The sequence below is a fragment of the Sphingobium lignivorans genome (assembly GCF_014203955.1).
GTDB lineage: Bacteria > Pseudomonadota > Alphaproteobacteria > Sphingomonadales > Sphingomonadaceae > Sphingobium > Sphingobium lignivorans.
Window position 1 is genome coordinate 1184180 of sequence record NZ_JACHKA010000001.1, and the last position, 115343, is coordinate 1299522.

Annotated in this window: 95 protein-coding genes, 1 tRNA gene and 1 pseudogene (2 of these 97 running past the window's edge); 49 read left to right on the top strand and 48 right to left on the bottom strand. The window is 65.9% G+C overall.

Features of this window, described 5'->3' with window-relative positions; genetic code table 11:
• From HNP60_RS05435 to HNP60_RS05470, 8 genes are all read right to left on the bottom strand, one after another.
• Positions 1-2003 carry the 5' portion of a transketolase gene (locus tag HNP60_RS05435; RefSeq protein WP_184151141.1) on the bottom strand. Its footprint begins 346 nt before the window's first position, so the window shows 2003 of its 2349 coding nt (coding positions 1-2003); its start codon is at positions 2001-2003; its stop codon lies off the left edge, out of view.
• Positions 2000-3244 carry a threonine ammonia-lyase gene (locus tag HNP60_RS05440; protein ID WP_184151144.1) on the bottom strand — a complete coding sequence of 415 codons (1245 nt, stop codon included), beginning with the start codon at positions 3242-3244 and terminating at the stop codon, positions 2000-2002. Before HNP60_RS05440 ends, HNP60_RS05435 begins: the two co-directional genes overlap by 4 nt.
• A gap of 141 nt (positions 3245-3385) precedes the next feature.
• A complete protein-coding gene (locus HNP60_RS05445) occupies positions 3386-4984 on the bottom strand; it encodes an amidohydrolase (protein ID WP_184151147.1) in 1599 nt (532 codons plus the stop codon).
• 168 nt (positions 4985-5152) lie between these two features.
• Positions 5153-7807 (bottom strand): M14 family metallopeptidase, encoded by a 2655-nt coding sequence (locus tag HNP60_RS05450; protein WP_260394699.1) that lies wholly within the window; start codon positions 7805-7807, stop codon positions 5153-5155.
• A 66-nt stretch (positions 7808-7873) separates the two neighbouring features.
• Complete coding sequence (locus HNP60_RS05455) at positions 7874-10843, bottom strand: TonB-dependent receptor domain-containing protein (RefSeq protein ID WP_184151153.1); 2970 nt, start codon at positions 10841-10843, stop codon at positions 7874-7876.
• A 688-nt stretch (positions 10844-11531) separates the two neighbouring features.
• Entirely contained in the window at positions 11532-13253 is a 1722-nt protein-coding gene (locus HNP60_RS20175) for a putative 2OG-Fe(II) oxygenase (protein ID WP_184151155.1), read from the bottom strand.
• An 84-nt stretch (positions 13254-13337) separates the two neighbouring features.
• Positions 13338-13904, bottom strand: a complete 567-nt coding sequence (locus HNP60_RS05465; protein ID WP_014075513.1) for a helix-turn-helix domain-containing protein — start codon at positions 13902-13904, stop codon at positions 13338-13340.
• Positions 13905-14293: 389 nt separating this feature from the next.
• On the bottom strand, positions 14294-15145 hold the full coding sequence (locus HNP60_RS05470; protein WP_184151158.1) for a dienelactone hydrolase family protein: 852 nt from the start codon (positions 15143-15145) through the stop codon (positions 14294-14296).
• Positions 15146-15251: 106 nt separating this feature from the next.
• Here HNP60_RS05470 and phhA point away from each other — a divergent pair, with 106 nt between their 5' ends.
• Complete coding sequence (gene phhA, locus HNP60_RS05475; protein ID WP_184151161.1) at positions 15252-16124, top strand: phenylalanine 4-monooxygenase; 873 nt, start codon at positions 15252-15254, stop codon at positions 16122-16124.
• A gap of 46 nt (positions 16125-16170) precedes the next feature.
• Here phhA and HNP60_RS05480 read toward each other — a convergent pair whose 3' ends face one another.
• A complete protein-coding gene (locus HNP60_RS05480) occupies positions 16171-17187 on the bottom strand; it encodes a 50S ribosomal protein L11 methyltransferase (protein WP_184151164.1) in 1017 nt (338 codons plus the stop codon).
• A gap of 113 nt (positions 17188-17300) precedes the next feature.
• Positions 17301-18653 carry a methyl-accepting chemotaxis protein gene (locus HNP60_RS05485; protein WP_014075518.1) on the bottom strand — a complete coding sequence of 451 codons (1353 nt, stop codon included), beginning with the start codon at positions 18651-18653 and terminating at the stop codon, positions 17301-17303.
• 192 nt (positions 18654-18845) lie between these two features.
• Between HNP60_RS05485 and sdhC the strand changes: the two genes are divergently transcribed.
• The 3 genes from sdhC to sdhA are packed head-to-tail and all read left to right on the top strand — an operon-like array spanning position 18846 to position 21486.
• Positions 18846-19280, top strand: a complete 435-nt coding sequence (sdhC, locus tag HNP60_RS05490; protein ID WP_184050101.1) for a succinate dehydrogenase, cytochrome b556 subunit — start codon at positions 18846-18848, stop codon at positions 19278-19280.
• Positions 19280-19669 carry a succinate dehydrogenase, hydrophobic membrane anchor protein gene (sdhD, locus tag HNP60_RS05495; protein ID WP_014075520.1) on the top strand — a complete coding sequence of 130 codons (390 nt, stop codon included), beginning with the start codon at positions 19280-19282 and terminating at the stop codon, positions 19667-19669. Before sdhC ends, sdhD begins: the two co-directional genes overlap by 1 nt.
• Positions 19669-21486, top strand: coding sequence for a succinate dehydrogenase flavoprotein subunit (gene sdhA, locus HNP60_RS05500; protein WP_184050099.1), 1818 nt, complete (start codon positions 19669-19671; stop codon positions 21484-21486). The genes sdhD and sdhA overlap by 1 nt, the downstream gene beginning before the upstream one ends.
• A gap of 353 nt (positions 21487-21839) precedes the next feature.
• On the opposite strand, the gene HNP60_RS05505 is transcribed toward sdhA, so the two are convergent.
• Positions 21840-22001 carry a YdcH family protein gene (locus HNP60_RS05505; protein ID WP_184156882.1) on the bottom strand — a complete coding sequence of 54 codons (162 nt, stop codon included), beginning with the start codon at positions 21999-22001 and terminating at the stop codon, positions 21840-21842.
• A 226-nt stretch (positions 22002-22227) separates the two neighbouring features.
• Here HNP60_RS05505 and HNP60_RS05510 point away from each other — a divergent pair, with 226 nt between their 5' ends.
• The 4 genes from HNP60_RS05510 to HNP60_RS05525 all read left to right on the top strand — a co-directional run bounded on the left by HNP60_RS05510 (position 22228) and on the right by HNP60_RS05525 (position 29522).
• A complete protein-coding gene (locus HNP60_RS05510; protein ID WP_014075523.1) occupies positions 22228-22467 on the top strand; it encodes a YdcH family protein in 240 nt (79 codons plus the stop codon).
• 175 nt (positions 22468-22642) lie between these two features.
• Complete coding sequence (locus tag HNP60_RS05515) at positions 22643-23122, top strand: DUF1465 family protein (protein WP_184151167.1); 480 nt, start codon at positions 22643-22645, stop codon at positions 23120-23122.
• A 158-nt stretch (positions 23123-23280) separates the two neighbouring features.
• The gene (locus HNP60_RS05520; RefSeq protein WP_260394701.1) at positions 23281-25323 is read left to right on the top strand and encodes an autotransporter assembly complex protein TamA; all 2043 of its coding nucleotides are present in this window, start codon (positions 23281-23283) and stop codon (positions 25321-25323) included.
• On the top strand, positions 25323-29522 hold the full coding sequence (locus HNP60_RS05525; protein ID WP_184151183.1) for a translocation/assembly module TamB domain-containing protein: 4200 nt from the start codon (positions 25323-25325) through the stop codon (positions 29520-29522). The genes HNP60_RS05520 and HNP60_RS05525 overlap by 1 nt, the downstream gene beginning before the upstream one ends.
• Here the strand turns inward: HNP60_RS05525 and HNP60_RS05530 are convergent.
• The 8 genes from HNP60_RS05530 to map form a co-directional block, all read right to left on the bottom strand.
• A complete protein-coding gene (locus HNP60_RS05530) occupies positions 29516-30268 on the bottom strand; it encodes a hypothetical protein (protein ID WP_184151187.1) in 753 nt (250 codons plus the stop codon). The two genes, HNP60_RS05525 and HNP60_RS05530, sit on opposite strands and share 7 nt — an antisense overlap.
• Positions 30259-30489, bottom strand: coding sequence for a helix-turn-helix domain-containing protein (locus tag HNP60_RS05535; protein ID WP_184151190.1), 231 nt, complete (start codon positions 30487-30489; stop codon positions 30259-30261). The genes HNP60_RS05530 and HNP60_RS05535 overlap by 10 nt, the downstream gene beginning before the upstream one ends.
• Positions 30489-31013 (bottom strand): DUF2975 domain-containing protein, encoded by a 525-nt coding sequence (locus HNP60_RS05540; RefSeq protein WP_184215121.1) that lies wholly within the window; start codon positions 31011-31013, stop codon positions 30489-30491. Before HNP60_RS05540 ends, HNP60_RS05535 begins: the two co-directional genes overlap by 1 nt.
• A gap of 81 nt (positions 31014-31094) precedes the next feature.
• The gene (locus HNP60_RS05545; RefSeq protein WP_184215117.1) at positions 31095-32447 is read right to left on the bottom strand and encodes an MATE family efflux transporter; all 1353 of its coding nucleotides are present in this window, start codon (positions 32445-32447) and stop codon (positions 31095-31097) included.
• A 237-nt stretch (positions 32448-32684) separates the two neighbouring features.
• The gene (locus tag HNP60_RS05550) at positions 32685-34112 is read right to left on the bottom strand and encodes an aldehyde dehydrogenase family protein (protein ID WP_014075528.1); all 1428 of its coding nucleotides are present in this window, start codon (positions 34110-34112) and stop codon (positions 32685-32687) included.
• Positions 34113-34415: 303 nt separating this feature from the next.
• On the bottom strand, positions 34416-35828 hold the full coding sequence (gene glnA / locus HNP60_RS05555) for a type I glutamate--ammonia ligase (RefSeq protein ID WP_014075529.1): 1413 nt from the start codon (positions 35826-35828) through the stop codon (positions 34416-34418).
• Between the two features lie 47 nt (positions 35829-35875).
• A complete protein-coding gene (locus tag HNP60_RS05560; RefSeq protein ID WP_014075530.1) occupies positions 35876-36214 on the bottom strand; it encodes a P-II family nitrogen regulator in 339 nt (112 codons plus the stop codon).
• Between the two features lie 363 nt (positions 36215-36577).
• On the bottom strand, positions 36578-37402 hold the full coding sequence (gene map / locus HNP60_RS05565) for a type I methionyl aminopeptidase (protein ID WP_184151199.1): 825 nt from the start codon (positions 37400-37402) through the stop codon (positions 36578-36580).
• A 224-nt stretch (positions 37403-37626) separates the two neighbouring features.
• Here map and HNP60_RS05570 point away from each other — a divergent pair, with 224 nt between their 5' ends.
• Complete coding sequence (locus tag HNP60_RS05570) at positions 37627-38382, top strand: competence/damage-inducible protein A (RefSeq protein ID WP_184151202.1); 756 nt, start codon at positions 37627-37629, stop codon at positions 38380-38382.
• 495 nt (positions 38383-38877) lie between these two features.
• Positions 38878-39234 (top strand): hypothetical protein, encoded by a 357-nt coding sequence (locus tag HNP60_RS05575; protein ID WP_184151205.1) that lies wholly within the window; start codon positions 38878-38880, stop codon positions 39232-39234.
• A 75-nt stretch (positions 39235-39309) separates the two neighbouring features.
• On the opposite strand, the gene HNP60_RS05580 is transcribed toward HNP60_RS05575, so the two are convergent.
• Complete coding sequence (locus HNP60_RS05580) at positions 39310-40551, bottom strand: MFS transporter (RefSeq protein ID WP_184151208.1); 1242 nt, start codon at positions 40549-40551, stop codon at positions 39310-39312.
• Positions 40552-40725: 174 nt separating this feature from the next.
• Positions 40726-40799 (bottom strand) — tRNA-Gly (locus HNP60_RS05585).
• A 117-nt stretch (positions 40800-40916) separates the two neighbouring features.
• Here HNP60_RS05585 and HNP60_RS05590 point away from each other — a divergent pair.
• The 5 genes from HNP60_RS05590 (at position 40917) to HNP60_RS05610 (ending at position 48483) form a co-directional block, all read left to right on the top strand.
• Entirely contained in the window at positions 40917-41876 is a 960-nt protein-coding gene (locus tag HNP60_RS05590; protein ID WP_184151211.1) for an alpha/beta hydrolase, read from the top strand.
• Positions 41877-42018: 142 nt separating this feature from the next.
• Complete coding sequence (locus HNP60_RS05595; protein WP_338056692.1) at positions 42019-44079, top strand: nuclear transport factor 2 family protein; 2061 nt, start codon at positions 42019-42021, stop codon at positions 44077-44079.
• 187 nt (positions 44080-44266) lie between these two features.
• A complete protein-coding gene (locus tag HNP60_RS05600) occupies positions 44267-45571 on the top strand; it encodes an MFS transporter (protein WP_014075537.1) in 1305 nt (434 codons plus the stop codon).
• A gap of 68 nt (positions 45572-45639) precedes the next feature.
• On the top strand, positions 45640-47640 hold the full coding sequence (locus tag HNP60_RS05605; protein ID WP_184151217.1) for a nuclear transport factor 2 family protein: 2001 nt from the start codon (positions 45640-45642) through the stop codon (positions 47638-47640).
• A 108-nt stretch (positions 47641-47748) separates the two neighbouring features.
• Positions 47749-48483, top strand: a complete 735-nt coding sequence (locus tag HNP60_RS05610) for an SDR family oxidoreductase (protein WP_184151220.1) — start codon at positions 47749-47751, stop codon at positions 48481-48483.
• Positions 48484-48566: 83 nt separating this feature from the next.
• Here the strand turns inward: HNP60_RS05610 and HNP60_RS05615 are convergent, their stop codons facing one another.
• The 3 genes from HNP60_RS05615 to HNP60_RS05625 are packed head-to-tail and all read right to left on the bottom strand — an operon-like array spanning position 48567 to position 51542.
• Entirely contained in the window at positions 48567-48989 is a 423-nt protein-coding gene (locus HNP60_RS05615) for a TadE/TadG family type IV pilus assembly protein (RefSeq protein ID WP_184151223.1), read from the bottom strand.
• Complete coding sequence (locus HNP60_RS05620) at positions 48986-49489, bottom strand: TadE/TadG family type IV pilus assembly protein (RefSeq protein ID WP_184151225.1); 504 nt, start codon at positions 49487-49489, stop codon at positions 48986-48988. The genes HNP60_RS05615 and HNP60_RS05620 overlap by 4 nt, the downstream gene beginning before the upstream one ends.
• A gap of 1 nt (position 49490) precedes the next feature.
• Positions 49491-51542 carry a Tad domain-containing protein gene (locus HNP60_RS05625; protein WP_184151228.1) on the bottom strand — a complete coding sequence of 684 codons (2052 nt, stop codon included), beginning with the start codon at positions 51540-51542 and terminating at the stop codon, positions 49491-49493.
• A 339-nt stretch (positions 51543-51881) separates the two neighbouring features.
• Here HNP60_RS05625 and HNP60_RS05630 point away from each other — a divergent pair, with 339 nt between their 5' ends.
• The 10 genes from HNP60_RS05630 to HNP60_RS05675 all read left to right on the top strand — a co-directional run bounded on the left by HNP60_RS05630 (position 51882) and on the right by HNP60_RS05675 (position 63862).
• On the top strand, positions 51882-52811 hold the full coding sequence (locus HNP60_RS05630; RefSeq protein WP_184151231.1) for a cupin domain-containing protein: 930 nt from the start codon (positions 51882-51884) through the stop codon (positions 52809-52811).
• Positions 52808-53767 carry an HpcH/HpaI aldolase family protein gene (locus HNP60_RS05635; RefSeq protein WP_260394707.1) on the top strand — a complete coding sequence of 320 codons (960 nt, stop codon included), beginning with the start codon at positions 52808-52810 and terminating at the stop codon, positions 53765-53767. The genes HNP60_RS05630 and HNP60_RS05635 overlap by 4 nt, the downstream gene beginning before the upstream one ends.
• 148 nt (positions 53768-53915) lie before the next feature.
• Positions 53916-55379 (top strand): aldehyde dehydrogenase family protein, encoded by a 1464-nt coding sequence (locus tag HNP60_RS05640; RefSeq protein WP_184151234.1) that lies wholly within the window; start codon positions 53916-53918, stop codon positions 55377-55379.
• A 72-nt stretch (positions 55380-55451) separates the two neighbouring features.
• Positions 55452-56387, top strand: coding sequence for a 3,5-dioxohexanoate:acetyl-CoA acetone transferase (gene kce, locus HNP60_RS05645; RefSeq protein ID WP_184151237.1), 936 nt, complete (start codon positions 55452-55454; stop codon positions 56385-56387).
• 209 nt (positions 56388-56596) lie between these two features.
• The gene (locus HNP60_RS05650; RefSeq protein ID WP_184151271.1) at positions 56597-57631 is read left to right on the top strand and encodes a DUF8021 domain-containing protein; all 1035 of its coding nucleotides are present in this window, start codon (positions 56597-56599) and stop codon (positions 57629-57631) included.
• Positions 57628-59424: an SMP-30/gluconolactonase/LRE family protein gene (locus HNP60_RS05655; RefSeq protein ID WP_184151274.1), complete on the top strand. Its 1797-nt coding sequence runs from the start codon at positions 57628-57630 to the stop codon at positions 59422-59424. The genes HNP60_RS05650 and HNP60_RS05655 overlap by 4 nt, the downstream gene beginning before the upstream one ends.
• Positions 59421-60140 carry a nuclear transport factor 2 family protein gene (locus HNP60_RS05660; protein ID WP_184151277.1) on the top strand — a complete coding sequence of 240 codons (720 nt, stop codon included), beginning with the start codon at positions 59421-59423 and terminating at the stop codon, positions 60138-60140. Before HNP60_RS05655 ends, HNP60_RS05660 begins: the two co-directional genes overlap by 4 nt.
• Positions 60137-60940 carry a nuclear transport factor 2 family protein gene (locus tag HNP60_RS05665; RefSeq protein ID WP_184151281.1) on the top strand — a complete coding sequence of 268 codons (804 nt, stop codon included), beginning with the start codon at positions 60137-60139 and terminating at the stop codon, positions 60938-60940. Before HNP60_RS05660 ends, HNP60_RS05665 begins: the two co-directional genes overlap by 4 nt.
• Entirely contained in the window at positions 60937-61731 is a 795-nt protein-coding gene (locus HNP60_RS05670; protein ID WP_184151284.1) for a nuclear transport factor 2 family protein, read from the top strand. Before HNP60_RS05665 ends, HNP60_RS05670 begins: the two co-directional genes overlap by 4 nt.
• Before the next feature lie 4 nt (positions 61732-61735).
• The gene (locus HNP60_RS05675; RefSeq protein ID WP_184151287.1) at positions 61736-63862 is read left to right on the top strand and encodes a PQQ-dependent dehydrogenase, methanol/ethanol family; all 2127 of its coding nucleotides are present in this window, start codon (positions 61736-61738) and stop codon (positions 63860-63862) included.
• Positions 63863-63987: 125 nt separating this feature from the next.
• On the opposite strand, the gene HNP60_RS05680 is transcribed toward HNP60_RS05675, so the two are convergent.
• Together HNP60_RS05680 and HNP60_RS05685 are read right to left on the bottom strand one after the other, a co-directional pair.
• The gene (locus tag HNP60_RS05680) at positions 63988-64326 is read right to left on the bottom strand and encodes a hypothetical protein (RefSeq protein ID WP_184151290.1); all 339 of its coding nucleotides are present in this window, start codon (positions 64324-64326) and stop codon (positions 63988-63990) included.
• A gap of 216 nt (positions 64327-64542) precedes the next feature.
• Positions 64543-66657, bottom strand: coding sequence for a PQQ-dependent dehydrogenase, methanol/ethanol family (locus HNP60_RS05685; protein WP_184151293.1), 2115 nt, complete (start codon positions 66655-66657; stop codon positions 64543-64545).
• Between the two features lie 266 nt (positions 66658-66923).
• Here HNP60_RS05685 and HNP60_RS05690 point away from each other — a divergent pair, with 266 nt between their 5' ends.
• From HNP60_RS05690 to HNP60_RS05705, 4 genes are all read left to right on the top strand, one after another.
• The gene (locus HNP60_RS05690) at positions 66924-67907 is read left to right on the top strand and encodes an acyltransferase family protein (protein ID WP_184151296.1); all 984 of its coding nucleotides are present in this window, start codon (positions 66924-66926) and stop codon (positions 67905-67907) included.
• Positions 67908-68159: 252 nt separating this feature from the next.
• Positions 68160-69962 (top strand): ABC transporter ATP-binding protein, encoded by a 1803-nt coding sequence (locus tag HNP60_RS05695; RefSeq protein WP_184151299.1) that lies wholly within the window; start codon positions 68160-68162, stop codon positions 69960-69962.
• Positions 69963-70344: 382 nt separating this feature from the next.
• Positions 70345-70779, top strand: coding sequence for a DoxX family protein (locus tag HNP60_RS05700; RefSeq protein ID WP_260394720.1), 435 nt, complete (start codon positions 70345-70347; stop codon positions 70777-70779).
• Between the two features lie 72 nt (positions 70780-70851).
• Entirely contained in the window at positions 70852-71433 is a 582-nt protein-coding gene (locus HNP60_RS05705) for a nitroreductase family protein (protein ID WP_184151302.1), read from the top strand.
• A 49-nt stretch (positions 71434-71482) separates the two neighbouring features.
• Here the strand turns inward: HNP60_RS05705 and HNP60_RS05710 are convergent, their stop codons facing one another.
• From HNP60_RS05710 to HNP60_RS05720, 3 genes are all read right to left on the bottom strand, one after another.
• A complete protein-coding gene (locus HNP60_RS05710) occupies positions 71483-72619 on the bottom strand; it encodes a GGDEF domain-containing protein (RefSeq protein ID WP_184151305.1) in 1137 nt (378 codons plus the stop codon).
• Positions 72620-72784: 165 nt separating this feature from the next.
• Entirely contained in the window at positions 72785-73714 is a 930-nt protein-coding gene (locus HNP60_RS05715) for a hypothetical protein (protein ID WP_184151308.1), read from the bottom strand.
• Between the two features lie 175 nt (positions 73715-73889).
• Positions 73890-74588: a pirin family protein gene (locus HNP60_RS05720; protein WP_184050030.1), complete on the bottom strand. Its 699-nt coding sequence runs from the start codon at positions 74586-74588 to the stop codon at positions 73890-73892.
• 110 nt (positions 74589-74698) lie between these two features.
• Here HNP60_RS05720 and HNP60_RS05725 point away from each other — a divergent pair, with 110 nt between their 5' ends.
• The 3 genes from HNP60_RS05725 (at position 74699) to bcp (ending at position 78944) form a co-directional block, all read left to right on the top strand.
• The gene (locus tag HNP60_RS05725; RefSeq protein ID WP_184151311.1) at positions 74699-75625 is read left to right on the top strand and encodes a LysR family transcriptional regulator; all 927 of its coding nucleotides are present in this window, start codon (positions 74699-74701) and stop codon (positions 75623-75625) included.
• Between the two features lie 121 nt (positions 75626-75746).
• Positions 75747-78437, top strand: coding sequence for a bifunctional [glutamine synthetase] adenylyltransferase/[glutamine synthetase]-adenylyl-L-tyrosine phosphorylase (locus HNP60_RS05730; protein ID WP_184151314.1), 2691 nt, complete (start codon positions 75747-75749; stop codon positions 78435-78437).
• 42 nt (positions 78438-78479) lie between these two features.
• Entirely contained in the window at positions 78480-78944 is a 465-nt protein-coding gene (bcp, locus tag HNP60_RS05735; protein WP_184151316.1) for a thioredoxin-dependent thiol peroxidase, read from the top strand.
• Between the two features lie 78 nt (positions 78945-79022).
• On the opposite strand, the gene HNP60_RS05740 is transcribed toward bcp, so the two are convergent.
• Positions 79023-79946 (bottom strand): TauD/TfdA dioxygenase family protein, encoded by a 924-nt coding sequence (locus tag HNP60_RS05740; RefSeq protein ID WP_184151319.1) that lies wholly within the window; start codon positions 79944-79946, stop codon positions 79023-79025.
• A 208-nt stretch (positions 79947-80154) separates the two neighbouring features.
• Complete coding sequence (locus tag HNP60_RS05745; RefSeq protein ID WP_014075566.1) at positions 80155-82686, bottom strand: TonB-dependent receptor; 2532 nt, start codon at positions 82684-82686, stop codon at positions 80155-80157.
• A 240-nt stretch (positions 82687-82926) separates the two neighbouring features.
• On the opposite strand from HNP60_RS05745, the gene HNP60_RS05750 reads away from it, so the two are divergent.
• A complete protein-coding gene (locus HNP60_RS05750) occupies positions 82927-84057 on the top strand; it encodes a cobalamin-independent methionine synthase II family protein (RefSeq protein ID WP_221414631.1) in 1131 nt (376 codons plus the stop codon).
• Between the two features lie 120 nt (positions 84058-84177).
• On the opposite strand, the gene HNP60_RS05755 is transcribed toward HNP60_RS05750, so the two are convergent.
• The 13 genes and pseudogenes from HNP60_RS05755 to HNP60_RS05815 form a co-directional block, all read right to left on the bottom strand.
• Positions 84178-85434 carry an MFS transporter gene (locus HNP60_RS05755; protein ID WP_184151322.1) on the bottom strand — a complete coding sequence of 419 codons (1257 nt, stop codon included), beginning with the start codon at positions 85432-85434 and terminating at the stop codon, positions 84178-84180.
• 55 nt (positions 85435-85489) lie between these two features.
• Complete coding sequence (locus tag HNP60_RS05760) at positions 85490-86722, bottom strand: MFS transporter (protein ID WP_184151325.1); 1233 nt, start codon at positions 86720-86722, stop codon at positions 85490-85492.
• A gap of 69 nt (positions 86723-86791) precedes the next feature.
• Entirely contained in the window at positions 86792-87637 is an 846-nt protein-coding gene (locus HNP60_RS05765; protein WP_184151328.1) for a CmcJ/NvfI family oxidoreductase, read from the bottom strand.
• A gap of 5 nt (positions 87638-87642) precedes the next feature.
• The gene (locus tag HNP60_RS05770) at positions 87643-88092 is read right to left on the bottom strand and encodes an acyl-CoA thioesterase (protein ID WP_184151331.1); all 450 of its coding nucleotides are present in this window, start codon (positions 88090-88092) and stop codon (positions 87643-87645) included.
• Positions 88089-88532 carry a nuclear transport factor 2 family protein gene (locus HNP60_RS05775; RefSeq protein ID WP_184151334.1) on the bottom strand — a complete coding sequence of 148 codons (444 nt, stop codon included), beginning with the start codon at positions 88530-88532 and terminating at the stop codon, positions 88089-88091. The genes HNP60_RS05770 and HNP60_RS05775 overlap by 4 nt, the downstream gene beginning before the upstream one ends.
• The gene (locus HNP60_RS05780) at positions 88529-89554 is read right to left on the bottom strand and encodes an aldo/keto reductase (protein WP_184151337.1); all 1026 of its coding nucleotides are present in this window, start codon (positions 89552-89554) and stop codon (positions 88529-88531) included. Before HNP60_RS05780 ends, HNP60_RS05775 begins: the two co-directional genes overlap by 4 nt.
• Positions 89555-89766: 212 nt before the next feature.
• Positions 89767-90156: a hypothetical protein gene (locus tag HNP60_RS05785; RefSeq protein WP_014075574.1), complete on the bottom strand. Its 390-nt coding sequence runs from the start codon at positions 90154-90156 to the stop codon at positions 89767-89769.
• Between the two features lie 181 nt (positions 90157-90337).
• Positions 90338-91286 (bottom strand): annotated as a pseudogene (locus HNP60_RS05790) (Gfo/Idh/MocA family oxidoreductase).
• 151 nt (positions 91287-91437) lie between these two features.
• On the bottom strand, positions 91438-92346 hold the full coding sequence (locus tag HNP60_RS05795; RefSeq protein WP_184151339.1) for a class III extradiol dioxygenase subunit beta: 909 nt from the start codon (positions 92344-92346) through the stop codon (positions 91438-91440).
• A gap of 1 nt (position 92347) precedes the next feature.
• Positions 92348-92767, bottom strand: coding sequence for a protocatechuate 4,5-dioxygenase subunit alpha (gene ligA / locus HNP60_RS05800; protein ID WP_014075577.1), 420 nt, complete (start codon positions 92765-92767; stop codon positions 92348-92350).
• Between the two features lie 10 nt (positions 92768-92777).
• On the bottom strand, positions 92778-93803 hold the full coding sequence (locus tag HNP60_RS05805; RefSeq protein ID WP_184151342.1) for an amidohydrolase family protein: 1026 nt from the start codon (positions 93801-93803) through the stop codon (positions 92778-92780).
• Between the two features lie 100 nt (positions 93804-93903).
• On the bottom strand, positions 93904-94797 hold the full coding sequence (locus HNP60_RS05810; protein ID WP_184151345.1) for an NAD(P)-dependent oxidoreductase: 894 nt from the start codon (positions 94795-94797) through the stop codon (positions 93904-93906).
• Between the two features lie 61 nt (positions 94798-94858).
• The gene (locus HNP60_RS05815) at positions 94859-96040 is read right to left on the bottom strand and encodes a LysR family transcriptional regulator (protein ID WP_184151348.1); all 1182 of its coding nucleotides are present in this window, start codon (positions 96038-96040) and stop codon (positions 94859-94861) included.
• 153 nt (positions 96041-96193) lie between these two features.
• Here HNP60_RS05815 and ligK point away from each other — a divergent pair, with 153 nt between their 5' ends.
• From ligK to HNP60_RS05835, 4 genes are all read left to right on the top strand, one after another.
• Positions 96194-96865, top strand: a complete 672-nt coding sequence (gene ligK, locus HNP60_RS05820) for a 4-carboxy-4-hydroxy-2-oxoadipate aldolase/oxaloacetate decarboxylase (protein WP_184049995.1) — start codon at positions 96194-96196, stop codon at positions 96863-96865.
• Positions 96858-97928: a 4-oxalomesaconate tautomerase gene (locus HNP60_RS05825; protein ID WP_260394726.1), complete on the top strand. Its 1071-nt coding sequence runs from the start codon at positions 96858-96860 to the stop codon at positions 97926-97928. The genes ligK and HNP60_RS05825 overlap by 8 nt, the downstream gene beginning before the upstream one ends.
• A 152-nt stretch (positions 97929-98080) precedes the next feature.
• Positions 98081-98962: a 2-pyrone-4,6-dicarboxylate hydrolase gene (gene ligI, locus HNP60_RS05830; RefSeq protein ID WP_184151351.1), complete on the top strand. Its 882-nt coding sequence runs from the start codon at positions 98081-98083 to the stop codon at positions 98960-98962.
• 65 nt (positions 98963-99027) lie between these two features.
• Positions 99028-100503, top strand: coding sequence for a lignostilbene-alpha,beta-dioxygenase NOV2 (locus tag HNP60_RS05835; protein WP_184151354.1), 1476 nt, complete (start codon positions 99028-99030; stop codon positions 100501-100503).
• Between the two features lie 295 nt (positions 100504-100798).
• Here HNP60_RS05835 and HNP60_RS05840 read toward each other — a convergent pair whose 3' ends face one another.
• The gene (locus tag HNP60_RS05840; protein WP_184151357.1) at positions 100799-101134 is read right to left on the bottom strand and encodes a GFA family protein; all 336 of its coding nucleotides are present in this window, start codon (positions 101132-101134) and stop codon (positions 100799-100801) included.
• A gap of 143 nt (positions 101135-101277) precedes the next feature.
• Positions 101278-102021: an SDR family oxidoreductase gene (locus HNP60_RS05845; RefSeq protein ID WP_184151360.1), complete on the bottom strand. Its 744-nt coding sequence runs from the start codon at positions 102019-102021 to the stop codon at positions 101278-101280.
• A gap of 123 nt (positions 102022-102144) precedes the next feature.
• Between HNP60_RS05845 and HNP60_RS05850 the strand changes: the two genes are divergently transcribed.
• Both HNP60_RS05850 and HNP60_RS05855 read left to right on the top strand, forming a co-directional pair.
• The gene (locus tag HNP60_RS05850; RefSeq protein WP_184151363.1) at positions 102145-102549 is read left to right on the top strand and encodes a winged helix-turn-helix transcriptional regulator; all 405 of its coding nucleotides are present in this window, start codon (positions 102145-102147) and stop codon (positions 102547-102549) included.
• A gap of 89 nt (positions 102550-102638) precedes the next feature.
• Positions 102639-104504, top strand: coding sequence for a M1 family metallopeptidase (locus tag HNP60_RS05855; protein ID WP_184151366.1), 1866 nt, complete (start codon positions 102639-102641; stop codon positions 104502-104504).
• 220 nt (positions 104505-104724) lie between these two features.
• Here the strand turns inward: HNP60_RS05855 and HNP60_RS05860 are convergent, their stop codons facing one another.
• Both HNP60_RS05860 and HNP60_RS05865 read right to left on the bottom strand, forming a co-directional pair.
• Complete coding sequence (locus HNP60_RS05860; RefSeq protein ID WP_260394728.1) at positions 104725-105789, bottom strand: DUF5694 domain-containing protein; 1065 nt, start codon at positions 105787-105789, stop codon at positions 104725-104727.
• 137 nt (positions 105790-105926) lie between these two features.
• A complete protein-coding gene (locus tag HNP60_RS05865) occupies positions 105927-106841 on the bottom strand; it encodes an SDR family oxidoreductase (RefSeq protein ID WP_184151373.1) in 915 nt (304 codons plus the stop codon).
• A 70-nt stretch (positions 106842-106911) separates the two neighbouring features.
• On the opposite strand from HNP60_RS05865, the gene HNP60_RS05870 reads away from it, so the two are divergent.
• The 10 genes from HNP60_RS05870 to ligM all read left to right on the top strand — a co-directional run.
• A complete protein-coding gene (locus HNP60_RS05870; protein WP_184049978.1) occupies positions 106912-107640 on the top strand; it encodes a nuclear transport factor 2 family protein in 729 nt (242 codons plus the stop codon).
• Positions 107637-108104, top strand: a complete 468-nt coding sequence (locus HNP60_RS05875; protein ID WP_260394729.1) for a nuclear transport factor 2 family protein — start codon at positions 107637-107639, stop codon at positions 108102-108104. Before HNP60_RS05870 ends, HNP60_RS05875 begins: the two co-directional genes overlap by 4 nt.
• 67 nt (positions 108105-108171) lie before the next feature.
• On the top strand, positions 108172-108645 hold the full coding sequence (locus HNP60_RS05880) for a nuclear transport factor 2 family protein (protein WP_184151375.1): 474 nt from the start codon (positions 108172-108174) through the stop codon (positions 108643-108645).
• A 137-nt stretch (positions 108646-108782) separates the two neighbouring features.
• On the top strand, positions 108783-109655 hold the full coding sequence (locus HNP60_RS05885) for an amidohydrolase family protein (RefSeq protein ID WP_184151378.1): 873 nt from the start codon (positions 108783-108785) through the stop codon (positions 109653-109655).
• Between the two features lie 51 nt (positions 109656-109706).
• A complete protein-coding gene (locus HNP60_RS05890) occupies positions 109707-110456 on the top strand; it encodes an SDR family NAD(P)-dependent oxidoreductase (RefSeq protein ID WP_184151381.1) in 750 nt (249 codons plus the stop codon).
• Positions 110457-110680: 224 nt separating this feature from the next.
• Complete coding sequence (locus HNP60_RS05895; RefSeq protein WP_184049968.1) at positions 110681-111490, top strand: helix-turn-helix domain-containing protein; 810 nt, start codon at positions 110681-110683, stop codon at positions 111488-111490.
• A gap of 226 nt (positions 111491-111716) precedes the next feature.
• The gene (locus HNP60_RS05900) at positions 111717-112730 is read left to right on the top strand and encodes a zinc-dependent alcohol dehydrogenase family protein (RefSeq protein ID WP_184151384.1); all 1014 of its coding nucleotides are present in this window, start codon (positions 111717-111719) and stop codon (positions 112728-112730) included.
• Between the two features lie 16 nt (positions 112731-112746).
• Entirely contained in the window at positions 112747-113478 is a 732-nt protein-coding gene (locus tag HNP60_RS05905) for an alpha/beta fold hydrolase (protein WP_184151386.1), read from the top strand.
• Complete coding sequence (locus HNP60_RS05910) at positions 113475-114023, top strand: VOC family protein (RefSeq protein WP_184151389.1); 549 nt, start codon at positions 113475-113477, stop codon at positions 114021-114023. The genes HNP60_RS05905 and HNP60_RS05910 overlap by 4 nt, the downstream gene beginning before the upstream one ends.
• Positions 114024-114321: 298 nt before the next feature.
• On the top strand, positions 114322-115343 hold the 5' portion of the coding sequence (ligM, locus tag HNP60_RS05915) for a vanillate/3-O-methylgallate O-demethylase (protein WP_184049960.1). Its footprint extends 394 nt past the window's final position; only the first 1022 of its 1416 coding nucleotides appear in the window; it begins with the start codon at positions 114322-114324; its stop codon lies off the right edge, out of view.

Here is a 115343-nt window from a genome sequence, read left to right on the forward strand (position 1 = left end):
AGGATCGCCCAGGCCTCCATCACCTCGGGCGCGATGGCGCCGGTGAAGACGAGCGCTGCCTCGGCGCCCGGCCCGGGCCGCTTGACCCAGTAGCCGCCCTTGAGCGCATCGGCCTGCCAGTCGTCGCTCTCGCGCTCGATCTGGTCGATGACGCGCGTGGAAAGGCGCAGATAGACCGAGCCGCCGTCCGCCGCCTGCATGTGCCCGAAGGCCCAGTGCATGATGAGCGCCAGCTCATCGACGAAGGCGGGCTCGAAATAAGTGAGATTGGGCTGGCCCATGCCGATCAGCGGCGAATAGATCGACTGATGCGCGCCGCCTTCCGGCCCGAGCGTCAGGCCCGACGGCGTGGCGACCAGCAGGAAGCGCGCATCCTGGTAGCAGCCATAATTGAGCTGATCGAGCCCGCGCGCGATGAAGGGATCGTAGACCGTGCCGACAGGCAGCAGCCGCGTGCCGAACAGCGGCCCGGACAGGCCGAGCGCGGCGAGCATCAGGAAGAGATTGCTCTCCGCGATGCCCAGCTCGATATGCTGGCCGGCATCGTGCCCCTGCCATTTCTGCGCCGAGGGAATGCGGGCCGAGTGGAACACATCCTTGAGCTCGCGGCGGCGGAAGAGGCCGCGCTGGTTCACGAAACCGCCCAGGTTGGTGGAGACGGTCACGTCCGGCGAGGTGGTGACGATGCGATCCGCCAGCGGATGGCCCGACTTGGCGAGATCGAGCAGGATGCGGCCGAAGGCGGCCTGCGTCGACTGTTGCGGATCGGCCGGCGGGGGGAGGCTGTCCGGCAGGGGCACGGGTGCCGCTTCCGGGGGCGCGTCACGCCGGGCCAGGGGCGAAGCCTCGACAAAGGCCTTCAGCGCCGCGGCGGTGTTGTCGCCAAGGCCGCCATAAGGCTCCCATTCCTCGCCCGGCGCGATGCCCATGCTCTCCCGCAGCGCTTCCATCTGCGCCGGGTTCATGAGCCCCGAATGATTGTCCTTGTGGCCCGCGAAGGGCAGGCCGAAGCCCTTGACGGTGTAGGCGATGAACAGGGTCGGGCGATCGTCGTCGATACGCTGGAAGGCATCGACCAGCGTCTCCATGCAGTGGCCGCCCAGATTGGTCATGAGCGCGGCCAGACCGGCATCGTCGAAGGACGCGATCAGGCCGGCCACATCCGGCACGCCCGCAAGGTCGGCAAGCAGACGTTCACGCCATGCGCTGCCGCCCTGATAAGTGAGCGCCGCGAAATCCGCATTGGGGCAGGCATCGATCCAGTCCGCCAGCGCCTGGCCGCCCGGCCGGCTGAAGGCCGCGCGCTGGAGCTTGCCGTGCTTGAGCGTGACGACGCGCCAGCCGCAGGTGCGGAAGATGTCGTCGAAGCGGCTGAACATGCGGTCCGCCGTGGTGGCATCGAGCGACTGGCGATTATAGTCGACGATCCACCAGCAATTGCGGATCTCGTGCTTGTAGGCCTCGATGAGGCATTCGTAGATATTGCCCTCGTCCAGCTCCGCGTCGCCCATCAGGGCAATCATCCGCCCGGCCCGCTCCTGCGGCAGGGCGCCATGGGCGATCAGATAATCCTGCACCAGACTGGCGAAGGCCGTGATGGCGACGCCGAGACCGACCGAGCCAGTGGAGAAATCCACGCGAATCCGGTCCTTGGTGCGCGAAGGGTAGCTCTGCGCGCCGCCCATGCCCCGGAAGCGCTTGAGCTGGTCGAGCGTCTGATGGCCCAGCAGATATTCGATGGCATGGAGCACGGGACCGGCATGGGGCTTGACTGCCACCCGGTCATTGGGCCGCAGGATATGAAAGTAGAGCGCCGCCATGACGGCCGTCATCGAAGCGCAGCTTGCCTGATGGCCGCCGACCTTGAGCCCGTCCCGGCTCTCGCGGATATGATTGGCATTGTGGATGGTCCAGGACGCGAGCCAGCGCAGCCGCCCGTCCAGCGCCTCCAGCGAAGCGAGCAGGTCGTCCGGAATGGCCGGCCTATCGGATGTCATGGTCATGCGACCTCGCTGAAGGAGTAAGGCGCCGTCTGCATCGGTTCGATGAGATTGGCATCATAGCCGGCATCATGCAGGGCCTGCAACAGCACGCGATTGCGGTCCCTGTCCGGCAGCTCGACCGTGAAGATCGCATTAGCCGAACGGGCCGAGGCCCCCCCGAATACGCGATCATGCGAGACTTCCAGGATATTGCCGTCGAGCTGGCCGATGATCGTCGCCACCGCGCCGAGGAGGCCGGCATTGTCGAGCATCGAGACGCGCAGACGGATGAGCTGGCCCGAGCGTGCGAGATGGCGCTGGAGCATCGCGGTCAGCACGCGCATGTCGATATTGCCGCCGCACAGGATCAGGCCGACGCTCTTGCCCCGGAAGCGCTCCGGCTCGGCCAGCACGGCCGCGAGGCTGGCGGCGCCCGCGCCTTCGCACAGGGTCTTCTCGATCTGCAGCAGCAGGGCGACGGAATCCTCGATCAGCGCCTCAGGCACCACGATCACATCGTCGACCAGTGCCTGCGCGGCGGCGAGCGTGAGCACGCCGGGCTTCGCCACCGCGATGCCCTCGGCGACCGAGGTGCCCCCGGCGAGCGTGCCCGAATAGCGACCGAGCGCGAGCGCCATGGAAGGATAGAGCTCGCTCTGCACGCCGATGACCTGCGTGGCCGGGGAGAGGGCCTTGAACACGGTGGCGACGCCGCCGATCAGGCCGCCGCCGCCCACGGCGACCAGCGCCACGTCCAATGGCGGACCCTGCTCGACCATTTCGAGTGCGATGGTGCCCTGACCGGCGATGATCTCGGCATCGTCGAACGGGGAAATGAACGTGAGGCCCTGCTCGATATAGCGCGGCACGGCCATGCTTGCCTCCGCGAAGTCCTTGCCCGTAAGGTCGACGGTGGCGCCGAAGCTGGCGGTGCGCTTGACCTTCACGGTGGGGGTGGAGAGCGGCATGACGATGGTCGCAGGGATGCCGAGGCGGCGGGCATGGAGCGCCACGCCCTGGGCATGATTGCCGGCGGACACCGCGACGACCCCGCGCTGGCGCGCCTCCTCGCCCAGCGTGAGCAGCTTGTTGAGCGCGCCGCGCTCCTTGAACGAGCCGGTGAACTGAAGATTCTCGAACTTGAGCCAGATTTCCGCGCCGGTCAGCTCGGAGAGAGTCTGCGAATGCAGGAAGGGCGTCCGGACGATCGCATTGCCCAGCCGTTCGGCGGCCAGTCGGACGTCTGCAAGTGTCAATGTCATCTATGATCTCCGAACCACGGGAGTCGCGCCACCGCTCCGGAAGCGAGACCTTCCGGCGGGCGGGTCCGGACAAGGGACCGGGCGCCGTTCGCTGTCGCGGCGGGGCCGGCCAAACCGGCCCCGGCCGTCATCTCTATAGCTCTATTGCGTCTTTTCGAGTGTCGGCCACTTGACGCCGAGCTGATCCAGATAAGTCTTGTACTTTGCCGGATTGTAATAATAGGGCCGCATCTTTTCGCGGAATTGCTCCATGATGTCGGCATTCATTTCGATATAGGGTTTCTCATTCGTGAGAACCGGCTGGTATTTGACCTCCTTAGTCTGAACATCGGTGAAATAGGTCTTGGCCGAGGCCAGGAGCTCCGGCTTCGTCATGAGATCGAGCATGGTCATGGCCATCGCCTTGGCCCCGGCGACGGCGCCCTTGTGCGCAATGGGCGTGGCCATGGCGATGGCGTTCGACCAGTTGTGGCCGGGCAGGTTCGGAATGTTGGACGGGAAGCGAATGGTGATCGTCGGCTTGGTCCAGGAGACATCCCCGATGTCGTCCGAGCCGCCGCTCTTGGGCTCGGGCACGGGCGCCGCGAGCGCATCCAGCTCGGTATCGAGCCCGGTCTGCTTTCCCTCGACGAGCTTCTGCACGGCCTTGGCGAACTGCTGTTCCTCCGCCGTCCAGGTCGGCAGGCCGACCTTCTTGATATTCTCGAAAGCGGCTTCCGCGATCGGCTTGCTCATGTGCCGGGGCGCAGCCGTGCCGATGATGCGGCTGGAGACGGTCGTGTCCGTCATCATCGCGGCCGCATCCGCCATCTTCTTGCTGATGTCGAAGTTCTTGCGGATATGGTCGAAGGTCTGCTCGCGGACATAGTACCAGACCGTCGCGGACGAGGGGACGACATTGGGGAAGTCGCCGCCATCCTTGATGACATAATGCGAGCGCTGCTCGGGCCGCAGATGCTCGCGGCGGAAGTTCCAGCCGATGTCCATCAGCTCGACGGCATCGAGGGCGCTGCGGCCGCGCCAGGGCGCGCCGGCCGAATGGGCAGATTCGCCACTGAAGGTATAGAGCACCGAAATGCCGCCGGTGCCGCTCTGCTCGCCCCAGCTCGTGCCGAGATTCGAGCCGACATGCGTGAAGAGCACGGCATCGACATCCTTGAACATGCCGTCCCGCACGAAGAAGGCCTTGGCCGCGACCGGCTCCTCCGCGACGCCGGGCCAGAGCAGCAGGGTGCCGGGGATCTTCTCCCGGATCATGATGTCCTTGACCGCGAGCGCGGCCGCGATGTTCACGGCCTGCCCGGAATTATGGCCCTCGCCATGGCCGGGCGCGCCCTCGACGAGCGGCTCGCGCCAGGCGACGCCCGGCTTCTGGCTGGCCTTGGGAATGCCATCGAGATCCGAGCCGACGGCGATGACCGGGCCGCCTTCGCCATTCTTCCACACCGCCGTCCAGGCCGTGGGCATGCCGGAGACGCCGCGCGTCACGGTGAAGCCGTTCTTCTCGAGAATGGCCGTGATATATTTGGAGGTCTCGAATTCCTGCATGCCCAGCTCGCCGAAGCTGAAGATGGAATCGATCATCTCCTGCACGAGCTTGCTCCGGCTCTCCACGCCCTTCACGGCTTCGGTCTTGAGTGCCTCGACGCGCTCGGGGGCGACCTGGGCAAGCGCGGCGTCAGCGCCGATGAGACTGAGGAGCGCAATGACCGCCCGGCTTCCCGCAGCAAATGAATTCATGTGATATTTCCCTTTATCCATCCCCGCCGCGACGGACGGGGTTGCGCTGTGCGATGAACCGGCGATGCCCCCCGGTCCCACCGGACCGGAACGGATTCCCCATGCACGGGAACGGAGGAACATGCATGGCGAAGGCCGAACCGGTCCGGTAGCTCGAAGCTGCCCCTTCTAGGAGACGGGCGCCAGCAGTGAATCGAACAGCAGCTTGTAAGTGCCGTGCGCCTGACTGCGGTGCTGGGGGCGGAAGCCGATGAGGATCACATCCCCCTTGCCATGCTTGACCGAGACCATCGCCGCCTTGCCGGCGATCACTTCCTCGCCCAGCAGCCAGCCGCTCTGGAGCACGTCCTTGTCCGTATAGGACGCGATCACCTTCACATTCTCGTTGCGGATGCGCGGGATGACTTCATAGGCCTGACAGCCGGCCGTGAAGATGGCGAGCGCCTTGTCCGGCATGCCATAAGCGTGCGGATCGCTGGTATCCACGTTCATCCGGAAGGTGGAACCGGGCGACCAGAACTCCTTGGACGACTTGCCCGCGACGACATTGGCGACCGGAAGGCCGAACTTCTTGATCGGCAGATCACCGGCCTGCGCGAATGTCACGAGCTTGCCCCCGGCCTTCACGAATTCCTCCAGCGCCTTGACGCCGGCATCGCCGAAGCCGCTGTGATATTCCGGCGGCACGCCCTCGAGATTGTCGCGCCCGCCGGGGCGGCCGCCCATGTCCGAAGCGTCGCCCGTCATCGCGCCGAGCGAATCGTCCGGCAGCACGATCACATCATATTTCTTGATGAGATTGCCGGCCTTGATCTCGGCATCCATGATGGAGGTGTAGCCATAGTCATAGCTTTCGAACACGAAGCGGGTCCAGCCCTCGTCCATGTTGCCGCCGCGATAGCGCTTGAGCATCGCGATGCGCGGCGCCTTGACGGCGATCGCGCTGCCGGCCGGCGCGGCGCCTGCGGCCGTGAAGTTCACGCCCGTGGAGGCCGCGATGCTCTCGGCCGTGGCGCCGCTCACGCCGGAGACGATGAAGTCCCCGACCTTCGCCGCGCCGGACGCGGTAGTGACGCGCTGCACAGTGGCGCCGCCCTTGAGCAGCAGGTTGACGGCATGGAAGCTGTCATTGAGCGCAGCGTCCAGCAGATAGGGGCCGCTGCCCTCGACCGTGCCGCGCGGCGCGATCGCTGCGCCGAGGCGCTCCAGCCCGGCGATCGCGACCGGGGTGGCGACCGGCGTGCTCTCGACGCCCATGAACTCGGTCATGGCATCGGTCGACATGTCATAGGGCCGGATGGGCGTGCCGTCCTTCGTGCGGGCATAGCTGTCGTCGGGGAAGAAGGTCTGGCCGAGCAGCCAGCGCACCAGGCCCATCTTCGGCTGGTCCATCGGCACGACGAAGGTGCCTGCCTCATAGATGTGCCCTTCATGCGTGAATGGCGCGGGCGCGCGATAGACGTCGACCTTCTGCGCGAGCAGGGCATTGACCATCTTGGTCGCGGTCAGCGGATCGTGCTGCTTGACGTCGATCACATAGGCCTTGGTTTCGCCCTCGGCGCCGCGCCGGGTCTGGCGCAGGGCCTTGGTGTACATATTGCGCAGCACCATTTCCTTGTTCTTCGCCGCCGCGTCCACCAGCGCCCAGGACGTCACTTTCTGCCGGTCGACGATGTCGCGCACGCGCCACCAGCCGCCGGGCCAGGGATTGGGCATGTTCATCTGCGCCTTGTTGTCCGGCACGTTGCGCTGGCCGCCCTTGAGCTGGTCGGGATGGACATAGAGCGGGGTGGCGAGATTGGCGCTCGCGGATTCGTCCAGCATGCCCGCGATGTTGTGGAACGGCGTGATCCAGTGGAAGCCGAAATGGCCCCAGCCTGAATAGATGGCGTCGCCGATGCCGCCGGAGAGGTCCGCGGCATCCAGCTCATAGGCCATGGCCGCGCCGAAGAAAGTCATCTCGCGCCACACCAGCGGATCGCCGAAAGGCCGGATCGGGTCAGTATAGGGCGGGATGGAGATGCGCGGCGCATACTGGCCCATCTGGTGATGGTCGATATAGGCCTGCGGCGTCCAGTCGCGGTACAGGATGCTGGCCAGATGCCGGGATTCCGCCATGTTCAGCATGAAGGCGTCGCGGTTGTTATCGTGGCCGACATATTTCTGGTAAAGCCACGGCAGGGCGCTGCCTTCATAGGGCGTGCCGACATATTTCATGTACCAGTCCTGCACCATGTCGTGCCCGTCGGGATTGAGCGAGGGCATGATGATGGTGATGACCTTGTCGAGCACATTCATCATCTCGGGGTCGGTGCGGGTCGCCATGTCATAGGTGAACTCGACCGATGTCAGCGATGCGGCAATCTCGCTCGAATGGAGGTCGTAGGACTGGACGACGACCGCCTTGCCGTCCTTCACGATCCGGTCGAGCTCGTCCTGCGGCACGCCGCGCGGATCGGTGAGCTTGAGGTTCATCTGGCGATACTCCTCGAGCCGCGCGAGATTGGCGGGCGAGGAGATGTACAGCGCGAGGAAGGGGCGTCCTTCGGTCGACTTGCCCAGCTCCACGAGCTTGATGCGGTCGCTCGTCTTCGCCAGTTCCTGATAATAGGCGACCATCTTCGCATAGGGCTCGAGCTTGCGGTCTGTGCCCATGCGATGGCCAAACCAGGATTCGGGCGTCGGCACGGCCGTCTGGGCGGCGGCATGGCTGACGGGGACGACGGTCGTCGCGACCATGCCCCCGATGACTGCCGCGCGCAGCGCGAGAGTCGAGCCCGACAGCATCAGGGCCCGGGCAGCTTTCTGAATGATCGGTTTCATCGGTATCTCCATAAGAACATCAGTGGACAAGGCGTGGCCAGACGGACCCGGCCACGCTTCCGGCGGCTAGAACCGGGCTTTCAGGGACATGAAGAAGTTGCGACCGAGCACGTCGTAGTTGGACGATTCATAGGTCTCCGGCGTGTTGCTGTAGGAAGGCGGTGCCCGGTTGAACACATTGGTCACGCCCGCCGTCAGCTGGATGTCCTTGGTGAAGGCATAGCCGACGTTGAGATCGAACAGATGATAGGCCGCGATCCCCTGCGGCGCGGAGTTCGACGTGACGGAATTGCTGTGCTTCATCTTGTCGATGAAGCGCCAGGTCACGCCCATGTCGAAGCCGCCGAGCGTGTAGGTGAGGTTGGTGTTCGCCTTCCAGGTGGGGTGGACCGCGCCGGCATTGCTCTCGATCGAGAAGCCGATGGTGCCTGCATAGTCGTAAGTCGGGGCGCCCGGCAGGTTCTGCACGGCGAACTTGTCCAGATAGCTCACCACCGTGCGGAAGCTCAGGCTGCCCGGATCGCCGCCGAAGCCGAAATCGGACAGGTCGGCCGCCCAGTCGAACTGCACGTCGATGCCCTGCACCTCGAAAGTGCCGAGATTGAGCAGTGGCTGGCTGGTGGGCGGCTCGAGCGTTCCTTCCGGCGCGCGGGCCAGCAGCTGGCAGTAATAATTGTTGTTGTCGTAGGTCGGGTTGGAGGCGCCATCCGCGTTGAAGCAATATTGCACCGACTGGGTGATCGCGAGAACGCCGATCGCGTCCTTGATCTTGATGTTGTACCAGTCGACCGACATCCGGATCCGGTTCAGCAGCGGGCTGGTGAAGGGCGAGCTGAGCACTGCGCCGAACGACCAGGTGTCGGCGGTTTCCTCGTCCAGATCAGGATTGCCGCCGGTGAGCGGGAAGATCTGCGAGGTGCCGATGAAGCCGGCCGCCGTGGTGCCGTAAGTGCTCTCGGACATGCCTTGGGCGAGGCAGAGCTGCTTGACCTGTGCTTCTGCCCGCCGGCGATATTCCGAGCGATAGTCGCATGGATCGCCGGCGAGGGTGCCGGCCTGCGCCTGGCCGATGCTGGTGCTGCCTGTCGAGATCGGCGCATAAAGCTCGCCGACGCTGGGCGCGCGGATGGCGCGATTGTAGCCGCCGCGCAGGCGGACCTGATCGATCACGCGCCAGTCGAAATCGACCTTGTAGGTATGCGCCCCCCCGATCGAATTATAATCCGAATAGCGATAGCCCAGATCGAGGTTGAACTCCTGCATCAGGGGCAGATCGTGCAGCACGGGCACGAACAGCTCGCCGAACAGTTCCTTCACGTTGACCGCGCCGGCCGAGGAGCGCAGCACGGCGAAGCCGATGATGTCGCTGGTTCCGTCCGGCTGGTCGAGCGCGTCGTCCGACTTGTAATCGAAGGAATTGCGGCGGTAGCTCGCGCCCACCGCGAACCGCACCGCGCCCGCCGGAAGCGGGAACAGGCTGCCCTGCAGAGTGCCCTGCACGATGTCCTGCCTCATGTTGGTCGTGTTCAGGGTGTCGCGCATGACATAGTCCTTGCACGCATCGGAGATCGGCAGGTCGCCGAAGATATTGAAGTCCGTGCAATTGCCGAGCCCGCCCGTGGGGCTGGCGAGCAGCGCTTCCATCCGGCTGAGGCTGAGGCCGCCGGTCTGGCCATTCTTGAAGTCCGATGAACTGGTGCTGCCATAGAGGTCCCAGCTCAGATCGCCGATGCCGAGCTTGCCGGTCAGGCCGACCATGAACTGCCAGACGTCATATTCGTAGGTCTGGCCGCGATTGCCGATGGCCTGCCAGGACTTGTAGAACTGGAAATCCGCCGTGGGATTAGGCCGCGAGGCGAGGATGGTCCTCAGGTCCTCGGGGACGAAGAAGCTGTCATAGGGAATATTTTGAAGGTAGATGTTGTTCGAGAGCGTGGTGTTGACGATCGAGAATTGCTTGTAGGTCGTGAAGTTGAATTGCCCGTAGGCGGAAATGGAATCGGTGACGTCATAGTCCACCCGGCCCATCGCCATGTAGCGTTCCATGTCCGACTGGATGTCGGCGCCGGTCCAGCCGAACTTGAACTGCTTGGACGGTCCGAAGATCGAATTGCCCGAGTCCACGAGATAGGCGTCGTCGCTTTCCACGCCCTTGAAGTTGACGACCGGCGCATTGTTGGCAGTGTAGAGCGTGCCGTCATTGTTGAAGCCGATCTGCGCGCCGCCGCTGTAACGCTGGCTGCCATTGCTGGCGACGAACGGATCAAAGCCATATTTGTCGTGGAAGATGGAATTGACGGCCGCGAGCGTCGGCTCGTTGCCCGAGAAAAGCGCCGAACCATAGGGATTGGCCGCGTTGCCGGTCTGCGGCGTGCGGTCCGAATACCAGGGGCGCTCGCGGCGCTTGGCACGCTCGCGCTTCGAATAATCGAGCGAGACGAAGGCCCGGCCGCGTCCGTCGTCGAAATTGCCGCCCGCGGTCGCGCTGACGCGGTAGTTCGCGCCGTCCCCATAATTGGAAATGCCGGTCGTCGCCTTGAGCGTGAGGCCGGAATAATCGCGCTTGAGGCGGAAATTGACGACGCCCGCCGTGGCGTCCGAGCCGTAAGTCGTGGACGCGCCGCCGGTGATGACCTCGATATTGCCGATCAGGGCTTCCGGTATGGTGTTGAGGTCGACCGAGCCGTCGGGATTGGAGGGTTGCAGGCGCTTGCCGTCGAGCAGGATCAGCGTGCGCTTGGAGCCCAGGCCGCGCAGGGTCGCATAGGCCTGGCCGCCGTTCAGGCCGGTGCCGGTGCTGGAGGTGTTGCTCTGGCCCAGGCCGCCGGCGAACTGCGGCATCTGCGCAAGGGCCCGCTCCACGGTGATCTGGCCAGTGCTTTCCAGCGATTCCGCGCCGATGGAGACGATCGGGCTGTTCGCCTGATAGTCCGGGCGGGAGATGAGCGAGCCTGTGATGACGATGTCGTCCGGTGCGTCGGCCTCAGCCTCGGCCGTCTGGGCGGACGCCGGTTGCATCGCGGCCAGCAGAACCACGCTGCTGGCAGTCGCCAGCAAAATGCTTCGATGGACGACGGAGCCAATGTTACGCGATGAAGAAGATGGAAAATTCAGCATGACCTATCCCCTTTGTTTGACAGGTGTCCTAAAACTGAAAATGCCTCTCCATCATCGAATAGAGCATCGATTATATAGTTTTGTTAATTAATAGAAGCTTCCTTGATTGATGTTCATATATCTAAAATATTATACTTTAGTATTTTACTTTGAGGTGATGAATTCTGCCAAATGACAAAAATAATCATGAATTCAATATTTGAATTGAAAATATATTTTCAGACTATGGGCATTCTATAGGCGTGATGAATCATCCTGCCGCGCGGGTAGGCGTATCATGACAGTGAATTTCGAGTGATTCCGTGGCCTGACTCTCATGCCTGAGAGACAAGTCGGCGCAGGAACTATCAATTTCTATTATGTCGGAGAGGATGACTCTTTATGAGTCTTTCCTCATTCGATTCATCACCCTGTTGATGGCAGTTTGGGGCAATATATATTAATGTCAAGCGGAAATTCCGCTTTAAAAGTCCTTTATCATGGAATTCCTGAGCGGACGGCTTTTTCACGAGCGGGAGCGGGCGGCTCTCCTCAAGGAAAACAGCTGCTTAACCAGGGTTCCGTAGGGTCATGCGCCCGTTTCCGGCACGGATTGCCCGGCTCCGTTTTACTGGATTACGTCTTCCGGCAGGATATCGAAGGCGATGGTGAGTCGGTCGCTTCCGTCCGGGCAAGGTACGGTGCCGTGCCACATATAGGACGGGAAGAGCACGAGCATGCCCGGCTGCGGCCTGACGAAATGCCCGGCTTCCAGAGGCGGGGCGGTCGGAATGCCGGGCTGGCCGAAGCGGATCCAGCCGGCGCGCGTCTCTTCATCATCCATGCCGTCGGGCAGGGCGATGTAGCAGGCGGAGGAAATCCAGCCCTGTGGATGCACATGGTCGACATGAAAGCCGCCCGGTGAGAGCCTGACCGACCACATGCCCTTGAGCCGGTAGCCGCCCCGCCGCCTCGCGCGGAAGGGATCGCTACCGGTGCCCAGGGTCTCGACATAGCGGCGGATGGCGCCATCGATGGCTGTGCGAAAACCCCGGATCGCGGGATCGTCGCTCCTGAGCAGGTCCGCGCTCGTCTGCGTGCCGGAGCGGAGCGACTGGTCGAGCGGATGCGCCATGAAGCCATGGAGGCTGCGCAGGGACGCTGCGAGATCGCCCAGATAGTCCGGCAGACTGCTCCAGCCCGGCGGTGGCTCGATCGTCATGGCACTGACGAAGGCGTCATAATCATAGAGCGCGTCGGCGCGCGCGTCGCCCAGCAGGCGCCATGCCGTCCATTGCGCGGCGATCAGTCCCTGGTCGAGCGGTGTCAGGGCCAGTTGCGCCTCGATCCTGTCCAGCGCCTGTTGCGGCTGGCCAGTCACCAGCAAGGCGTCGATCATTTGGCGGCGGATGCTGCCGCTCGCGGGGGCCAGAGCTTCGGCCCGCAGCGCATGGGCAAGGGCCCGTTCGGGATCGAAGCCGATGGCGAGCTGAGCGGCGGCGCTTTCCGTCTCGGCACTGCCGGGCCCTCCTGCCTGCGTGAGCAGGCGATAGCCTGTCGCCGCGTCGCCCGCGGCATCATGAAAGCGCGCCATGATCATCCGCAGGCGGCCGGCCTGTTCGGTCGCAAGGCCCGGCGCCAGTTCCGCCAGCGCTGCATCAAGGCGTCCGGTGCGCATCCACATGAGCTGGGCGAGATCGCGCAGCGCCTCGACATAGGATGGACGCAAGGCCACGGCGCGGCGAAAGGCCTGTTCCGCTTCATCCAGCCTGTTCTGGCCCTGCAGTGCCCGGGCCAGCACCAGCCATGTCTCGGGCGCCTTGCCGCCGAGCGCGAAAGCCTGGCGTGCCGCCGCTTCAGCGCGTTGCGCATGGCCCGCGTCCCCGAGCGCTGCCGCCAGATTGTGATAAGCGGACGATCGGGCGGGGTAGAGCGCGACGATGCGTTCGCGCTCCGCGAGCCTTTCCTCCGGCCTGTCGAGCGCCTGAAAGGCCCGGGCACGCTCGACGAGCAAGGCTTCTGCCGGACGCGCGACGGCTGCGGCCGGGCCGGTCAGAGCGATGACGCGCTCGGGTTCGCCGCCGGCATTGAGCAGGCGTGCCAGCTCCACGGCAGCGTCCTGAAACAGCGGGTCGAGATCCAGCGCGATGGCGAGTTCCCGCGTCGCGCCGGTTGCATCGCCTCGATGGCGCGCGGCGAGGGCGAGGAAGAAATGGGGCCGGGCATCCTGCGGCGCCTGCCGGGCCGCCGTTTCGAGGAGCCGCTCCGCCTCGGCCAGCCTGCCTTGGCGCATCAGGTCGACAGCGCGCTGGAGATCGCCGGAGAAATGGGGGAGGGGGCCTGTGCTCACGGACGGAGGGGGCCGAAGGTCCGGTAAGGCTGCAGGTCCATCGAAGCGCCTTTGATCGGGGAAGACGCAGCCATCATGTCCGCCCTAGCCCGGGGTGACAACCAGCAGGCCGACGGCCGCCGTGTCGGTATGATTGCGAACGGCGTGCGGCACATCCGCCGGATAGCGCGCGATGGACCCGGTGCCGACGACGGCTGTCGTGTCCGCGCTCGTCACCGTCAGTTCGCCGAGGAAGACGGTGAGATGTTCCCAGCAGCCACGCGTATGCGGGTCCGACACCAGCTCGCCGCCGGGCGCGATGGTCAGATGATAAAGCTCCGGGCCCACGATCTTGTCCGGGCTGAGAATCCGCATGACGCACAGGCCATCCTCCGTGCGGATTTCGGGAACGAACGAGGCGGCCGTCAGCTCGATGCGCCCGCGCCGCTCCACTTTCTGCCCGCCGACGAAATCGGCGAACTCCACGCCGAGCGCCTGCGAAAGATGCCACACGGTCGCCACGGTCGGATTGGCCTGGCCCCGCTCGATCTGCGACAACATCGATCTCGATACGCCCGACGCCGCCGAAAGCGTATCGAGCGTCATTCCATGTTCCTTGCGAAGATCGCGCAGTCTGGGCCCAATAGCGGGCGGTTTCTCTCTGATGGTCATATTGCCCCGGAAAACCAAATTGCCATTTAGCTAGCCGATTTTTGCCAAAATGACAATGGATGCCGATGTAATCTGTTGTAATGCCCTGATAATTCTTCCAGTTTTGGCCTATTATTTCGCAATTATTTCTGCGGCCGTAAGAAAATATGTCAAAGTCTTCTTGTTGGGAAAGTCGCTTTCATGCCCCGCCTCTTTCTCTGGCGGGGACTTCAAGGCGGCATCAAGGCAGCACTTGGTCACACCGCCCTCCGCGCCGGTGCTGCGCAAGGAGTCAGCAGATAGAGTTTTCCATTATATCGGACAAGCCTTCTGTCGCGCGTGCGTCTCCATTCGACGCAGCGCGGGGATGTCCATGGAGGGGGGAGCGGTCCCCTCTGGAGGTGGGCCGGCTAGACCAAAGCCGCCTTGTAGAGCGCCGTCAGCGCTGCCCAGGCGTTCTCGGCGGCTGCTTCGTCATAGGCTTGGCTACCCGGCACGCACCAGCCATGGTCGGCCGGATAGACTTCCACGCTGGCTTCCTTGCCGGCCTTGGCGAAGGCGGCGGTGAGGATGTCCTTGGATTGCGGCTCGCGCGCATCGTCGTTCCGCGCCACCGCGACGAGATAGGCGGCGTTGGTCTTCGGGATCAGCAAATGCGGGCTGTTGGGCTTGTCGGTGGTGAGCCCGCCGCCGTGGAAGCTGGCGACCGCGCCGATGCGGTCCGGCACGGCGGCGGCGGTGCGGAAGGAGAGGGGGCCGCCCATGCAATAGCCCTGCACGCCCGCTTTCTTGCGCCGGTCGGTCTGCGGCCGGGCATCGAGGAAAGCGAGATAGGCCACCGCGTCCTTGTCCACGCCCTCGTCGCTCATCGCCCCGCGATAGCCGAACAATGTCTGCCGGTTAGCGGGATCGTTGAAGTCCGCGCTGATCGCCGAGGCTTTGGCGCTGCGATAGAAGGGGTTGGGCACCAGCACGACATAGCCCTGCGCGGAGAGCCGGCGGCCCATCTCGCGGAACACCGGCCGGAGCCCCATGATGTCCGGCCAGACAAGGACGGCGGGCCATGGCCCGGTGCCGGCGGGATGGAATAGCACGGCGTCGGCCACCCCGTCCGGGGTCTTGACCGTCACGTCCTCCTCGACGACCTGCCCGGCAGCGCAGGCCGCGCCGGAAAAGCCCGTGGCCGCCGCCAGCGCGACGAAGGTGCGGCGCGTGAGGCTCCAGTCCTCGACAAGCCCCTGATTGATCTCATTGTCGCACATGCCGACTCTCTCCCGTCACTTTCGCCCGGATGCTCCCCTGCGCCCGGCGCGCTGTCAACCGGCCCGCGCTTTTACCCTTGCTCCTGCCCGTGCTACACTCGCGTGCATGGAGAGCCTGCATATCCACGAGACACCGCCGCCCGGCGCGGCGCCGGACTGGACCATCGCCCAGAACTGGTCATCCTACAGCGCGCAGGATCATGCGATCTGGGACCGTCTGTTCGCGCGGCAGAGTGCTCAGCTTCCTGGCCGCGCCTGCGAGGCCTATCTGCGCGGGCTGGACGTGCTCAGGCTTTCGCGGCCCGGCATCCCGGATTTCGCGGAACTGTCCGATCGGCTGATGGCGCTCACCGGCTGGCAGGTCGTGGCGGTGCCGGGGCTGGTGCCGGACGATGTGTTCTTCGATCACCTCGCGCATCGCCGCTTCGTCTCCGGCACATTCATCCGGCGCGCGGACCAGCTCGATTATCTCCAGGAGCCAGACGTCTTCCATGACGTGTTCGGGCATGTACCGCTGCTCGCCGATCCGGTCTATGCGGATTACATGCAGGCTTATGGCGAGGGCGGCCTGCGCAGCCTGAGTTTCGGCGCGCTGCACAAGCTGGCGCGGCTTTACTGGTACACGGTCGAGTTCGGACTGGTCGAGGAAGCGGGTGGCCTGCGGCTATTCGGGGCCGGCATCGTTTCCAGCCATGGCGAGAGCATCTTCGCGCTGGACGATCCCAGCCCGAACCGCATCGCCTTCGATCTCCTGCGGGTCATGCGCACCGAGTACCGGATCGACGATTACCAGCAGAGCTATTTCGTGATCCCAAGCTTCGAGGCGCTGCTGAAGGCGACGGCCGAGGCGGATTTCGCGCCGGTCTATGCCGCGCTCGACTCGCTGCCGGATATCGCGCCGGACGCCGTGCTCCCGGAGGATCGGCTCTTCACGCGCGGCACGCAGGCTTATGCGCGCATGAAGGCCGCAGGCGCCTGAGCCGGCAGCGGCAGCGGCAGCGGCACGGGCACGGCGCCGGTGCCGCTTACCAGCTCCCGTAGCCCGGGGCGTCGCCGAAGTCCTCGCGGCGCCAGTGGTGCGGGCGGCGCCAGCCGAAGCGGTGGCGCTTGCGCAGGCGGAGCGTCGGCCAGTCGCCATGGTCGGCGCGCTCCATGAGCAGCATGCCCTGCGCGCGATAAGCGGCGGTCACGCGATCGGCCTGGGTCTTGAGCAGGCCTGCGATCACCAGCGTGCCACCGCCGGCGAGCTGGGCGACGAGGCTTGGCGCCAGCTCGATCAGCGGCCCGGCAAGGATGTTGGCGACGATGAGGTCATAAGGCGCGAGGCCGACGATCAGGTCATGATCGACGCCGGGCGCCGCCACGAGCTGCACTTCACCCGCGCCGCCGCCGAGCGGCACGCCGTTGAGCGCCGCATTCTCGGCTGAGACGGCGACCGCGACCGGATCGATGTCCGAGGCGAGGACATGCGCGCGTGGCCAGAGCGAGAGCGCGGCAAAGGCGAGCAGGCCCGTTCCCGTGCCGATGTCGGCGATGTTGCCGAAGCGATGGCCCGTCTCGCCGAGGCGCGAGAGCACGTCCAGGCAGCCGCGCGTCGTCTCGTGCTGGCCAGTGCCGAAGGCGCGGCTCGCGGGGATGAGAAAATCGGTGAAGCCCGGGGGCGCCGCATCCTCGCCGTCATTGCGGACATGGAAGCGGCCGGCGGTGATCGGCTCCAGCCCCGCCTGGCTCTGCGTCAGCCAGTCGGCATCGGGCACCGGCTCCAGCTTGTAGGGCGTAGCCGTGCCATCGGGCAGGCGCGCGAGGACAGCGGCGATCGTCGCGTCGTCCGGCTTGTGCGGGAAAATGATGTCGAGCAGCCAGTCGTCGGGCCGCGTCTCGTCCGGCTCGCTCGCGACGAGCGCGGGTGGCGAGGGCCAGCCGGCGAACAGCATGTCCGCCTCGTCCTGCAGCTGCTCGCAAAGCGCGCGCGTGCAGGGGAAGCTCATTTGCCAGGCCGGGCTGGCAGGATCAGTGGTTCCGGTCGATGCGGGTTTCTTCATGCCGCCCGTCTAGCGCACCCGGCGCGGAATATGAACCGCGCGCGTCAACGGGTGGCCGGATGGCGGAAACGGGGGACGGAGGTCCGGGCGCGGGGCGTGGCGGACGGCAGGCCTCAGCCCGCCGTGCGCCTGCCGTTGCTGCCGACCGACAGGACGAAGTTCATCGAGCGGTCGCGCAGGCCGCCCAGATGATTGCGCACTTCAGTGAAGCCGCTCTCCAGATCGTCGATCTCGGAGGCCACGATCTCGGTGTCCTGGCGGATGGCCGAGATGTTGGAGGACATGGAATCGGCGGCCAGCGCGGTCTCGTCCACGGCGGCAGTGATCATCGTCACCGTCTGGGACTGGGCGTCCATGGCGGTGCGGATGCGCATGCTCATGGTCTGCACGTCCTGCACCGTGGCGCGGATGCGGTCGTTGGTCTCCACCGAGAGACGCGTGGCGTTCTGGATGGCGGCGATCTTCTGCGCGATATCGTCGGTCGCGCGCGCCGTCTGGCTGGCGAGCGACTTCACTTCCTGCGCCACGACTGCGAAGCCGCGGCCCGCATCGCCTGCCCGTGCCGCCTCGATGGTGGCGTTGAGGGCCAGCAGATTGGTCTGGCCGGCAATGTCGCGGATGAGGCCGAGGATCGATTCGATCGACTGGGCATGGTCGGACAGCGTGGCGGACATGGTGACCGCCTCGCCGGCCTGCTGGGATGCGCGCGCGGCGACTTCGGCCGCCTGGTCGACTTCGGTGCGGGCTTCCTCGATGGCACGGATGAGACCGGAGCTGGTGTGCGCTGCCTCGCGCATGGCGATGGCGGATTGCTCGGCCGCAGCAGCGACTTCGCTTGCCTTGTCGAGCATGCCGCGCGTGGCGCTGGACGCTTCGCGAGCCTGGTCGCGCAGCCGGTCGCCCAGATCGGCGGCCTTGTCGATCTGGCCGGTGAGCAGCTCGGAGAATTGCTGGCGCTGGCGATCGCGCTCGAGGCGATCCTGGTCGCGGATGGAATCGGCATAGGCCGCGCAGCACAGTTCCACCTGGACCAGCGAGATGAATCGCATGGCCCCGAGCAGGGCGGCGCGCTCGTCACGATCGGCGACATTCTCGCCCAGGATCTCGCGGACCTTGTCGACCACGCAGTTGATCGTGAAGATCTGGCTGCGGATGGACAGCCCGCGCGCCATGGCGCTCATCAGGAAAGCGCGCGATTCCTCGCCCCAGCGCTCGCCGGCGAAATCCGTCAGCAGATGCCGGTGGAAAGCACGGGCGCCCTGGCGAAGCAGGTCGAGTTCCCCGGCGCTGTGAGTGTGGAAGACGGCATTGGCGAGATAGGCCTCGTAAGCGGTGTCGCCCAGCTCGTCGATGCGATCGCCGACCGCCTGCGCGATCTTGGCCGCCATGCCCGGGAGCTTGCCCTCCGGGTCAAATTCGCGAAGGCGCTCCGCCATCGAAATCGTATCGCTGATAACTGCGGTCATGGCTTGCTCGATCCCCTGCCCCGACACGGTAACCATCTTGGTCGGATCGCCGGATAGCGACTCTTCGTTAATCGCGGGTTATTGTCGCGGGGGTCCCACCGGTTTCCGGACAGGGACAGCGAACATTTGCAGTGCGGCGGCTTTGCGCTAAAGGGGCCGCGACATTTCACTTCAGCTTCAGGATGGCTCGGCATGGCGCAATCCCGGCAAAGGCCGCTCTCACCGCACCTCTCGATCTGGCGATGGGGCCCGCACATGCTGGTTTCCATCCTGCACCGCGTCACGGGCGACGGCATGGCGGTCCTTGGCGCGCTCATGCTCAGCTGGTGGCTGTTCGCCGCCGCGAGCGGACCCTCGGCTTATGCGACGTTCCAATATTATATGTGGCAGGCCGATGCCGCCGATACGCTCGGCCTGGTGGTCAACGTGCTCGCGCGGATCCTGCTGGTCGGCCTGAGCTGGGCCTTTTTCCAGCATCTTTTCTCCGGCCTTCGCCATCTCGTGCTGGATATGGGCGCGGGCTATGAGCTGCGGACGAACAAGCGCTGGTCAATGCTGATCGTCGCGGCAGCGATCGTGGCGACCATCGCCTTCTGGGGCTGGATGCTGGTGGGGAGGACGCACTGATGGGCACGGGAACGGGAGTAGGCCGCGTTCGCGGTCTTGGATCGGCGCGCAGCGGCACGCATCATTGGGTCGCGCAGCGCGTGACGGCGGTGGGCAATGCCCTGCTGGTCACCTGGTTCGTCGTCAGCCTGGCGATGCTGCCATCCTATGATCATGCCGCGGTCACCGGTTGGCTCGCCCAGCCCATCGTCGCCCTGCCGATGATGCTGATGATCGCCAATCTCTTTTACCATATCCGGCTGGGGCTGCAGGTGCTGATCGAGGACTATGTCCATGACGAGGGCCTGAAGTTCGCCACGCTCATCCTGCTCCATTTCTTCGTGATCGGCTGCGCGGCCGTCGGTCTCTTCTCGGTTGCCCGAATCGCATTTGCCGGAGGCGCGTTCTGATGTCGGAAACTGCTTCGACGCCCGCATACAAGATCATCGACCACACCTATGACGCGGTGGTCGTCGGCGCCGGCGGCTCGGGCCTTCGCGCCACGATGGGCATTGCCGAGAGCGGCCTCAAGACGGCCTGCATCACCAAGGTCTTCCCCACCCGCAGCCACACCGTCGCGGCACAGGGCGGCATCGCCGCGTCGCTCGGCAACATGGGGCCGGACCACTGGACCTGGCACATGTTCGACACCGTGAAGGGATCGGACTGGCTCGGCGATCAGGACGCGATCGAATATATGGTCCGGGAGGCGCCTGCCGCCGTCTACGAGCTGGAACATGCCGGCGTGCCCTTCAGCCGCACCGGCGAGGGCCGGATCTACCAGCGCCCGTTCGGGGGCATGATGCAGAATATGGGCGAAGGCCCGCCGGCCCAGCGCACTTGCGCCGCTGCGGACCGCACCGGCCACGCCATGCTGCATGCGCTCTACCAGCAGAGCCTCAAATATGACGCGGACTTCTTCATCGAATATTTCGCGCTCGACCTCATCATGGAAGATGGCGAGTGCCGGGGCGTCATCGCCCTGTGCATGGATGACGGGACGATCCACCGCTTCCGCGCGCATTCCGTGGTGCTGGCGACCGGCGGCTATGGCCGCGCCTATTTCTCGGCAACCAGCGCGCATACCTGCACGGGCGACGGCGGCGGCATGGTGCTGCGTGCGGGGCTTCCGCTGCAGGACCTGGAGTTCGTCCAGTTCCACCCGACCGGCATCTATGGCGCGGGCGTGCTCATCACCGAGGGCGCGCGCGGCGAGGGCGGCTATCTGACCAACTCGGAAGGCGAGCGCTTCATGGAGCGCTATGCCCCGTCCGCCAAGGACCTGGCGAGCCGCGACGTCGTTTCCCGCTCGATGGCGATGGAAATCCGCGAGGGGCGGGGCGTCGGCGCCAACAAGGACCACATCCACCTGCACCTCGATCATATCGATCCCAAGGTGCTGGCCGAGCGCCTGCCGGGCATCACCGAATCGGGCAAGATCTTCGCCGGCGTGGACCTGACGCGCCAGCCGCTGCCCGTCGTGCCGACCGTGCATTACAATATGGGCGGCATTCCGACCAATTATCATGGCGAAGTGGTGACGCTGAAGGATGGCAATCCCGATACCGTCGTGCCCGGCCTGTTCGCCGTCGGCGAGGCGGCCTGCGTGTCCGTTCATGGCGCCAACCGGCTCGGCTCCAACTCGCTGATCGACCTCGTGGTCTTCGGCCGCGCGACCGGCAAGCGGATCGCCGAACTGGTCAAGCCCGGCACCACGCACAAGCCGCTGGCGAAGGGATCGGAAGAGTTCGCGCTCACCCGTCTCGATCATTTCCGCAACGCAAAGGGCGGCACGCCCACGGCGCAGATCCGGCTCGAGATGCAGCGCACCATGCAAGCTCATGCCGCCGTGTTCCGCACCGAGGAGATCATGGCCGAGGGCGTCGAGAAGCTCGGGCAGGTCTATGCGAGCATGAGCGACATCGCCGTGACCGACCGCTCCCTCATCTGGAACAGCGATCTTGTGGAGACGCTGGAGCTGGACAACCTCATCTCGCAGGCGAGCGTCACCATTCAGGGCGCCATCAACCGCAAGGAAAGCCGCGGCGCCCATGCGCGCGAGGATTATCCGGAGCGCGACGACGCCAACTGGATGAAACACAGCCTCGGCTGGTTCGAGGGCTGGGGCGGCCAGGGTGGCACGGTCACCCTCGGCGAGCGGCCTGTGCACGACTATACGCTCACCGACGAGGTGGAGTATATCAAGCCCAAGAAGCGGGTCTACTGATCGCCGCGTCGCTTATGGCGGCGCGGATTCAGCGGCGCGCATTCTCCGGCATAGCGACGATCGGCCGCGCGTGATCGGCTGTGACCCTGCCCTGCGTGGCTAGGCCATGAGGGCAGTCAGCAGCACGCCGGGAGCCAAGCAGGCTCGGGCGCGCCTTCCGGCAGGCCGGTCGCCGGCGGCAGCCGTCCGGAGGCAGGCAAGAGATGCCCGCCACCCGGAGACCGTCGCCGATCGGCCGGGACCGTCAGTCCGAGAGCTTCGATCCCGCCAGCCTTGCGCTCGCGAGTCTCAACCTCTGTCGATAATCAGGCAGCCTTTATCGGCAATTCGGGTTCGCCGGCTTCTGCCGGCTATCAGGTGCCTGCCTGGGCAAGTTCCTGTTTGATCTGGAGTTTCTGCTTCTTGAGCATCGCTACGAGGAGCGTATCTGGTTGCGGACGCGCGGTCTCCGTCCGGATCCGGGCTTCCAGCCCGGCATGTTTGGCATGAAGTGCGGAAACATGACCTGTATCCATCAGTTCCTCCTTGGCCATTGAGACAATGGGGATTGAGTAGATCACCTTTCTTAGGGTCTGTCGCTGTCTTTTCGACTCTCTTTGCGATGAATCGACGCGAGAGGGTCGGCAGCATGTGCAAGGCAGGCTTCCTCACCCTCGCCATTGCGCCGCCGTGGAATAAAATCCTGCAACTACGCTCTTTTCTTTCGGGGCTTGCGCATTGCGGCCCGGGTGTCGCAGTGCGATGATCGATCGGAGTGAATGGGTTGGAGGTCGCGAGTCGGTGCTGACGGCGGAGGAAATCGAGCGGCGGCTGGAGCTACTGCGCGTCGAGCATCGTGATCTGGATTGCGCCATCGTCGCGCTCAGCCAGCTCGCCCAGCCCGATCAGCTGCAGCTTGCCCGGTTGAAGAAGCGCAAGCTGCGCCTGCGCGACGAGATCACGATGCTGGAGAACAGCCTCATCCCGGATATCATCGCCTGAGGGTGTGGGAAGCGGGCAGGTGCGGCCCCGCATCGCACTGGCGCGCATTTCCGGACGCGCTCTGAGTCGTCTGCCTTGCGCCATTCTGAGACGATTGCGCCGGTGCGGGGCTGCCGGATGTTGATTTGCAGTTAACGCACCTGACAGGGGCGGGGGACTGTGGCAGCAAATCGGGATGAAAGACTCGATCTCGCTGCTCCACCAGTTCGACCGCCGGCTGATCGACAGTCTTTATGTCGAGGCCATGGTGCTGGCCGACGAGGCGCGGTCCTTCTTCGATCATCGGGCAGAGGAGCACCGCGCGGTCCTGAGCCAGGTCGACCGGGTGGAATTCGCGTGCGAATCGCTCAAGGTGACGACCCGCCTGATGCACATCATCGCCTGGCTGCTTACCCAGCGCGCGATCATCCACGGGGAATTGCCCGAGTCGTCGCGCACCGATGCGCATCACCGGCTGGGCGAGGCCGCTTCCACGCCAGCCGGCATGACCGCGCGCTTCAGCGAGGAAATGGCGAGCCTCATCGGCGCAAGCGAGGATCTCTACCAGCGCGTCGCGCGGCTGGAGCGCCAGTTTGTCGGCCGCGCGGACGGGGCGCTGCCCATGCCGACCGGCCCGGCGCGGGACCTGCTCACACGCCTCGAACGCGCTTTCTGAGCCCGGGCCGCCGCGCGGCACCTGTGGGCGGCACTCCACGGAGCCCGCAAAAGCGGTCAGGCGATCGGAATGTCGCTTGCAGTCGGGCGGCGAACTCATAGACAGGGCAGATGTCGCGCCGGTCGCTTGTTTGGCAGTCTTCTCCTGTCGGTTGGACGTTGGCGGCGATATCGGTGCTGATGTCCGCCGGTGCGGTTCATGCCCAGGCCCCAAGGCCCGGGGTCGCCGCGCCGCAGCTTCCCGCCGAGGACGATCTGGATCTCGATCCCATGCCGGACATCGGCCTGGACTGGCCGGATCTCGACGCGTCCGACGGGGCGCCGGCGGACCAGCCGGACGAACCCGTCGAGCCGCCACCTTTGCCCGTTCTTCCGCCGGAAGGAGAGGCGCCCGACGCCACGCCACCCGCCGCTGCCGGCCCGCCCCCGGAAAGTGAAGCGCTGGCGACGATCGATCCCGCCGCGCCGCTGCGCTACGGCGTCACGCTCCAGGGCATCGATGAAGCTGCGGACGACCTGTTCCGCTCCCGCTTCAATCAGCTCTCCGTGCTGAAGGGCGGGGAAGGCGAACGCGCGAACATCGCCCAGATCCGCCGGCGCGGCGAGAGCGATCTGGAACTGCTCGACGAGCTGCTGCGCGCGCGCGGCTATTATGACAGCCGCTCGCGCCTCCGCTTCGGGCTCGACGGCGGCACGGACCCGCGCATTGACGTCATCCTCAATGCCAATCCCGGCCAGCGATATGCGCTCAGCCAGGTCAACGTGAGCGGGCTGGAAGGCACGAGCCCGCTCGGGACGGACCTGCGCGGCCTGTTCGCGGTGAAGCCCGGCGATCCGGCCGACACCGATCGCATCCTCGCGGAGACCGACAAGCTGCGCCTGGGACTGAGCGAGGGCGGCTATCCCTTTGCCGATGTGCGTGATCCCGTGCTCACCGTTGACCACCAGCAGCGCGACGTCCAGCTCAACCTGGGCGTGAATACAGGCAGTTTCCGCCGCTTCGGGGATATCGTCGTGAATGACGATGCGCCGTTCGATGCGAGCCACATCGCGGTTATCGCGCGCTTCCAGCCGGGCGATCCCTACAACCAGAGCGACGTGACCGATCTCAATCGCGCGCTGGTCGCCACTGGCCTTGTCTCGCAAGTGACGATCACACCGGAGGAAGGCAAGGACGACCAGACGGTGGACCTCGCCATCAGCATGCGCCGCGCACGGCCGCGCACCGTCTCGGGCGAGATCGGCTACGGCACCGGCGAGGGCGCCCGGATCGAGGCGAGCTGGCAGCATCGCAATTTCTTCCCGCCCGAAGGCGCGCTCACTGTGCGCGGCGTGATCGGCACGCAGGAGCAGAGCATCATCGCTGCCGTGCGGCGCAGCAATTTCGGCCGCCGGGACCGCGTGATCAATGCCGAGGTGGGCGTGGCGAACATCAACCAGCCGGCCTATCGCGCCGTCACGGCCGGCATCGCCGCGAGCCTCGAGCGCCAGACCAACATCATTTTCCAGAAGGACTGGACCTGGTCCCTCGGCGCGGAACTGAGGATCAGCGACGAGCGCGATTTCTACGGCAGCGCGCTGGTCGAGCGGCGCAGGACCTATGTGATCGCCGCCCTGCCGACCAGCGTGATCTATGACGGCAGCGACGATCTGCTCGATCCGCGCGAGGGCTTCCGGCTCGGCGGGCGCATCTCGCCGGAAATCTCCCTGCAGGACGGCGTGTTCAGCTATGTGCGCGCCCAGTTCGATGGCAGCGGCTACATTCCTTTCAATGATCGGGTGACGCTCGCCGGGCGCATCCGGCTCGGCACTATCGTCGGCGCCTCGGCCGAGCGCATCGCGCCCACCCGCCGCTTCTATGCCGGCGGCGGCGCATCCGTGCGCGGCTATGGCTATCAGGCGATCGGTCCACGGGACATCAACAATGATCCGGTCGGCGGACGCAGTCTCGGCGAGCTGGCGCTGGAGGCGCGCTTCCGCTTCGGCAGCGCAAACCAGTTCGGCATCGTGCCGTTCGTGGACGCCGGCACGATCTCGCCCGATCCATGGCCGAGCCTCAGCGAGCTGCGCGTCGGCGCCGGCGTGGGCCTGCGCTATTACAGCAATTTCGGGCCCATCCGCATCGATGTGGGCACGCCCGTCAACCCGCAGCCGGGCGATTCCCGGATCGGCGTCTATGTGTCGCTGGGGCAGGCCTTCTGATGGTTGGCGAGCCCGATCCTCCGCTGCCGCCCGAGACGCCCGGGGAGAGCGTGGCCGCGCCGACGCCGCGCCGCAAGCGGCCCTGGCTCGGCATGGCCCTGTTGCTGGCGCTGGTCGCGCTGATGGTGGGGCTGTGGGGCGGGGTGCGCTGGATCGACAGTCCGCCGGGCCATCGCTTCCTCATTCGCCAGATCGAGGGCCTGCGCCCCGCTTCGGGCTTGCGGATCGAGGTCGGCGCGATCGAGGGCCGCGTCTTCGGGGCCATGGTCCTGCGCGACGTGCGCTTCCACGATCCGCAGGGCCGCTTCGCGCGGGTGGCGCGCGCCGATCTCGACTGGTATCCGTTCGGCTGGCTCTCCAACAGGCTGGATATCGACCGGCTGCGGATTCACTCGGCCGATCTTGACCGGCTCCCGCAGTTCAATCCCTCCACGAAGCGCGGCTCCATCCTGCCCGGGTTCGACATCCGGCTGGGCGATCTGCAGATCGACCGGCTGGGCATAGGCGCCGGCATTTCCGGCACCCGCAGGACGTTGCGCGCGATCGGCAAGGCGGACATCCGCTCCGGACGGGCCGTGATCGACCTGCTGGCGGCCTCCGCCGACACAGCGGACGTGGTGCGGATCGCGCTGGACAGCCGGCCCGACGACCGGCGCTTCGACATCGATGCGGTGGTCTATGGTCCGCAAGGCGGCATCATCACGGGCCTGCTGGGCACGCAGCGCTCGGCCGCCCTCACCATCCGGGGCGATGGCGACTGGGAGCGCTGGCGCGGCCGTCTCATCGCGCTGGACGGCGGCGCGCTCGTCACCAATCTGGCGTTGTCCGTGCAGGACGGCCGCTATCTCGCGCGCGGACCGCTGGCGCTGGTCGGGCCGCTCGCCAGCCTGCGCTCGCTTGCGCCACAGGGCAACGCGCTGCTGGATGCCGATCTGACATTCGAGCGCCGGGTCGCGCGGGGCACCGCGTCGCTGCAGGTCGCCGCGCTTCGCCTCGGCGTGGCCGGCGGAGTCGATCTCGGCCGCAACCGGTTCGACGATCTGCGGCTGGAGGCGGCGGTCGACCAGCCCGGCCGGCTGGCGGCGGGCGTCACGGGCAAGCCGCTTCTGCTGCGGGCGAGGCTGGCGGGGCCGTTCGACGACATCGCGCTCGATTATCTGCTCACGACGCCCGAGCTGCGGCGCGGCAAGACTGCGATCCTCGATCTGCGCGCGTCCGGCAAGGCGCGCCTCACCGGTGCGCGAGGCAGCATTCCCATCCGGCTCACCGCCCGCTCGCTGGCGCTGGGCCTGCAACCACTCGACGAGCGGCTGCGCAATCTCGTTGCGGAGGGGCGCATCCTGCGGGACGGCAACGCCTTGCGGCTGGCGCCCACCGCGATCCGCGCGAACGGCTTCACTGGCCAGCTCGATGGTGCGGCCGATCTCGGCGAGGGGCGCCATGCCGCCAATCTGCGCGCCGGGTTCGAGGGGCTGGAGATCCGGGGGCTTGGCCGGCTCGATCTGGCCGCCGTGCTGCGGCTGGACCGGCCGCCGCGCGGGCAGGCGAGCTTCGGCGGCACGGCGCGGGCCGCGATGCGCCGGATGGACAATGGCTTCCTGCTCGGGCTGGCCGAAGGACTGCCGGTGCTGACCAGCAATCTCGCCATTTCGCCGGACGGGGCAATCGCGTTGCGCGGCCTGCGGCTCGCCGCGCCGGGACTGACGCTCGCCGGCAACGCCACCGTGGACGGACGCGGGATGCTGCGCTTCACGGGTGAGGGCGAGCATCGCGCCTATGGTCCGCTGCAGCTGACGCTCACCGGCGATCCGAGCCGGCCGGAAGTCGACGTGCTGCTCGCCCGGCCGCTGCCGGCGCTGCGCCTCGCGAACGTGCAGGCCCATCTCGTGCCGGATGCGCAGGGCTATGCGGTGAGCGTGGCGGGCGGATCGATGCTCGGGGCTTTCAAGGGCGAAGGCGCCATCCTGCTGCCGCCGGACGGGCAGGCGCGGATCATGCTTGCCAATCTCGGCGTGAGTGACGTGGTGGTGCGCGGCGAACTCGTCCCCGTCTCAGGCGGGCTCGAGGGCGCGCTGGCGCTGTCCGGCCCGGCGGAAGGCAAGATCGCGCTGTCCATGGTGGATAGCGTCCAGAAGGTCGCGCTGGACGTGGACCTTGGCGGCGCGCGGTTCACGGGCTCGCCCGCGATCACCGTGAACCGGGGCCATGTGAGCGCGGAGATGCTGCTGAAGCCCGGCGCCGTCACCATCACCGGGGAGGCGCAGGGGCGGGGCGTGCGCGTCGGCACGCTGGCGATCGGCCGCGTCGCGGGCTCGCTCAATCTCGTCAATGGCGAGGGCACGGCCACCGTCTCGCTGAACGGCCGCAATGGCCGGCTCTTCCAGCTCCAGTCGCGCGCGTCCATCGCGGCGGACCGGATCGGCGTCGATCTGGAGGGATCGATCGACCAGCGCCCCCTGCGGCTCGACCGCACGGCGGTTTTCACGCGGGAGGCGGATGGCTGGCGCCTCGCGCCCACGTCGCTCCGCCTGCAGGATGGCAGCCTGCGTCTCGCCGGCTTCATGGGCGCCGAGGCGACGCATGTCGATGCGCGCGCACAGGGTCTGCCGATGGCCCTGCTCGATCTGGCGAACAGCGATCTGGGCCTGGGCGGCACGGCGGACGGCACGCTGGCGTTCGACTGGCCGCGCGGCGGCGTGCCGAGCGGGCGGCTGAACCTGCGCGTGAAGGGGCTGACCCGCTCGGGTCTCGCGCTCAGCTCCGCGCCGGTGGACATCGGCCTCAATGCCGAGCTGAACAGCCAGCGCCTCGCCGCGCGCGCGCTGCTGGCCCGGGGCGGCAAGGTGGTCGGGCGCGGGCAGGCGCTGGTGACGCCGCTGGGCGAGGGTTCGCTCTCGCAGCGCCTCTTCCATGCGCCGCTGCGGGCGCAGCTGCGTTATGGCGGCGATGCGGACACGCTCTGGCGCCTCACCAATGTGGAGATCGTCTCGCTGGGCGGCGAGCTGCGCCTCGTGGCCAATGCCGGCGGCACCTTGTCCGATCCGCAGATCGAGGGCACGTTGACGACGCGGGACGGGCGCATCCAGAGCCCCGTGACCGGCATGACGCTGACCGGCGTGGCGGCGCGCGGCACCTTCGCGGGATCGCGCCTCACCATCGGCGAGCTGTCCGGACGGACGAACGGCGGCGGCTCCGTCACCGGGACGGCGGCGTTCGATATCTCCGCCGAGCGCGGCATCGGCATGGACATTGATCTGCAGACCGAGCGTGCCGAGATCCTCAATCGGGACGATGTCGGCGCGCGCGTCACCGGGCCGCTGCGCATCCGCTCGTCCGGCAATGGCGGCGTCATCTCCGGCGATCTCGATGTGGTGTCCAGCCGCTTCATGCTCGGGCGCGCCTCATCCGTTGCCGAGATTCCGCAGATCCGCCTGGTCGAGCTCAACCGTTCGGGCGAGGAAGTCGAGCGCGCGCGTGCGATCGCGCCCTGGCGGCTCGATGTGCGCGCCCGCGCCGCGAACGGCCTGACGGTCGAGGGGCTGGGCATGCAGAGCGAATGGTCGGCCGACCTCACCATCGGCGGGCTCGTCACTGCGCCGGCCTTCAAGGGCATGGCGAACCTCATTCGCGGCACTTATGATTTCGCGGGCAAGCGCTTCGATCTGGAAGAGGGGCGGCTGACTTTCCAGGGCGCCACGCCGGTCAACCCGACCCTCGATATCCGCGCGACGGCGGACGTGCAGGATCTGAGCGCCACGATCACCGTTACCGGCTCCAGCCTGCGGCCGATCATCACATTCTCCAGCACGCCCGCCATGACGCAGGACGAGCTGCTCTCGCGGCTGCTGTTCGGCACCTCGATCACCAATCTCTCGGCGCCCGAGGCGCTGCAGCTCGCGTCCGCCGTCGCGGCGTTCCAGGGAGAGGGCGGGGGGCTCGATCCCATCAATGCCGTGCGCCGGGCGACCGGCCTCTCGCGCCTGCGCATCCTCCCCGCCGACACCACCACCGGGCAGGGCACGTCCATCGCGGCGGGCAAGAATATCGGCCGCGATCTCTATGTGGAGCTCATCAGTGACGGCCAGGGCTACAGCGCGACCCGCATCGAATATCAGATCACCCGCTGGCTTTCCCTGCTCTCCAGCGTCTCGACCATCGGCCGCCAAAGCGTCAGCGCACGCGTCTCCAAGGATTATTGAGCGGCGGGGGGCATGACCGACAATCCCGCTGCTGAAGTCACTCGCCGTGCGATCAGCCAGTTCGCGGCCATCGCAACCGGGATCATGTAAGCGACGAGCAGGGAATCGACAGCCAACAGCATTGCCGCTGCCCAGAAGGGGCGGCCAATGGGAAGTACCGCCAGCGCATAATGCACGATCATGAGGGGGAGCAGCGCCGCCAGCATCAGGCCCAATGCCCATCCAAAGTGACGCCATGTCAGTTGGATGGATCGCAGGAAGCCGATGCCCCCATTGCCCAGTACGGCCGCGCTCTTCCAGGCGGCAAGGCCGATATCGAGGGCGAAGCTGGTCAGCAGCAGCACGCCGAGCAGGATAGCCGCGCCTCTTTGCGAAAGGCCGGCGGCCAAAAGCAATGGCAGGCTGTCATGCAGCAGGATCAGCCAAAGCACGGCCCAGAGCAGCACCGGGATGAAAAGGCGCACCGCCCGTGGATCAAGCGTTCGCGCGGCGAGCGGATCGCTGTCGAAGGCATAGAATCGGATCGCCCAATAAGTCACGAGCGTGAGAGCAATCACCTTGAAGTGACCGAGCACCATGCGCAGGGGCGCATGTTCCGCTGCTTTCATCCTTTCCAGGCTGCCGTAGAATCCGAGCCACATCTCACTGATGTGCTGGACGAATTCGAAGGCGGCCGGGATCAGGAAGAGCAGCGGACAGAGCAAGGCATAACGCCATGCCATGCGATAAGGTTCGGTCAGAGGCATTCTGGCGAGTCCTCCCTGTCTGATGAAAAGGTCATGATGTCGCCGGGCTGGCAGTCGAGCGCTTCGCACAGGGCGGCCAGCGTGGAGAAACGGATCGCCTTCGCCTTGCCGGTCTTCAGGATGGAGAGATTGGCGAGCGTGATGCCGACGCGTTCGCTCAGATCGGTGAGGGTCATCCGCCGCGCATGGAGCATGTCGTCGAGGTGGATACGAACCGGCATCAGATCGTGCCTTCCAGTTCGTCGCACAACGCCGTCCCGACATCGAAAATTCGCGCGAGCACAAATGCGACGAGGACGCACATCCAGCCGATGATCGAGGGCCGCCAGTCCACCACATCGATGTGCCAGGTCCGCGCCCACCAGCTCAGCACGCCCGTCAGGAGATCGATGAACTGCAGCGTGAGCAGTGCCCATCCGGTGGTACGCAACCGCCGCGCATTAGCCGGCACGAACGGGGAGCCGGTGCGGACCGTGTCCAGCATCGCCGAAAGACTGCGCAACAGCCATTCAATGGGCCACACGCAGACCATGCCGATCAGCATGAGAATACGGATGAAGCCGATGACGGTGTCGACGGGAACCACAGAGCCATATTTAGCGAGCAATTGCGCAGCGAGAGCGGCATGGAACAACCAGGTGCCGAGAAGCGCGACGATCATCAGGGCGAGAAACGCGTAATTCCCCCAGCGCAGGAGACGGACAATCAGTGTCGTGCCTGCAATCAGTCTGTCACGTCGCTGCATCTTGGCCACCCTCGGAAAGAGGGCATGATATATCTGTTTATCGATAAATCAATTATTGATTATCGATATAATTGCGTTGTGTCATTTCTCCGTGGATACCGTGGTCAGCCGGTGGCGCCAGCTGCCGTGGCGGAACCAGTAGAGGCAGAGCAAAGCTGCGGCGGCATTGGCGATGGGGTAGCTCCACCAGATGCCGAGGATACCCCAGTCCGTGCCGAAGGCGATGAGATAGGCTGCCGGCATCTGGAACATCCACTGCATGACGATCGAGATCAGCATGGAATGGCTGGGGCTGCCCGCGCCGCGGAAGGCGCCGAGCAGCGCCTGCGGCACGGTGAGCACGCCGAGGAACGGAAAATAGATATAGGCGAAGGTGGAGGCGCTTGCGATCACGTCCGGTTCGCCCGGTGCCAGCGCCGTCATCATGGTCGGGACGAACGGCAGGTGCGCGAGGCCGACGAGCGTCATGCCCGCAAAGCCCAGCCAGGCGGAGAGGCGCGCGGCTTCCTCTGCCCGCGCGGTGAGGCCGGCCCCGATATTCTGGCCGACGACTGCCGCCGTGGCGATCGACAGGCCGATCATCGGCGTGAACCAGAAATGGAGCGGCCGCGAGCCCACGCCATAGGCCGCGAGCCCCAGCGTGCCGAAGCTGGCGGCCAGCGCCATGAGCAGCAGCGAACTGAAGGTGCGGATCGCCTGCTCGATGGAAGCGGGCAGGCCCAGGCTGAGGGCGAGGCGGATATGGGCGGGGTCCGGCCGGAAATGGTGTCCGCGCAAATGCAGTGACGAGCGCCCGGAAAGCAGGTGATGCAGCAGCACGAGCAGCGCGCCGATCTGGGCGATCACGGTCGCCAGCGCGGCACCGGGCACCCCCATCTCCGGGAACGGCCCGATGCCGAAGATCAGCAGCGGATCGAGCAGGGCATTGGCGATGACGCTGCCGATCTGCACCCGCATGGCGAAGCGCACTTCGCCCACTGCCTGCAGCATGGCCTGCAGCGCCATGAAGCCGAACATCGGCACCATGCCGACATAGCGGATCGCGAGATAATCCGCGGCGAGATCATGGATCGCCGGTTCCACGCCGATGAGCCTCAGCAGCGGCCCGACAGTGGCGGCGCCTGCCAGCGTGAAGGCGAGCGCCATCAGCCCCACCATCAGCAGCGTCTGCGCGGCGACATGGTCGAGCCGGTCGAACCGCTTCGCGCCCGCATTCTGCGCGATCAGCACGGCCCCGGCCGTCGAGAGGCCCGAGCCGAGCGAGATCAGCACGAAGAAGAGCGGTCCGCTGGCCGTGATCGCCGCGATGGCGGCCTCGCCGAGCCGGCCGACCCAGACGGCATTGACGATATCGAAGCTGGCCTGGGCGAGATTGGTGATGGTGATCGGCAGCGCGACGCGCAGTAGGATGCGGGGCAGGGGGCCCTCGGTCATCGTGATGCCGGCTCTCGCTTTAGCCCCCGTCGCTCTTGCCATGGCCGCGTCTCCCCCTGCGCGCCCGATCGGATGGCGGGACGGCCAGTCCGCCCTCACGGCCCTGCCGGACTTTGTCAACCGCCGCGCCGTTCTGCGCTTTCCGGATCGCGCGGATCGCGGCATATCATCCCGGCATGGAAAAGGCCCCGGCCTGCGCCGGAGCCTTTCCGTTTCACGATCCCGTGCGAAGGACGATCAGGCGAGTTCGCCGATGACCGCCTTCTTCTCCATGAATTCCTCGAGGCCGAACTTGCCGAACTCGCGACCGTTGCCGGACTGCTTGTAACCGCCGAAGGGCGAGTTGAAGTCGAGCCCGCCGGAATTGACGAACACGCTGCCCGCGCGGATGCGGGGCACGATCTTCGATGCTTCCGCCGGGTTGCCCGCAATATAGGCGCCCAGTCCATAAGGCGTGTCGTTGGCGATCTTCACGGCCTCGTCGACATCCTTGTACTTGATGACGACGATGACCGGGCCGAAGATCTCCTCGCGCGCGGGCGTCATGTCGTTGGTCACGTTGGCGAGCACGGTGGGCTTCACATAATAGCCCTTCTCGTGGCCTTCCGGCTTGCCCAGGCCCCCGGTTGCGACCGTGGCGCCTTCGTCGATGCCTTTCTGGATCAGGCCTTCGATCTTCTCATACTGGCTCTTGTTGACCACCGGGCCGATATGCGGGCCTTCGCTCAGCGGATCACCCACCGGCTTCTCGCCGAACAGGTCCGCCAGCTTGGCCACCGCTTCGTCATACTGGCTCTCGTGCACCAGCCAGCGTGTCGGCGCGACGCAGCTCTGGCCGGAGTTCAGCAGCACGCCGCCCGCGCCGGCCGGTAGCGCGAGATCGAGCGGGGTGCCGGGCAGCACGATGAAGGGCGATTTGCCGCCCAGTTCCTGGTGAACGCGCTTCACCGTATCCGCCGCGGCCTTGGCCACCATGATGCCGGCCCGGGTGGAGCCCGTGAAGCTCACCATGTCCACGTCGGGATGTTCGGCAAGGGCCTGGCCGACGGTCGGGCCATCGCCCTGGACGAGATTGAACAGGCCGGCGGGCACGCCGGCGGCGTCCAGCACTTCGGCGAAGATGGCGGCGCTGGCCGGCGTCTCTTCGGAGGGCTTGAGGATCACGGCGTTGCCGGCGGCGAGCGCGGGCGCCACCTTGGCGACGATCTGGTTCATCGGCCAGTTCCACGGCGTGATGAGCGCCACGACGCCGATCGGCTCGAAGATGACCCTGTTCTTGCCGGTGGATTCCTGCTCCTCGAAGCCCTTGAGCGCCTCGATGGTCGAGCCCAGATGGCCAAGGCCGGATCCGGCCTGCGCGGTGGACGAGGTCGAGATCGGGCAGCCCATCTCGGTGCTGATCGCGCGGGCGATGTCCGGCACGCGCTTCTGATATTCGGCGACGATACGGCCGAGCATGGCGATCCGGTCGTCCTTGGACATGCCGTAATTCGCCTCGAACGCGGCACGCGCGGCCTTCACGGCCTTGTCGACGTCTGCCTTGCTGCCCAGCGTCACTTCCGTGCACGGCTCTTCGGTCGCCGGATTGATGACCTTGTGCGGGGTTCCGCCTTCGCTCTCGACCCACTGGCCGCCGATATAATGCTTGAGGTAGCTATACTGCACGGTTCCGCTCCTGGATGACTTTGTATGCATCGCCTACATAATGGAGAGGAAGGCAATCGCAACAGACAAGCGCCATCAATTCGACATCTCGGTGGCCATAAGATGATTTTGTCTGATTTATCCCACACGTCACTGGTCCGCTAGGCCGCACTCATATTGGTGCGCTCCACAGGGGGCCGTCGGCGGCGGCTGCTCGCCGATCTGGACCCATGCGAAGGCAGGCCTGCCCGTCGGCGTGCACCAAAAGAAAAGGGCCCCGGCGCGAACGCCGGAGCCCCCCATGCAGCATTCTCGCCTGTCTGATCAGGCGCTGTAATACATGTCGAACTCGACCGGGCTGGGCGCCATTTCCCAGCGGTAGACCTCGGGCCACTTCAGCTCGATATAGGCCTCGATCTGGTCCTTGCTGAACACGTCGCCCTTGAGCAGGAACTCGTAGTCGGCTTCCAGGCTGTTGAGCGCCTCGCGCAGCGATCCGCAGACGGTGGGGACTTCGGCCAGTTCCTCGGGCGGCAGGTCATAGAGATTCTTGTCCATCGCCTCGCCGGGATGGATCTTGTTCTCGATGCCGTCGAGGCCGGCCATCAGCAGCGCGGCGTAGCAGAGATAGGGGTTGGCCATCGCGTCCGGGAAGCGGAACTCGACGCGCTTGGACTTGGCGCCGGACCCGTAGGGGATGCGGCAGGAAGCCGAGCGGTTGCGCGCCGAATAAGCGAGCAGCACGGGCGCCTCGAAGCCCGGCACCAGCCGCTTGTAGCTGTTGGTGGTCGGGTTGGTGAAGGCATTGAGGGCCTTGGCGTGCTTGATGACGCCGCCGATGAAGTAGAGGCACATGTCGGACAGGCCGGCATAGCCATTGCCCGCGAACTTGGGCTCCTTGCCTTCCCAGATCGAGATGTGAGTGTGCATGCCCGAGCCGTTGTCCTGCGCGATCGGCTTGGGCATGAAGGTCGCCGTCTTGCCATAGGCCTGGGCGACCATCATCACGACATATTTGTAGATCTGCATGCGGTCGGCGGTCTGGACCAGCGTGCCGAAGGTGAGGCCCAGCTCGTGCTGCGCGGCTGCCACCTCATGGTGGTGCTTGTCGCAGGGGAGGCCCATTTCCAGCATGGTGGTGACCATCTCGGCGCGGATGTCCGTGCAGGGATCGACGGGCGCGACGGGGAAATAGCCACCCTTGGCGCGCGGACGGTGGCCGAGGTTGCCGCCTTCATACTCCTTGCCAGTGTTGGTCGGCAGCTCGACATCGTCGATCTTGTAGTAGGACTCGTTGTAGTCATTGTTGAAGCGGACGTCGTCGAACATGAAGAACTCGGCTTCCGGGCCGACATAGACGGTGTCGCCGAAGCCGGCGGCCTTCACATAGGCCTCGGCGCGCACGGCGGTCGAGCGCGGGTCGCGGCCGTAGAGCTCGCCGGTGGAGGGCTCGACGATGTTGCAGAACAGGATCAGCATCGGCGTCGCGCTGAACGGATCGACATAGACGGCGTCGAGGTCGGGCTTGAGGATCATGTCCGACTCGTTGATCGCCTTCCAGCCCTCGATGGAGCTGCCGTCGAACATCAGGCCCTCTTCGAGCTCATCCTCGCCGAGGACGCCGGAGCACATGGTCAAGTGCTGCCACTTGCCCTTCGGATCGGTGAAGCGCAGATCGACCCACTCGATCTCCTTCTCCTCGATCATCTTGAGAATGTCTTTGGGCGTGTTGGCCATGGCGACGGTCCTTCTCTTGTCGTGAGTGTTGCGGCTGTGTCGGAAAATCAGATGGCGGCTTCGTCGAGTTCACCGGTGCGGATGCGCACGGCCTTCTCGACGGGCATGACGAAGATCTTGCCGTCCCCGATGCGCCCGGTGCGCGCCGCGCCGGAGATCGCCTCGACCACGCGGTCCACGATCCCGTCCTCGACGACGACCTCGAGCTTCACCTTGGGAAGAAAATCGACGACATATTCGGCGCCGCGATACAGCTCCGTATGGCCCTTCTGCCGGCCGAAGCCCTTGGCCTCGGTCACGGTGATTCCGGAAACACCGACCTCGTGCAGCGCTTCCTTCACATCATCGAGCTTGAACGGCTTGATGATCGCTTCGACCTTCTTCATGTCCAACGCACCCCTTATGCTTCGCGTGAAGCGCGGCGGGAAAACCCGTTCCGCCGCCTTCGATCCGCACCCCCGACGGGTCGACCGACGCGCACGACCGCGCACGGGCTGAACGCTACAGCGCCGGCTCGCGAATCACCAGAGAAGCATTGGCGGCTTTGATCGCGAATGTCGATATTGCACGGATATCAGGCATTTTCTGGCGCTCCTGCCTAAAAAATGAGCAGGTCGAAACGCGCGGATTCGGGCATGTCGGGTGGCACGCGGGGTGGCCCGGCGCGCGCGTGCGTGCAGGCTTCGGGGAAGCGGCAAGGGGCGGTTGCGGCCGGCGTGTCGCCGCCGTGGCAGGCGGCGGCCTCCGGCTCAGTAAGGCGGCTTGTGCAGGCCGCCGGGGCTCAGCGTAAAGATCTCGCAGCCATCCTCGGTGATGCCGATGCTGTGCTCGAACTGGGCGGAGAGCGAGCGGTCCCGCGTCACGGCGGTCCAGCCATCGTCGAGCATCTTCACGGCGGGCTTGCCGGCATTGATCATCGGCTCGATGGTGAAGATCATCCCGGGCCGCAGCTCCGGGCCCGTGCCGGGGCGGCCGACATGGACCACTTCCGGCGCGTCATGGAAGACGCGGCCGAGGCCATGGCCGCAGAAATCCCGGACCACGCCGTAGCGGTGCTTCTCCGCGTGGGTCTGGATGACATGGCCGATGTCGCCCAGATACTTGCCCGGCTTCGCCTGCTCGATGCCGAGCATCAGGCATTCATAAGTGACATCGACGAGGCGGCGCGCCTTGATCGGCACGTCGCCGACCAGGTACATGCGGCTCGTATCCCCGTGCCAGCCATCCAACAGCGGTGTCACGTCGATGTTGAGGATGTCGCCATCGCGCAGCACGCGGTCGCCGGGCATGCCGTGGCAAATCACATTGTTGAGGCTGATGCAGCAGCTGTACTGATAGCCATGATAACCGAGCGTCGCGGGTACGGCGCCGGCCGCCAGCGTCTTCTCGCGCACGAAATCGTCGATCTCGCTCGTGCGCACGCCCGGGCGCACGAGCGGCTCCACGGCGTCGAGCAGCTCGGCGGCCAGCCGGCCGGCCTTGCGCATCCCCTCGAAAGCGTCCGGTCCGTGCAGCTTGATGGCGGAAGTGCGGACATTGGCGATGTCCGCCGTCGGTGTCACATAAGTCGTCATGCGGGGAATATAGGCATTCCGCGCGCAGGTGGCGAGGGGCATTCGCGACGAGGCGCGCCGCAGTGGCGGGCACGACCATCAAACAGGCCAAAAAACGACGTAGCGGGGCATGCACGGCTTGGCGCGCGCGGTGCCGGGGCGTAAGCAGGCGCCATGAACGCACCGGACCGGATGATCGATGCGCGCCGCCTCTCGCTGACGGCGTCGCGCAGGGGAGCAGGCGCATGAGCGGGCGGATATGGACGGCGGCGCTGGTGGTGATCGGCGACGAGATTCTCTCCGGGCGCACGCAGGACAGGAACGTGGCGCAGATCGCCACCTGGCTCAACGTCCAGGGCATCCGCCTGCGGGAAGTGCGCATCGTGGGCGATGACGAAGGCGCGATCTGCGAGGCCGTGAACACGCTGCGCGCCCGCAACGACTATCTGTTCACCACGGGCGGGATCGGCCCCACGCATGACGACATTACAGTCGACGCGATCGCCGCCGCGCTCGGCGTGCCGGTGGTCATCCATCCGGAAGCGCGCGCCATCCTCGAGGCCTATTATGCCTCGCGCGGCGGGCTCAGCGCGGCGCGGCTGCGCATGGCGCGCGTGCCGGAAGGCGCGGAGCTCATTCCCAACAGCTATTCCGGTGCGCCCGGCATCCGCGTCGGCAATCTCTTCATCATGGCGGGCGTGCCCCACATCACGGCGGGCATGCTGGACCGGCTGACCGGCCAGCTCGAGGGCGGGGCGCCGCTGCTGTCCCATACTGTCGGCTGCTGGGTGCCGGAAAGCGAGATCGCGGACCTCCTTGGCGCGGTCGAGAAGGCGCATGAGGGATGCCAGATCGGCAGCTATCCCTTCTTTCGCGAGGGCAAGGTCGGCGCCAATTTCGTGGTGCGCGCGACGGAGCAGGCGCGAATGGACGCTTGCGTGGATGCGCTCGTCGCTGCCCTTGCGGCGGCCGGCTATGCCGTTGAGGAAGGCGGCATCTGAGCTTCAGGGCTAATCGACATCCAGCGTTGGCGGCCTGCAAATGGCGCTTTCCCGGGCTTCCGGTGCTCACGTACCTTCAATACGCTGCGCTCCGGCTCCCGAAAGATCACCATTTTCGTCACGCCATCATCTGGAGCCGAAGGCGTCCGTAGGACAATGTCGATCAGCCCTGGCGTTCCCCGTTAGCCCCGAAGCGCGCGGGCCATTGTTCCGGAATGAGACATTCGACCTCAGCCGGGATCGCTGGAATGCCACGTTTCGGCGAGTATGCCGCGCACCTCCGGCGATCCCTCCGCCGGCAACACGCTCGCTTCTTGTGCAAGATAATACAATATGTTGTATCGATAATCTCATATAATTCATGAATATTGGTGCTCAGGCCGGCGCCAGCTTTTCGGCGCACCGGCGATAATTTTCCGGGATGTGAATCCGCCCTTCGTTCGTTTCTGCACCGGAGCGGGGCTCGCAAAGGCCTCGCCCGGAAGGAGACCAACGATGAACATCAAAGCGATCATCCTCCCCCTCGCATCCCTGGGCATGGCCGCGGCTGCGACCGCCACTGTGCGCACGTCCGTCGTTCTGGACGAGGAGCGGATGGCCCGGCAGGAGGAGCGTCAAGTCATCGCGACGCCCATCGCCGGGATCGAGAACCGCTTCTGGTTCAATTATCGCACCGACATCAACGAGGCGCGCAAGGAACTGACCAGCGACCTGCGGCGCGCCAGCGATACCGAGGACCTGCGCGATGCGTGGGACGAGTATCGCCACGAACTCTCTCATAATCGCGGCCGCTATGTGAAGGAGATGGCCAAGCGCGGTTACCGCTACGGCACCGTTACCGTGGGATCCTGACGGTGCCCGGGTCTGCGGACCTGGCTCCCGCCGTCCGCAGACCCAAAGCGCCCGGGCTCCCCGGTCATGCTCGGCTCAGCCCGTGCGTGCATCCAGCGCCCGGGCGCGTCGCGGGTTCGGGAGTGTCAGCAGCCGCCCCAGCGCCGCCACCGCGAAGAGGCTCGCCACGATGAAGCCGGCGCCCGCGAACTGGAAGGGCGCGGCGGGCGAGGTGAAATAGGCCATGGTTGGATTGATGAGCAGCGGCGCGACAATGCCGCCCATCCCCTGCGCCATGGCGGCCATGCCCTGCACTTCGCCCTGCGCATCCGCCCCGGCCCGATTGGCGAGGATCGCCATCAGTGCCGGGCCCACCATCGACTGGGGCACAAAGCCGATCATGATGGCGAAGGCCATCCAGCCCTGCGTCACGAAGGCATAAGCTAGGAATGTCGCGATCCCGCCGGTCATGCCGATGATCGCCGCGCCACGCTCGCCGTAGCGCCGCACGAGGCGGCCGGTGAGCACCGTCTGGCTCAGCGCGGTGATGGCGCCGACCGTCGCCAGCGAGGCGCCGATCATTCCGTTCGACCAATCGAAGCGGGCAATGCCGTAATAGGGCCAGGTCAGCGGATAGACCGCCCCGGCGATGTACCACAGAGCGACGATGAGGATCGCCGCGGTCATGCCCGGCATCGCGCGCATCGAGCGCCAGGCGCCCAGCGCATTGGCCCGCCGCCATTCGAAGGGGCGCCGGTTCTCCGGCCGGAGCGTGTCCGGGAAGACGAACACGCCGTAGAGCAGGTTGACGAAGGTCAGCACCGCCGCCGCGATGAACGGCATGCGCTCGCCATATTCGCCCAGCAGCCCGCCGATCGCAGGGCCAACGACGAAGCCGAGGCCGAAGGCGGCGCCGACCAGGCTGAAATTATGCGCGCGGTCCTCCTTTGCGGTCATGTCCGCGATGGCGGCCTGGCAGGTGCCGATCGTGCCGCCGAACATGCCGCCCAGCATCTGCGCGACGAACAGCACCGGCAGGCTCTGCGCCACCGAGAGCAGCAGGAAATTGAGCACCAGACCGGTGAGCGCGATGAGTAGCACCGGCCGCCGCCCGAACCGGTCCGAGAGGTTGCCGATCACGGGCCCCATCAGGAACTGCACGACGGCATAGGAAGCCGTCATCCAGCCGGCGAAGCGGATCGCGGCGCTGATGTCCACATCGCCCACATTCATGATGAGGCGCGGGAGCACCGGCCCGGCCAGGCCATAGCCCATCGCATCGATGAAGATCGTGACGAGCACGAACCAGATGGATTGTCGCTTGCCGCTGGCTGCCATTGACCGTCCGCACCCGGGCATTGCGCCCGTCCCCCGCGGTCGGTCCCCTGCCTGCCCGCACCGGCCATGCCGGGTGAAATGGGCAAAGTCAACTTGAGGGGCGGGGAAGGGCGCGGCAAGGCGACGCGCGGACATTGTGTGCGCTGAAGGGTTTCGGAGGGAAGGGAATTAAGCTGGAGCGGGTGAGGGGAATCGAACCCCCGTCGTCAGCTTGGGAAGCTGCTGCTCTACCATTGAGCTACACCCGCGCTCGGGCTGTCCGGCGCGATTGCCACAGCCATGCGGGCGCGGTCAATGATTTGCTTGTCCTGTAACTGCGTTGCTTGCTCCGCGGGACCGATGCCGCCAAGGTGGGGCGGTCGGGCATGTTTGTCCCCGATTTCCTGCGTCAGGGGATGGGCGGGGGAAATCACGGGCCGCATGTCCATCGCGTGGGTTGGGGGAAATACATGCAGGCGGAAACGCGCGCATTGCTGAAGTCGCTGGGTTGCGAACTGACATATGGGCTCATCGAGCAGACCCAGCAGCGCCTCGCGGCGGCCCTTTCTCCTCCTGAAGAGCAGCCGCTCGTCATTCGCGACTTGCCTTATGGCCCGGATGCCCGCCACCGGCTCGACCTGTTCGCGCGTGCCGGCCTGGAAGGCGCGCCGGTCCTCCTGTTCGTGCATGGCGGCGGCTATGTGATGGGCGACAAGTGCCTGGGCGGCCTGCCTTTCTACGACAATGTCGGGACATGGGCGGCCGCGCGGGGCTGGGTCGGCGCCACGATGAACTATCGCCTCGCGCCGGACAATATGTGGCCTTCCGGCGCCGAGGATGTGGCGCGCGCGGTCGCCTGCCTGCGCGATAAGGTCGCGGAGCATGGCGGCGATCCGCGCCGGATCTTTCTCATGGGGCAGTCGGCCGGGGCGACTCACATCGCGACATATCTTTCCCTGACGGGCGTCCAGCCCGCCAGTGGGCCGGGCGTGGCCGGCGCGATGCTTGTCTCGGGCACTTATGATCCCGCCTTGTCCTCGCCCAATCCCTATCAGCTCGCTTATTATGGCCTGGATATCGAGCGCTACGGCGATTTCTCCACCATCCCCGGCCTGGTGAAGACGACGGTGCCGCTCTGCTTCGCCGTGTCGGAATATGACGCGATCGATTTCCGCCGGCAGGCGGCGCTGATGATCGGCGCGTTCGGCCGGGCGCGGGGCGACATGCCCCGGTTCCACTGGCTGCCCGGGCATAATCATCTCTCGCCGGTCCTCGCCATCGGCACCGCGCATGATGCGCTGGGGCCGCTGGTCTCGGATTTCGTCCGCGCCGTCTCGCCGGGCTGATCGCCGGGGCGCCTTCGCCACTTGCCTCAGGCGGCGCTAATTCTTCATGGCGCCCGACGATCAGGCGTTCGGCCATTGCCAGGCGCGCGCATCCGGTCGATCGTCCACCGGTTTCGTGAAACGAACGAACGGGAGAGGAAGAGTGACCAGAGGAGCCGTGCGCCTGCTCGCCGCCGCGCTGCTGGCGAGCGCACCGGCCGCGCCGCTGCCCGCGCAGACCCGCGCCGAGATCGATGCGCTGGCGCGGGACGTGGACAGGGTCGAGGCGATCCGCGCGATCAAGGATCTGCAGCGGCTCTATGCCCAATATGTCCAGCTCGGCCAGTGGCAGGCGGCGGCCGATCTTTTCTCCGAAAGCGGCCGGCTCGTCCGGGGCACGGACGCGGTGCAGGGCAGGGGGGCGATCCGTGACTGGCTGAAGGCGCGCGGCGGCGGGCAGGATGGGCTTCCGCCGGGCGCGCTCCACACCGAGCTGATCGACGAACCGCTGCTGTCCATGTCGGCGGACGGGCGGACCATCCAGTCGCGCTGGATGAGCCTCTCCCTCACGGGGGATGGCAAGGGCGCGGCACGGCTGGAAAGCGGCGTCTACGAGAATGACTATGTGCGCGAGAACGGGGTCTGGAAGATCGCGCTCGCCCATTATCATCCGCAGTTCGAGGGGGACTACGCGACCGGGTGGACCAACATCGGCGGGGCGGATCTGCCGATCGTCCCCTATCACATCACACCGGAGCAGACCGGCCGGCCCATCCCACCGGCAGCCGGTGCGCCGCCGCGCTCGGGCGAGACGCTGGCGGGACTGGAACGCCGCATCGCCGCACTGAACGACGAGGATGCGGTCCGCAATCTCCAGCACAGCTATGGCTATTATGTCGACCGGCGCATGTGGGACGATGTGGTCGACCTCTTCGCCGAGGGCGGCGTGGTCGAGATCGCCGGGGAAGGGCGCCACGAGGGGAAGGACGGCATTCGCCGCGCCCTGGAACGCATGGGGCCGGCGGGGCTGAGCGCCGGGGAACTCAATGACCGCCCGCTGTTCGGCACGCTCGTCGAGGTCATGCCCGGCGGCACGGAAGCCTATAGCCGCGGCATCGAGCTCGGCATGCTCGGCAGCCAGAGCCGGGATATGGCCGGGTGGTCGATCACCATCTTCCGCAATCGCTTCGTGAAGGAAGATGGCATCTGGAAGCTCCGCGAGCTGCGGCTCTTCCCGCTGATGGCCGCGGATTATGCGCGCGGCTGGGGGGATGGCGGCACGCTCCGCCCCGCAGCCCTGCCGGCCTTCCTCTCGCCGCATCCGGTGACGGGCAAGGCGGTGTCGCTGCCCGGGGCGGCCGCTGCGTCAGGACCGCTCACCGGCGCTGCGCCGGCACCGCAGGCCTTGCCCGCCGGTCCGGGCTCCGCGCGCTATGCGGACGCGAAGCGCCGCCTTTCCCGCTCGCTCGCCTTCGATGCCGCCGAGAACGTCTCCTCGGCTTATGGCTTCTACATCGACGATTTCATGTGGGACGAGATGGGCGCGATCTTCGCGGAGAAAGGCAACAAGCAGTCGCCGTTCGCCGGCTATTATCTGGGGCGGGACAGGATCATGGGCGCGGTCAACGCCACCTGGGGCCCCACGCCGCAGACCCGGCCCGGCATTTCCTATCACTGGCGCACGCAGCCGGTGATCCTCGTCTCGCAGGATGGCCGCTCGGCAAACCTGCGCACCCGCCTGTTCCAGCCGCGCACCGGCAAGGAGGTGAATGGCGGCTTCTACGGCGCGGTCTTCTCGAACGGCATGTATCCCAACGACCAGCTCGTGCTGGAGGGGGATGTGTGGCGGCTGTGGAGCCTCACCATCGACGAGCCCTATTTCTCGATGAAGACCTGGAAGGACGGCTGGAACGGCGTGAAGGCCGGCCCGCCCGGTCGCCGCCCGCCGCCGAGCGCGCTGATCGCCAAATATCCGCCGGACATCCTGCTGACCGAGCTTGGCGAGCGGGAAGCGGGCTTTCGTGGTGGCACCGGCGAGACGATCGAGTGGCCGGGCATCCTGCCGATGTGGTTCAATTACCGCAATCTGGTGAGCGGCCGCACGCCGGAACGCTACTGGCCCGATTGCGTGCCCTGCGGAATGCTCCCTGCCGCGCGCATGACCAGCCATGGCTACCAGATGCCGCCGACCGGCCCCTCCGTCGACGGGGTGGAGGTAAAATAGCACAGGCGCGACACGCCCCGGTCACGAGCGGGCAACTTCTGGTGCCGGTCCAAGCAAGCGGCCGGGCTGGCGCGCGGCGCACACACGGGCCATGGTCCGCATCGAAAACCGGGCCACTTGTCGCGCGCCTCTCGCGGACCGCGCGACGAGTGGCCAGACAGAATAGCCGGAGGGGGCGCACACGATCATGATGACCTGGTACAAGGAGGCCGACAAGAAGACGCGGCGCGTCTTCTGGACGTGCAGTGCCGGCTGGGCCATGGATACGGCGGACGCGCTGGTCTATCAATATATGATCCCGCTGCTCATCGTCGCGCTCGGCATGACGCTGGCGCAGGCGGGCGCCATCGCCAGCGCGAATTATTTCGCCGCCGCGCTCGGCGGCTGGGTCGGCGGCTGGCTGTGCGATCGTTATGGGCGCGCGCGCGTGCTGCGCCTCACGATCCTGTGGTTCTCGGTCTTCTCCTTCGCGTCCGGCTTCGCGCAGACCTATGAGCAACTGCTCGTCATCCGCGTGCTGCAGGGGCTGGGCTTCGGTGCCGAATGGGCGGTGGGCGCAGTGCTGCTGGGCGAGCTGATTTCGCCGAAGCACCGCGGCAAGGCGCTGGGCACGGTGCACAGCGGTGCGGCCATCGGCTCGGGCATTGCCGCCTTGCTCGCCGGGCCGTTCGCGGCGCTGTTCGATCCCGACCTCGGCTGGCGCATCGTCTTCTGGATCGGCATCCTGCCGGCCATGCTCATCTTCTTCGTGCGCAAGGGTTCGGACGATAGCGAGATGTTCCGCCAGGCGGTGCAGAAAGCGAAGGAAAGCGGGCAGACGATGAGCCTCGCCAGCATCTTCCGCCCGAAGGTGCTGCGGATCACGCTGCTGGCCTCGCTGCTCTCGCTCGGCACGCAGGGCGCGGCTTATTCGGTGAGCAATTATCTGACGCCGTTCCTCAGCATGGAGCGGGGCCTGTCCATCTCGATGGCGGGCCTGTGCGTCATGTTCAATTCGCTGGGCGGCTTCTTCGGCTTCCTCACCAATGCCTATCTCAGTGACATGCTCGGGCGCCGGGGCGTGTTCCGCCTGTTCGGCGCGGGCTTCATCATCACCTCGTCCATTTACCTGTTCGCGCCGCTGGGCGGCTCGGTCATCCTGCTCATCCCGACCGGGCTGATCTACGGCTTCTTCCAGTTCGGCATGTATGCCTCGTTCGGACCCTATTTCACCGAGCTGTTCCCCACCGAGCTGCGCGGCTCGGGGCAGGCCTTCGCCTATAATTTCGGCCGGGCGGCAGCGGCGCTGTTCATCATGGCGGTGGCACTGGCCTCGCAGACGATGGTGCTGAGCGCCGCCATGGCCATTTTCGGCATCGTCGGCATTGCCTGTGCGATGACGGCGACTTTCTTCCTGCCCGAGACGGCGGGGCGGCAATTGCACGGGCTGGACGATCTGGATGGAGACGAGGCCGGCGCTCCTGCCGCGCCTCCCGCCGTCGCGAAGAGCTGAGCGGCAGGCCCGTTCGTTGCGGGGCGTCGGGAAGGGAAGGCGCGAAGAAGAAAAGGCAGGAGAGTGACATGAAGCCGATGACTGCCATGCTGCTGGGGCTGGCCCTGCTGGCTGCCCCGCCTTTGCTCCTCGCCGCGCCGCCCGCGCAGGCTGCCGATGTCGCGCACGAGCAGGTCGCGCGCGTCGCCGAGCAGCTGCGGCGCGCCGAGGCGGTGCGGGAGATCAAGCGGCTCCAGCACAGCTATGTCCATTATCTCCAGCTCGGCCTGTGGGACGAGGCAGCGTCGCTCTTCGCGCGGGATGGCGCCCTGGGCGAGGGCCGGGCGCGCGTCATGGGGCCGCAGGCCATCGCCGCGCATCTGCGCAAGACGATCGGCCAGGGGCAGGACGGCATCGCGCAGGGCCGGCTCCATGTGGACATGATCTTCTCGCCGGTGGTGACGCTGTCCGTTGATGGCACGCGTGGCAAGGGCCGCTGGCACAGCCTCGGCATCGATGCGCACTATGGCGAGCGGGCGGACTGGTCCGGCGCGATCCAGGAAAATGTCTATGTGCTGGAGGATGGCAAATGGAAGTTCGCCATGCTCCATCCCTACCCGCTGTTCGCCGGCTCCTATGAGGCGGGCTGGAAGAATGTCGATCCGGTGCTGCGCGCCGTGCCTTTCCATTTCAGCGTGGACAGCCTCGGCATCCCGAGCACGCGCCTGCAGGATGGCTGGACCGCCCCGGCCGGTCCCGCGCCGTCGCTGGCCGATCTGGAGCGGCGCGTGGCGCGGCTCAACGATGCCTCGCAGATCGAAAATCTCCAGAATGCCTATGGCTATTATGTCGACCGGCGGCTGTGGGACGATGTGACCGACCTCTTCGCGCCCGACGGCGTGATGGAAGCGGCGGGGGACCGCGCGCAGGGCCGCAAGGCGATCCGCGCCGCACTGGAGGCGGTCGCGCCGGCGGGCCTGCGGTCCGGCGAGCTCAATGACCGGCTCCAGTTCGACATGGTCATCACCGTCGCGCCCGATGGCGCCAGTGCCACCGCGCGGGGCATCGAGCTGGGGATGGTCGGCAAGGCCAATGCGTGGGGCGCATGGACGCTTGCGACATTCGAGAATCTCTATGTGAAGCGCGATGGCAAGTGGATGCTCGCGCATATGCGGCTCTATCCCCGCGCCCGCACCGATTATGCGCAGGGCTGGGCGAAAAGCGCGATCCCCGATGCGCCATTGGGCCGGGCCGGGCGAGCCGTGCCGGCCCGGCAGGCGGCGCTGCAATATCCCGGCACTGCCTTCCCCGCGCTGAGCTTCGCCAATCCAGTGACGGACAAGGCACCGGCCTATCCGGCCAGCATGACCATCCTGCCCGCGCCAGTCCCCGCCTCGGCCACCGCGCCTGCACCACCGGCGAACCCGTCCGATCCGGCCGCGCGCCTCGCGGAGATCGAGCGCCAGCTCGCCATCGCGTCCGCTTATGACGGCGCGGAGAATGTCTCGACCGCTTACGGCTATTATATCGACGAGTTCCTGTGGCGGCCGATCGGCGACTTGTTCTCGAAGCAGGGCTGGAAGGAGCTTTCCTATGTCGGCACTTATGTCGGCAACGAGCGCGTCTTCCAGTCGCTTGCCCGGCGTTATGGCAATGGCGGGCGCTTCGTGCCCAGCATGGCGATACACCAGAAGATGCAGCCGGTGACCACCGTCGCGGCGGACGGCAAGAGCGCGCGCATCCATCTGCGCCTGTTCCAGCTCGGCACGAGCAACGATCCGGGCGGCGCACAGATCGGCGGGCATTACGAGAATGGCGCGGTGCTGGAGGATGGCCTGTGGAAGATCTCCGCCATGGACCTCGATTATGTCTGGACCGGCGATCTCGCCACCGGCTGGACGAAGGCCGATCCGGCCAGCAATACCCGCTTCGTGCCCGATCCGGACGTGATGAAGGGCTATCCGCCCGATGGCCCGCTGCGGGGACCCTCGACCGCACCCTGGCCGGACCTGCTGCCCGTGGCGCTGCATTTCCGCAATCCGGTGAGCGGCCGCGCCCCGGAACTGCTGTTGCCGCCGCGCCATTTCTGACATGAGGCGGGCAGGGCGCCGCAACGATCCCTGCCTGCTGGGGCAAGTCCGGCGCAGCGCGGCGGACGAGAGAGGGCGCCCAGGCAGGATAGGCAAGGGGAGCCGGACATGAATCCACCCGTGTTTCTGGTGACCGGCGGCAGCCGCGGGATCGGCGCGGCCATCGCGCATGCGGCGGCCGGGGCCGGTTACCGCGTCGTCCTCACTTATGCGAGCAATGCCGCGCAGGCCGAGGAGACCGTGGCGCAGATTATCGCGAAGGGGGGTGACGCGCGCGCCGTCCGTGCCGACACTGCCGATCCCGCCGATGTCGCGGCGCTGTTCGCGGCGGTGGAGGAGGCCGGACCGCTGCGGGTGCTGGTCTATAATGGCGGCATTACCGGCGCGGCCTCGCGCCTTGCCGATGCCGATCCGGAGACGCTCGCGCGCGTCGTCGCGGTCAATCTCACCGGCGCGATGCTCTGCGCGCGTGCGGCCATCCCGTTGATGTCCACCCGCACCGGGGGGCAGGGCGGCGCGATCGTCTTCATGTCGTCGCGCGCCACCGCTTATGGCTCGCCCAACGAATGGGTCTGGTATGCCGCGTCCAAGGGCGGCATCGACAGCCTGACGCTCGGCCTTGCGCGCGAAGTGGGCATCGAGGGCATTCGCGTGAACGCCGTGTCCCCCGGTCCCATCGGCACGGAGATGCTGAGCCCGGAGAAAGTGAAGATGGCGACCTCGCTTTCCCCCGTGGGGCGCATCGGCACGCCGCAGGAAGCCGCCGCCGCCGTCATGTTCCTTGCCTCGGACGAAGCCTCCTTCATCACCGGCGCCAATCTCGCCGTGTCCGGCGGGCGCTAGGACAGCGGATCATTGGCGATCTTCTGTCCGAAGAATCTCGTCGATAAGAACGTTAGGGCCGGAAATTACCTGCCAGTCAGCAATCAAGTCCCGGAACCGCTCGAGAACACGGGGAAGCATGCCGTGACCTGAAGGCTTTCAGGCAGAAAGCCAAAGCTGGCAATTGGTGACAGAAACGGCGTGGAAATGGTCACCTGATGGGAGTTGGCCTGGCCGCGGCAAGACACGCCTGACGTGGGCGCAACCGCGCTGGGTGTAATGGAGATCGCGTAGTCGCTTGCGCGGGCAACGGCAAAGGCGACGCTCTGCGCTTGGTTGGCGCACGCTGTGTCCATTGCCATGCAACGGGCCGTATGAAAGGCCACTTCGGCCAGAGTCTGCCGGATCCAGTAAGCCCGCCCGAACTCGATGAGGCCGACCAGCATGGCAATGAACAGCGGTGCCAGAATCGCAAATTCGAGGATCGAAGCGCCCCGCACGCAACGCATCAGGCGCAGGATGTTCATTGCAACCTCACCGTTGCAGTCTGGGATAGCTGCGAGCCAACGCTTCCTCCTGAAAGCAGCACGGGACTGAAGGACTGGCTGGCAGAGATGGTCAGATAATAGCCGGCGGTGACGCCGGGTGTCATATTTGCTTCGGAGCAGGGGATGCCGCATTGCCGCGCCACCATTTCCCCTTCCGTCGTCAGGCAAGCGCAGGGGCGGTCGACATTCGTGCAGCTCCCCGCAACGCCATTGCAGCTCACGGTGACGGTGAGCTTGCTGTCGTTGGCCAGTGCTTTCACATAATTGCCCAGTTCGGCGAAATTGACATCGTCCCGTTGGTCAAAGGCTTGCAGCGAGGCTGCTGAAACGGCCGACCCCATCTGTGAACGCTTGAAATACATGTCGCCCAGGTCGAATGCCCCGAGTGCGGTGATGAAGAACAGCGTGATCCACAGGGCGAATTCAACCGCGACCCCGCCTTTGTCATCTCGTCGCAAGGCATGAACAAGATTTCGCATATCAGCGCACCAGGCGAATGACGTCACCGCCGCTGCCTCCTCCTCCATAAGCTTCTTCCATCGTCCGGCATGCCGAGCCTGCCGCCGCCCCGCCGGTCGCCGCGATCGTGTTGGCGATCACGGTGAAGCACTGGCCGGCCGAGAGATTGGTGCTGCCGCCGCTCATCGTCAGGTTCGAATTGGGCACGTGCACGGTGCCCACGAAGATGCTCTGTGCACCGGCCGTCCAGCTTGTGTTGGCGCTGGTGAGGGAATGCAGCAGCATCTCGCGGATCTGCCCGCCCGGGACCGAACTGCTCGGCGCGATCAGCTTGGTGCGCGCGCCGCCTGCGAGATTGAGTGTTCCGCTCAGCACGAAGGTCACATCGACCCCGACCATGTCGAAACCGCTCGCAGTGACCCCGTTCAATGTCTGACCCCAGGTGATTCCAGTATGGGGCGAGGTGAACGGCCAGACGGTTCCGCCCGTGCCATTGGTGAAGTTGCCCGCGATGGTGTAGCGGCCGGCATCGAACAGGGCCGAGCCCGCGATCGTCATATTGCCATTGATCAGGTGGTTGGTCGTGGCCGGAAAGCGGATGCGGCTGCCGCCCTGGGTGACGATATGGCCGTTGGCACTGAAAGTCCCGTCGCCCATGAACATCCGGCCGCTGCCCGCCAGGCTGATTGCATTGCCGTTGGCGCGCGGGCCGATCAGCACATTGCCATTGCCGAAGGAAAGCTCTGAATTTCCACCGACATCGATTCCCTCATTGACCTGGAAATTGCCGGTCCCGGCCACCACGAAACTGCCGCCGGAGATGCTCAGGCTGCGGAACATGTGCTGGCCATTTCCCATGCGCAGGCTTGATCCGCCACCGATCGTGATGGTCGCGTTGACGATGACGTCGCCATCGCCCTTGATGTTGGTGCCGCTGAAATTCACTGTCCCGCTGCCGATATGGAGCGTGCCCTTGCCGATCCGGACCCCGCTCGAGCCGCTGTTGAAGCCGCCGTTGACGAACAGGTTCACGTCGCCGAACACGACGCTGCTGCCGCCGTTGGAAAAGCCGTTGTTGATGGTGATGGTGGATCCGGAAGCGAAATTGACAGTGATGCCGCCGGCGACATTGAGCTGGCCGATCGTGTAATTGCCGGCGGGCACATTGTAGGTGCTGCTGCCGGAACCAGCCCGGAAGCCTGCGACATTGGCGGCCGGGGACCAGTTGAAATCCCAGTTGCTGGCGCTTGTGGTCGTCGGGTTCGCAAGGTTCGGAATGGCCGTGAATGTGCCGATCAACGAACGGGCCGAGGCGAGATCGGCGTTGTCGGCCCACGGATCAGCCAGCGCGGTCGACTGGTTCACTCGCTTGTCGGCTGCCGGGACGGCGCTGTTCCAGCTCGGGTTCGAGAAGTCCGTCGCGAAGCGCAAGCTGCTGGCGGTGAGCGTGCCCCAGTCATTGCGGATCTGGCCGGCGCCCGAAATGATATCGCTCGCACGGATCAGGGAACCGGCGTTGTTCACCTGACCGACCGCAGCGACCGAGCAATCCGGTGCGTCGAATGTGCCTCCGCCTGAGGTGCGCAGGGCGTCGTTGCCGCTGCTGAGCGCGAGAAAACAGGGCGGGGCAAAGGGCTGTTCGCCTGAGACGACCGCGACGGCTTCGCTGCCGACGGTGAAGTTCGCAGGGGCGCCAACGATCCGGGCAAGAATGAAAGGCAACTGCTTGGTAACGACGACCTTGACTGCCTGATCGCCCGAATTGGGGAAGTCATGGACCAGTTCGGCATGAACATCGGCATCCTGCAAGCCATTGCCTATGGCCAGATCGCGCGCGATTGCGGTGAGGTTCGCCGCATCGTTGCTGGTCTGATAGGCCAGGGCAGCACCCAGAGCCGCAGAATCCGCCACCCGCTGGGTGACCATGCGTTCATCAAGGCCGCGCCCGAGATCGACGGCAAGGCCCAACCCGCCGACCACGACGGGCAAGCTCAGGCCCGCAATCAGGGCGACACCGCCTGCTGAATCATGACGTAGTTTCGCGCAAATTCGCCCGAGATTTGACCACATCATATCATCAGATGCTCACAGTTGATTTGCAGCGCCAGACACGTCGGCCCCTTGAGGCGCGAGGTTAACTTCGTCGGAGAGGTGACGTTAACCTCGACCGGCCTAAAGAAAGATTAAGCCAAACAGCGGGTTCATCGCCTCGCAACGGATTGCGAGATGGCTCGCGCCCGGAGAATGCCTCTTGCGGATTAAGGATATCGGTTGGCAGCACGTCGACCATCCCGACGGACGCGTCACCTCTCGCCGGGGATCAAACCGGCTTGCCGCTTCGGTCAAGCCCGCCGCTCTGGTCTCCCGCTAAGGCAGGGCGCATATTGCCTCAGGAATCAGGGACGGAGCCTCATGTCCGCAGCCAACACCATGTACACGTCCGACGATCCGCGCTCGAAGCTGACCAGCGGCAGCGCGGTGTCGGGCGGCGCGCCAGTCGCGACGGGCTTCGGGCCCTCGCATTATGTCATGTTCGGCTCGACGCCGCCGCAGATCGATGACGAGACCGGCCAGACATGGTTCGGGCGCGGCCAGAATTTCGTCGTCGCCTATACCCGCGCGAAGCCCGGTGCCGTGTTCGAGCGCAAGGGGCAGGCGGACGAATATGTCCTGCTGATCGAAGACCGGGACGTGCCGGCGGTCATCACAGCCAATGGCCAGGTCGAGCAGGTGCCGGGCTATGCCATCGTCATCGTGCCGCCCGGCAAGAGCAGCATCGCCTTGCCGGAGGGCGGCGAGATCGTGCGGCTCTTCTCGCGCGAGAATGGCGATGTCGCGGCGCTTGCGGCCAATGCCGCGGGCTATGCCGTGCAGCAGCCCAATATCCCCGCCTACCAGACATGGCCGGAGCCGCCGGGCGGCTACAGGATCCGCCCCTACAGCCTGGATGTTCCCGCGCAGCCGGGGCGCTTCGGGCGCATCTGGCGCTGCACCACTTTCATGGTCAATGTGTTCGAGCCGGACGGGCCGCGCGACACCACGAAGCTCTCGCCGCATTTCCATGACGATTTCGAGCAATGCTCGCTGGCGCTCGGCGGCTCCTATGTCCACCATCTGCGCTGGCCGTGGACCGCCAATCAGGCGGAGTGGCGCGATGACGAGCATATGGTCTGCCCCGCGCCCTCCATCGCGGTGATCCCGCCCAAGTCGATCCACACCTCGGCCTCCATCGCGCCGCAGGACAACCGGCTGGTCGACGTGTTCGCGCCGCCCCGGCGGGATTTCTCCCAGATGGAGGGCTGGGTGCTGAACGCGGACGATTATCCGATGCCCGAGGCATGAGCGCGTCCCCTCCCGAGAGGCCGCAGCAGCGTTTTCGCCGCCGCCTCGTGGGCGGGGAGGGGCTGCTCGGCACATTCCTCAAGACGCCCACCGCCCATGCCACCGAGATCCTCGCGGACGCGGGCTTCGATTTCGTGGTGGTGGATGCCGAGCATGCGCCGTTCAGCCGCGCGGATATCGATCTCATGATGCTGGCCGCTCGCGCCGGCCAGATCGCCAGCGTGGTGCGCGTGCCTTCGGCGGCGCCCGAGCACATCCTGACCGCGCTCGATGCCGGTGCGGCGGGCGTGCTGGTGCCGCACGTCTCCTCGGCTGCGATCGCCCGCGCCGTAGTGGATGCGGCCTGCTTCGCCGGCGGGCACCGCGGCTTCTCGAACAGTCCGCGCGCGGGCAGCTATGGGCGGCTCGGCTTCCGCGACTATATGGAGACGTGCGACAGCAGCACGTCGGTCATCGCCATGATCGAGGATATCGATGCGCTTGACCATCTGGACGAGATCTTCAGCGTGGCCGGGCTTACGGCCGCTTTCATTGGCCGGGGGGATCTATCGGCCGCGATCGGCGCCGAGACGACCGGGGACGCGCGCATCGAGGAGATTGTCGGCCGCATTGCCGCCGCCGCGGCGCGGCACGGCATGCCGCTCATTGCCCATATCGGCGCCACGGATGATGCCGAAATCGCGAGCCTGCGCGCGGGCCGGCGTCGCGAACTTCCTCGTCGCGTCCGATCAGGGCCTCATGCGGCAGGCGGCCCTGCGCATGCGCGCGGCCTTCTAGGACAGACGGTCTGGATGGATCGTGGCCACCCCGCTCCACGCGCGCCCTCCGACATGACCATTCCACCGCGCCGCTTTGCGCAACCTTGGCTACCGGAACGGACAAGTCGCACGGCGGGGCGTGCCGCTACAGCGTCTCCCGGTCAGGTGGAAACAACGGACGGCGCGGAAATGCGGTAAGGCGGAAGCATCGAAGGCCGGCTCTGAGTCGCGGAGCCGGGCCAGTTTCGCAACCGCCCCGATGTCCCGGGGCCTCGCCGTTTCCGGTTTGCGTGGGTCGCCAGACCCGGGCGGGCCGGCAGCCGTAGCCAACATCACGGAGCTTTTCGTGGATCAAAGTCAGCGCAACGCCGTCATCGCCTACAAGCCTCTTCTCCGCGCCGCCGCTTATGTCGATGGCCAATGGGTGGACGGCGCGGCCGGCCGGACGATCGAGGTCACCGATCCGTTCACCGGCGGCCTCATCACCACCATTCCCGCGCTCGAGCAGGCGCAGGTGCAGGCAGCGATCGATGCCGCCGCGCGCGCTTTCCCGGCATGGGCGCGCACCCCGGCGCGCGAGCGCGGCAAGATCCTGCGCCGGCTGCTGGATCTCATCATGGCCCATCGCGACGATCTCGCGCGGCTTATCACGCTGGAAAATGGCAAGCCGCTCAAGGAAGCTTATGGCGAGGTCGACTATGGCGCCGGCTTCGTTGAGGTCTATGCCGAGGAAGCGCCGCGTGCGCTGGGCGAGATCATTCCCGCGCCGGTGCCGGGGCGCAAGCTCTATGCCGAGCGCGAGCCGGTCGGCGTCAGCGTGGCGATCACGCCCTGGAACTTCCCGCTGGCGATGCTGACGCGCAAGTTCGCGCCCGCGCTCGCGGCGGGCTGCACGATGGTCGCCAAGCCCGCCAGCCAGACGCCGCTTGCCGCGCTCGCGCTGGCCCAGCTCGCCGAGGAAGCGGGCGTGCCGCCGGGCGTGTTCAGCGTCGTCACCGGCAGCGCGGGCATGATCGGGGACCTGTTCACGTCATCGCCCATCGTGCGCAAGCTGAGCTTCACGGGGTCGACCGAAGTCGGCGTGAAGCTGATGGCGGCCTGCGCACCCACGGTGAAGCGGCTCTCCATGGAGCTGGGCGGCAACGCGCCGATGCTGATCTTCGACGATGCCGATCTCGCCACCGCCGTCGACGCGGCGATGATCGCCAAGTTCCGTAATTGCGGCCAGAGCTGCATCGCGGCCAACCGCATCTATGTGCAGAGGGGCATTTACGACGCGTTCGTGGAGAGCTTCGCGCAGCGCGTGGCCGCCATGAAGCTGGGCGACGGGCTGGAGGAGGATACGGACATCGGTCCGCTGATCGACGCGCCGGCCGTCGCCAAGGTCAACGAACATCTCGAGGATGCGCTTTCCGGCGGGGGGCGGCTGCTGGTTGGCGGCAAGGGCGAGGGGCGGATGCAGCCCCCGACGCTGGTGGTCGATGTCGCGCCCGGCGCTCTGCTTACGCGCGAGGAGACATTCGGCCCGCTGGCCGGCCTCGTCGCCTTCGATGCCTATGAGGATGCGATCCGCCTCGCAAATGATACGCCGTTCGGGCTCGCTTCCTATGTCTGCTCCACCAGCCCCACGACCATCGCGCATGCCGGCCGCGATATCGAAAGCGGGATGGTCGGCGTGAACACCGGCCTCATCTCGACGCCTTATGCACCGTTCGGCGGCGTCAAGCTGTCGGGCATCGGCAAGGAAGGCTCTTCGCATGGCCTGGATGAGTATCTGAACATCAAATATGTCTGCCACGCCGGACTTTGAGGCATGATTTCAATATCATGCTGAAACGGGTTCCGGGTGGCCATGTCAGCCGTGGAAGGGAAGGGGACTGAAATGCGCCGCTCGAAGAAAGTCATCCTGACCTGCGCGCCCACGGGCTCGATCCACACGCCGTCCATGTCGCCGCATCTCCCGGTCACGGCGGACCAGATCGCCCATGCGGCGATCGAGGCGGCGGAGGCGGGTGCGACGGTGCTTCACCTCCACGCCCGCAACGAGGCGGACGGTAGCCCGAGCCCGCGCGCGGAGGATTTCGCCCGCTTCCTGCCGCGCATCCGGCAAGCGACGGACGCGGTCATCAACATCTCCACCGGCGGCAGTGCCACCATGAGCCTCGATGACCGGCTGGAAGGCGCGAAGGCATTCCAGCCGGAAGTCTGCTCGCTCAACATGGGCCCGCTGATCTTCGATTTCAGCGCCGCCGGCGCGCGCGTGGATGCCTGGCAACATGGCTGGGAACAGCCTTATGTCGAGGGCTCGCGCGGCCGGATCATGTATAATGACAATGCCTATATCGAGCGGATCATGGTCGAGGTCGGGCAGGCATTCGGTACGAAGTTCGAGTTCGAATGCTATGATATCGGCCATCTCTACACGCTCGCCCATTTCGTGGATCGCAAGCTGGTCGAGCCGCCCTTCTTCATCCAGGGCGTGTTCGGCATTCTCGGCGGCATCGGCGCGGAGCCGGCCAATCTCGCACATATGGTGGCAACGGCCGACCGGCTGTTCGGCGAGGATTACATGTTCTCCGCCTTCGCTGCCGGGCGCAACCAGATGAATTTCGGCACGCTTTCCGTGCTGAACGGCGGCCATGCCCGCGTCGGGCTGGAGGACAGCCTCTATATCGGACGCGGCGAGCTGGCGCGGTCCAATGCCGATCAGGTACGCAAGCTGCGCGGCGTGATCGAGACGCTGGGCTACGAGATCGCCACCCCGGCCGAGGCGCGCGCCATGCTCGGCCTCAAGGGCGGCGACCGCGTCGGCTTCTGAGCCAGCTCGCCGGTCCTGCGCCAAACCCTCGCGCGGCTCTTGATCCAGCCGGACTGTTGACGGGACTGATCTGGAAATAGGGGCCTTTCCCGGTCGCTGCGGCGTGACAAGGCCGCCGCGCTGCCCTTATGCTGCGCCTCATTCATCCTCATAGCCCGGCCATCTGCAACCGGACCGGGCACGCGAGGGGCGAGACAGGAGGGGAATCCGTGCGACACCAGATTTACCGTTGGCCCATGCGCTTGCTGGCGACGGCGGGCGTGGCGGTCCTTGGCGGGCTGCCGGTCGCCGCGCAGGCGCCGGGCGAGCCGAGCGCCGTCAACATCCCGACATGCGATCGCGCCTGCCTCATCGGCCATGTGCGCGGCTATATGGCAGCGCTGGCAAAGCGCGATCCGGCGGCCGTGCGCTTCGCGCCGGACGTGCGCTTCACCGAGAACAATGCCCTCGTGCCGATCGGCAAAGGCCTGTGGAGCTCGATCAGCAAGGTGGCCCCGAACGCTCTTGAAGTCGCCGATCCGCTGACGCGCCAGGCCGCCTGGTTCGGCGTGGTCTGGGAGCATGGCGAGCCCGCCTATTACGCGATGCGCCTCAAGGTCGATGACGGCGCGATCAGCGAGGTCGAGACGGTGGTTCATCGCAAGACCGGCCTGCCGGCCCCCTTCGGCGATCCCGACAAGGTGGAGCATGATCCCGAGTTCGAGAACGTCCTGCCGCCCGAGCAGCGCCGGCCCCGCCAGCGACTGATCGCGGTGGCGCAGAGCTATTTCAACACGGTCGAGCTCAACGATGGCATGGTCTTCGCGCCGTTCAGCGAGGATTGCGGCCGGCTGGAGAACGGCATCAGCACGACCGCGCCCGGCAAGGGCCCCTCGGCGGCGCCGGGCGAGCGCAACGGCAATGCCGCCGCCATCGCTTCGGGCTGCCTCGAGCAGTTCAAGCTCGGCATCTACCGCATCAACAAGCGCATCCGCGAGCGGCGCTTCCCCATCGTGGACGAGGAGCGCGGCGTCGTGGTGGCGACCGGCTTCTTCGATCATGACAATGAGCGGGACCGCTATCTGCTGACCAACGGCATGGAAATGAAGACAGCGCTCAAATGGCCCAATTCCATCAGCCTCATCGAGGCTTTCCGGGTGAAGAACGGGGAGATCCAGCGGATCGAGGCCGTTTTCACTTATGTGCCCTATTTCATGCACAATCCCTGGGCCACCGGCCGCGCGCATGGGGAGGTGGGCGAATGAGCCGGCTCCTGCTGCGCGCCGCTGTCGCGCTTTGTGTCGTTACCTTCCCACCCGCCGCCGCGCAGGCGCAGGGGAAGGCGTGCGACGAGGCCTGCCTCACCGGCCTCGCCAATGATTTCATGGATGCGATGACCCGCAGCGATCCCAGGGGCCTGCCATGGGCCGGGCGCGTGGGCTATGCCGAGAACAGCACCCGCGTGCGCATCGGCGAAAGCTCGTGGGTGACGATCAAGAGCCGCAGCCGCGCGCCGCTGATCGTGGCGGACAGCCGCACCGGCCATGTCGTCTGGGCCGGCATGATCGACGATCATGGCCAGCCTGGCTTCTATGCCATGGACATGAAAGTGAAGGACGGCAAAATCGCGGCGGTCCAGTCGGTCATCCGCCGCAAGGAAGGGCGCCAGCCCTTCGGTGATCCGCTGGCTTATGCGCCGGACCGCGCCTTTTCCGCAGATCTCCCGGCGAAGGCACGCCTGCCGCGCGGCAAGATGATCGCGCTGGTCGACGGCTATTTCGACGCTGTCGAGGCGAATGGCGCCTCCGCCATCCCCGGCTTCGATAAGGGCTGCACGCTCATCGAGAATGGCGTCGCCATGACGGGCAATCTGCCTGCGGCGAAAAGCGGCGACGCTTCCTGTGAGGCAGCGCTGCGGCGCGGCCTTTACGGCGAGCTGGAAGCGGTGCGCCATGAGGTGGTGGCCGTGGACGAAGCGAAAGGGCTGGTCGCCGCGATCGGCTATCGCGACCTGCCCGGCGCGGCGCTCAGCTTCACCGCGAAAGACGGCAAGACCTATCCGGCGGAAGCGAAATATCCGCGCACCGTCGGCTTCGTCAGCGTCTTCCGCATCGAGAACGGCCGGATCGCCCGGCTGGAGACGATCGCCAACGAAGTGCCCTATCTGACTGCCGCGCCCTTCAACAAGCCGCTGCCGCCCGATGTCGTGATCGACGATACCGGCGTGTTCCCGGAGAATGCGACGGCGGACGCCGCCGGCAATCTCTACATCAGCAGCTTCAAGGGCAATATCTACCGCGCATTGCCCGGCGCCGATCGCGCCATCGCCTGGATTCGTCCGGACGGGGTGAACAAGCTCGCAGCCGTGCTCGGCGTGCTTGCCGACGAGAAGACGAACACGCTCTGGGCCTGCTCGGTGCCGATGGGCAAGGCGGGCGAGGTCTCCGCGCTCGTCGCGTTCGATCTTCGCAGCGGCGCGTTCCGGCAGCGCTACGAGATGCCCGCGCCGGTCAGCGCCTGCAACGACATCGCCATCGCGAAGGACGGCACCGCCTTCATCGCGGAGACGACCAACGGGCGCATCTTCACGCTCAGCCCCGGCGGCAAGGCGGTCTCGCTGCTGGTCGAGGACAAGGCGCTGCTCGAGGGCGTGGACGGCATCGCGTTCAGCGAGGACGGCACGCTCTATGTGAACAATGTCCGCCAGAACACCATGCTCCGCGTCAATCGCAAGGCGGACGGCAGTTTCGCGAGCCTCACGAAGCTCAACGTCTCGCAGCCGCTCGACGGGCCGGACGGACTGCGACCGATCGGCGGCAATCGCTTCCTGCAGGCGGAAGGGCCGGGCGGCCGGATCAGCCTGCTGACCATCGAGGGGGATGATGTGACTGTGAAAGTGCTGAGGGACGGCATGGACGGTGTGCCCGGCGTCACGCATATCGGCGACACGGCCTATGCCATCGAGAGCAAGGGGCGTTTCCTCTTCGATCCCAAACTGAAGGGGCAGGATCCCGGCGAATTCGCGCTGCGGGCCGTGCCGCTGGGAGGCATACGGTGAGGGCGGCGCTCTTCGCGCTGGCCGGCGCGGCCTTGCTCGCGGGCGCACCGGCGCAGGCGCAATCGACCGATGCCGAGATCGCGGCGCTGACCCTGCGCGTCCAGAAGCTCGAAGGCGCGCGCGCGGTCAAGAAGCTCCAGCGCGCCTTTGGCTATTATGTCGATCGCGGCCTGTGGCAGGACGCGGCAGACCTGTTCGCGGACGACGGCACGATCGAGATCGGCATGGACGGCGTCTATGCCGGCAAGACGCGCATCCGCGATTATCTGAAAGCCCTGCATGGCGGGCAGGACGGGCTGGTCTATGGCCAGCTCAACGAGTGGGTGACGCTCCAGCCGGTCGTCGATGTCGCGGCGGACGGGCGCAGTGCCCGCGCGCGCTGGCGTGACCTGGGCATGCTTGGCCAGCACAAGAAACATGGCGAATGGCGCGACGGCATCTACGAGAATGACTATGTGAAGGAGGATGGCGTCTGGAAAATCCGCGCGCTGCATCTCCACGTCAATTTCGTGGTGCCTTACGAGAAGGGCTGGGCGCGCCTGCAGCCGGGCGAGGGGCTGGTGCGCAGCGAGGCAAGCCGGAAGATGCCGCCCGACCGGCCATCGACCGTGCGCGCGCGGGGTTTCCCCGAGCCGCAACTCCCGCCGTTCCATGCCCCCAATCCCGTCACCGGCCGGCCCGTCACCGGCCAATCTGCTCCGGAGACCGCGAAATGAGCGCCCGCATCGCCATGAAGGGAGCCATGCTCCTTGGCCTCGCCGCCATCCTCGCCTTGCCGGCGGCCGCGCCGGCGCAAGGCGGCGGGGATGTCCGCGGCAAGCTCGCGGCCTACAAGCAGCGAGTCACGCTGCTGGAGGACCAGGACGCGATCGAGAATCTGCAGGGCAATTTCGGCTATTATTTCGACAAGGGGCTCTGGGACCAGGCGTCCGGCCTGTTCGCCGCGAAGGGCAGCTTCGAATATGGCCAGCGCGGCGTCTATGTCGGCCCGGCGCGCATCCGGCAGGCGATGCTCCTGTTCGGCCCGCAGGGGCTGGGCGAGGGGCGCCTCAACAATCACATGATGCTGCAGCCCGTAGTGGTCGTCGCGCCGGACGGGAAGACCGCGACCGGCCGCTGGCAAGGCATGGTCATGCTCTCCGAGCCGGGGCAGAACGGCAAATGGGGCGTGGGCATCTATGAGAATGACTATGTGAAGGAAGGCGGCGTCTGGAAATTCGCCAAGGTGCATTTCTTCATGACGGCGCTGACCGATTATGATCTCGGCTTTGCGAAATACGCCATCCAGATGGAAGGGCCGAGCGCGCTTTTCCCGCCGGACCGGCCGCCGACCGACGTCTATCGCTCCTTCCCGAACGCCTATCTGCCGCCCTTCAGCTTCAGGCACCCGGTCACCGGCCAGTCCCTCGCAGACCTGCCGCTCGCCGGCGACGACATCGTCGGCCGTCCGGACAAGGGGCTAGAGAGCGAGAAGCTGAAGGAGAGCAGCGCATCGAAGGGGATGAGGCAACAATGAGCATCCGCACGCAATTCATCGCCGCGCTGCTGGCCGGCCCGTCGCTGCTGGCGGCAGCGCCCGCGCTGGCCCAGTCCGCCGAGGAGCAGCTTGCCGCGCTGGACAAGCGCATCACCCGGCTGGAGGACATGAACGCCATCGAGCGCCTGCAGCGCACTTACGGCTATTTCGTGGACAAGAGCCAGTGGACGCCGCTTTCGGAGCTGTTCGCGGACGATGCCACGCTGGAGATCGGCGGCAAGGGCCTGTTCCTGGGCAAGCCCCGCGTGCTCGAATATATGCAGACCGCCTTCGGGCCGGACGGCGTGAAGAAAGGCTCGCTTGCCAATCACATGCAGTTCCAGCCCATCCCGGACATTTCCGAGGACGGGAAGACCGGCTGGATCCGCGCGCGCGCCTTTGTGATGAGCAATGGCGGCTGGGGCCTGCCGCTCTACGAGAATGAATATCGCAAGGAGAATGGCGTCTGGAAGATCAGCCGCCTGTCCGGGCCGTTCACCATGTACACGAGCTGGGATGGCTGGGGCAAATGGGCCATGAACAACACCTGGCCGGACAAGTTCGATCCGCCGCCGGATCTGCCGCCCTCGACGGTCTACCTGACCTATCCGTCCTATTACATCATCCCGTTCCATTATCCCAATCCGGTGTCGGGCAAGGCCTTCCCGATCCTCAAGTCGGACATCGGCGCCCATGCCGGCGTGCCGGGGTCGGCGGCGCAGGAGCAATGGAGCCGGACCGGCCGCGTGGTGGACGGCACGCAGCCGATCGGCCAGCCCCCGAAGGAATGAGCGCATGAGGCGATGGACGCGTCCGGTCCTGTGGGCCGGCGCCGCGATGCTGGTGTTGGGCAGCCTTGGCCTTGCCGCCGCGCAGGACGTGCGCGGCCCGGCCGCGGTGGACAGTGCCCGCATGGCCGCGCAGGAGAAGGACGGCACGGACTGGCTGCATGACGGGCGGACCTACAGCGCCCAGCGCTTCAGCCCGCTCGATCAGATCAATCCCGGCAATGTGAGCCGGCTCGGCATCGCCTGGTATGACGATCTCGATACCTATCGCGGTGTCGAGGCGACGCCGCTTTATGCCGATGGCGTGCTCTACAACATTCTGCCGTGGAACGTGACGATCGCCTATGACGCGCGCACTGGCAAGCGGCTATGGACCTATGATCCGGACGTGCCGCGCGAATATGGCCGCTATGCCTGCTGCGAGCCCGTCGCGCGCGGCCTCGCCATGTGGAACGGCAAGATCATCATCGCCACGCTGGACGGGCGGCTGATCGCCCTGGACGCGCGCAGCGGCAAGCCGGTCTGGTCCGTGCAGACCACGCCGGACGACATGCCATATTCCATCACCGGCGCGCCCCGCGTGTTCGACGGCAAGGTGGTGGTGGGCAACAGCGGCGGGGATCTGGGCATTCGCGGCTTCGTCTCCGCATGGGATGCGGACACCGGCCGGAAGCTCTGGAAATTCTTCCTCACCCCCGGCGATCCGGCGAAGGGTCCGGACGGCGAGGCGTCCGACGACATCATGGCGATGATCCGCAAGACCTGGGCGGGCGACTACTGGAAGCTCGGCGGCGGCGCCAATGCGTGGGACAGCATCGCTTACGATCCCAAGCTCAATCTCGTCTATATCGGCACCGGCAACGGCTCGCCGCTCGCCTGGCATCACCGCAGCGCGGGCAAGGGCGACAATCTCTTCATCTGCTCCATCGTCGCGCTCGATGCGACGACGGGCAAGTACAAGTGGCACTACCAGATGGTGCCGGAGGAGGACTGGGACTATACCTGCACCATGTCGATGATCTCGGCGGACCTGAAGATCAAGGGTCGCACGCGGCAGGTCATCATGCAGGCCCCCAAGAACGGCTTCTTCTACGTGCTGGATCGCAAGACCGGCGCGCTGATTTCCGCCGAGCCCTTCGTGCCGGTCAACTGGGCCAGCGGGATCGACATGAAAACCGGCCGGCCGAAGATCAATCCGCAGGCGCATTTCGGCACCGATCCGGTGCTGGTGATGCCGGGGCCGGGCGGGGGGCACAACTGGTTCCCCATGGCCTTCAGCCCGCGCACGAGGCTCGCTTACTTCCCGATCTACGAATCCGCGATGGTCTATGCGCTGGATCCGGACTTCAAGCCCAAGCCCTTCCGCTCCAATGCGGGGTGGGGCGGCTATACCGGCGAGGCGCTCAAGAAGCGCACCGAGCTGATGAAGCAGGTCGTGGCGATGGAGAAGACCTTCCTCCTCGCCTGGGACCCGGTGGCGCAGAAGGAAGCATGGCGCGTTCCGCTGCCGCGCCATGGCAATGGCGGCGTACTCGTCTCGGGCGATCTCGTATTCGAGGGGACGACGAAGCAGACCTTCGCTGCCTTCGACGCGAAGACGGGGCGCACGCTCTGGGAAATGCCGGTGCAGAGCGCGCCGGTCTCCGGCCCGATCACCTACATGCTGGATGGCGTGCAATATGTCGCGGTGAATGCCGGCTGGGGCGGCGGCGCCGCGCAGATCGAGCGCGCCGGCGGTATCGAGCTGCCCCGGGCGGCCGCGCGGCTGCTGGTATTCCGGCTGGACGGCAATGTCGTCCTCCCGCCCGTCAAGGCCGAGGACAAGGCGCCCGAGCCCCCGCGTTCCACCGCCAGCGAGGAAACCATCGCGCGTGGCGCCCGCCTCTTCGCGGAGACCTGCCAGGTCTGCCACGGCCAGCAGGCGATCGGCGGCGTCAAGGACCTGCGCCGCATGACCGCCGAGACGCACAAGCTGTTCGCCGACATCGTGCTCAAGGGCATCTATGCCGACAAAGGCATGGCCAGCTTCGCCGATCTCCTGAAGCCGGACGACGTGGAGGCGATCCACGCTTATGTGATCGCCCGCGCCCACGAAGACTGGGGCCGCAGCTCCGACGGCAACGGCCCGCACTGAGGGCGGGGCGGGGGGCTGCGCAGAGGGTGGGGTTCATAAATCCCGAACCAGGGGCCGCCACTCATCACGGCCACGAAAGGCCTGCAGGAATGGCGACGGCGAGTGGTGCGGAAGACAGAGTGGGGTCAACGCCCCAAGAACAGGCCCACTATGGAAATCGCTATAGCAATCACAGCGGCGACCATTGCAATGCTAGCAATGATGTTGGCAGTATCCGCCTTCTGATTTGCCTTGCGGGCTTCCTCGGCTTGTATCGCGGCAGAATCCGCAGTTGAGCGCGCCAAGGCCATGTGTTCTGCACTTGAGACCTCTATGGCTTCCCGCTCCCGAGATTCAAGATCAATAATTGCATGATGTCGCTTATAGTCAGACAGTCGTCCAGTAAATAAGAGCTCGCGCAAGTCCTCTATAGGCATCTCGCGGCATTTCGTCTTCCATTGCTCTATCGCACCCTCAGTTGGCATAACACTTCCCTCGTTTTCCGATTAGACGAGTAGTATGCGTTATATTAGATGGGGAGTCATCAAACCCGTCGGTGAAGAGACAACCTTCATGGTTTTGTTTCTTGAGGGGCTGGCCGCAAAATCACACCATTCGGTTGTACCCTCCTTTCACAACGCAGGGGCACAGAAGCGCAGCTCACCACTGGCGCCCCCCCTCCAAACCCGCACCCCATCCCCTCACCAGTCCTCCTGCGCCCGGGTGATGAGGTAGCCGTGGATGTCCTTCGCCTGCGCTTCGGTCAGCACGCCCTCGAAGCTTGGCATGCCGTTGTGGAGGCGGGTGCCCCTGAGCACGATGTCCAGGAAGCTGTCATGCGCCTCCTTGTTCATCTTGCGCAGGTCCTTGATGCCGCCGGTCGCGTTGTCGCCGTGGCAGCGGTTGCAGCTCTCGCCGTAGAGCGTGGCGCCGCGCGCGGCGACGTCGGCGGGGATGCGCTCGCGCGGCAGATAGGCGTCCTGCGTCGCGGGAGGCATTGGCGGCAGCGTGACGCCCTTCGCGCCGAGCTTGAAGACCATCAGCTTGGCGGTGGCGAAGCGGAAGGGCCCGTCCCGGTTGAGATTGTAGACCGGTGAGCCGCCCCATCCGGCATTGATCGCGATATATTGCTCGCCATCGACCATGTAAGTGATCGCGCCCGCCACCGGCGCCTGGTCGATATTCATTTCCCAGAGCTTGAGGCCATTGTCGGCGCGGTAGATGGCGAGCGTCCGGTTGATCGTCCCCTGCACCAGGATGTTGCCCGCCGTGGTCAGCACGCCGCCCGAGCCGGGCAGGGGATAGCTCACGCGCCAGGCCTCGCGCTGCTTCACCGGGTCCCAGGCGAGCAGATAGCCCTTCTCGCTGGCGAGGACCTCCTTCATCAGCGCCTTGCGCAGCTCGGGCTGGCTGGCATGGTCCTGCCCGGTATTGTTGCGGCCCTTCACATAACGATACTGGCCGTCCTCCGCCCGTGCATAGATCGCGGCCTGTTCCTGCGCCGAGAGATAGACGAGCCCGGTCTTCGGGCTGTAGCTCATCGGGTGCCAGGTGTGGGCGGCCATCCAGCTCGGGTTCATGAGATGCGGGGTGGTGGTGTTGTGGGCCGTGGGCAGCACCGCCGGGCGCCCGGTCTTCATGTCGACATGGCTGGCCCATGTGTTCACCGAGACATAGGATTTCGCCGAGATCAGTTGGCCCGTGCCCCGGTCCAGCACATAGAAGAAGCCGTTCTTGGGCGCCTGCATGATGACCTGCCGCGTGCGTCCCTTGATCTTCATATCGGCGAGCACCATCGGCTGGGTGCAGGTATAGTCCCAGTCCTCCTCGGGCACCATCTGATAGTGCCACTTGTATGCGCCGGTGGTCGCATCGACTGCGACGATGGAGCAGAGGAACAGGTTGTCGCCTTTGCCCTCGCTGCGGAAATGCCACATGTGCGGGCTGCCGTTGCCGGTGCCGATGTAGACGAGGTTGAGCTTGGGATCATAAGCGAAGCTGTCCCAGGCATTGCCGCCGCCGCCCGCTTCCCAGAACTTGCCGTGCCAGGTCGGCTGGGCGATCCTCATCGCGCTGTCGGAGGCTTCGCCGTCCGGGCCCTTCGCCGGGTCGGTCGGCACGATGTAGAATTTCCACAGCCGCTTGCCGGTTGCCGCGTCATAAGCAACGACGAAGCCGCGCGAGCCATAGTCCGCGCCGCCATTGCCGATGATGACCTTGCCATCATACACGCGCGGGGCGCCGGTGATCGAATACTGGTCCTTGCGGTCGAATGTCTGGGCGGACCAGATCTCCTTGCCGCTATGCCTGTCGATGGCGATCAGCCGCCCGTCGAGCGCGCCGATGATGATGCTGTCGCCCCAGGCCGCGATCCCGCGCGAGGAAGGGCCGCAGCAGGCGAGGCCCGCCCATTCCTTGCCCACCCCGGGGTCGTAGGTCCAGAGCTTGCGGCCGGTCCTGGCGTCATAGGCCGTGACGACGTTGAAGATCGTCTCGTTGTAGAGCACGCCGTCGATGACCAGCGGGCTTGCCTGCACGCCGCGATAGGTCTCCAGATCGTCATACCAGGCGAGGCCCAGATCCTGCGCATTGCCGTCGTTGATCTGGTCGAGCGGGCTGTAGCGCTGCTCGTCCCATGTCCGGCTGTAGCTGGCCCACTGGCCGGGATGCGCATCGGCATTCACCATGCGGTCATGGTCGATGCCCTGCCCGACAGTCCCGGCGCCGGCTCGTCCGCCGTCGCCGGCGCTGGCCTGATAGGCCGTGGTGCCGAGCAGGGCCGCCACGGCCAGTGCTCCGATCAGGCGATGCGTCATGTCCTCTCCCCTTCGCGCAGCCGCCGGCAGACCGGGGCAGGGCCTCGCGCGGCAGCTTCCCGGCTATGCCGCAGCCGGGCGGCGCTGCCAACGGTCCGGCCTTGCCCGTGACGGACGCACCCCTTGACCCTGCTGGCACTCGAGGCGGCGGACAGTCCACTCAGTCGCTCGCGAAGGGGGCGACGGAGCGCCCGCCCATCCCGCATTAGCCGTTTCTCAACATCGGTCCGGCTAGGAAGACGCCGCCCATTCGGCTCCTTCAGGGGATGACAGGATTGACCGACAAGCGCGCCGCACCGATTGCTGAGGTCGAGGATCGGCTGGCCGGGCTCGATCTTCTCCGGGGCGTCGCGGCCATCGTCGTGCTGTTCATGCATGCCGTCGGCTTTGCGGGCGGGCATCTGGCGGTCGATTTTTTCTTCATGCTCTCCGGCTTCGTCATGGCGCGCACTTATGAGCGGCGCCTGTCGGACGGGCGGATCACGCCGGCGGGCTTTCTCGCGCGGCGCTATCGCCGCCTCTGGCCGATGATGGCGGTGGGCGCCACTCTGGGGCTTGGCGTCCAGCTGTTCCATCATGGGCTCAGCCTCGATCTCCTGCTGGCCTATGCCTTCGCGCTGGTCCTGCTGCCGGGCAGCGGCACGGTTCCCTACATGTTCAACCTGCCGGCATGGTCCATCTTCTACGAGCTGCTCGCCAATGCGCTCCATGGCGCGCTGTTCGCGCGGCGCGGCACGGCCGCCCTCGCGCTGGTGCTGGCGGGCTGCACGGCCTGCTTCCTCCTCGCTTATGCGTGGCTGGGCTATCCCCGCATTCTGGGGGAGACGACGCCGGCCATGCAGGTGGCGGTCATCTTCCGGGTCGTCATGGCCTATCTCGTGGGCGTGATCGCTTTCCGGCTCTGGGGGGACCGGCCACCTTTCCGGGTGCCGCTGACGGTCGGCGTCCTCATGCTGCCAACCTATTGCCTGCTCGTGGCGTTGGTGCCTTTTGCCGGCTGGCCGCTGCCCTTCCTGTTCGTCGGCGGACCGCTCATGCTGGTTTCCGGTCTCGGCGATGCCCGGGAAGGCAGCGCCGCGTTCCTCGGGGCCTTGTCCTTCCCGCTTTATGCGATCCATTTTCCCATCCTCCAGATGGGCGACCTGCTCGGCATCCCGCCCCTGCCGTGCGCGCTCATTGCCCTCGCGGGGGCGGCGCTCTGGGTGCTTCCCGGCGCATCGCGCGCGCGGAGTGCCGCCGCACTCTCGTAGCGGCAATCCCCCGCCCCATGCTGCACCTGCGAGGGCGAATTGACGCTTGCGGCGATTCGGGTTATCCAGGCGCATCGATCACGCCAGCCAGGGAGGGCAATTGATGGCTAATCCGTCCATGCACATGCGCAGCTCCCGACGCGGGCCCGGCAAGGCCTGACGCTCGTTCCGGTGGCTTTCCTGCCGCCGCCTTCGTGATCTTTTCAGCACCATAAGGGGATGGCACGCCCGCCGCGTGCCTGCATCATCGTCATGACCAACCCACGCGCAACGCGCCGCGCGGACGCGATCCGTCTCGGCCTCGGTTTCACTTTCAGGCACTGGGCCCGGCACAAGGGCTGGGTCGCCTTCATCATGGTCGTGCTGGTCATCAGCACGGCGGCGGAGATGCTGGTGCCGCTGTTCGCCGGCCGGCTGACCGATGCCTTGCAGAAGGGCGTCGCCGGCCGGGCCGAGGCATTGCAGGCCTTCCTCGCCATGACGGCGCTGGCGCTCGGGCCGGTCGTCTTCGGGCGCGCCGCGATCTTCGGCATCATCGGCCTTACTCTGCGCGTCATGCAGGATATCGGCAACGAGGCGTTCCAGCGCGTCCAGCGCTTCTCGACCGACTGGCATGCGAACAGCTTCTCCGGCTCGGTCGTCCGCAAGATCACGCGCGGCATGTGGGCGCTCGATCTTCTGGATGACGTGCTGCTGCTCGGCCTGTTCCCGGCGCTGCTCGTGCTTGGCGGCACGATGGCGCTGCTGGCGTGGCACTGGCCGGTGCTGGGGCTCGCCATGGCGCTGGGCTCGGCGGTCTATATCGGCTTCGTCGTCTGGTTCTCGACGCGGATCGTCGCGCCGGCGGCCACATTGTCCAATCGCTGGGATACCGCGCTGGGCGGCATGCTGGCCGATTCCATCGGCGCGAACAGCGTGGTGAAGGGCTTCGGCGCCGAGCAGCGCGAGGATGTGCGCGTGGCGCAGGTGGTTGGCAAGTGGCGGCAGCGCACCCGGCGGACCTGGATCTTCGGGACGGTCGGCAACGCGGTGCAGACCGCGCTGCTCTGGATGGTGCGTGCCACGGTCACGGGCGGGGCGCTGTGGCTCTGGTGGCGCGGCGAGGCGACGACCGGGGACATCATCTACGTGCTCACTACCTATCTCGTCATCCACGGCTATCTGCGCGATATCGGCCAGCACGTCACGCATCTCCAGCGCTCGGTGAACGACATGGAAGAGCTGGTGCGCATGCATGACGAGCCGCTGGGCATCGCGGATCGCGCCGGCGCGCAGCCCATCCGGGTGGAGCGGGGCGAGATCCGCTTCGATCGGGTGACCTTCCGCTATGGCGGGCATGAAAAGCCGCTTTACGAGGCGCTGGATATCACCATTCCGGCGGGGCAGCGCGTGGGGCTCGTCGGCCGCTCCGGCTCGGGCAAGACGACCTTCGTCAAGCTGGTGCAGCGCCTTTATGACGTGACGGACGGGCGCGTGCTCATCGACGGGCAGGATGTGCGTGCCGTCACGCAGGCGAGCCTGCGGCGCAACATCGCCATCGTGGCGCAGGAGCCCATCCTGTTCCACCGCACGCTGGCCGAGAACATCGCTTATGGTCGGCCGGACGCGACGATGGCGGACATCGAGCGGGCCGCGGAACTTGCCAATGCGCATGGCTTCGTCGCGCGGCTGCCGCGCGGCTATCGCACGCTGGTCGGTGAGCGGGGCGTGAAGCTCTCGGGCGGCGAGCGGCAGCGCGTGGCGCTGGCCCGTGCCTTCCTGGCTGACGCGCCGATCCTGATCCTCGACGAGGCGACCTCCAGCCTCGATTCGGAATCGGAAGTGCTGATTCAGGATGCGCTCCAGCGGCTGATGGCCGGGCGTACGGCGATCGTCATCGCGCACCGCCTCTCCACCGTGCGCGCGCTGGACCGGATCGTGGTGTTCGATGCGGGGCGGATCGTCGAGGATGGCACCCACGAGTCACTGCTCCGGCTGGAAGGCGGCCAGTATCGCCGCCTGTTCGAGCATCAGTCCGGCACCGCCGAGCCGGTCCTGATCGGCGAGGCGGGGTAGCGGTGGAGGGCGCTCCTGTCCCGGCTTCACGGTGCCGGGGCGGGAGCGCGCAGGGCGGGTCGGGAAAGTGTCCGTATTCTTCTGCCTCACGCCGCGCCCCAAGCGCAGCCGGGAAAGGGAGGGGTAAGCCCGCGGGCGTGAGCTTCTCGCTTGCCTTGGTCCGCCCACGCCTCTCCCCCCAGGGCGGAGGCTCTTGTGCGACTGAGGCAGGAAGGCGGCCCGCAGGATTCGTGAAATCCCGCGGAAATCTGCCAATTCGGCACGCTGGCATTTCTATTTTCCTGAAAAGTCTGTCTCGATTTATCCCACTGATCCGGCAAGGACTCCCGCGCTAGAAGGCCTTCAGCGGTGCTTTCCGCGCCTTTCGAACAGGGAGTTTCCAATGACCACATCCTCCATTCAGGTCCCCCGGCCTGAACCCCGTATTTGGGTGTCCTGTTCTGTCCAGTGGCTGTCCCTTGCCGGACGTCTTGCGCTTGCCCCGATCTTCATCCTGAGCGGCCTTTCCAAGGTCGCCGCGCCGGAAGCGAGCATCGCTTATATCGAAGCGGTTGGTCTGCCTTTCGTGCAGCTTGCCCTTGCCATCGCCATCCTTGTAGAGATTGTCGGCGGCGTCTTTCTGGTCGTGGGGTATCGCACCCGTCTGGCCGCTGCCGCGCTCGCGCTGTTCTCGATCGCGACCGCGATCTTCTTCCATGCGAATATCGGTGACCAGAACCAGTTCATCCATTTCTTCAAGAATATCGCCATCGCCGGCGGCCTGGCCCAGCTGGTCGCCCACGGTGCCGGCGCGCTCGCCCTCGATGCCCGCCGCTGAACCATCCATCACCACCGGCAGTGCCCCGCTTCCAACAGGCGGGCGCGCTGCCCCATTTCCCGGAGATCCATCATGACCAACCGCACCACCGACACTGCGCTCGACAAACTGTTTCTCGATCGCTGGTCCCCGCGCGCCTTCGATGGCAGCGCCTTGCCGGAAGCGGACCTGCGCACCATTCTCGATGCCGGCCGCTGGGCTCCGTCCGCCTATAATTACCAGCCCTGGCGCATCCTCTATGCGGTGAATGGCGATGCGAACTGGGAGACCTTCCTGTCCATCCTCGTGCCGTTCAACCAGAGCTGGGCGAAGAATGCCTCGGTGCTGCTGTTCTTCGTCTCCGACACGCTGATGCAACTGCCCGAAAGCGCCAATCCCTCGCACAGCCACAGCTTCGATACCGGTGCCGCCTGGGCGCAGATCGGGCTTCAGGCGCACATGCTGGGCTATCATGCGCACGGCATGACCGGCATCGATTTCGACAAGGCGCGCGACCTGCTGGCAGTGCCGGAGCGTTTCCGCGTGGAAGCCGCCGCCGCGATCGGCCGCGCGACCGATCCCTCGGTCCTGCCTGAAGGCCTGCGCGAGCGGGAAGTGCCCAGCGACCGCAAGCCGCTGGCCGAGATCGCTTATCCCGGCAAGTTCGTCGCCTGACCAAAGACCGGCGCATTCCCTTCGGGGAATGCGCTTCGGGCGCACCGGGTCAGGCGACCGCCCGTGTCTGCAGCGCCTCGACCGCTTCATACTGGACGATTGTCCCCGCGCGCTTGCTGGCATAGAGCGCCTGGTCGGCGAGGCCGAGCAGATGCTCCAGGTCCTCCTCCCGTCCGTCCGCCACGACGAAGCCGAGACCCGTCGAGATGCTGATCGTGTGCTCGCCGATCTGGAACGGCCGCGCGATCGCTTCGGCGAGCCGTCCGGCCAGCTTCTCCGCTTCCTCGGCATTGTTGATGCCATATTGAATGACCGCGAACTCGTCGCCGCCCAGGCGCGCCGCGATGTCCGTCTCGCGCAGGGAACGGATGATCCGCTTGCCTACGATCGTGAGCAGCGCGTCGCCGACCGGATGACCATAGCTGTCATTCACCGGCTTGAAGTCGTTGAGATCGATATAGTGCACCGCGATCAGGCCGGCGCCGCCCAGCGCCACGCGTTCCTCATACCATTCGCGCAGGGCGATGCGGTTCGGCAGCGCCGTCAGCGCATCCTTCCGCGCGAGATTGGCAAAGGCGAGGCGCAGGCCGATGTCCCTGACCAGCCGGCCATGGCGGCTGTGCAGGCTATGCGTTCCTCCCGCGAGCAATCCCGCGACGAGGGCGCTCATGACCCAATAAATCGCGTCTTGCTGGAGCAGCGCAACGAGAATGGCCGGGACCGTCGAGATCAGCATGCTCGGCACCGCGATCCACAGCCGCAGGCCAATGCCGACCGCCACGCCCGCGCAGTAGCCGATCAGCAGCGCGATGGTGAGCATGTGGATATCAGGGAAGGGCAGCATGAAGGCACGAACGCCGAAAAGGCCGAGCAGGATGGCGAAGCTCAGATAAGGGATGGCGAAACGGCGTTCGAGCCAGCGGGCCTCGTTGAGCGTGAGGCGCGGTTCGGCCGCTCGGAGCGCCAGCTGCCAGGCGACCAGCAGACGCGCCATGGATGCGAACGCCCCGGCGACGAGCAGGCCCAGCATGATGCCGTCCTGGGTGCGGGTATAGACCACCACGCCCGAGGCAATGAAACCCAGCGTCATGATCGATGACGGGAGGAAGGCGTGAAACAGGCTGCGGATCAGCTCGATTTCGACAGCCTCGGGGACCGCGCGGTTGGATGGGATTCGGTTCTTCATGGCAGTGGATGCGTCTGCAACTCTTCAAGATGGCAGTGCCTGAAAACCGTCGACGCTGCGACCGGGGTGCGGGCATGGTTCGACATCGTGGTAACGAGTCAAGGTGTCGAAATATTTAAGGCTTTTACCTCAGCTGCGTTTCTGCGACCAGCCGATTCCGCAGCGTCAGCCGCCGGGGTCCTCGGTCATTGCCCGGATGAGCGCACCCCTCTGGCGCCGGGGCAGGCGATCGAGGGGAAGGGCATAGAGCGCGCTCAGGAAGGTGGCATCTTCTTGCGTGACGGCCTGCACATTTGGGCCGCTTCCAAAGAGACCCAGGATGGATTGGGCGGGCGGGTCGTCCAGGGCATTGATCTCGGCGAGCGAGACCATCGCGGCATAGGAAGCCACCGTATCGAGCGGCAAGCCCTCCACCCTGGATACATCGATGACCACGGTCGCCTGCACGAGCGCCCGCACGGCCCCGGTGGAGATCAGGCTGGACCCATATTGGTTGAGCGATGGCGCGCCGTCCACCAGCGGCAGAGCCGATCCGCTGCCTCCGCCTTCCCCGCCGGTCCATGGTGCCGGGGTGTCGCCGCTGCCGGATGTACCTTTCGCCTGGATGGCATCGCCATACCACCAGCGCACCGGTTCCTCGCCTTCGCGCAGTTCGCGCATGCGGGCGGGTGACACCCGGGTGAACTGCCGCGGCGCGCGGCGGGAGAGCGTGCGCACGAAGCGTCCGCCATCCATGGTGAAGGTGATAGCGATATTGGCCTTGCACTCGGCCGGTGCCACGGGCGCGCCGGCGTCGGCAGCGATCGCCCGTACTTTCGCTTCGACCAGCGTCGCATGCTCGGATGAAAGGCCGAAGGCCCTCGGGCAGACCGGTTCCACCCATCGCGCGACCTGCTTGAAGGTCGTCGCCGCGCCGGTCTTCCTCAGGAAGTCGACCGCCGCCTTCCGGCTTTCCTCGCGCGTCTGCCGCGCGCCGGTCACGAGAATGTCGTCGCTTTCGTCGCGATCATCACCCTTGGAGTTCTCCTGGGAAGCGGATGCGGCGCTGCCCAAAAGGGCGGCACCCATGGCCATCAGTTTCAGCGCCTGCCTCATGTCGAGGGCCATCATCGTCTTTCGTGCTTCCCGTTCTATAATCTCAGCCTATCCGCTTTCCGAGGCTGCCGCCAGTATCCGCAGGATAGTGAAGAGGCGCCCCCCCGCGGGGGACGCCTCTTCCCGGGACATGGCCTGGGGGGAGGGGGCAGGCCGGTTTCCCGGCATTGACCTCTCAGGCCGCGTCGACGAACACGATCTCGCTGTCCTCGATCGCGGTGATGCGCAACGTGTCCAGCTCCGCGATCGCGGCGCCGTCGCGCGCGTTCACCCGCACGCCATCGATCTCGACCGCGCCGGTGGCGGGCACGAGATAGGCCTTGCGATCCGCGCCGAGCGGATAGGACAGCGTCTCGCCGGCCTTGATCGTCGCTCCGATCACGCGGGCATTGGTGCGGATCGGCAGAGCATCGTCGTCATTGTCGTAGCCGCTTGCCAGCACCACGAACTGGCCCGCCCTGTCCGCCTTGGGGAACGGGCGTGCGCCCCAGCTCGGCTGCTCGCCGTCACGGGTGGGGATGATCCAGATCTGAAAGATCTGCGTCACTTCATCCTCCATGTTGTACTCCGAGTGACGGATGCCCGTGCCGGCGGACATGACCTGCACGTCGCCTGCTTCGGTCCGGCCCTTGTTGCCAAGGCTGTCCTGGTGGGTGATCGCGCCCTTGCGGACATAAGTGATGATTTCCATGTCGCGGTGCGGATGCGGGGGGAAGCCGGTGCCGGGCTGGATCGTGTCGTCGTTCCAGACGCGCAGATTGCCCCAGTGCACGCGGCGCGGGTCCTGGTAATTGGCGAAAGAGAAGTGATGCTTGGCATCCAGCCAGCCATGGTTCTCGCCGCCAAGGCTCTCAAAGGGGCGCAGTTCAATCATCTCGTGTCTCCTCGGTGGGACGGGGTTTCGTCCGCTTGAGGCCGAGATAAGGCGGCTTGCTTGTCCGGATAAGTCGGATAAGTTCGTCGGGAACGTTCTGGAAAATTGAAATGTCGAACCCTGGCACGCCTACATTCGATCAGCTCCGCATCTTCCTGACGGTCGTCGAGACGGGGAGTTTCGCGGCCGCCGGGCGCAAGCTCAACCGGGCCGTGTCGGTCATCAGCTATGGCATCGCCAATCTTGAGGCCCAGCTTGGGCTCAGTCTCTTCGAGCGGGAAGGGACGAGGAAACCGCAGCTCACGCCCGCCGGTAAAGCCGTTCTTGCCGAGGCGCGAACCGTCTCGACAGGGATCGACGCCTTGCGCGCCAAGGTGAAAGGGCTGCTGGAAGGGCTGGAAGCGGAAGTCAGTCTCGTGGTCGATGTGATGTTGCCCGCCGAACGGCTTGCCCTGATCCTTCGCAGCTTTCGGACGCAGTTCCCGACTGTGTCTCTCCGCCTTCATGTCGAGGGCTTGGGGGCGGTGGCGGCTCTGGTGCTGGAGGGGCGGGCGGACCTCGGCATCGCCGGTCCGGTCGCGGCGCAGATCGAAGGGCTGGAGCGTTGTGCCGTCGGCTCCGTGGCGCTGGTGCCGGTCTCGGCGCCCGACCATCCGTTGGCCAGGGCAGAAACCCTTCTGCCGGGCGCCGCGAGGGAGCATGTCCAGCTCGTGCTGGCCGATCGCTCGCCCCTGACGGAGGGGCGGGACTTCGCCGTCAACAGTGCCCATACCTGGCGCCTCTCTGATCTGGGCGCCAAGCATGCGTTGCTGCGCGAAGGGATCGGCTGGGGCAACATGCCGCTGCCGATGGTGGAGAGCGACCTCGTGGCCGGCACGCTGGTGCGCCTTGCACTGCCCGATGCGCCCGGCGGCCTTTATCGCTTCTCCGCCATCAGTCGCCGGGATGCACCGCCCGGCCCGGCGGCGTCGTGGCTCATGCAGCGCTTCATCGATCTCGGCGCGGAAGACGACCATGGCATCCTGCCGGACGTGTGAACGCAGGGGCGGGCGGCATCCGGCGGCCGCGCCGCTTGTCGCCGCACGGGCCGGACGCTAGGTCGGCCCGAACCACGGGCGCGGGCGGCGAGGGAGGAAAGATGCGGAGAGGACGAGGGACATGAAGGCAGAGACAAGCGATGCGCTGGAAAGGGCACGGGCCTGCTCGCCTTTCCTGGCCCGGTTGATCGCCTCTCATCCCGACCTCGTCGCGCTCGTGAGTGCGGGCGCGCTGGATGAGGCCTGGCAGGCCGCGCGTTCGCTCGCATCAGATGAGCCGGTCGACCGGCGCCTGCGGTCGCGGCGCGGGGCCGTCGCGCTGGTCGCAGCGCTGGCCGACCTGTCGGGTGCGTGGGATCTGGACGCGGTAACGCGCCATCTTTCCGATTTCGCGGACGAGGCGATCGGCGATGCGCTCGCTGCGGCCTTCGCTGAACGCTATCCCGACGACGAAGCGCGCGGCATCGCCGTGATCGCGCTGGGTAAGCATGGCAGCCGGGAGCTCAATTATTCCTCGGACATCGATCCGATCCTTGTCTTCGATCCCCGGACGATCCCCACGCGCGGGCGCGAGGAGCCGCAGGAAGCGGCGCTGCGCCTTGCCCGGCGACTGGTCGCGCTCCTGTCCGAGCGCACTGGCGATGGCTATGTTTTTCGCGTCGATCTGCGGTTGCGGCCCTCGCCGGAAGTGTCTCCGATCATCCTCCCGGTGGACGCGGCGATTTCCTATTATGAGAGCGCGGCGATCGGCTGGGAGCAGGCGGCTTTCATTCGCGCCCGGGCGGCTGCGGGCGATCTCGCGTTGGGCCGCAACTTCCTCTCGGCGATCCGCCCGTTCGTGTGGCGACGCAGCCTTGATTTCGGTGCTATCCGCGCGATCAGCGACGTGTCGCGGCGCATCCGCGCGCATTATGCCAGCGGCCAGCGCTTCGGTCCGGGTTTCGATCTCAAGCGCGGGCGCGGTGGCATCCGCGAAGTGGAGTTTTTTGCGCAAGCGCATCAACTCATTCACGGAGGGCGCAATCCCGCCCTGCGCCAGCCCGCGACCCGCGCCGCCCTGCGTGCGCTTGGCGATGCCGGGCTGATTCCGCCCGATGCGGTGGCGCATCTGGATGCGGCCTATGTGGCCTTGCGGACGATCGAACACCGGCTGCAAATGGTGGATGACCGCCAGACCCACAGTCTTCCGGATTCGGCGGGCGCGCTCCGCAACGTCGCCCGGCTTGCGGGGCTGGAGGAGGGGCAGGAGCTGCTCGACGCGCTGGCGCCCCATGTGGAAACCACGGGTCTGATCTTTGACGGTCTTGTGGGCGAGGAGCCGGAAGGCGACGCTGCTCTGCCCGGCGATGAGCGGGCGCTCGCCGAGCGTCTGCGCGACATGGGCATCGAGGATACGGACCCCTTCGTGCAGCGCATTGCCCGTTGGCGCGACGGCAGCCTGCGCCCGCTGCGCAGCACGGCCGCGCGGGAAGCGCTCGAAGAACTCCTCCCCGGACTGATGCGCGAGATCGCCCACGCGCCCGCCCCGCTGAATGCGCTCAACAAACTCGATCAGGTGATTTCCGGCCTGCCCAGCGCGGTCAATCTGCTGCGGCTGCTGGTCGCCCGGCCCGGCCTGGCGGAACTGCTGGTGCTCATTCTGTCGCACACGCCGGCGCTCGCCGATGCGCTCGGGCGGCAACCCGCTCTTTTCGATGGCCTGATCGATGCAAGCGCACTCGACCTTCCACCCGATGTGCCCGCGCTCGTCGCGGACATGCGCGCGCGGGATACGAGCGAGGACTTCCAGCAACGGCTGGATCATGTCCGCCACGTGGTGAGCGAGCGGCGTTTTGCGCTCGGCGTGCAGATCATCTCGCGCGAGGTCGATCCGCTGGAAGTCGGGCGAGGCTATGCCCGTGTCGCCGAAGCGGCGGTGGACGTGCTCGCCGATGCCGCCATCGCGGAATTCGCCCAGGCCCATGGCCACGTGGCCGACAGCGAACTGGTGATCCTCGCGCTCGGCCGCTTTGGTGGTGGACTGCTCACCCATGCCTCGGACCTGGACGTCGTTTTCCTGTTCACGGGTGATTACAGGTCGGAATCGGGTGGCCGCCGCCCGCTCGGCGCCACGCTCTATTACAACCGGCTTTCGCAGCGCGTCATCAACGCGCTTTCGGTGCCGACGGCGGCCGGCGCCCTGTACGAAGTCGATACGAGGCTGCGCCCATCCGGCAATCAGGGACCCCTGGCGGTCAGCTTCGAGAGCTTCGCGCGCTATCAGGCCGAAAGCGCGTGGACATGGGAGCATCTGGCACTCACGCGCGCACGGCCGGTCTTCGGTTCCGCCGCAGCAAGGGCTGAGCTGGAACGGATCATTGACGAGGCACTGATGCGGCCGCGCGACCCGGCTGCCCTGCGGCGCGACGCCGTGAAAATGCGCGGCGATATTGCGCAACATAAGCCGCCCGCCGGTCCGCTGGATGTCAAGCTGGTGCAGGGCGGGCTGGTCGATCTCGAGTTCCTGATCCACGTGACTCAGCTCACGCATCGCACCGGCTTCTCGCCGAGCCTGAACATCGCGCTGAAGAAGCTGACGGGCGCCGGTCTGCTCGACGCGCGGCTGGTGGGCGCGGCGGACCTGCTCACGCGCTATCTGGTCGTTTCCCGGCTAGTGACGCCCAGTTCCACCGAACCGGCCGCGGAAAGCCGCTGGCTCGTGGCACGGGCATGCGGCGTGGACGACTGGGCCGGCCTGCTTGCCCGAATCGAAGAAGCGCGGCAGGTCATCGGCACGAGCTGGAATCGGCTGGTGGAAGACTCCGCCGCATAAGGTGCCGGTTGCGCATCCGATCATGCAGGGAAAGGACAGGAAATGCTCAGTGAAGGAGACATGCTGCCGGACGTCACGCTGACGGGGGCGGATGACACCCCGATCCGCCTTGGCGACTATCGCGGCAAGCCGCTCGTGATCTATTTCTATCCCAAGGCGGACACCCCCGGCTGCACGACGGAAGCGATCGACTTCACCGACCTCGCAGAGACGTTCGCGGGGCTGGGCGTGCCGGTCATCGCCGTGTCGAAGGACCCGACGGCAAAGCTCAGGCGTTTCGCTGACAAGCGTGGCCTCGCCGTGACGCTCGCTTCGGATGGCGATGGCAGCGTATGCGAGGCGTTCGGGACCTGGGTGGAGAAAAGCCTGTACGGGCGCAAATATATGGGCATCGAGCGCGCCACCTTTGTGGCGGACGCGCAGGGCAAGATCGTGCGGGTCTGGCCCAAGGTGAAAGTGAAGGGTCACGCGGCCGAGGTGCTGGAAGCCGTGAAGGCGCTCGCCTGAGCACGGTGGATTCAAGGGATCCCTGAAGGGGAGCGCGGGCGGCGGCCATGAAGAGCCGCTGCACCGGCGCCCGCGCCTTCACATGGTGGGCGCGGGCTCCGCGTCCGGCACCAATGCGGAGGTTGGAACAGCGGATCGTTCCTCGCCGCTTTCATTCACATTGGCCCGCCGCAGATCACGCTTGTAAGTCGCGTAATCGAATTCCGTGCCGCGGTGGAGCATGCAGCGATTGTCCCAGATAAGCAGATCGCCCTGCTTCCATTTGTGGGAATAGATGAAACGGTCCTGACTGGCGAAGGCGAGCAATTCCTCGATCAGGGCCGCGCCTTCCGCATCATCCATCCCGACCACGCGATAGGCATGGCTGCCGACGAACAGGCATTTGCGGCCGTCGGGACTGATGCGGACCAGCGGCTGCTTGGCGCCCGGCATCAGCTGGCGCAGACGCTCCGTCTCCTCCGGGTCGACGCCGCCCTTGATACGGCTTGCGAGAAAGCTGTGTTCCGCCACCAGATCCTGGATCCTGTCCCTGGTCTCCTGCGGCAGCTGCTCATACACATAGCGCAGATCGACGAACTGGGTGTCGCCCTTTTCCGGCGGGACGATATGGCCGAGCAGCATCGACCATTTGCTGGGCATATCGTTGAACGAGCTGTCCGCATGGAAGATCTCATTGCCCTTCGCGAACTTGGCGCGCAGCGAGGCGGGGTCGACGATCTCGCCGTTCGCATCGAGGTTCGATGCATCATAGAGTTCGGGCGCCATGCGGCCCGGCTGATCCTTGCGCGCGTCATAGCCCGGTGGCAGCTCCAGCGGACCGAAGGCGCGGGCAAAGCGCAGATGGTCGGCATCGCTGATATGGTGCTGGTTGCGAATGCAGACCACGCCGTACTGCCTCATCGCATCTTCGATGAACGTGACGAGGGACGGGTCCGGCTCCTGGGACAGATCCGCGCCAATGATCTCGCCGCCAAAAACGGGGTGTAGCTTACTCACTTCCATGGCTCGTCTCCTGCGTTTCGCGGTCTGGCATGCCCGAACAGACGCAGCGTCCACGTCCGTCCCTGCGCCAGCGAGGCTTGTCACCTATTTATGTGTCTTCTATTAATTCAAGATCGAACCATTTGTAAATATGCTCATCGAGACGGGCCGTATATGAGAATGGGGCCGGAAACGTGTTCCGGCCCCCTCCCTCCCTGATTTGAACCGATCAGAAGTTGCGCTTGATCGTCGCTGCCCAGGTGCGCGGCAGGCCGACGCCGGCCGAGACGGTACTCGAGCTGAAATGCTGGTCGAACAGCGAGGTGTAGTAATATTTGTCCGTCAGGTTCCGCACTTCCAGCGCGAAGGTCCAGTCATTGTCGGCTGTGCGATAAGCGAGGCGCGCATTCATGAGGAAGCGGCCATCGATCTTGTTGTAGCGCGGGTCGTTGATCGCTTCGGCATACATGTGGGACTGATAATCGCCATCCAGGCGGGCTGTGAGCGTGTCGCTGCCGAGCGGAAAGTCATATTGAATGCCGCCGCTCCATTTCCACTTGGGCGTATAGGGCGTGATCATGTCCAGCGTCAGACCGCCCAGCTCGGCTTCGGTCCCGTTGAGTTCGGTATATTCGAAGTCCAGATAACTGAACGAACCATCGATGGTGAAGTGGTCGAAGGGGCGTGCCGTGAACTCCAGCTCCACGCCCTTCACGTCCGCCTTGCCGACATTGTTCGGCTGGAGGCAAGGCGAGATCGGGCAGGCGGAGAGCGTCAGGATGATGTCGTTGTACTTGTTGAAGAACAGCGCACCATTGAGCCGCAACTTGCGGTCGAACAGATCGGTCTTGAAGCCCACTTCATAAGTGGTGAGCGTTTCGGGATTGAACGCCTTGAGCTGATTGTTGGGACTGGATGGCCCGAAGAAGGGGCGCGGGTTGACGCCGCCGCCCTTGTAGCCCGTGGTGACCTGAGCGTAGACCATGGCTGCCTCGGAGAAGCGATAGTCTGCCGCAACGCGCCAGTCGGTGCGTTCGCCCTTGAACGTGTCGCTCACGTCATAGAGGCCAAGCAGCAGGCAGTTGGGATCGTTGCCGATGCCGGTGGGGCCGGCCGTCGGCGCGCCAAGGAAGAAGGCGCAGGGGAGGGGGCCGGGGATGGTCCCGTCGGGATTGCTGCGGAAATAGGTGTACGTCTTCTCATCCCAGCTGTGGCGGATGCCGCCGGAGATGTTGAGGGCGTCCGTCGCATGGAAAGTGCCGTTGAAATAAAGGGCCTTGGACGTCGAGGGCGTGCTGTCGGGGCCGTGAATGAAGTCGATGCCCGCATAATTGAGGTCGACGCGCGCGTTCAGCGAGCCGTCCTGGTCATGGTAGAAGCCGCCAAGTGTATATTCGAACAGCCCTTCTCCAAGGCTGCCGTTGAGGCGGATTTCCTCGCTCCACATCCTGTGCTCAAGGGTCTGGAGCAGTTGCTGGCTTGGCAGGGGAGACCCATCCTCGCCTTGCGCCCATGAGGAATCATAACGGCGATAGGCCGTGATCGACGTCAGTTTGAGCGTCGGCGCGAGTTCGATGTCGATCGTTCCCTGAACGCCCCATCCGTTGAAATGCTGGATCGGATTGACCGCATAGGGCTTGTACGGCGACTGCGATGTCGGCGCCATCTGGTCCTGGAATGTCTCATAGCTGATGAAGCGACGATCATAGCCGGCCGGCGGCGTGTCGCAGCTATAGCGGCCATAAGGCACGAATTTGCAGTCATAGAGGATCGGTGCGCCCGTGATGGTGTTCGCGACCCAGGGCTGCCCGTCCGCATTGGTGCCCGTGCGATTGGTGACCTGGAGGCCCGTGATCGGATCGATCCATGGATTCTGGCCGTTGGCATCGGATGCGGCATGCAGCAGCACGGACGCGCCGGCCTCGGAATTGTCCCGCGTATAGTCGCCCGCAATGTTGATCTCGACGGTCTCGCTGGGCAGCCAGCGCAGGGAGAGCCGCCCGGCCACATAGGATTTGCCGCCCAGCGTCCCCAGTTCGACGCCCTTGCCGGTATTGTTGTTGGACGGCACACCCGAGCCGGGATGCGTCAGGCCGTAATCGAGCCGCGTGACGTAACCGTCCCGGCTCTGCGCGGAGCCGGCGATACGGGCGAACAGCTTGTCGGTGATCGCGAAATCGGCAAAGCCGCGCGCTTCCACGCGGTCGAAGGAGCCATAGGTGACCTGAAAGGAACCCCGGCCGCTGCCGTCCGGCTTGGTGGAGAACAGCTTGATCGCGCCGCCGATGGAGTTCTTGCCCGCAAGCGTGCCCTGAGGTCCGCGCAGCACCTCGATACGGTCGAGATCCATGAGGTCCAGCAGCGAGCCGGTGACGGTCGGATAGTAGACATCATCAACGTAGATGCCGACGCCCGGCTCGAGCGCATAGTTGAAATCGACCTGCCCGACACCGCGGATGAAGGCCACCAACCCGGAGCCGTTGAACTGTCCCTGCGGCTGAAGCGTGACGTTGGGCGCCTGCGCGGCGATGTCGGAGACATTGGTCTGCGCGCGCTGCTCAAGCATCGCCGCATTCACGGCCGTGATGGCGATGGGTGTATCCTGCAGGCGGGTTTCGCGAAACTGCGCGGTGACGATGATATCCGTGGGATCGGCGCCAGGATTGTCCTGTGGCGTGCTTTCCCCCTGAGCCCACGCCGGCGCCGCGATAACAGTGGAAATCGCAAGCAAAGCTGTACTACATGCGTGTTGAACCCGCATATCCCCTCTCCTCTGTTGTCGGCAATATTGCTGTCTCGAACTGGACTTTCGCCGACTATTGTTGTTCTAGCATGGCTGTATGTGTCTAGTAAGTAACACGGCTGTGCTCGGAAGGCCGTTTTCACGCGATGAAATGGACAAAATCAATAAAACTTGCGTGTCGCAAGACCCACACGGGCAGGGCCGCACTCGTTTGCTGTGGGGATCCAGCCGCTCCCTTCTTCAGGAGATTTCATTCAGATGATTGATATTGGCGTTACGCATGTCGGCAGTCTGCCTCGTGGCCCGGAGCTCACGCCGCTCCTCATCGCCCGTGACCATGGCGAGCCTTATGATGTCGAGGAATTCGACCGGGTCGTTCAGGCGGCGATCGATCAGGCCGTTGAGCGACAGGTCGCGTCCGGCGTCACGATCGTGTCGGATGGCGAACTGGGCAAGGTCGGCTATTCGACATATATCATCGAGCGTCTTGAAGGTTTTGGCGGACATAGTCCCCGCAAGCCCGCGCTGGACCTGGCTCCTTATCCCGACCTGCGAAAGAAGCTGGCGGCGATCATGGGAGATCAGGAGTTTACGCGCGCCTCCTGCATCTCTCAGGTGAAGCTCAAGAATCTTGACCCTTGCCACGAGGATATTGCCCGCTTCTCGAAAGCCATCGAGCGCAAGGGCGACGGCGTGCGTGGTTTCATGAACGCGGCTTCGCCGGGGCTCATCACGGCTTTCCAGCCCAACGCTTATTATCCCACTCACGAGGCCTATCTTGCCGATCTCGTGACGGCGATGCGTCCGGAATATGAAGCGATCATTGCCGCGGGATTCGATCTGCAGCTCGATTGCCCGGATCTCGCCATGTCCCGCCACACGGGCTACCAGGACCTCTCCGACGAGGATTTCGTGAAGGTGGCCGAGGCGAATGTCGAGGCGCTCAATGCGGCGACAGAAGGACTGCCGCGCGATCGCCTGCGGATGCATATCTGTTGGGGCAATTATGAAGGGCCGCATGATTGCGACATCGATCTTGCGAAGGTGTTGCCGACGATCCTGCGCGCGCGCCCCGGCACGCTGCTTTTCGAGGGTGCCAATCCGCGCCACGAGCATGAATGGGCGGTGTGGCGCGACGCAAAATTGCCGGACGATGTCATTCTGGCACCGGGCCTGATCGACAGCTGCTCCAATTATGTGGAGCATCCCGAACTGGTCGCGCAACGCATCGAGCGCTTTGCGGCGTTCGTCGGTCCCGAGCGCGTGGTCGCCAGCACGGACTGCGGCTTCGGCACGTTTGCCGGCTACGGAAAGATCGACCCGGAAGTTGCCTGGAAGAAGCTCGCCGCGCTCAGCGAAGGCGCGCGCATTGCTGCTGCGAGGCTCTGACGACGCGTGTCATTTGCGTAGGGGGCAGGCCCCGGTAGCAACACAGAATATCGGGAATTGCAGGGGGGGGGGCAGATCCGACTTTGCCCCCCTCGTTCTTTACCAAGCCAATAGCCAGTCTCAGGTCGCTGCCGCCGCCTTCTTTCTCAGCTGGGAAGGAGCCGTCTCGTCGAGGAACATCGCCACCACGCCCGAGACGATGGCGAGGCCGAGCATGATCCAGAGAGGCGCGGAAAGGTCGGTGGCGTCGGCCGCCATGCCCGCGAGCACAGGCGAGAAGACGCCGCCCAGCACTTCCGCCACGCCCATGGTCAGGCCAAGCGCCGTCGCGGCATGCCTTGGGTCCACGCTCTCCGAGGGAACAGTGGCCATGAACATCGGGAAGATGCCGTTCATGGACCATCCGATGAAGAACAGCAGCGCCATCACCCATGCGGGGCCGTGATAATAGATGGCAGCCAAAGGCAGGATGATGCCGACAAAGGGCATGACGATCATCACCGGTCGCCGGCCGATCCGGTCTGAAAGCCCTGCCACGGCGAAGCTCGCGACGGCGGCGGAGATTCCCAGCGTGCCCATCAGCCAGCCCATGGTCTCGGGCGCGAAGCCCCGCATCCGGGTGAGGAAGATCGGCATGAAGGCCCAGCAGATCACCAGATAGGAAACCAGCAGCACGCCCAGCGCCACGCAGATGAGGATGTTGCGACGGAGTAGCACGTGCAGTGTGCCATGCTTCTCTTCCATCATGCCCGGCCGGGCGCGGGGTGGCGGCGCGGCTTCATCGATGAGCCACCAGAGCAGCAATGCGCTGATAATGCCGGGAATGCCGGCAAGATAGAAAGCCGATCGCCAGCCGAATGTTTCGGCGAAGAGCACAAGCAACACCGGAGCCGCGAACGATCCCAGCAGGCTGGAGCCCAGATTCTGCGCCACGCCCTGCGCGATGCCGCGACGCTCAGGCGCCACGTCGCTGGCGATCATGGCATGGCTGATCGGCATGATGCCGCCTTCGGCAGCGCCCATCAGCAGTCGTGCGCCGAGCAGCATGGCGAAGGACGAGGCGAGGCCGCTGAGAAAGGAGCAGAGCGAAAAGGCAAAGGTGGCGAGGATCAGAAGGCGTTTGCGACTGCCCAGCATGTCCGACAGTTTGCCGATCCCCAGAGCGGCCAACGCCCAGGTGAGCGAGAGGCCGCTTGCCAGCGCGCCCACCTGCGTATGGGTGAGCTGCAACTCCGGCTGAACGAACGGCATCAGGAAATTGAGCGCGTTGCGATCGAAGAAGACGATCCCGAAATTGAGGCTCAGCAATGCCACAAGAAGGATCTGATAACGCGGGGAGCGCGTGGTACCCGGCGCTGTGGGCAGATCGGACGACATCAACCTTGCCTCCGGAAAGAGCCTGTTCGGAAGGAGCGGTATCCTGGCCTTTGCATCATGACTGTCCTCCCACGCGGGCCGGGGCGGTCTCCCGCAGGAAGGTCGCCACCACGCCGCTCACAAGGGCAAGCGCGATCAGCATCCAGAGAAAGGCGGAGGGGCCAAAGGCATCATTCAGGACGCCACCGATCGGCGGACCGAACACCCCGCCCAGGATCTCGCACGAGCCCATCGCCAGGCCAAGCACAGTGGCATGGTGGCGCGCATCGACGCTCTCGGACGGGATCGTCGCCATGAAAATGGGGAAGATGCCGTTCACGGCCCAGCCGATGAAGAAGATCGCCGCCAGCACATAAGCTGGTCCGTCGAAATAGAGCGCGCCCAGCGGCCCCAGCACGGAGAGGAAGGGCAGGGCCACCATGACCGGCTTGCGCCCGATCCGGTCGGAAAGGCCGGAGATCAGAAAGCTGTAGAGCGCGGCGGCGAGGCCCAGCGAGCCCATCAGCCAGCCCATCGACGGACCGTCCATACCGCGCTGTTGCGTGAGATAGAGCGGCATGAAGGCCCAGGTCGTCACGAAATGCGCGACCATGAGGACGCCGACCACGACGCAGATGAGGATATTGCGGGTGCCGAGCGCCTGCCTGATCGTCATTCGGTCAGCGGCGTTGGCGGGAGAAGACGGCCGCTTCGGTTCATCCAGCGCGAACCAGATGATGATCGCGCTCAGGATGCCCGGGATGCCCGCCAGAAAGAAGGCCTCGCGCCAGCCGAACGCGGCCGCGAACGGAATGAGGATCACCGGCGCGAGGAAGCTGCCGAGCAGGTTGGAGCCGAGATTCTGAGCCACGCCCTGCGCCAGTCCGCGCCATTTGGGCGAGACTTCCGTGGCCACCATGGCGTGGCTGATCGGCATCACCCCGCCTTCTGCCGCGCCCATCAGCAGCCGGGCGCCGAGCAGGAAGGCGAAACTGGACGCAAGGCCGGTCAGGAAGGAGCAGAGGGAGAAGGCGATCGTGGAGAGCACCAGCAGCATCTTGCGGTTCCCGATCGTGTCGGAAAGCTTGCCGATGCCGAAAGCGGCAATGGCCCACGTAAAGCTGAGCCCGCCCGCGAGCAGGCCGATCTGCGTCTGCGTCAGCCCGAGTTCGGGCTGAACATAGGGCATCAGCACGTTGAGCGCTTGCCGGTCGAAGAACACGATGCCGAAATTGAGGCTGAGCAGGCCGACGAGCCACGACTGATAGCCTGCCCCGCGCCGCCCAGCGCTTTCCTGATTCCCCTCCACGCCCTCTTCTCCGGTCAGGCCTGTTCTGATTCTCCTATCTGTGTAGATGTTTCGCGCATCTTTCCAGTGCTATTTCCTGGTGAAATAGGCCACCGCGCGAAACTCGATGCTCTCGCGCACATGCGCATCGGCGCTGGTGCGGTTCTCGAAGGCGCAATGCAGCGCGCGCCAGGCACGGCGATGATCGCTGTCATGGAATTTTATGAGGATGACCTCCTCCCGATGCATGTCCGGATACCACCACCAGCGATGCGCCGGGCTGGCATGGAACAGAGCGCTCGCCCCGAGGGTCTCCTCCCCGGGGATGGGTGCTGAGAGCTCTTCGTCGCTCGGCAATGCTGGAACGTCGATCTTGACGTTGCGGATTTCCGGATCGTCCCGCGTACTCTCGAAATCGCACAGGGCGAGCGGCCAGTCCTGCGGCGGATCGGACAGGGGGCGCCAGACGCTGAGGATGAGAAAGCGCCGCAAGGGCGGTCCATCCGGCCGGGCGCGACGGTAGCGGTTCTGCGCGATACGATGCGCGGTCGGCGTGTCGAAATCGACATGCGCGCGGGCGGCGGGGCGCTGGATGCGGCCGTCGGGGCCGGCGCTCGATCGAAGCTCGGCGCCCATCGGCAGGACGAGATCAGCGCCGGTCCTTTCCTGCACGATCCGCACGATTTCCTCGGCATAGGCGCTTGTGGGGCTGGCGGCCTCGCGTGGGTCGGCCACGAGGGACGGGCGATGCAGCAGTTCGAAACCATGGGTGTCCAGCGCCGGGGCCGGCGTTGCCGTTCGGGCGTTTCGCAGCGTGACTGGCACGTCCACGAAGCGGCCGGTGGAAAGCCGCCCGTCCGGTGCCCAGTAGAAGCGATTGATGTGCGAATCCGGCGCGAGATAGCCGATGGTGGCTCCGAGCTGGTCCCGCGCCATCGGTCTCAGGCAGCGGGGCCGAACATGGCCCGGATGTCATCGGGCACGCGCTCGGCACGCATCCCGCCCGGACGCTCGGCATCGCGGACGGTCCACACGCGCTTCTCGGTGCCCTCGACGCAGGGGTGCCCATCCTTCAGCAGGCGGTGACGGATGGTGAAGGAGGAGTTGCCGAAATCCGGCGCTTCCACTTCCAGCACCACATCGTCGCCATAAGCGGCGGGGCGCATGAAACGGGCCGACACATCGACCATCGGGAAGCCAACGACGCCGCGCGTCTTCACCATGTCCCTCTTGCGCACGCCCAGCGCCTTCTCGAACAGCATGATGGTGCTTTCGCCGAACATCTCCAGGAAGCGTGGCGCGTAGACGATGCCCGCCGGATCGCAATGGCCCCATTCGATCCGATAGGGGCGGGAGAGGAAAGGCGTGAACGCGCGCGGCTCGTCGGTCATGGGGCGAAGTCCAGTCCGCCGATCCGTTCCGCGAACCGCCAGCCCTCGGCGGTCTTGCACAGGCGGTCCGTATAGGTTCCGATCAGCGGGCCGCTGGGATCGCGGATCGGCAGGCCACCGTCCGGGTTCGCGGAGCCCTGATAGAGCAGGATGATGCTCTTTGCCGTCGCTTCCGTCTCGCTGATCACGTCCACCACGACATTGGAGACGACATGACGCGCGGCCCGGGCGGGGCGGGCGAGAAAAGCGGCGAGGATGGCATCGCGACCGATGACCGGCTTGTCCGGCGCGCTGGGGCGGGCCATTTGCCCATCCTCCGCATAGAGCGCCGCCACCGCTTCCCAGTCCGCCGCGTCGTTGAGCAGCGTATATTGGTTGATGAGCCGGGTGCAGTCCCACTCGATCGCGCGGCGGGTGATTTCGTCGAGGGCCATGCTCATGCCTGCGCGGTTTCTTCGGGCAGCAGCTCCGTATCGATCTGCGTTTGCGGCCCGGCCGGGTAGCGCGGGCCGGCGACGGCACCCGGCGCGAAGATGGCATCGACCTGCGCGATGGCATCGGCCGGAAGAGAGAGGTGCGCGGCCGCGACATTCTCCTCGAGATGCGCGATGGAGCGGGTGCCGGGAATGGCGATGATGCCCGGCGCGCGCGCGAGGACCCAGGCGAGGCTGAGTTGCGCGGGGGCGATATCGAGCTCTGCCGCCAGCGCATTGAACCGTTGGGCGAGCTCCAGATTATGGCTGAAATTCGGCTCCTGGAAGCGCGGCATGGGGATGCGGATGTCGCCGGGCGCGAAATTCGTGTCCGTGATCGAGCCGGCGAGCATCCCGCGTGCCAGCGGCGAGAAAGCGACGAAGGCGATGCCCAGGTCTCGGCACGCCTCCAGCACCGCCACTTCCGGGTTGCGGACCCAGGGAGAATATTCCGACTGGACCGCCGCGATGGGGTGCACCGCATGAGCGCGGCGGACGGTCGCCGCGGACATCTCGGACAGGCCGATGGCGCCGATCTTGCCGGCTTCCTTCGCGCGGACCAGCGCGCCGATCGACTCCTCGATGGGGACGTTCCGGTCGAGGCGATGCATGTAATAAAGGTCGATATAATCGGTGTTCAGGCGCTCGAGCGAGCGCTCCAGCGAACCCGCGATGGTCTCCGGCCGCCCGTCGAGCACGCGGTTGCCGTCGATCAGATCGAGGACGCATTTGCTCGCCAGATGATAGTCCTGCCGCCGGTGGCCGACGGCCTTGGCGAGCAGAGTCTCGTTCTTGCCCCCGCCATAGAGCGCGGCGCTGTCCAGATGCGTCACGCCGATGTCCAGCGCGTGGTTGAGCAGCCGGATCGCATCCTCCTCGCTCGGCGAGACGTCATAGGCGTGGCTGAGGTTCATGCAGCCCAGGCTGATGGCGGAGACGGCGATCCCGCCGAGCGGGCGCGTGGGGAGGGGCGTGGATGGCAAGGTCATGCGGGGCTTCTGTCCCCGGTCATCCCAAAAATCAATGTCGGGATGCATGGAACGCGCTGCGCGGGGGATGAAGCGCCCGCGCAGAGGGGGCTGGAAGAGCGTTCGCAGGGGCGACACGTTTCCGACGGGTGGCTGAGGCCGCGAAAAGGGCGGATAAGCTGGGCTGGCGCGGGATGAGACGGGAGAATTGGCGGACAGATCAGGACATATCTTCAGGGGGTGCCAGCAGGAAGGTCGAACTGCTGCTCGACCCACTGCCAGAAGGCCCTTGAGCTATGGGCGACCGACTGCGCCGCGATCCTATATTGTTGGACGTTGTCGCGCACGCGGATCACTGGCCAATCCGCCTGATTGCGCGAGTTTTCGGTGCGAAAGGCCGCCAGAAGCCGCGTTCCCTGAGCCAACAACTCGGGTTCGGCCTTGAGCTGCGGGTCGGTCTCCAGCGCGTTGCCCAGACGGGCGAATTCGAGGACCAGATCGCGCCGAAGCATCACGAATTCGCTTGCAGTGCTCGGTTCGAGCCGGGGGCCAAGCTCGACGATGCGCTTCTCCACAGCCGCGAACGACTTGAGGGCATCGGTCAGTACGGCGCCGGCGCGCATGGCATTCCTCTCCTTCGATGCCGGCCCGCCTTGTCGGGGTGCCGGGGCCATGTTCGTGGCCTTCTATTGTCTCTTTGTGACGGTTCCACCGCCATGATGCAATGACGGCGTGCCCGCCGCCAAGAAAAAAGCCTTGCCAGATTGCTCCGGCAAGGCTTCCGTTTCATTCCGGTGCAGGTTTTCAGCCCTGCTTTTCGAGCTGGACCTCGAGTTCGCCCAGCACCCGATAGCAATCGAGCACTCTGGCCACCGACGAATTGGGCTCGCGACCTTCGCGGATCGCTGCGATGAATTCCCGATCCTGCAGTTCGATTCCGTTCATCGACACATCGACCTTGCTGACGTCCACGGGTTCTTCCTTGCCGGTCACCAGATCGTCGTAGCGCGCGATCCAGGTGCCGTTGTCGCAGATGTAGCGGAAGAAGGTGCCGAGCGGCCCGTCATTGTTGAACGAGAGGGACAGGGTGCAGATCGCGCCCGTCTCGCTCTTGAGCTGGATCGACATGTCCATGGCGATGCCGAGCTCGGGATGGATCGGCCCCTGCACGGCATTGGCCTGCACGATCTTGCCGGCCCTGATAAGCGAACAGGTCCACCGTATGCGCGGCATGGTGCCAGAGCAGATGGTCCGTCCAGGACCGCGGCTCGCCCTTGGCGTTCATGTTCTTGCGGCGGAAGAAATAGGTCTGCACGTCCATCTGCTGGATGGCGAGCTCGCCGGCCACGATCTTGTTATGGATATACTGGTGGCTCGGGTTGAAGCGACGAGTGTGGCCGACCATGCAGACGAGGCCGGTTTCCTGGCTCTTCTTCATCACCGCTTCGGCATCGGCCCAGCTGTCCGCCAGCGGGATTTCCACCTGAACATGCTTGCCGGCATTCATGCAGGCTATGGCCTGCTCGGCATGCATCTGGGTGGGCGTGCAGAGGATCACCGCGTCGACATCGTCACGGGCGAGCGCTTCGGAAAGATCGGTGCCGCTGTGCTTCGCGCCATATTTCGCGGCGACTTCCGCGGCCTGTTCGGCTTTGCGGCTGATGATCGAGACGATCTCCACGCCGTCGATATTCTTGAGGCCGTCGAGATGTTTTTCGCCGAATGCGCCGGCGCCTGCGAGAGCTATTCTCATGGGGCAGTCCTTTCACATGAGCGCCCTCTCACCTGCAGGGAGAGGGCCGGGAAGGGGGATTGCGAGGAGGGGAGGAGCGGGCTGACGCCGCAGCGTGGCCGACCCCTCTCCCAACCCTCTCCCCTCGAGAGGGGAGAGGGTCAGTGGACGATCAGGCCTGGGCCAGGCTGTGTCCGCTCATCACCTTGCGCGGTTCGAGCGGCGTTCCTGCGGTCTCTTCCGGCTGCAGAATCATCGCGCCGAGCGCGGTGTTGGAGGCCGGGATATGGTAGAAGGTGTAGAGATCCCGCACCTTCTCCGGCAGCGCGCCGCGCATGATGAGCCACATGACCAGCTCGATGCCTTCCGATCCGCTTTCACGCAGATACTGGATGTGCGGCATCTTGCTCAGCTCCTCGGGGTCGCTGATCAGCTTGTCGATGAAGTTCAGGTCGAACTCCTTGTTGATGAGGCCGGCGCGCGGGCCCTGGAGCTGGTGGCTCATGCCGCCGGTGCCCCAGACATGGACGTTGAGGTCTTCCGGGAAGCTCTCGACCGCGGCGCGGATGCTGTCGCCGAGCGCGAAGCAGCGCTTGCCCGACGGCGGCGGATAAGTGACGACATTGACCGGGAAGGGGATGACCTTGCACGGCCATTCCTCGGGCTCGCCGAAGATCATCGAGAGGGGCACGGTGCAGCCATGATCGACGTCCATCTGGTTCATGATGGTCATGTCGAATTCGTCGAGGATCAGACTCTGGGCAATGTGCCAGGCAAGGTCCGGATGGCCCTTCACGTCAGGCACCGGGCGCGGACCCCATCCCTCGTCGGCGGGCTTGAACGTTTCCGCGCAGCCGATCGCGAAGGTCGGGATGATGTTCATGTCGAAGGCCGAGGCATGGTCGTTATAGACCAGGATCACGACGTCCGGCATGTTGCCGGGCTGCTTGATCCAGTCGCGGATCGGCTGGTAGCCCCGGAACACCGGGCCCCAGTAATCATTGTCGCTGGTGCCGGTCTGGATGGCCGCGCCGAGCGCGGGAATGTGGCTGGACGTGATGCCCGTGGTAACGCGTGCCATATCAGTAGCCTCCCTTGATCGAGCGCACACCCGCGGGCGAACGGCCGCCATCGATCATCATCTGTGCATATTCTTCCTGGGTCATGCCGGTCATCGAGCCGGCGGCGAACTGGAAGCTCTTGCCGTCGGTCGAGAACAGCTTGGACAGGAAATAGACATTCCCGCCCTCGTCGATCATCGCGTTGTAGTCGCGGGCCAGCACGGCGGCCTTGGCGGCGGGCGTGAGGTTCCACTCGTCCAGATAGGCGCTCTCGTCCGCCTTGAACCGCTCGCGGTTCTCCGCCTTCATCAGGCTCATCGCGAACTGGTTGAGGTTGTAGCCCTTGCGCGCGCGCTGGGCGGTGAACACGCGGGTGCCGGGAATGTCGTCAAACTCGGCGAGATAGGCGTGAACGTCGATTCTCTCTTTCTTCTCGGTCATATGGTCCTCTCTAGAGCCCGCGGGCCTTCAGCTTGGCGTCGAGACGCGGGAAAACGCGGCGGGTATTGCCCTCAAAGATGGCGTGGCGTTCCTGGTCGGAGATGTCGAGCGCATCGATATAGCGCTTCGTGTCGTCGAAATAATGGCCGGTGGTCGGGTCGATCCCGCGCACGGCACCGACCATCTCGCTGCCGAACAGGATGTTCTTGTTGTCGATCACGTCGGCCAGCAGGTTGATGCCCGGCTGATGGTAGACGCAGGTATCGAAGAACACGTTGTTCATGAGCAGCGTGTCGAGGCTCGGCTGCTTGAGCATGTCAGCCAGGCCCCGGAAGCGGCCCCAGTGATACGGCACCGCGCCGCCGCCATGCGGGATGATGAAGCGCAGGGTCGGGAAATCCGCGAAGAGATTGCCCTGCAGCAACTGCATGAAGGCGATGGTGTCGGCCGCCAGATAATAAGCGCCGGTGGCATGCATCGCCGGATTGCAGCTGCCCGAGACGTGGATCATCGCCGGCACGTCGAGCTCGACCATCTTCTCGTAGAAGGGATACCAGAATTTGTCCGTGAGCGGGGGGTGCTTGAAATGGCCGCCGCCAGGATCGGGATTGAGATTACAGCCGATGAAGCCCAGCTCGTTCACGCAGCGCTCCAGCTCCGCGATGGAGCTCGTCATGTCCGCTTCGGGCGACTGGGGCAGCATGCACACGCCCGCGAACGTCTCAGGGAAGAGGTCCACCACGCGGGCAATGAGATTGTTGCAGGCCTGCGCCCACGGGACCGCGACCGACTGATCGCCGACATGCGGGGCCATGGCCGAGGCGCGGGGGCTGAAGATCGTCATGTCCGCGCCGCGTTCCTTGATGAGGCGCAGCTGATTGGCCTCGATCGTCTCGCGGATCTCGTCGTCCGAAATCTCGGGATAAGGCGGCGCGGGTTGCCCGGCCTTGAAGGCGGCCTTCTGCTGCTCGCGCCATTCGTCATGCGCCTTGGGCAGCACCGTGTAATGGCCATGGCAGTCGATGATCATCGTCATTCGGTTACCTCTCGTGATCGTCTCTGTATTTCTTCATTGTCGGTCTTCCCTTCCTCGCCCCGGAACTGATCCGGCGTGTGGAAAGGGCTTTCTCAGTCCTTCATGCGGCGCTCCTGCCGGCCGGGTTCGACGTCCGTTCGGGATGCCGTTCGTCCAGCAGGGCGAGCTTGGCTTCCAGATCCTGCGGCATGTCCGCCCCGGCGAGCAATGTGCCCATCGCCCGCTGGCGCGCCACCGTGCCGCGCGTCATCAAGGGATCGATGCCCAGCTCCGTCAGCGTCGCCACGACTTCTTCCATCTCGGCCGCGCGGCGCGTGCCATGAGCCAGCATGCGATCGAGATTATAGTCCGCCTTCTGCGGCCAGTCACCGCCGAGCGAACGCAGCACGCCGTCCGTCACGCCCGCCGCGCGGGCCGCGAGCAACATCTCGGCGGTGAGCGCCTCGATGCCCTTGACCATCACCGAGCGGACCATCTTGGTCGCGCTCGCCGCGCCGATGGAGGGGCCGCAAGGCTGCACTTTCGAGAAGCCGATGCTGCGCAGCATGGCTGCACCATCATCGCCATGCGGGCCGCTCACCAGCAGGGGCGCCGTCAGCGCGGCGGGCTGCACGGGGGACATGACCGCAACATCCACATAGCGCCCGCCAGCCGCTTCCAGCACGGCGGCATTGCGCGTCTTGGTGCCAGGGGACACCGAATTGAGATCGCAGAACAGCGCCCCGGGCGGGATGTCCCGCGCTGCCGCCTGCGCGGCCGGGGCGGCCTGATCGGCCGTGACGAGGCTAAGCACGATGTCGGCGCCATCGAGCGCCTGCGCCAGCGTCTCGCAGCCGATGACGCCGTGCGCGGCATAAGCGGCGCGCATGGCAGGCGCCGTCGCGGGATCGAGCGTCTTGATATCGAACACGCGCACGGTCGCGCGCCATTCGCCGGCGGCGGCAAAGGTTCTCCCGGCTTCGCCAAAGCCGATCAGGGCAATCCTCGGACTCATGCATCCTCCTTGGCGTCTCGCGCGCGCGAGCGCAAATTTGAACGCGCCGGTGGCTATAAGGTCAGGCGAATGGTTCGGCTGCAGCCCTGTCCAGCTGCGCAATGAAATCGGCCTGCGCGGGCGAGGGGCGCCACTGGGCGCGCGTGGTGATGCCGATGGTGCGATCGAACTGGCCGGGCGGCTCGCCGAGCGAGACCAGCCAGCCGGCCTGCCGCTCCACCGAGACCTGGTCCGGCGCGAGCAGCGTGAGGAAATCGGTCTGCATCAGAATCTCGCGGATCATCATAACCGAGCCGCACTCGATCGGCACGATCGGCGGATCGAGCCCGGCGGACCGGAACATGGCCTCGAACCCCGTGCGCAGCGGCGCGCCCGAGGAGGGCACGATCCACGGATAGCGGGCGAGTGCGGCCAGCGGCGGGAGCGTCGGCGCGTCCGCATCCCCGGCCAGCGCGGCGATGGGATGGCCGGCGCGGGCGAGCGCGATCACGCCGGCATGGAAGAGCGGGCGCTGTACCAGATCGGGCCCCGGCGGCGGCTCGCGCAGCGCGCCGATCATGAAATCGATGCTCCCGTCGCGCAGCGGCTCGGTGAGTTCGCCATGCGACCCTTCCACGATGACGATCTCGACGTCCGGATGCGCGGCATGGAAGCGCGCCAGCGCCATGGGCAGCACTCGTGCGCGGGAAAGCGGCATGGCGCCGATAGTGAGACGCGCGACGCCCGGCCGGTTCTCGCCCAGCGCTTCGCTCAGGCCCGCTTCCAGCTCGCTGCGGGCGAGGCGGAAGGCGCGGGCCGTGCGCCGGCCCGGATCGGTGAGCGCGATGCCGCGCCCCCGCCGCTCGACCAGCGGACGGCGCAGGATTAGCGCAAGATCGCCCAGCGCGCGGTGCAGCGTGGGCTGGGACAGGCCGGTGCGCGCGGCCGCCGCGGCATAGCTGCCGGCATCGGCGACCGCGAGGAACGCGCGCATCTGGGCCGTGGTGACGCGGTGCGAGCCGATCAGCGCCAGCGCCCGCTCGATCCGCGCGGCGAGCGCGCGGGCGGGGGGCAGGGGCGTCATGCCGTCGGTGCGCCGCTCGAAGAGCTGCAGCTCCAGCAAGGACTCCACCCGCGCGATCGCCTGAGTGACGGCGGGCTGGGTCAGGTGGACTGTGCTGGCGGCGGCGGAAACGCTGCCCCGGCTCACGACGGCCGCGACCGCCGCGAGGTGGCGCAGATTGAAGGACCAGGGCGTCAGCATCGGGGCGGACTTAGCAGCAGCTTATGGTCCGCGCAAAGTTCGCGCTTGCCTAGCGCGCGCATGGGGGTGGATGGCGTGCGCCATGTCACTATGATGGCGGTGAGGCGTCATGAAGAGTGATGACGGTCAATCTGAGGAATGAGAGGAGCTGCCATGGGTGTCGTCGTGCAGAATATCGAGCGTGCGCCGCTGGAGGTGATCGATGGTCTCGCCGCCTGCGGTGTCGCCACGGTCCACGAGGCGCAGGGCCGCACCGGTCTGCTGGCGTCCTACATGCGCCCCATTTATCGCGGCGCACGCGTGGCCGGCAGTGCGCTCACCATCAGCGCGCCTCCGGGCGACAACTGGATGGTCCATGTCGCCATCGAGCAGCTCAAGGCTGGCGACATCCTGCTGCTGGCGCCGACCAGCCCCTGCGAGGACGGCTATTTCGGCGACCTGCTGGCGACGAGCGCGCAGGCGCGCGGTTGCCGTGGCCTCGTCATCGATGCCGGCGTGCGGGACGTGCGGGACCTGACCGAGATGAACTTCCCCGTCTGGTCCAAGGCCATCTACGCGCAGGGCACGGTCAAGAACACGCTGGGCAGCGTCAACGTGCCGGTGGTGTGCGCCAATGCGCTGGTCAATCCGGGCGACGTGATCGTGGCGGACGATGATGGCGTGTGCGTCGTGCCGCGCGCCAATGCCGAGAAGGTGCTGGAGGCCGCCCGCGCGCGCGAAGCCAATGAAGGCGACAAGCGCGAGAAGATGGCGAACGGCGTGCTCGGCCTCGACCTCTACAAGATGCGCGAGCGGCTGGAGAAGGAAGGGCTCAAATATGTCTGAGCCGGTCGTGCCGGGTGGCGTGCGCTGCATGTGGATGCGGGGCGGCACGTCCAAGGGCGGCTATTTCCTCGCGGAAGACCTGCCTGCCGACACGGCCACGCGCGACGCCTTCCTGCTGCGCGTCATGGGCTCGCCCGATCCGCGCCAGATCGATGGCATGGGCGGCGCCGACCCGCTGACCAGCAAGGTCGCGGTGGTGAAGAAGTCCGCGCGGGAGGGCGTCGATGTCGACTATCTCTTCCTGCAGGTGTTCGTCGACCAGGCGATCGTCACCGACGCGCAGAATTGCGGCAACATCCTCGCCGGCATCGGGCCCTTCGCCATCGAGCGCGGACTGGTCGCGCCGACGGGCGACGAGACCCGCGTCGCCATCTTCATGGAGAATACCGGCCAGATCGCCGTCGCCACGGTGCAGACGCCCGGCGGCACGGTGACCTATGACGGCGAGGCCGCGATCACCGGCGTGCCGGGCACGGCGGCGCCGGTCCCACTGCTGTTCCGCGACACCGCCGGCTCCTCCTGCGGCGCGCTGCTGCCCACCGGCAACGGCGTCGACGAGATCGACGGCGTCCGGGTCACGATGATCGACAATGGCATGCCCTGCGTCGTCATGCTGGCGAGCGACGTCGGCGTCACCGGCTATGAGGACCGCGACACGCTGGACGCCAATGCCGACATGAAGGCGAAGGTCGAAGCGATCCGCCTCAAGGTCGGCGCCATGATGAACCTTGGCGACGTGACGGAAAAGTCCGTCCCCAAGATGATGCTCGTCGCGCCGCCGCGCGAGGGCGGGGCCATCACCGTGCGCTCGCTCATTCCGCATCGCGTCCATGCCTCCATCGGCGTGCTGGGCGCGGTGAGCGTGGCGACGGCCTGCCTGATCGAGGGCTCGCCGGCCGCATCGGTGGCGAAGGTGCCGGATGGCGCGACCAAGACGCTGGGCGTCGAGCATCCCACCGGCGTGACCGAATGCGTCGTGACGGTGGACGCGGCAGGCCAGCCGGTGGAAGCGGGCATGCTGCGCACCGCGCGCAAGCTCATGGACGGCATCGTGTTCGGATGAGCAGCGGGCTGTTCGGATAAGGAACCGGCCGGGGCCGGGCCGCCGCGACGCGGGGCATCGGGCACCGGTCAGGGAACAAGGGACGCTCGCGGTGCCGACGGCACCGGGGGCACCGCCGAAGCGGACGATATTTTTAGGACAGGCAGACCAGCATGACGAACGACGAGCGCATCCTCTCCTGGAACGAGAAGCCCTCCAAGCCGCGCTACACGCCACCGCCGGGCGCGATCGATGCGCATTGCCACGTCTTCGGGCCGATGGCGCAGTTCCCGTTCAGCCCGAAGGCGAAATATCTGCCGCGCGATGCCGGGCCGGACATGCTGTTCGCGCTGCGCGACCATCTCGGCTTCGCGCGCAACGTCATCGTGCAGGCAAGCTGCCACGGCACGGACAATGCCGCCACACTCGACGCGATCGCCCGCGCGCAAGGCAAGGCGCGCGGCATCGCCGTGGTCGATCCCGCGATCGACGAGGCGGAGCTCGCGGCGCTGCACGAGGGCGGGATGCGCGGCATCCGCTTCAATTTCCTCAAGCGGCTGGTGGACGATGCGCCCAAGGACAAGTTCCTCGAGGTGGCGGGGCGCCTGCCGGCGGGCTGGCATGTCGTCATCTATTTCGAGGCGGACATTCTGGAGGAGCTGCGCCCCTTCATGGATGCCATTCCCGTGCCGATCGTCATCGACCATATGGGCCGCCCGGACGTGAGCCAGGGGCCTGACGGCGCGGACATGAAGGCCTTCCGCCGCCTGCTCGACAGCCGCGAGGACATCTGGTTCAAGGCGACCTGCCCGGACCGGCTGGACCCCGCCGGCCCGCCCTGGGACGACTTCGCCCGCTCGGTCGCGCCGCTGGTCGCTGACTATGCGGACAGGGTCATCTGGGGCACCGACTGGCCGCACCCGAACATGCAGGACGCCATCCCCGACGATGGGCTGGTGGTCGACATGATTCCCCGCATCGCCACCACGCCGGAGCTCCAGCACAAGATGCTCGTGACCAATCCCATGCGTCTATATTGGTCAGAAGAAATGTGATCTGAGTCATAGTCACCGCCTGGGGAAGGAGGCAGAAAGAGGGCCACAACAGACTGGAGAGAGCGATGTCATTTCCCGCGACCCCGGACTATACCGGCCTCAACAAGCCGGTAGGCCAGGAAGTCTCGATCAAGGGCCTGAAGGCGAGCGAGGGCACGATTCCCGCCGACGTGCGCGGCGCATTCTTCCGGGCGGTGCCCGATCCGCAGTTCCCCCCCTTCTTCCAGCCGGACACCGCGCTTTCCGACGACGGCATGATCAGCCGGGTGCTCTTCAACGCTGACGGCACCGTGGACTATGACATCCGCTATGTGCAGACGCCGCGCTGGAAAGCGGAGCGCGCCGCGGGCAGGCGCCTGTTCGGGCGCTACCGCAATCCCTACACCAACGATCCTTCCGCCTTCGACATCGAGGGCACCGTCTCCAACACGACGCCCGTCTGGCATGCCGGCAAGCTCATCATGACCAAGGAGGATGGCCCGGGCCATCAGGTCGATCCGCATACGCTGGAAACCATCGGCGCCTATGACTTTGGCGGCGTCCTGCGATCGAAGACGATGACGGCCCATGTCCGCGTCGATCCCGAGACGAAGGAGATGTTCGTCTATGGCTATGAGGCGGACGGGCTCTGCTCGAAGACCATGGCCTACTGGTGGACCGACCGGGACGGCAAGCTGGTGAAGGAGCAATGGTTCGAGGCGCCGTTCTGCAGCCTCGTCCACGACTTCGTCATTACCGAAAATTACGCGATCTTCCCCTTGCAGCCCACCACCTCCGACCTGGAGAGCGTGAAGGCGAAAGGCGCCCACTGGGTGCATCAGCAGGAGCTCGAATATCATGTCGGCATCATGCCCCGCTATGGCGACGTCTCGCAGATCCGCTGGTTCAAGGGGCCCAAGGGCATGTCCAGCTTCCACATGATGAATGCCTTCGAGACCGACGACGGCAAGGTCCATATGGACCATCATGTCACGGACACGATCGCTTTCCCCCACATCCAGGCGGACAGCGGCATCAATGTCCCGCCCCAGATGCTGGGCGGCGGCTTCCAGCGCTGGACCATGGACATGAAGGGCGACGGCGATGGCGTGGCAGTGACGCCGCTCGGCCCTCCGGGAGACATGCCGCGCATCGCCGATGCCGATCAGGGCCGGCCCTACCGGCGCGGCTGGTATTGCAGCATGAACCCGCAGCCCATGGGGCCTCCGGTGATGGGCGGCGTAGTCGGCGTCATGTTCTCGGCGCTGCTGCGCAAGGATTTCGAGACAGGCGAGATCGTCGGCTACAACCTGCCGCCGGCGCACGGCATGAGCGAGACCGTCCATGTGCCGGCCAGCGAACCCGGCCATGAGGGCTGGCTGATCGCGGTGGTCGATCACCAGCTCGGGCCGGATGCATTCGAACATGCGCTGTGGATCTGGAATGCGGGCGATCTGCCTGCCGGGCCGGTCGCCAAGGTGCCCGTGCCCACCCGCATGCGGCCGCAGGTCCATGGCTGGTGGGTGCCGATGGTGGATTACGAGGCGGCGCGGGCGGCCTAGGCAGCGTGGACAAATTCGCGGATTCTGACAGAGCCAAAAGCGAGCTTTTCAGCCATTTCTATTCGTCATCTCGGACTCGATCCGGGATCCCGCTGCCTTGACGATCGCCGGGTCCAGCGGGTTTTAAGAAGGAAGAAGCGGGATCCCGGATCGAGTCCGGGATGACGTCGTGAATGACGAGAGATGGTGCGCCGCCATGGCCTCGGAATTCGTCCAAGCTCCCTAGGACAATGTCGATCAGCCCTGACAGGCCCGGAGGGGCGCGGCCTGCCGCCCAGCCGGGTGGCGGGCGCGTCTACCAGCTCGCGCCGTCGATGAACCGGCGGGGCAGGTTTTCCCAGAGCGCAGGCTCGAACAGCCTCAGGTTGATGCCCATCCGGTCATAGGCCGGATCATGCGGGGTCCAATGCGTGACGACGCCGCAGGTGCCGCAATGCCACAGGGTCAGGGTCGCGTCGCCCTGCACATAGCCCACGCCGGTGCCGGTGACCTCCACCTCGCCGGGCGAGCGGTACGTCCACAGGGCGCCGGTCCGCCGGCAGATCGAGCAATTGCATTCGCCGGCATCGACGGGATCGCCGTCCATCGCCACCCGGATCGCCCCGCAATGGCAGCTGCCTTCATGCTTCATGACCGTCTCTCCCGCCTCGACAGGGCAGGCGCCCGTCGAGGACCGACCCTACCATGATCGGCGCGGAACGATAGCGGCCGTCGCGGCCGCCATCGTCCCTGCCGCATGAGGCCGCGTCGGAAGCCGCGCGCCGCCTCGCGCGTTCAAAGCGCGGAGATGGCCTTGACGGTCTCGTCGAAACGGCCCTCGCGCTCGGCGTAGCGCAGGAACTTCACGGTCTCGACCAGGATTTCCGGCGGGGTCGGCACGGTGTGGAAGAGCGCCATGACTTCCGCGACATAATCCTCCAGCGGCATGTAGTTCTCCCGGGTGGACTGGCCGGGGGTCAGCTCCGTGCGCACGGCGGGCGGGGCGAGCTCGATCACTTCGATGGTGCCGGCAAGCTGCGCGCGCAGCGAGACCGTCCAGCTGTGCAGCGCCGCCTTGCTCGCGTTGTAGCTGGGTGTGCCGATCAGCGGCACGAAGGCGAGGCCGCTGGTGGTGTTGATGATCGCCGCGTCCGGCTGGGCCGAGAGATGCGTCACCAGCGCATCGGTGAGGCGGATGGGCGCGAGCAGATTGGTGGTGATGGTCCGCTCGGCAATGCTGGTGTCGCCTTTGCGGGTCAGGTCCTCGCGCTGCATGATGCCCGCATTGTTGAACAGGATGTTCAGGGCCGGGAAGCGGGCGATGGCCTCTTCCGCCAGCGCGGCGATGCTTGCCGGATCGCTCGCGTCGAACGTGAGGGCATGCATGCCGGCGCGCCCCGCGATGGTTTCCTCGAGCGTGGCGGCGGTGCGCCCGGCGACGATGACGGTGTTGCCAAGATCATGGAAGCGCTGGGCAAGCGCGCGGCCGATGCCCGAGCCGCCGCCGGTGACGAGCATCGTGTTGCCGGTGGTTTTCATGGGAAGTCTCCTCTTTGCCAGTGGACGACACCCTATCTATGCCGATACTTTCGAATCGAAAGAAGGCACCAAAAAGATTTATACTTACTCGAAAGAGAGTATTGGTCTGAAAGAGAGTATCGGATGACAGCGAGCCCCGGAAGCGCAAGCCCCGCGCGCTATGATGAGATCGACCCCCGCGTGGAAGCGCTGGTGCAGGACCTGATCGCGCAGGTGGCGGACAAGTGGACCATGATCCTCATCGAGGTGCTGCACGACCATGGCGAGCAGCGCTTCACCCGCATCGCGCAGAAAGTGCCGGACATCAGCCAGAAGATGCTGACCCAGACGCTGCGCCGGATGGAGCGCAACGGGCTGGTGTGCCGCACCGTGCACCCGGTCGTGCCGCCGCGCGTGGACTATCGACTGACGGCGCTGGGCGAGAGCCTGGGCGAGGCCTTCTGCGGCGTGTGGGAATGGGCGCAGGCGCATCTGGACACGGTCGAGACCGCGCGGCAGGGCTTTGACGGGCGCAAGGCGGACGCCTGAGCGGACCCGGCGTGGCGGAACCGGGCGTGACGGCGCCGCGCGGGCATGACCCCCTTGCGGGCGCTCTCCCGCATCGTCAAAGAAGGGCCATGCGTATCCTGCTTCCTGCCCTCGTCGGCCTTGCCCTGCTCTCTCCCCTCCATGCCCGGCCCGCCGCGGTCTCGCCCATCCTGACCACGCCCGACGCGGTGGACAGCGAGACCTATGCGCAGCCGCGTGTCGCGCGTGTCACGCATGTCGCGCTCGATCTCGACGCCGATTTCGAGGCGCGGGTGATGCGCGGATCGGCCCGGCTGGACATTCTCGCCGCGCCGGGCGCCCGGGAGATCGTGCTGGACGACAAGGGACTCGCGATCGAGCGGATCACTGACGACAAGGGCAGGGCGCTGCGCTGGACCGTCGGCACCAGCGAGGAGAACAAGGGCGCGCCGCTGACCGTGCAGATCGGCGCCGCCCGGCAGATCACCATCCATTACAGCTCCCGGCCCGATGCGAGTGCGCTCGGCTGGCTGCCGCCCGCGCTCACCGCCGGCAAGCGCAAACCCTTCCTCTTCAGCCAGGGGCAGGCGATCGAGAATCGCAGCTGGATCCCGACGCAGGACAGCCCCGGCATCCGCCAGACCTGGGAAGCGAGCATCACGGTGCCGGACGATCTGGTCGCGGTGATGAGCGGCGAGCGGCTCACGCCCCAGGGCGAGCCGGCGGGGGCAGGGCGCAAGCGCTATCGCTTCCGCATGGCGCATCCCGTGCCACCCTATCTCATCGCGCTCGCGGTGGGGGACCTGGCGTTCCAGCCGCTCGGCCCGCGCAGCGGCGTCTATGCCGAGCCGGTCACGCTGGCGAAGGTGGCGCCCGAGCTGGACGATACCGAGCGGATGATCGACGCGGCGGAATCGCTCTACGGCGCCTATCGCTGGGGCCGCTACGACATGCTCGTGCTGCCGCCCTCCTTCCCATATGGCGGGATGGAGAACCCGACGCTCACTTTCCTTACGCCGACGATCTTCACCGGCGACAAGGCCAATGTGGACGTGGTGGCGCACGAGCTGGCGCACAGCTGGTCCGGCAATCTCGTCACCAACGCGACCTGGCCGGACGGCTGGCTGAACGAGGGCTTCACCACCTATTTCGAGAATCGCATCGACGAGATCGTCTACGGCAAGGAACGCGCGGCCGTGCTGGCCGACATCTCGTGGGACGATCTCCAGCGGGACCTGCGCGGCAGCAAGCCTAACGCGACGAAGCTCTATGTGGGGCCGGGCGAGGAAGCGGGCGAGCTGGCCTACAACAAGGGCGCCATCTTCCTGCGCACCATCGAGAAGACCGTCGGGCGGGAGCGCTGGGACGCCTATCTGCGCGCCTATTTCGATCGCCACGCGTTCCAGCCGCAGACCACGGCCGGCTGGCTCGCCGACCTGCGCGCCAACCTCATCAAGGGCGATGCGGCGCTCGAAGCGAAGCTGCAGCTCGACCGCTGGGCCTATGAGGCCGGCCTGCCGGACAATGCCGTCCATGTGCGCTCCGCCACGCTCGCGCAGGTGGATGCCGCGATCGAGCAGGTGAAGGCGGGCGGTCCGGTCGCGTCCCTACCGTTCGCGAGCTGGGGCACGCAGGAATGGCAGCGCTTCCTCAACGGCCTGCCGCGCACGCTGCCTTCCGTGCGCCTCGCCGAGCTGGACGGCGCGATGAAGCTCGGCACCTCGCCCAACGCCTATGTGCGCTCGGCCTGGCTGACACTGGCGATCGGCAATCGCTACGAGCCCGCGCTCGCCTCCGCCGGGGAATTCCTGCCGCGCGTCGGGCGGCTGCTGCTCATCCGCCCCGTCTACCGCGCGCTGGCGGCACAGGGCGACTGGGGCATGCCCGTCGCGCGCCGCATCTTCGCGCAGGCGCAAGGCGACTATCATCCGATCACGGCGGCAGTGGTGGAGAGGATCCTTGAGCCGGCGGGGTAGGGTGGATCGGCATTTCGTGCCGGCGGACTGCAAATGGCGGTTTGTCGCGCTTTCGGTGGACGACCTTGCCTTCAGCCCGGGTTTCGCGTCGCGCGGGTGACTGGATTCCCGTGTGCACGGGAATGACGAGGGAGGGGGAGGGCAGGTCTGCTGCTCCCTTACAGTTCAGTCCGGCCGCTGGCTGTTCGGGCAAGCCAATGGGCGGCGTTCCTTTTACCGCCTACTTTAGAACCGGCGCGATATCGACCAGCTTCACGTCGCGCATCTGATGGAGATAGGCTTCGTAATAGCCTTTGTGCGACGAGCCGACGATCGCCAGCATCCTTGTCCCTGGCCGTCGACCGAGCACTTCCCGGATGTTCGCGACCATCCGCAGGTTGCGGGTTTCCCAATAGGCGACGTAGCGCCTGCCAAATCCTTGCGGAGAGGGGGCGGCCAGCGCTGGTCCCCAGTCTGACTTGTAGGCCTCGATGGCGTAGGATGGATCGTTGAAGGCGCGATAGAGATTCAGAAGGCCATCGGATGAGGTGATGGCGCTTGCAAGCGCGTCGCTCTGGGCGATCCGCGCTTTCGTTGCCTCATTGTCCCAGGCGTGCGTCAGGGCCTTGCCATAGCCTTCCTCGTCCTGCAGCGCGCCCATATAGGTCGATTGATCGTCCACGCTCCACACGCGCTCCAGCCCGGCGCGCGCTGCGACACGCGCAGCGATCAGATCGGTTTCGTTCACCCGCTGCGCGCGTGCCTTCAGCAGATCGACAAGGTCGGATGTCAAAATGCCGTCCGCGATGCGCTGGCTATCCGGCAGGCGCAGCCATTGCACCAGGGCCGATGCAGGCTCTCCCGCTGCCAGGAAGGTCGCGGCCAGTGTGCGACGCATCGCAGGAGCCGGGATGTCCGGCCAGTCGGCCAGCATGGCGTCCGCCTTCGCATTGGCCGTGGGGACATCGAGCCCAGTGGCGAGCGCGGCACGGGACGGGTCGAAGCAATAGGATCGATAAGCCTCCTCATAGCGCGCTGGTTGCCGCCGCATCATATCGCAAAGAAGCCCGGAACTATCCTCCGTGGCGACCGCTGTGGGCTGCCATTTTGCAAGGCGGGACACGAGCGGCTCGACCGTCTCGGGACGGAGACGGTCACGCCATTGCGAAAGATGCGGGGTGGCGAGAACCATGACCTGGTTCGGCTCGCCCGCCGGCCGATCATCCATCGCGTCCGGGCGAAATGCGGGTGAATAGTCCTGTGCAGACACAGCTACCCCACCCATCAGGGCCACAACCGCAATCATGGAAAGCGACGCCAATGATCTCATAAGATCTCCCCCATCATGCAAGGCTTCCGCTGCCGACTTGCGAACGCGTTATTGAACGCGCGAGGATTTCCCGCAATGGCAGGATCGCTTTCCGTTCGCCCCATGATCCCAAGTCAAGTCAGATCGGCGAGGTTGATGCGGGCGCCGGCGAGGGCGGCCTTGTTGGCGGCGCGGCGTTTGCGTTCGATTTCCAGCCGCTCGGGCGGGGCTTCTTCGTTGGGGAGGGCGGCGAGGCTGGTTTCGTAGATGTCCTTGAAATCCTCGGCGAATTCCGGGTGGGTGAAGATGAGGCCGCGATTTTCGCTCACGCCGCGCAGGATCTTCTCGCCGGCTTCCAGCGGGTCCATGCCGTTGGAGAAGGCGGACGCGAAGTGGCGCAGCTCGGCTTCGTCCACCGGCGCGAAGCCGCTCTCGCCGAAGCGGGCGGGGCGCTTGAGTGCGCTGAGGCCGGCATCGGTCGCCACCAGTGCGGGACACACCAGCGAGACGCCGATGCCGTGCGGCGCCAGATTGTAGCGCAGCGATTCGGTGAGGCCGCGCACCGCGAACTTGGATGCGGTGTAGATGCCGGCCTGCGGGCCCGAGAGATAAGCAGCCATCGAGGCGACGTTCACGACATGCCCGCCTTCGCCGGTGGCCTTGATCTTCGGCAGGAACGCCACCAGCCCGTTCGCCACGCCGCCGAAATTGACGCCCATGATCCAGTCATAATCGGCGTGGCTGGCTTCGTCCGTGGGGCCGAACACGGAGACGCCCGCATTGTTGACCAGCACATGGCATTTGCCGAAATGATCGATGACTTTGTCTGCTGCATCGGCGAATGCGGGGCGATCCGTGACATCGAGCCTGATCCACAGCGGCGCCTCGCGCCCGCGCTGCGCGAACCAGGCGTCGCAGCGGGCGCGCTGCGCCTCGTCCCGGTAGGAGAGGGCCAGACGCATCCCGGCATCGCTGAAGGCCCGGGCAATGCCGAAGCCGATGCCCGTCCCCGCGCCGGTGATGAAGGCGACCTTGCCGGTCCAGTCCATGGCGTTTCCTCTCGATTCATTGGCTTTGCTTTGTTAGCCATCCTTGCAGACAAGGAGAGAGGAGTCGATAATGGCTGATGTGGAAACGCGTTTGGCTGAGCTGGAAAAGAAGGTTCAGCAACTTGAGGACGTGAACGCGATCAGGCGGCTCCAATGGGCTTATGGATATTATATAGATTATAACAGGCCGGAAGAAGTCGCCGGCCTTTTCGCGAAAGATGGCGTCGTCGTCTTTCTTTCGGGTGAATATGTCGGTTACGAAGGCGTGATGCGTCTTTACGGCACATGGTTCCAAAATCGCTTCACCGGCGGGCGACGCGGACCGGTCCATGGCCTGCTTCTCGATCATTTCCAGCTTCAGGACATCATCACCATCGCCGAGGACGGGCAGACCGCCAAGGGGCGGTTCCGCGGCATCCTCGCGGGCGGCTGGCATGACGAGGTGGTGCACGAGAAGCCGGACGAGGTCCCGCAGCAATTCTGGGAATCCGGGCTCTACGAGAATGACTATGTCAAGGAAGACGGCGTCTGGAAGATCAAGCGGCTCGACTATATGATGCAGTGGCAGGGCGATTATGAGACCGGCTGGGCGCATACGGTCGCGCATCTCCAGCCGGCACTGGTCTGCTATCCGGAAAATCCGGACGGCCCGGATCGCATCCTGCCCGAGAAGGAGGTGCGCCAGACCTGGCCGCACCGCTACGAAGTGCCCATGAGCTTTGCGCATCCGGTGCTCGGCAAGGCCTTCATGGTCGAGAATTTCACGCCGATGATGATGAAGAAGGAGAAGCCCGCATGACCCGCGCATCATGGGGTACGGGCGTCATGGCGCTCGCGCTGGGGCTGGCCGGCATCGCCGCGCCCGCGCAGGCGGCGGAAGGCCAGTGCGATCTTACCGCCCGGCAAGTGGTCGAGCGCTTCATCCCGCTGTTCTACGAGCAGAAGGACGTGCGCACCGCGTTCATGACCTGGGTGGCGGAAGATTATATCCAGCACAATCCCGTGGCGAAGGACGGGCGGGACAATGGCATCGCGGCGCTGGAGCCGTTCTTCCGCTCGATGCCCGAGCTGCGCTACACCGTGGCGCGCGTGATCGCGGAAGGCGATCTCGTCGTCGTCCACAACAAGCTCCAGATGAATGCGCAGGATCGCGGCTCGGCGGTGGTGGACATCTTCCGGGTCGAGAATTGCAAGATTGTCGAGCATTGGGACGTGATCCAGCCGATCCCCGAGAAATCGGCCAATCCGCATCCGATGTTCTGAACGCGGGCGTCGGGGCCCCTTGCCGGGCGCTCGGAGTGCGACGGTGCAGCTAAGGGGAGGAGAGGGCATGAAGGCAAGGACGTTCATGGTCGCCATGCTGGCGATGTCGGCCGCCGCGGCGCCTGCCCGGGCCGCGCCCGCTCGCGCCGTCGAGCCGGACAATTGCGGGAAGACGGCGGTCGAGATCGTCAGCGATTTCAGCCGGCTGTTCTTCGTCGAGAAGAACTGGCGCGAGGCGTTCATGACCTGGGTGGCGGAGGATTATATCCAGCATAATCCCTATGCGCAGGACGGGCGGGCCGCTGCGCTGCGCCATCTCGGCCCGATCTTCGATGCCAATCCGCAGCTCAAGGTGGATATCAAGCGCATCTTCGGGGACGAGACGCATGTCGCGGTCCATTATCATTCGGTGATGACGCCGGGCACGCGCGGTTTCGCGGCAGTGGACATGTTCCGGGTGAAGGACTGCAAGATCGTCGAGCATTGGGACGTGATCCAGCCGATGCCGGAGACATCGGCCAATCCGCATCCGATGTTCTGATTCCCGATCACCATGTCGCCGCCGGCGACGGGTTGATTTTGTCCGCTGATCCGTGCAGCCCTAGGTGCCAGGACAAGACGGGCCGGATCAGCGCGCCGGCACAAGGCCGCCCTTCCTCAAGCAGAGCAGAAGACTCCATGCCCATCGACCCCAGCAAAGTGAAAGCCATCGACGTCCACGTCCATGCGGAGGTCTCGTGCCACGATCCCGAGGACCCGGTGATGGCGCAGTTCTTCGATGCCGCGTCCGCCTATTTCAAGGCGCCGCGCGAACGGCCGAAGATTCCCGAGATCATCGATTTCTACCGGCAGCGCGAGATCGCCTTCTGCCTGTTCACGGTGGATTGCGAAAGCGCGGTCGGCGCCAAACGCGTTTCCAACTACGAGATTGCCGAGTTGGCCGCCGAGCATGACGACATCGTCATTCCCTTCGCCTCGATCGACCCGCACAAGGGGAAGATGGGCGCTCGTGAGGCGCGCGACCTGATCGAGAATTATGGGGTGAAGGGCTTCAAGTTCCACCATCTCATCCAGGGCATCCACCCCTCCGACCGGACCGGCTACCCGATCTACGAAGTGATCGCGCACTACAAGCTGCCGGCGATCTTCCACACCGGCCATTCCGGCATGGGCACGGGCATGGCCGGGGGTGGGGGCATCCGCCTCAAATATGGCCAGCCCATGCTGGTGGACGATGCGGCGTCCGACTTCCCGGACATGAAGTTCATCCTCGCGCACCCCAGCTGGCCCTGGACGGACGAGAGCCTCTCCATGGCGCTGCACAAGGACAATGTGTTCATTGACCTGTCCGGCTGGAGCCCGAAATATTTCCCGCCGCAGATCATCCGCTATGCCAACACGCAGCTGAAGCACAAGATGATGTTCGGCAGCGATTTTCCGCTCATCACGCCGGAAAAATGGATCGCCGCCGCGCAGGAGGTCGGCTTCAAGGAGGATGTGCTGCCGCTCATCCTGAAGGACAATGCCGTGCGCGTGCTGGGGCTGGGCTGAGGGGCCGACACCCGGACATCGATGCCGGAGAAAAGGGAGAGGAGCAGCAGCATGAGCGATCTGGCGGGGCGCCACATCATCGTCACCGGGGCATCGAGCGGCATCGGCCTCGCCACGGCGCGGATGCTGGCCGCGCGCGGCGCGAAAGTCTCGATGATCGCGCGGCGGATCGATGCGCTGGCAGCGCAGGCGGGCGAGATCGGCCCCGGCGCTTCCGCCTTCGCGGCCGATGTGGGCGACAAGGCGGCGCTGGAGTCCGCGCTGCAGGCGGCGGCGGACCGTTTCGGCCCTGCCTATGGCCTGTTCGCCAATGCCGGCATGGCAGGTAATTTCGCGCCCGCGCTCGATTATCCGGGCGAGCTGTTCGAGGATGTGCTGCGCGTCAATCTCACCAGCGTCTTCTGGGCGATGCAGGCCGTGCTGCCCGCGATGATCGCGGCGGGGGAAGGCAGCATCCTCGTCACCGGATCGATGGCGAGCAAGCGGGGCATGGCGATGAACCCCGCTTATGTCGCGTCCAAGCATGGCGTGCTGGGCCTCTCCCGAGCGATCGCGGTGGAAATGGCGCCGCATGGCGTGCGGTGCAATTGCGTGATCCCCGGCTTCATCGACACCCCCGCCTTCGACCTCATCCCGCCCGATCAGGCGGCGCGGATCAACCAGCGCGTGCCCCAGCGCCGCATGGGCTCGGCGGACGAACTGGCGGAAGTGGCCTGCTTCCTGCTCTCGCCCGCCGCGAGCCATGTGACCGCGCAGGGCTGGGCCGTGGACGGTGGCGTGTTGGAAACGCTGGAGGTCTGATGCGGGGCAAAGCGGATCGCCTTGCACGGCTGATTCGCGCGGTCGGCGGCGATGCCGGCGAGGCAGCGGGACTTGCTCTGCGGCGCAACCGGACGTCCGCGCACTGGCAGGGGGAAATGCGCGCAAAAGCCGCAGAAAATCATGCTGTTCCGGGCTTCCTTCTTGGTGGGCCGGAGGGGCTGTGTTATTTCGCGTAGTGAAAGAACAGGCGAGGAGAGAGGCGCTTGATCGAACGGAAGGTGAAGACCGTGCGCGCGCTGGAGCGCGGCTTGCAGGTCCTGTCGGAAATCGACCGGCGCAAAGGCGCCAATCTTCACGAACTTCATCTGGCACTCGGCCTGCCCAAGGCCACATTGCTGCGCATGGTGGTCACGCTGGGCAAGCATGGCCATATCTGGCAGCGCCTCGCCGATGGCGCCTTCCTGCCAAGCGCGCGCTTGCGGCCACCGTCGGCGGATATCTCCGCAGAGGAAGTGGCCGAGGTCTCGTCCGGTCATCTGGCGCGCCTGTCCGATCAGGTGGCATGGCCTTCCGCCGTGGCAGTGCCGCGCGCCGACCATGTCGAGATCGTGGAGACGAACAGCCCGCTCATCCGGCTCGATGCCATCATGCTGGGCCCGGTGGGGGTGCGCCTTTCCTATCTGCACACGGCGACGGGGCGGGCCTATCTCGGCGCCTGCCAGCCGGACGAGCGCGCGGCGATCCTGCGGCGGCTGCGCCCGGCGGAAGGCGACAGCGCGGGAGAACGGCTGCTGGACGACATGCTCGCCGGCATCCGCGACCGTGGCTATGCGCTGCGCGAGCCGTTTCATCCCTGGCCGGACCGGGACTGGCAGGCGGTGCGGCAGGACGGGCGGCGCTCCATGGCGGTGCCGGTCATTCTCGGCGCCTTCCCGGTCGCCTCGATCAACATCACCTGGCTTCAGCGCCGCAGCGACACGGCGACGGTGGTGCAGCGCCATCTCGGTGCGCTGCGCCGCGCGGCGGAAGGCATCGCCACGGACCTGGCGGCGGCGCGGGGCGGCGTGGCCTGACCTGACCGGGCCTTCGGGGCGGCGAGGCGGTATCGACTCTGAAAGGCATTGCATGCGGTGAAAACGCTGCGCTTGCCGGGGCTCGCGCGGGGCGGCTAGAGCCGTTCGGAAGAAGCACCGGCGAGGGATGCCTCAAGGGTTTTGAACGGCCGCTCTCGGGTCGGTCCGGCTGAACAGGCCAGCGACCGTCCGGGCGGGCCAGCGAATGAGCACAGGAGACAAGCGGATGCGTGCATGGCAACTGGCGGCGGGCGCCACCTCGATCGATGATCTGAGCCTGATCGAGATGCCCGATCCAGTGCCCGGCCCCGGCGAGGTCGCAATCCGCGTCCACGCCTGCTCCCTCAATTATCGCGATCAGGCGATCGTGCGCGGCCAGTATATGGGCGGGCCGGTGCCATCGCCCATCGTGCCGCTGTCGGACGGGGCGGGCGAGGTGGTCGCGATCGGCCCCGGCGTCTCGCGCTTCCGGGCCGGCGACCGGGTAGCCGGCACGTTCTTCCAGGACTGGGTCGACGGGCCGCCCAATCCCCACACCGGCCCCGCGCTCGGCGCGGCGGGCGGGCGGGGCATGCTCGCCGAAACCGTGCTACTGCCCGAGCAGGGCGTCGTCTCCATCGCCGCGTCGCTGAGCTATGCGGAAGCCGCGACGCTCCCCTGCGCTGGCGTGACGGCCTGGAACGCGCTGTTCGAGGGACCGCGACCGGTGCGCCCGGGCGACCGCGTACTGCTGCTCGGCACCGGCGGCGTCTCCACCATCGCGCTGCTGCTGGCCAAGGCAGCGGGCTGCGAGGTCATCGTCACATCCTCGAGCGACGCCAAGCTCGAGCGGGCGAAGGCACTCGGCGCCGACCATGGCGTCAACTACAAGGCGATCGAGGACTGGGGGCGCCATGTCGGCACGACGCTGGGCGGCGTGGACAAGGTGGTCGAGGTCGGCGGGGCCGGCACGCTGCACCAGAGCTTCGCCGCGCTGCGTCACAATGCCGAGGTGGCACTGATCGGCGTGCTCAATCCCGTCGGCGGGCCCAATCCGGCCGCGCTCATGATGACGGGCAGCATCCTGCGCGGCATCTTCGTGGGCTCGCGGCGCATGGCGGAGCGGCTGGCCGGGGCCGTGGACGCCAATGGCATCAAGCCCGTGATCGGCGCGACCTTCAGCTTCGAGGATGCGAAGGCGGCTTATGCCTATGTCGAATCCCCGGACCTGTTCGGCAAGGCGGTGATCGCATTCTCCTGAACCCGACAGGCGCCGCATGGCGAGCTTCCTGATGATCCATGGCGCCTGGCATGGCGGCTGGTGCTTCGAGCGGCTGCGCATGCCGCTGGAAGCGCGGGGACATGCCATGGCGGCGCCGGACCTGCCCGGCATGGGCGGGGACGCGCGGGCCCTGGCGGCAGCGACGCTCGACCGCTGGGCGGACTTCGCCATCGCGCAGGCAGACGCCTTGCCGGGGCCGGTGATCCTGTGCGGACACAGCCGGGGCGGGCTCGTCGTCAGCCGCGCCGCCGAGCGCGCGCCCGAGGCATTCGCGGCGCTGGTCTATGTCGCGGCGCTGCTGTGCGAGGATGGCCGCAGCCTCTACGACATGATGGGCGAGCCGCAGCATGGCGGCTTTTCCAATGGGCTCTCGCCCGTCGCGGACGGGCTGGGCGTGGCGCTCTCCGTACAAGCGGCGATCCCGCTCTTCTACAGCCGCTGCGATCCGCAGGTGCAGGCCGCGAGCGCCGCGCGCCTCGTGGCGGAACCGGTGCGTCCGCTCGGCACGCCGGTCCGCGTCACGCCGGAGCGCTTCGGCCGCGTGCCGCGCCATTATGTGGAATGCATCCATGACAGGGTCCTGCCGCTGGCGACGCAGCGCGCCATGACGGCGGCCCTTCCCTGCGCGAGCGTGACCACGCTCGACAGCGACCACAGCCCGTTCCTGTGCATACCCGACGCACTGGCGGGCGCCCTGACAACGATAGCGGAGAGGACGCAGGCATGAACAGGACAATGGGTTTCGGCGGGCAGGTCGGCACGGTCTGCCAGATGGCCTATGTCGTGAAGGACATGGACGAAGCGATCGACTGGTGGGTCAGCAAGCTCGGCATCGGCCCGTGGTTCTTCCTCCCGCGCTTCGGTGGGGAAGGGCATGTGTTCCGGGGCGCGCCCTGCACCAGCGACGTCGCCATCGCGATGAGCTTTGCGGGCTCGATGAACATCGAGCTGCTGCAGCCGCTCGATGACAATCCCTCGGTCTACAAGGAGACGATCGACCGGGTGGGCTATGGCTTTCACCATTTCGGCCTCGCCATCGACGGCGACGAGATCGAGGCGGAAGTCGAGCGCCGCATCGCGCGGGGCGAAGTGCTCGCGCATCGTGCGCCGGTGCCCACCGGCGGGTCGGTCGCCTATTTCGAAGGCGGGCCGGGCGCGCCGGGCTTCGTCGAGCTGATCCCCGCGACCCCCGGCATGGATGAGGGCTTCACGCGCTTCTGGGAGCAGACGCGGGGCTGGGACGGCAAGGATCCGGTGCGCTCCTTCCTCTGATTTTGCTGCGCAGCAACATGGTGCTGCAGGACGTCGGAGGCGACCCGCGTGCCGTGATTTCTGGGGCCGTTTCCGCCTGGTCTGAAATGGGACTCACAACCCTTCGCGGGTGCAGCAAGAATGGCGGAAATGCGCTGGATACAGCCAGTGACACAAGTTTGGACAGGGACGCCGGGGGCGCGAAATTTTCGTTTGTGTAACATACAAAACTTCGTATGTTTCCGGGCGTCCATCGATTCGACCGATTGCGTCGAACGCCGACCCGTACCTCGCGATGATCAAGGAGAGGACTTAGCTGATGTCGACACCTACCAATCTTGAACAAGTGCTTGCCGCTGGCGGCAACACCGTCGAAATGCTGCGCAACAGCCAGATCGGTGCCTATGTGTATCCGGTGGTGGCGCCGGAATTCTCCAACTGGCGCACCGAGCAGTGGGCATGGCGCAATTCGGCAGTGCTCTTCGACCAGACCCACCACATGGTCGACCTCTACATCCGTGGCAAGGACGCGCTGAAGCTGCTCTCCGACACGATGATCAACTCGCCCAAGGGCTGGGAGCCCAACAAGGCGAAGCAGTACGTTCCCGTGACGCCTTATGGCCATGTCATCGGCGACGGCATCATCTTCTACCTCGCCGAGGAAGAGTTCGTGTATGTCGGCCGCGCGCCGGCCGCCAACTGGCTGATGTATCATGCGCAGACCGGCGGCTATAACGTCGACATCGTGCATGACGACCGCTCGCCGAGCCGCCCGATGGGCAAGCCCGTGCAGCGCATCTCCTGGCGCTTCCAGATCCAGGGCCCGAAGGCCTGGGACGTGATCGAGAAGCTGCACGGCGGCACGCTCGAGAAGCTCAAGTTCTTCAATATGGCCGAGATGAACATCGCCGGCATGAAGATCCGCACCCTGCGTCACGGCATGGCCGGCGCGCCGGGTCTCGAGATCTGGGGTCCCTACGAAACCCAGGAGAAGGCCCGCAACGCGATCCTCGAGGCAGGCAAGGAATTCGGCCTCATTCCGGTCGGCTCGCGCGCCTATCCCTCGAACACGCTGGAATCCGGCTGGATCCCGAGCCCGCTGCCGGCCATCTACACCGGCGACAAGCTCAAGGCCTATCGCGAGTGGCTGCCGGCCAACAGCTATGAGGCGAGCGGCGCCATCGGCGGTTCGTTCGTGTCCAGCAACATCGAGGACTATTACGTCAATCCCTACGAGATCGGCTATGGTCCCTTCGTGAAGTTCGACCACGACTTCATCGGCCGCGACGCTCTCGAGGCGATCGACCCCGCCACGCAGCGCAAGAAGGTCACGCTGGCCTG

What these genes read in the sequence shown, in the direction of transcription:
- HNP60_RS05635 (WP_260394707.1), top strand. Translation starts at nt 52,808, where the DNA reads ATGAGCGCGTCCCCTCCCGAGAGGCCGCAGCAGCGTTTTCGCCGCCGC.
- HNP60_RS05655 (WP_184151274.1), top strand. Translation starts at nt 57,628, where the DNA reads ATGAGCCGGCTCCTGCTGCGCGCCGCTGTCGCGCTTTGTGTCGTTACC.
- HNP60_RS05530 (WP_184151187.1), bottom strand. Translation starts at nt 30,268, where the DNA reads ATGCCTCTGACCGAACCTTATCGCATGGCATGGCGTTATGCCTTGCTC.
- HNP60_RS05825 (WP_260394726.1), top strand. Translation starts at nt 96,858, where the DNA reads ATGTCTGAGCCGGTCGTGCCGGGTGGCGTGCGCTGCATGTGGATGCGG.
- HNP60_RS05665 (WP_184151281.1), top strand. Translation starts at nt 60,137, where the DNA reads ATGAGCGCCCGCATCGCCATGAAGGGAGCCATGCTCCTTGGCCTCGCC.
- HNP60_RS05905 (WP_184151386.1), top strand. Translation starts at nt 112,747, where the DNA reads ATGGCGAGCTTCCTGATGATCCATGGCGCCTGGCATGGCGGCTGGTGC.
- HNP60_RS05680 (WP_184151290.1), bottom strand. Translation starts at nt 64,326, where the DNA reads ATGCCAACTGAGGGTGCGATAGAGCAATGGAAGACGAAATGCCGCGAG.
- glnA (WP_014075529.1), bottom strand. Translation starts at nt 35,828, where the DNA reads ATGGCCAACACGCCCAAAGACATTCTCAAGATGATCGAGGAGAAGGAG.
- HNP60_RS05695 (WP_184151299.1), top strand. Translation starts at nt 68,160, where the DNA reads ATGACCAACCCACGCGCAACGCGCCGCGCGGACGCGATCCGTCTCGGC.
- HNP60_RS05545 (WP_184215117.1), bottom strand. Translation starts at nt 32,447, where the DNA reads ATGACCGAGGGCCCCCTGCCCCGCATCCTACTGCGCGTCGCGCTGCCG.
- HNP60_RS05875 (WP_260394729.1), top strand. Translation starts at nt 107,637, where the DNA reads ATGACCCGCGCATCATGGGGTACGGGCGTCATGGCGCTCGCGCTGGGG.
- HNP60_RS05515 (WP_184151167.1), top strand. Translation starts at nt 22,643, where the DNA reads ATGAAAGACTCGATCTCGCTGCTCCACCAGTTCGACCGCCGGCTGATC.
- HNP60_RS05745 (WP_014075566.1), bottom strand. Translation starts at nt 82,686, where the DNA reads ATGCGGGTTCAACACGCATGTAGTACAGCTTTGCTTGCGATTTCCACT.
- HNP60_RS05700 (WP_260394720.1), top strand. Translation starts at nt 70,345, where the DNA reads ATGACCACATCCTCCATTCAGGTCCCCCGGCCTGAACCCCGTATTTGG.
- HNP60_RS05570 (WP_184151202.1), top strand. Translation starts at nt 37,627, where the DNA reads ATGAGCGGGCGGATATGGACGGCGGCGCTGGTGGTGATCGGCGACGAG.
- HNP60_RS05835 (WP_184151354.1), top strand. Translation starts at nt 99,028, where the DNA reads ATGTCATTTCCCGCGACCCCGGACTATACCGGCCTCAACAAGCCGGTA.
- HNP60_RS05870 (WP_184049978.1), top strand. Translation starts at nt 106,912, where the DNA reads ATGGCTGATGTGGAAACGCGTTTGGCTGAGCTGGAAAAGAAGGTTCAG.
- HNP60_RS05445 (WP_184151147.1), bottom strand. Translation starts at nt 4,984, where the DNA reads ATGAATTCATTTGCTGCGGGAAGCCGGGCGGTCATTGCGCTCCTCAGT.
- HNP60_RS05450 (WP_260394699.1), bottom strand. Translation starts at nt 7,807, where the DNA reads ATGAAACCGATCATTCAGAAAGCTGCCCGGGCCCTGATGCTGTCGGGC.
- HNP60_RS05510 (WP_014075523.1), top strand. Translation starts at nt 22,228, where the DNA reads ATGATCGATCGGAGTGAATGGGTTGGAGGTCGCGAGTCGGTGCTGACG.
- ligK (WP_184049995.1), top strand. Translation starts at nt 96,194, where the DNA reads ATGGGTGTCGTCGTGCAGAATATCGAGCGTGCGCCGCTGGAGGTGATC.
- HNP60_RS05535 (WP_184151190.1), bottom strand. Translation starts at nt 30,489, where the DNA reads ATGCCGGTTCGTATCCACCTCGACGACATGCTCCATGCGCGGCGGATG.
- HNP60_RS05740 (WP_184151319.1), bottom strand. Translation starts at nt 79,946, where the DNA reads ATGGAAGTGAGTAAGCTACACCCCGTTTTTGGCGGCGAGATCATTGGC.
- HNP60_RS05610 (WP_184151220.1), top strand. Translation starts at nt 47,749, where the DNA reads ATGAATCCACCCGTGTTTCTGGTGACCGGCGGCAGCCGCGGGATCGGC.
- HNP60_RS05890 (WP_184151381.1), top strand. Translation starts at nt 109,707, where the DNA reads ATGAGCGATCTGGCGGGGCGCCACATCATCGTCACCGGGGCATCGAGC.
- HNP60_RS05910 (WP_184151389.1), top strand. Translation starts at nt 113,475, where the DNA reads ATGAACAGGACAATGGGTTTCGGCGGGCAGGTCGGCACGGTCTGCCAG.
- HNP60_RS05625 (WP_184151228.1), bottom strand. Translation starts at nt 51,542, where the DNA reads ATGATGTGGTCAAATCTCGGGCGAATTTGCGCGAAACTACGTCATGAT.
- sdhA (WP_184050099.1), top strand. Translation starts at nt 19,669, where the DNA reads ATGTCGGAAACTGCTTCGACGCCCGCATACAAGATCATCGACCACACC.
- HNP60_RS05770 (WP_184151331.1), bottom strand. Translation starts at nt 88,092, where the DNA reads ATGACCGACGAGCCGCGCGCGTTCACGCCTTTCCTCTCCCGCCCCTAT.
- HNP60_RS05575 (WP_184151205.1), top strand. Translation starts at nt 38,878, where the DNA reads ATGAACATCAAAGCGATCATCCTCCCCCTCGCATCCCTGGGCATGGCC.
- HNP60_RS05440 (WP_184151144.1), bottom strand. Translation starts at nt 3,244, where the DNA reads ATGACATTGACACTTGCAGACGTCCGACTGGCCGCCGAACGGCTGGGC.
- HNP60_RS05880 (WP_184151375.1), top strand. Translation starts at nt 108,172, where the DNA reads ATGAAGGCAAGGACGTTCATGGTCGCCATGCTGGCGATGTCGGCCGCC.
- bcp (WP_184151316.1), top strand. Translation starts at nt 78,480, where the DNA reads ATGCTCAGTGAAGGAGACATGCTGCCGGACGTCACGCTGACGGGGGCG.
- HNP60_RS05795 (WP_184151339.1), bottom strand. Translation starts at nt 92,346, where the DNA reads ATGGCACGCGTTACCACGGGCATCACGTCCAGCCACATTCCCGCGCTC.
- HNP60_RS05810 (WP_184151345.1), bottom strand. Translation starts at nt 94,797, where the DNA reads ATGAGTCCGAGGATTGCCCTGATCGGCTTTGGCGAAGCCGGGAGAACC.
- sdhC (WP_184050101.1), top strand. Translation starts at nt 18,846, where the DNA reads ATGGCGCAATCCCGGCAAAGGCCGCTCTCACCGCACCTCTCGATCTGG.
- HNP60_RS05480 (WP_184151164.1), bottom strand. Translation starts at nt 17,187, where the DNA reads ATGAAGAAACCCGCATCGACCGGAACCACTGATCCTGCCAGCCCGGCC.
- HNP60_RS05465 (WP_014075513.1), bottom strand. Translation starts at nt 13,904, where the DNA reads ATGACCATCAGAGAGAAACCGCCCGCTATTGGGCCCAGACTGCGCGAT.
- HNP60_RS05850 (WP_184151363.1), top strand. Translation starts at nt 102,145, where the DNA reads ATGACAGCGAGCCCCGGAAGCGCAAGCCCCGCGCGCTATGATGAGATC.
- HNP60_RS05675 (WP_184151287.1), top strand. Translation starts at nt 61,736, where the DNA reads ATGAGGCGATGGACGCGTCCGGTCCTGTGGGCCGGCGCCGCGATGCTG.
- map (WP_184151199.1), bottom strand. Translation starts at nt 37,402, where the DNA reads ATGACGACTTATGTGACACCGACGGCGGACATCGCCAATGTCCGCACT.
- HNP60_RS05485 (WP_014075518.1), bottom strand. Translation starts at nt 18,653, where the DNA reads ATGACCGCAGTTATCAGCGATACGATTTCGATGGCGGAGCGCCTTCGC.
- HNP60_RS05525 (WP_184151183.1), top strand. Translation starts at nt 25,323, where the DNA reads ATGGTTGGCGAGCCCGATCCTCCGCTGCCGCCCGAGACGCCCGGGGAG.
- kce (WP_184151237.1), top strand. Translation starts at nt 55,452, where the DNA reads ATGCGCCGCTCGAAGAAAGTCATCCTGACCTGCGCGCCCACGGGCTCG.
- HNP60_RS05560 (WP_014075530.1), bottom strand. Translation starts at nt 36,214, where the DNA reads ATGAAGAAGGTCGAAGCGATCATCAAGCCGTTCAAGCTCGATGATGTG.
- sdhD (WP_014075520.1), top strand. Translation starts at nt 19,280, where the DNA reads ATGGGCACGGGAACGGGAGTAGGCCGCGTTCGCGGTCTTGGATCGGCG.
- ligI (WP_184151351.1), top strand. Translation starts at nt 98,081, where the DNA reads ATGACGAACGACGAGCGCATCCTCTCCTGGAACGAGAAGCCCTCCAAG.
- HNP60_RS05765 (WP_184151328.1), bottom strand. Translation starts at nt 87,637, where the DNA reads ATGGCGCGGGACCAGCTCGGAGCCACCATCGGCTATCTCGCGCCGGAT.
- HNP60_RS05885 (WP_184151378.1), top strand. Translation starts at nt 108,783, where the DNA reads ATGCCCATCGACCCCAGCAAAGTGAAAGCCATCGACGTCCACGTCCAT.
- HNP60_RS05710 (WP_184151305.1), bottom strand. Translation starts at nt 72,619, where the DNA reads ATGAAGAACCGAATCCCATCCAACCGCGCGGTCCCCGAGGCTGTCGAA.
- ligA (WP_014075577.1), bottom strand. Translation starts at nt 92,767, where the DNA reads ATGACCGAGAAGAAAGAGAGAATCGACGTTCACGCCTATCTCGCCGAG.
- HNP60_RS05600 (WP_014075537.1), top strand. Translation starts at nt 44,267, where the DNA reads ATGATGACCTGGTACAAGGAGGCCGACAAGAAGACGCGGCGCGTCTTC.
- HNP60_RS05815 (WP_184151348.1), bottom strand. Translation starts at nt 96,040, where the DNA reads ATGCTGACGCCCTGGTCCTTCAATCTGCGCCACCTCGCGGCGGTCGCG.
- HNP60_RS05730 (WP_184151314.1), top strand. Translation starts at nt 75,747, where the DNA reads ATGAAGGCAGAGACAAGCGATGCGCTGGAAAGGGCACGGGCCTGCTCG.
- HNP60_RS05785 (WP_014075574.1), bottom strand. Translation starts at nt 90,156, where the DNA reads ATGCGCGCCGGCGCCGTACTGACCGATGCCCTCAAGTCGTTCGCGGCT.
- HNP60_RS05755 (WP_184151322.1), bottom strand. Translation starts at nt 85,434, where the DNA reads ATGTCGTCCGATCTGCCCACAGCGCCGGGTACCACGCGCTCCCCGCGT.
- HNP60_RS05690 (WP_184151296.1), top strand. Translation starts at nt 66,924, where the DNA reads ATGACAGGATTGACCGACAAGCGCGCCGCACCGATTGCTGAGGTCGAG.
- HNP60_RS05805 (WP_184151342.1), bottom strand. Translation starts at nt 93,803, where the DNA reads ATGACGATGATCATCGACTGCCATGGCCATTACACGGTGCTGCCCAAG.
- HNP60_RS05605 (WP_184151217.1), top strand. Translation starts at nt 45,640, where the DNA reads ATGAAGCCGATGACTGCCATGCTGCTGGGGCTGGCCCTGCTGGCTGCC.
- HNP60_RS05615 (WP_184151223.1), bottom strand. Translation starts at nt 48,989, where the DNA reads ATGAACATCCTGCGCCTGATGCGTTGCGTGCGGGGCGCTTCGATCCTC.
- HNP60_RS05630 (WP_184151231.1), top strand. Translation starts at nt 51,882, where the DNA reads ATGTCCGCAGCCAACACCATGTACACGTCCGACGATCCGCGCTCGAAG.
- HNP60_RS05670 (WP_184151284.1), top strand. Translation starts at nt 60,937, where the DNA reads ATGAGCATCCGCACGCAATTCATCGCCGCGCTGCTGGCCGGCCCGTCG.
- HNP60_RS05705 (WP_184151302.1), top strand. Translation starts at nt 70,852, where the DNA reads ATGACCAACCGCACCACCGACACTGCGCTCGACAAACTGTTTCTCGAT.
- HNP60_RS05580 (WP_184151208.1), bottom strand. Translation starts at nt 40,551, where the DNA reads ATGGCAGCCAGCGGCAAGCGACAATCCATCTGGTTCGTGCTCGTCACG.
- HNP60_RS05620 (WP_184151225.1), bottom strand. Translation starts at nt 49,489, where the DNA reads ATGCGAAATCTTGTTCATGCCTTGCGACGAGATGACAAAGGCGGGGTC.
- HNP60_RS05725 (WP_184151311.1), top strand. Translation starts at nt 74,699, where the DNA reads ATGTCGAACCCTGGCACGCCTACATTCGATCAGCTCCGCATCTTCCTG.
- HNP60_RS05540 (WP_184215121.1), bottom strand. Translation starts at nt 31,013, where the DNA reads ATGCAGCGACGTGACAGACTGATTGCAGGCACGACACTGATTGTCCGT.
- HNP60_RS05715 (WP_184151308.1), bottom strand. Translation starts at nt 73,714, where the DNA reads ATGAGGCAGGCGCTGAAACTGATGGCCATGGGTGCCGCCCTTTTGGGC.
- HNP60_RS05900 (WP_184151384.1), top strand. Translation starts at nt 111,717, where the DNA reads ATGCGTGCATGGCAACTGGCGGCGGGCGCCACCTCGATCGATGATCTG.
- HNP60_RS05780 (WP_184151337.1), bottom strand. Translation starts at nt 89,554, where the DNA reads ATGACCTTGCCATCCACGCCCCTCCCCACGCGCCCGCTCGGCGGGATC.
- HNP60_RS05840 (WP_184151357.1), bottom strand. Translation starts at nt 101,134, where the DNA reads ATGAAGCATGAAGGCAGCTGCCATTGCGGGGCGATCCGGGTGGCGATG.
- HNP60_RS05750 (WP_221414631.1), top strand. Translation starts at nt 82,927, where the DNA reads ATGATTGATATTGGCGTTACGCATGTCGGCAGTCTGCCTCGTGGCCCG.
- HNP60_RS05470 (WP_184151158.1), bottom strand. Translation starts at nt 15,145, where the DNA reads ATGTGCGACAATGAGATCAATCAGGGGCTTGTCGAGGACTGGAGCCTC.
- HNP60_RS05865 (WP_184151373.1), bottom strand. Translation starts at nt 106,841, where the DNA reads ATGGACTGGACCGGCAAGGTCGCCTTCATCACCGGCGCGGGGACGGGC.
- HNP60_RS05590 (WP_184151211.1), top strand. Translation starts at nt 40,917, where the DNA reads ATGTTTGTCCCCGATTTCCTGCGTCAGGGGATGGGCGGGGGAAATCAC.
- phhA (WP_184151161.1), top strand. Translation starts at nt 15,252, where the DNA reads ATGGAGAGCCTGCATATCCACGAGACACCGCCGCCCGGCGCGGCGCCG.
- HNP60_RS05775 (WP_184151334.1), bottom strand. Translation starts at nt 88,532, where the DNA reads ATGAGCATGGCCCTCGACGAAATCACCCGCCGCGCGATCGAGTGGGAC.
- HNP60_RS05855 (WP_184151366.1), top strand. Translation starts at nt 102,639, where the DNA reads ATGCGTATCCTGCTTCCTGCCCTCGTCGGCCTTGCCCTGCTCTCTCCC.
- HNP60_RS05505 (WP_184156882.1), bottom strand. Translation starts at nt 22,001, where the DNA reads ATGGATACAGGTCATGTTTCCGCACTTCATGCCAAACATGCCGGGCTG.
- HNP60_RS05720 (WP_184050030.1), bottom strand. Translation starts at nt 74,588, where the DNA reads ATGATTGAACTGCGCCCCTTTGAGAGCCTTGGCGGCGAGAACCATGGC.
- HNP60_RS05685 (WP_184151293.1), bottom strand. Translation starts at nt 66,657, where the DNA reads ATGACGCATCGCCTGATCGGAGCACTGGCCGTGGCGGCCCTGCTCGGC.
- HNP60_RS05845 (WP_184151360.1), bottom strand. Translation starts at nt 102,021, where the DNA reads ATGAAAACCACCGGCAACACGATGCTCGTCACCGGCGGCGGCTCGGGC.
- HNP60_RS05860 (WP_260394728.1), bottom strand. Translation starts at nt 105,789, where the DNA reads ATGATTGCGGTTGTGGCCCTGATGGGTGGGGTAGCTGTGTCTGCACAG.